Raw genomic sequence first — 115,343 nt, forward strand, 5'->3', positions numbered from 1 at the left:
TTCGTGGCGCAGGTGGGTGTTGCGTTCGATGGATTCGAGCAACTGGTTGGCGGTGTTGATCCAGATGCCCAGTTCGTTCTTCTCGTGGCCCTTGAGCTGCGGGATCTTGTGTTCGCTGGGGCGGTCGGGATTGATTTCGGTCAGGTGCTCGATGATCCGCGACAGCGGCTTGGTCAGCAGCCAGTGATAGACCAGGTACAGCACCAGGCCCATGGCGAGGGCGCGCAGCACGCCGGAAATGAAGATGATCACCGAACTGACGATGAAGCCCTGGCCGTAGGTGGCGGTGTCGAGGGTGATGCTCAGGTCGCCGTAGTACTCGCTGTAGGGCCCGCGTCCCACCAGTTGGGTGGTGAACGTGCGTTCCTGGCCGAGGATCAGGTCGGTCAGCCAGCGGCTGTTGGACTGCTGCAGCTCCCGGGATTTCTGCGCGAGCATGGCTTCGTTGGGATGGCCGATGGACGCCTGACGCACGGCATCGTCCTGGAACAGGCCTTCGATCACCTGCATGCCCATCTCCTTGTCCAGGCTGTAGACCGCCTGGGTGGAAGGATCGCGGAACATGTCGAGGATGCGCTCGGCATCGCCGGCGACGGCCTGGCGTGTCTTATAGGCATCGAAGACGATCTGCGCGCAGCTCAAGACCACGCCGACGATCAATGCCGACAGAAGCACGACCCGGAGCAACTTCACCGACAAGCTGTTCTTGAGTTCCAGCTTCAAAGGGTTATTCCTTGTTCCGTGCGGGTAGCGTCAAGTTGCCATGAGTATTGGCAATCCGTTGTTGGCAGTCAAAGGGACAATCGGGCCACGGGACATTTGTCCGTGGGCTTGGCCGGAATGCTGCCGTCTGGAGTCTTTGCCCTAGTGACACTGTGTCGGTTGGTTCGACCTCCAACTTGAGGAACGGCGGTACAAATTTTCCTCTGTCTGATGTTAGTCCTCCGTGGCTTCGGGGCAAGGGGGCAGGGGCGGGTTTCATGGCGGGAAACGGCACCGGCTGTGACGCAGTGCCCGTTGCAGGCATAAAAAAACCCGGCCTTGGCCGGGTTCTTTCGTCTGGCGTGCAGCTTAAGCGGTGAAGGTCTTGCCTTCGAACTGCTCGGCCACGAACTTCCAGTTGACCAGGTTCCAGAACGCCTCGACGTACTTAGGACGCAGGTTGCGGTAGTCGATGTAGTAGGCGTGCTCCCAGACGTCGCAGGTCAGCAGCGGGGTGTCGCCGTTGGTCAGCGGGTTGCCGGCGCCGATGGTGCTGGCCAGGGCCAGGGAACCGTCAGCCTTCTTCACCAGCCAGCCCCAGCCGGAGCCGAAGGTGCCGATCGAGGTCTTGCTGAACTCTTCCTTGAACTTGTCGAACGAACCGAAAGCGGCGTTGATCGCTTCGGCCAGTGCGCCGGTCGGTTGACCGCCGGCGTTTGGCGCCAGGCAGTTCCAGTAGAAGGTGTGGTTCCAGACCTGGGCTGCGTTGTTGAAGATGCCGCCCGAGGAAGTCTTGACGATCTCTTCCAGCGTCTTGCCTTCGAACTCGGTGCCCGGCACCAGGTTGTTCAGGTTCACGACGTAGGTGTTGTGGTGCTTGTCGTGGTGGAACTCCAGGGTTTCCTTGGAAATGTGCGGCTGCAGGGCATCGTGGGCGTAAGGCAGCGGCGGCAATTCGAAAGCCATGATGATTCTCCTAATCAGGTCTGTTGCGGTGAGCGCAAGGCCGATCACGGGCGGCCGGAAATGCACCGGCGAGTTTTTACTCTTTGCGGCGCAGGGTTCGGATCATAGCACCGGGGGTGCGGCTTAACCACGCAACAACTGTGTGGGATAGAGGTTCCAGAGCCTTTCGCTATAAATCACGATGCCAGGATCAGTTGTCCCGCCACCGCGAACATCATGACCGCCACCGTCAGGTCGAGGATCCGCCAGGTGCTGGGCCGCGCCAGCCACGGCGCCAGCCATGCCGCACCCAGCGCCAGGGCGAAGAACCACAGCAGCGAAGCGCTGGCGGCGCCGACCACGTAAGCGCCCGGCACCGATTGCTGGGCGCCGAGGGAGCCGATCAGCAGCACCGTGTCCAGGTAGACGTGGGGGTTGAGCAGCGTCACCGCCAGCGCGCTGAGCATCACCGCCCGCAGCGAACGCACGGTCTGGTTCTCGCCCTGTTGCAGGCTCTGTTTCGAACAGGCCCGGCGCAGCGCCTGGCTGCCGTACCAGATCAGGAAGGTCGCGCCGCCCCAGCGGGCGACGGCGAGCAGCGTCGGGTTCTGCGCCAGGATCGTGGCCAGGCCGAACACGCCGGCGGCCACCAGGATGGCATCGCAGGCCACGCACAGCGCCGCCACCGGCAAGTGATGCTCGCGCCGCAGGCTCTGGGCCAGCACGAAGGCGTTCTGGGTGCCGATCGCCATGATCAGGCCGAAGGCCACCAGCAGGCCGTTCACATAGCTTTGCCACATGTCAGTTCACTCCGCGTTGGCTGCGAGGTCGCGCAGGGTCTGCATGGCGCGCTCGGCGTCGGCCTGGCCGACGAACAAATGGTCGTGGTAGTAGCCGGCGATCACGTTGCAACTGATGCCGGCCTTGCCCAACGCCGTGGCGAAGGCGGCGGTGAGGCCGACGGCTTCGAGCGCCGAGTGCACGTTCAGGGTGATCCACGCGGCGACATAGTCGAAACTGAAACCGGCCCGCACCGCGTGGGAGCGTTCCAGGATCACCGTCAGGCCTTCCTGTTCGCGGAAACTGCCGACGATCTCCAGGCCGCTGGGCAACTGGCCGTCGCGCAGGGTGCAGAACACATATTCGCCGGGGTTGAGCTGCGGGCTCATGCTGCGCAGCAGGGTGGTCAACGAGGTTTCGCCCGCCATGGGAGTGATCCTTGATAAAGAGTGCTTGCTGGCTATTCTCCCGGCTGACGTTGTATAAGAAAAACCAATAGTGCTGATCGCTCATTAGGAAAACTGATGTTCGACTACAAATTGCTTTCTGCGTTGGCGGCGGTGGTGGAACAGGCCGGATTCGAGCGGGCGGCCCAGGTGCTGGGCCTGTCCCAGTCGGCGATTTCCCAGCGGATCAAATTGCTGGAGGCGCGGGTCGGCCAGCCGGTGCTGGTGCGCGGCACGCCGCCTTCGCCGACGGAGATCGGCCGGCGCCTGCTCAACCATGTGCAGCAGGTGCGTCTGCTGGAGCGCGACCTGCAGAGCCTGGTGCCGGCGCTGGACGAAGAAGGCCTGCCGGAACGCCTGCGCATCGCCCTGAACGCCGACAGCCTGGCCACCTGGTGGGCCGAGGCGGTCGGCGATTTCTGCGCCGAGCAGCATCTGTTGCTGGACTTGGTGGTGGAGGACCAGACCGTCGGCCTCAAGCGCATGCGCGCTGGGGAAGTGGCGGCCTGCGTGTGCGCCAGCGAGCGGCCCGTGGCCGGCGCCCGCAGTGTGCTGCTGGGGGCGATGCGCTACCGTGCGCTGGCCAGCCCGGCGTTCATCGAACGCCACTTTCCGGACGGCGTGCGCGCCGAACAATTGCCGCGCACCCCGGCGCTGGTGTTCGGCCCGGACGATTTCCTGCAGCACCGTTACCTCGCGTCCCTCGGCGTGGACGGCGGTTTCGAGCATCATCTGTGCCCCTCGTCCGAAGGCTTCATCCGCCTGACCGAGGCCGGCCTGGGCTGGGGGCTGGTGCCGGAACTGCAAGTGCGCGAGCAACTGGAGCGCGGCACATTGCGCGAACTGTTGGCGGATAAACCGATCGATGTGCCGTTGTACTGGCATCATTGGCGCAACGGCGGGCAGTTGCTCGGGCTCCTGACCGATCAACTGGTGCGCTCGTCGCCCAAATGGCTGGTGCCTTTGGGGCAGCGATAAGCGTCAAGCCACAAGCGACAGGCAGGCGCTTGCGGTTCGTTTTTCACTTGCAGCTCGAGGCTTGAGGCTCGCGGCTGGTTTTGTTGGAGCTCTACATGAAAATTCTGGTCACCGGCGCAAGCGGCTTCATCGGCGGGCGCTTTGCGCGGTTCGCCCTGGAGCAGGGCCTGGACGTGCGGGTCAACGGCCGTCGGGCCGAAGGCGTCGAGCACCTGGTGCGCCGGGGCGCCGAATTCGTCCAGGGCGACCTGAACGATGCCGAATTGGTGCGCGAACTGTGTGCCGACGTCGAAGCCGTGGTGCATTGCGCCGGCTCCGTCGGCCTGTGGGGGCGCTATCAGGATTTTCACCAGGGCAACGTGCAGGTCACCGAAAACGTGGTCGAGGCCTGCCTCAAGCAGCGGGTGCGGCGCCTGGTGCACCTGTCGTCGCCCTCGATCTATTTCGATGGCCGCGACCATCTCGGGCTGACCGAAGAGCAAGTGCCCAAACGCTTGCGTCACCCCTATGCCGCGACCAAGTTCCTGGCCGAGCAGAAGGTCTTCGGCGCCCAGGAGTTCGGCCTCGAGACCATCGCCCTGCGCCCGCGCTTCGTGACCGGCGCCGGCGACATGAGCATCTTTCCGCGCCTGTTGAACATGCAGCGCAAGGGCCGCCTGGCGATCATCGGCAACGGCTTGAACAAGGTCGATTTCACCAGTGTGCAGAACCTCAACGAAGCCTTGCTCAGCAGCCTGCTGGCCGCCGGCTCCGCGCTGGGCAAGGCTTACAACATCAGCAACGGCGCGCCCGTGCCGTTGTGGGACGTGGTCAACTACGTGATGCGCAAGATGGAAGTCCCACAGGTCACCCGGTACCGTTCCTACGGCCTGGCCTACAGCGTGGCGGCGCTCAACGAGGCCGTCTGCAAGCTCTGGCCGGGGCGCCCGGAGCCCACGCTGTCGCGGCTGGGCATGCAGGTGATGAACAAAAATTTCACCCTCGACATCAGCCGCGCCCGGCATTATCTGGACTACGATCCGAAAGTCAGCCTGTGGACCGCCCTCGATGAGTTCTGCACCTGGTGGAGGGCCCAGGACATCCGCTGACGTCACGGGCGGCACTGAACCGCGCCGCGGGTTGAGGGTCAATCCCTGCGGCTGCGGGGGTTATACTGCGCAGCAATCTGCTATCACCGCGTTTCACAAAGGTTGCCTCAATGTCCATGCGTAACGATGTCCACGACGACGATTTCGACGATGTCCCGAGCCTGCGCGCCGACACCCTCGATGACGACGACTTCCCGTCCACCGCCCGCACCTCCGTGCATTCGCGCTCGCCGCAGGCGGTCAAGGTCAAGGCCGCCAGCACCGGGCCGCTGTGGGCGCTGGTCGGCGCGCTGTTCTTCGCCTTCATCGGCCTGGCCTGGTGGAGCTTCCAGCAGATTTCGCTGATGGAGCAGCAACTGGTGGCCACCCAGGAAAGCTTCGCCCGCATCAGCGAGGAAGCGGCGGGGCGCCTGCAGGACATTTCCGGCAAGGTCGTCGCCAGCCAGACCAACGTCACCACCGACAACGAAGCCCTGAAGCTGCAGATCAAGCAGCTTGAGAGCCGGCTTCAGGATCAGGGCCGCCAGCAGCAGGGCGTGGCCGGCCAGGCCACGGACCTGGACAAGCGCCTGGCGCAGATGAGCGCCCAGGCCACCGAGCAGCAGAACGCTAACACCCAGTTGCAGGCTCAGGTCAAAGCCATGGGCAACGAGCTGGCCGCAGTCAAAAGCACCCCGGCCGACACCAGCCGGGTCGATGCCCAGCTAAAAGGCCTCGATGCCCAGATCAAGGGTTTCGACGCCCAGTTCAAGAGCCTCGGCGCCGACATCACGGCCCTGAGGAAGCAGGGCAACCCGAGCGCGGCCATCGACCGTCTGGAGCAGGACATCGTCGTGCTCAAGAGCCAGCAGGACAACCGTCCGGCCGGTGGGCAGGGCGGCGGCAACACCGCCGAGTTCGACGCGTTCCGCGGGCAGATGACCCGCAACCTCAACACCCTACAGGCGCAGATCCAGAACCTGCAGCAGCAGATCAACGCCCGGCCCTGACAGGCGCTCCCTCGCCGCAGGTGTCCCGCAACATCCAGAACGATTGTGAATGTCCGTGCATGGGCCCAACCCGTCTACGCTCTTGAAACACCAACAAGAACGGGGGACGCGTCATGGGGATACTGCACAGGCTGGCCTGGTTCGGCGCGGTGCTGCTGTTGGGCGTCGGCCAGGCCGGCGCCGCCGCGCCGAAGGATGACGGCCAGGCTGCGAAGGCCTTGCTGGAAAAGGCCCTGGCCTATTACCACGACCATGGTGACAAGGCGTTCGCGGCGTTCAGCCGTCAGGGGGAGTTCGTCGACAAGGACCGCTACGTGTTCGTGGTCGACACCCAGGGCGTGATGCTCGCCAGCGGCGGGCCGTCGTCGGCGCTGATCGGCCGGGACGTGTCCGAAGTGCTGGGCCCGGACCTGCAGAAGGCCTTCAAGGACGCCTTGAAAGTGCCCGAGGCCAACGGCATCCAGCAGGCCGAGTACCGCTGGCAGAACTGGAGCGACGGCAAGGTCGAGCGCAAGCATGTGTTCTATCAGCGCATCGGCCAGCGGATCCTGGCGGTCGGCTATTACCTGCCCAGGGCTTCGGCGCAGCAGGCCCAGGCCTTGCTCGACAAGGCCGCCACCGACCTTGTGCAGAACGAGAAACGCACGCTGACGGCGATCAATTCGCTCAAGGGCGGTTACCTGCAGGATGACCTGTACGTGTTCGTGGTCAACCTGGACAACCGACGCTATGTCGCCCACGGCACCAACCTGCGGTTGATCAACACCGACTTCGCCAAGGTCAAGGATCCGGAAGGCAAACTGGTGGGCGAACCGATCCTGGCCCTGATCGGCAAGCAGGACGAAGGCGAATACGAATACCGCTGGGAGAACCCGGTGACCGGCAAGGTCGAGGACAAGCACGCCTATCTGAAGAAGGTCGGGCCGTATCTGGTGGCGGTGGGTTACTACAGCCCTTGAGCGGGTGGCTGCGGCGCCCTCACTGACGCTATCGCCAGTAGTCTGGCTCCCACAGATTTCTCGGCGCCGCCGATTCCTGTGGGAGCCAGCTTGCTGGCGATAGCGTCAGTCAAGTCACCGCAGAACCGGCGAATCTCAGCGGGCGCCATGCTCCCGACCGCGCAGCAACCGGTTGGGCATGGCCAGCGCCGCCGTCAGCCCCAGCAGCGAAACCCCGGCGCTGACCGTCAGCAAGTGCCGGAACGTCACCAGCAGTTCGGCCCGCAGCGCATCCCGGGCGGCGCCCGGCGCTGCGTTCAGGCCGTCGAGCAGCGCACTGCCGGAATGCCCTTCGCCCATCAGCGAGCCGCCGGCCAGGTGGGCGAAGCTGGAGTCCTGCAACAGCGCCAGCAGCAGCGCCGACATCAGCGCCACACCGACTGCGCCGCCCAGGGAGCGGAACAGGTTGGTGGTGCTGGTGGCGACGCCGATGTCCTTTTGCTCCACCGAGTTCTGCGTGCCCACCAGCGAGGTCGGGAACTGCATGCCGCCGGCGATGCCGCTGAGCAGCATGAACAGGCCGCTGAGCAGGGCGTCGGCCGGCGGGGTGAAGGCCATGCCGAGGATGGAGACCGGCATCAGCAGGGCGCCGGCCAGGATCTGCGGTTTGTAGCGCCCGGTCACCGACGTGCGGCGGCCGGCGAAGTACGCGCCGACGGGCAGCCCCATCGCCAGCGGCAGCAGGTGCAGCGCCGCGCTGTCGGCGCCGGCGCCGGTGACGCTCTGAAAGCGCAGCGGCATCAGCACGATCAGGGATATCGCCTGGAAGCTGCAGAAGAAGATCGTGCACCAGCACAGCAGGGCGCTGCGGTTGGTGAACAGGTGCATCGGCAGCAGGGGCTCACGGGCGCGGCGCTCATGCCAGGCGAACACCGCCAGCACCGCCACGGCGCCGGCGAACAGGCCGAGGACTTCGCGGCTGTGCCACGGGTGCCCCTGGCCGACCTGGGTGATGGCCAGCAGCAGGGCGGTCAGGCCGACGATCATCAGCAGCGTGCCCAGGTAATCGATGACCGGTTTGCGCTGCGGCACCGGCAGCCCCCGCAGGTTGCGCCGGGCCACCCACCAGGCGCCGAGCCCCAGCGGCAGGTTGATCAGGAACACCCAGCGCCATGACAGGTATTCGGTCATGTAGCCGCCGAGCACGGGGCCGGCCACGCTGGCCACCGCGTACATGCTGCTGAAGTAGCCCTGATAGCGCCCGCGCTCCCGGGGCGGCACGATGTCGCCGATGATCGCCTGGCTCACCGAGATCATCCCCCCGGCGCCGATGCCCTGGAAGATCCGCGCCAGCACCAGTTGCTCCATGCTCTGGGCCATGGCGCAAAACAGCGAAGCCAGGGTGAACAGGCCCATGCCGAACAGCATCAGTTTGCGTCGCCCGTACAGGTCGCCGAGCTTGCCGTAGATCGGCACCGCCACGGTCATCGCCACCATGTAGCCGGAGATCACCCAGGCCAGCAGGCTCACGTCCTTGAACTGCGCGGAGATGGCCGGCATCGACACGGCGACGATGGTCTGGTCCAGCGCGCCGAGGAAGATCGCCATCATCAGTGCGACCAACACGCTGCGGATGGCCGGTTTGGGCGTTTCGGGATGATTGAGGTTGGTCACGGGCGGAACCTGCGGGCAATGAGGATCCCGCAGGCCGTGAGGCGAGCGGGGATGTTCGCCAGTGTAAGTCGGTAGGAAGCTATTCGATAGCCTCATAAGGAAGTCCGACGTAATTTTCTGCAATGGTTTTTCGGCCCGCTTCCGAACTGACGAAGTAATCCAGTTCCGACGCGCTGATGCGCTGGCTGAACGCATCGTGTTCGTCGAAGCGGTGCAGCATCGAGGTCATCCACCAAGAGAAGCGTTCAGCCTTCCAGACCCGGCGCAGACAGATGTCCGAGTACTTCTGCAGCAGATCGGTGCGCTGCTCGCGGTAGACCTTCAGCAGAATGTCGAACAGGGTGCTGACGTCGCTGGCCGCCAGGTTCAGGCCCTTGGCCCCGGTCGGCGGCACGATGTGCGCGGCGTCGCCGACCAGGAACATCCGGCCGTACTGCATCGGTTCGACCACGAAGCTGCGCAGCGGCGCGATGCTTTTCTCCAGGGACGGGCCGGTCACCAGCTTCTGCGCCAGCGTCTCGGGCAGTCGGGTCTTCAGTTCGTCCCAGAAGCGTCGGTCCGACCAGTCCTCGACGCGCTCTTGGGCCGGCACTTGCAGGTAATAGCGGGTGCGGGTGGCCGAGCGCAGGCTGCACAGGGCGAAGCCGCGTTCGTGGCGGGCATAGACCAGTTCGTCGTGCACCGGCGGCGTGTCGGCCAGGATCCCCAGCCAACCGAACGGGTAGACCCGTTCGAAGACCTTCAGGCATTCGGCGGGAATCGACTGCCGCGCCACGCCGTGAAAGCCGTCGCAGCCGGCGATGTAATCGCAGTCGACGCGCCAGGTTTCGCCGTCCTTTTCGAAGGTCACGAAAGGCGTGTCGCTTTTCATGCCGCCGGGAGCGACATTGACGGCCCCGTAGATCGTCTGGCCGCCGGTCTCCCGACGAGCGGCCATGAGGTCGCGGGTGACCTCGGTCTGGCCGTAGACGGTCACGGTCTTGCCGCCGGTCAGTGCCTTCAGGTCGATGTGCACCCGGCGTCCGTCCAGGGCCAGTTCGAAGCCTTCGTGCACCAGGCCTTCGGCGTCCATCCGCTGGCCCGTTCCGGCCCGGCGCAACAGCTCTGCCATGCCTTGTTCAAGCACGCCGGCGCGGATCCGGCCGAGCACGTACTCGGGTGTCTGGCGTTCGAGGATCAGGGTGTCGATGCCGGCGTTGTGCAGCAACTGGCCGAGCAGCAGACCGGAGGGGCCGGCGCCGATGATGGCGACCTGGGTTTTGCGCGTCTTCATTGTTTTTGTCGCTCGCAAGCTTCACGCGGCCTGGGCCGGTGAGTGATTTTTATGGTTCGGGCGCTTGCATTTTTCCCTTGCGGGTCTGTCAATTGAAGGTGAAAACTGAGCCGATGCCTGTACATTCTGCCAATCGGTGCGATTATCGCCCGCAACCTTCGAGGCCTGGATTGAAGTGATGAACAAGCCTGACCTGCCTTCGATTCCGGTGTTCAAGCTCTACGGTGAAAGCCTGGACTGGCCGACCCCCGACTTGCTGCACTGCGAAACCATTTCCAAACGCAGCCGCGAACACCAATGGGAAATCAAACCCCACCGCCACGCCGATCTGTGCCAGTTGCTCTTCGTATTCAAAGGTCAGGCAGAGCTTGAAATCGAAGGTCAGCGCACGCAACTCAACGAAGCCGCGATCCAGATCCTGCCGCCCCTGTCGGTGCACGGCTTTCGCTTTTCCGAGGACGTCGAAGGGTTCGTCGTCACGCTGGCCAAACCGTTGATCAACCATTTGCAGGCGCAACTGGGCAACTCGGTGCAAGCCCTGGCCCAGGCCGACAGCTACCCGGCGGGGCAGGACGCGGACTACCTCAACAGCCTGTTCGCCGCGTTGCAGGCCGAATACAACGGCCATGAGCCGGCGCGGGAAATGCTCATGCATTCGCTCGCCAGCGTGATCATGGTCTGGGTCAGCCGTCAGGCGATCCGGCGCCACACCGCCACGCAGCGTCCGCAGCGCCAGCGCGAATACCTCAACGGGTTCATTCAGTTGGTGGAGGAGACGTACCGCCAGCACGTGAAGGTCGAGGACCTGGCCCATCGCCTGGGCATTTCGGTGTCCCACCTCAACGGCACCTGCCGCGAGCTGGCGGGGCAGCCGGCCCTGCAGATCATGCACGAGCGGCAATTGCTGGAGGCCAAGCGCCTGCTGACCTACACCAGCATGACCATCTATGAAATGTCGGATCTGTTGGGTTTTTCCGACCCGACCAACTTCACGCGCCTGTTCCGGCGCCGGGTGGGGATATCGCCGAAGGCCTTCCGCGACCGCTTGAAGACCGAACCGTAAACCTGGTAGGAGCCAGCCTGCTGGCGATGACGGACTGACAGCCACCGCCGATGTCGGCTGACAAGTCTCTATCGCCAGCAGGCTGGCTCCCACAGGGGATCGGTGTCCCGCTTCTGCTCAGCGCAGCGCGTTGAGGGTGGCGTTGTGCGGGATGCAGCGCTCGAAGTTGCAGCTGGCGTAGTCCCGGGGCAGTTGCCGCAACTGCTCCACCCGCCAGGCCGCGGTGCCGTACAGCGCCAGCGTGGCCGCACAGGTGATGAAAATCGCGAGGTATCTTCGTGTCCTGGTGTTCATGGCGGTGACCTCTGAACGAATACCCGGGGGTACTGCTTTCAGCATAGGTCAGCGGTGGTGAGTTGCCACTGCGGCGCCTGCACGGCCGCCACCGCCAGCAGGCTGGCTCCCATAAGGACGGGCGGGCGTTACAGGCCCTCGTCCCAGGCGGGGTTCTCGGGAAAGCGCTGCACCAGGAAGTCCAGCATGCAGCGCAGCGCCGCCGGCATGTGCTTGCGCGAGGCGTAGACCGCGTAGATGTTCATCCGCCGCGGTTCGGCGTGGGGCAGCAGGCGCACCAGTTCGCCGCTGTGGATGTGCACCCCGGCCTGATAGGTCGGCAGCATCGCCACCCCCGCGCCGGCCAGGGTCGCGCGCAGCAGGGTGCTGGCCTCGTTGGCGCTGATGTTGCCCTGCACCGGCACCGACACCGGTTCGCCGTCCTCCTCGAAATGCCACAGGCTTTTGCCGAAGTAGGAATGGGTCAGGCAGTTGTGCCGGCTCAGTTCCTCCACCCGCTGCGGCCGCGGCCGGTCGTGCAGGTACGACGGCGCGGCGCAGACCACCGAGCGGCACACGGTCAGGCGCCGGGCGATCAGGTTCGGGTCGAGGTCGTTGCTGGTGCGGATCGCCAGGTCGATGCGTTCGTCCACCAGGTTCACCGTGCGGTCGAGCATCTGCAGGTCGATGTTCACGCCCGGGTAGCGCTTGACGAACGCCGCCATGGCATCGGCCAGTTGCGCCTGGCCGAACGAGGTGCTGACGCTGATGCGCAGCAGCCCGCGCGGTGCGTCGTCGGGTTCGCTGACGGCGGCCTGCATGTCGCCGGACAGTTCGAGCATCTGCCGGCAGCGCGGCAGGATTTCGTTGCCGGCGGCGGTCAGGCTCAACTTGCGCGTGGTGCGGTGCATCAGGCGTGCGCCGACCCAGTCCTCCAGTTCCGCCAGATACCGCGACACCACCGGCCGCGACAGCTCCAGGTGATCGGCCGCCGCCGACTGGCTGCCCAGATCCACCACCGTGACAAACACCCGCATTGCTTGGAGACGATCCATGATTTGCCCGCTTTCAGAAACAAACTATGTTCAAGCATCGCATTTTTTGTACCGACTCTGGCAACTAAGCTCTCTCCCATCGCCAAGCCTGGCATTTGAACAGCGGAGCAACCGATGATCGGCTTCACCACCCTCAAGCGTGTCCTACTCGCCACCGCCACCCTCGGCTTCGCCGCGCACGCCGCCGCAGCCAACCTGACCCTCGACGTCTACAACCCCGGCACCCACGCCATCTTCCCGGTGACCTCGGTGCTGGTCAGCGGCGACAAGGACGCGATCCTGGTCGACGCCCAGTTCGGCAAGTCCCAGGCCGAGCAAGTGGTGGAAAAGATCCGCGCCAGCGGCAAGCACCTGACCGCCATCTACATCAGCCACGGTGACCCGGACTACTACTTCGGCCTCGACACCCTGACCAAGGCCTTCCCGGACGCCAAGGTGCTGGCCTCGCAGCCGACCGTCGACCACATCAAGCAGACCGTGGACGGCAAGCTGGCGTTCTGGGGCCCGAAAATGGGCGACGACGTACCGGCCAAGACCATCGTGCCGGGTGTGCTGGAAGGTGACAGCCTGATCCTCGAAGGGCAGAAGCTGCAAGTGGTCGGCCTGGAAGGCAAGCAGCCGGACCGCAGCTTCGTGTGGATCCCGTCGCTCAAGGCCGTGGTCGGCGGCGTGGTGGTGGCCGAGAACATCCATGTGTGGATGGCCGACACCCAGACCGCGCAGTCCCACGCTGACTGGCTGGAGACCCTGCACTCGATCGAGACCCTGAAGCCGAAGACCGTGGTGCCGGGCCATTACCTGGGCGACAGCGGCCGCTCGCTGGCGTCGGTGCGGTTCACCGCCGACTACATCAAGGCCTTCGACGAAGAGACCGCCAAGGCCAAGGACTCCGCCGCCCTGATCGCCGCGATGAAGAAGCGCTACCCGAAACTGGGCGAGGAAAGCTCCCTGGAGCTGAGCGCCAAGGTCGCCAAGGGCGAAATGAAGTGGTGAGCCGTTCCTGAACTTAGCAACACTCTCAAGCCAACTGGAGAATGTCATGAGCAAGATCGCAATCATCGGTGCCACCGGCCGGGCCGGCAGCCAATTGCTGGAAGAGGCCCTGCGCCGTGGCCACAGCGTCACCGCCATCGCCCGGGACACGTCGAAGATCGGCACCCGTGCCGGTGTGACGGCCAAGTCCCTCGACGTGCTGGACGCCGCTGCGCTGCAAGCGGCGGTGGCCGGCCATGACGCGGTGATCAGCGCCGCGCATTTCGCCACCGTGCCGGCCGCTGCCGTGACCGGTCCTGTGAAGCAGGCCGGGGTCAAGCGTCTGTTGGTGGTGGGCGGCGCCGGTTCGCTGCTGCTGCTGCCGGACGGCACCCGGGTGATCGACAGCGCGGGTTTCCCGGCCGAGTACAAGGCCGAGGCCAGCGCCGGTGCCGCGTTCCTCGAGGCGTTGCGTCAGGAACAGGAATTGGACTGGACGTTCCTGTCACCGTCGGCGGAGTTCGTCGAAGGTGAGCGCAGCGGCACGTTCCGGGTGGGCAAGGACGATCTGCTGGTCAGCGCCGAAGGCCGCAGCTGGATCACCTTCGCCGATTACGCCATCGCCTTGATCGACGAGGTGGAGTCGCCGAAGCATTCGCGTCAGCGTTTCACTGTCGGTTACTGATCTTCCCCGCACTGCGGGAGCCACTGTCTGGTTCCCGCTCCGGCGGTGCATTCACCGACGCTATCGCCAGCAGGCTGGCTCCCACAGACTTCTCGGCGCCGCCGATCCTTGTGGGAGCCAGCCTGCTGGCGATGACGTCAGTGAAGACGCCGCAACACCCAATGGCTCAGCGGGTATGCGCCTGCTCCACCAGCCACACCATCAGTTCCCGCAGCTTCGCCGACGGCTCTGGCCTGTCCGGCGCCACCACGTAATAGCCAAGCCCTGTCTTGACCTTCAGATCGAACGGCGTCACCAGCCGTCCGGCGTTCAGGTCATCGCCGATCAACGACCAGTCACCGATCGCCACGCCCGTGCCGTGGGACGCCATCGACATGGCCTGGTCCAGCGTCTCGAAATGCTGGCCGCTGCCGATGTTGCTCAACCGCAGGTCGGCGGCCTTCAGCCAGAGCGCCCAGTCCTGATCGTCGTGGGTGGGGTGCAGCAGCAAGTGCTGTTGCAGATCCGCCGGCGCGTTGAGGCCCGGTGCGCCCTTGAGCAGCATCGGCGAGCAGACCGGCGTCAGTTGTTCGTCGAACATGTGCAGCGCGGCCGGCAGGTCGTGGGGCGCGGTGCCGTAGATCACCGCCGCGTCGAACTGTTCGCGCTGGAAATCCACCCCGTGCTGGAGCGAGGCGGTCAGCTTCACCGGCGCGTCCGGGCGTTCCCGTTGCCACTGCATCAGGCGCGGCAGCAGCCAGCGCATCACGCAGCTGGGCGCCTTGAGTTGCAGGGTCTCGCGCTTGGCGCCGATCTGCTCCACCGAATCGCCGATCAGGTCGAACACCTGTTGGATCTTCGGCAGCCATTCGCGGCCTTCGGCGGTCAGCTCCAGCCCTCGGGCCAGGCGGATGAACAGCTCATAGCCCAGGTGATCCTCAAGCCCGGCGATCTGTCGGCTCACCGCGCCCTGGGTGATGTGCAACTGCTCGGCGGCCCGGGTGAAGTTGCAGCACTGCGCGGTGACCAGAAACGTGTGCAGGGCGGGCAGGGGAGGCAGTCGTTTCATGTGGATCCAAGGTATGACGTGAGGACATGGCTAGTATGAGCTTTTATCGATTGTTGCGGCTATGGGGCGCCCGTTTCAATGAGGCCATTCCCGGACTTCCACAAACGGAGGCCGGAGTCTCAATCGAACAAGAAGGGCACAACCATGGCGACATGCGGCGAAGTACTGGTCAAGTTACTCGAGGGCTACGGGGTCGAGCAGGTGTTCGGCATCCCGGGGGTGCACACCGTGGAGCTGTATCGCGGGCTGGCCCGTTCGAGCATCAACCACGTCACCCCGCGGCATGAGCAGGGCGCCGGCTTCATGGCCGACGGCTATGCGCGCACCAGCGGCAAGCCGGGCGTGTGCTTCATCATCACCGGCCCCGGCATGACCAACATCACCACCGCCATGGGCCAGGCCTACGCCGACTCGATCCCGATGCTGGTGATCTCCAGCGTGCAGTCGCGCAGCCAGTTGGGCGGCGGCCGCGGCAAGCTCCACGAGCTGCCGAACCAGAGCGCGCTGGTCGGCGGTGTGGCGGCGTTCTCCCACACCTTGATGTCCGCCTCGGAATTGCCGGCGGTGCTGGCCCGGGCGTTCGCGCTGTTCCAGGCCGGGCGTCCGCGCCCGGTGCACATCGAGATCCCGCTGGACGTGCTGGTGGAAGACGCCGATGACCTGCTCGCCAGCGTGCCGGTGCACATCGACCGCGCCGGTGCCGCCCCGTCGGCCGTGAACCGCATGGCCGAACGGCTGGCCGGCGCCCAGCGTCCGCTGATCCTCGCCGGCGGCGGCGCCATCGACGCGGCGGCCGAACTCACCGAACTGGCCGAACGGCTGGACGCGCCGGTGGCGCTGACCATCAACGCCAAAGGCATGTTGCCGTCGGGCCATCCGCTGCTGATCGGTTCGACCCAGAGCCTGGTCGCCACCCGTGCGCTGGTGGCCGATGCCGATGTGGTGCTGGCCATCGGCACTGAACTGGCGGAAACAGACTACGACGTCACCTTCGCCGGCGGCTTCGAGATTCCCGGCCAACTGCTGCGCGTCGACATCGACCCGGACCAGACCGTGCGCAACTACCCGCCGCACGTGGCGCTGGTGGCCGACTCGCGCAACGCGGCCCAGGCCTTGCTCAGCGCATTGGCCCGGTACCCCCTGGCCGAACGCCGCAACGATTGGGGCCAGGTGCGCGCCGCCCGCCTGCGCGAGGAACTGGCCGCCGGCTGGGACGCGCCGGCCCTGGCCCAGACCCGCTTCCTCGAAACCGTCCTGCACGAACTGCCTGAAGCGGTGTTCGTCGGCGACTCCACGCAACCGGTGTACACCGGCAACCTCACCTTCAACCCGGATCATCCGCGCCGCTGGTTCAACGCCTCCACCGGCTACGGCACCCTCGGCTACGCCTTGCCGGCGGCCATCGGCGCCTGGCTGGGCGGCCGCCCGGAGCAAGGCGCGCGCCCGCCGGTGGTGTGCCTGATCGGCGACGGCGGCCTGCAGTTCACCCTGCCGGAACTGGCCAGCGCCGTGGAGGCGCGGGTGCCGGTGATCGTCCTGCTGTGGAACAACCAGGGCTACGAAGAGATCAAGCGCTACATGGTCAACCGGTCCATCGAACCGGTGGGCGTGGACATTTACACCCCGGACTTCATCGGCGTGGCCCAGGCCCTGGGCTGCGCGGCCCACTCGGCCGGCTCCGTCGAGCAACTGCGTGGCGCGCTGCGGGCGGCCACGGACCGTCAGGGCCCGACCCTGATCGAAATCGACCAGACCCAATGGATGAAGGCGGTGGCGCAATGAGTTCGGCCCTGAATTTCCCGACGACCCTCGACGGTCTCTACATCAATGGCCAATGGTCGTCCGGCGGCGAACACCTGCGGGTGATCAACCCGGCCACCGAAGCGCTGCTGACCACGGTCAACGGCGGCGGCGAGCGCGCGGTCGAGCAAGCGGTGACGGCGGCGGCCGAGGCCTTCAAGGCCTGGTCGAAGACCTCCGGCGCCGAGCGTGCGGCGATCCTGCGCAACATCGCCAACGGCGTGCGCAACGGCCGCGAACACCTGATGAAGCTGCAATCGAGCAACAACGGCAAGCCACTGTTCGAGGCGGTCATCGACGTCGATGACGTGATCGCGACGTTCGAGTATTACGCCGGGCTGGCCGAAGGCCTGGACGCCAGGAACGATGCGGATGTGCCGCTGCCCAGCGACGATTTCAGCGCCCGTGTGCGCCGCGAGCCGTGCGGCGTGGTCGGGCTGATCGTGCCGTGGAACTTCCCGATGGTCACCACCGCATGGAAGCTCGCCCCGGCCCTGGCCGCCGGCTGCTGCGTGGTGCTCAAGCCGTCGGAGGTCACGCCGCTGGCGGAGCTGGAACTGGCGGCGATCATCGCCGAGTCCGGCCTGCCCGACGGCGTGTTCAACCTGGTCTGCGGCACCGGTCTGGCGGTGGGGGCGCCGCTGGCGGCGGATCCGCGCATCGCCAAGGTGTCGTTCACCGGCAGCAACGCGGTGGGGGTGCAGGTGATGCAGCGCGCCGCCGAGACCGTGAAGGGCGTGAGTCTGGAACTGGGCGGCAAATCCTCGCTGCTGGTGCTGGCCGACGCGGATCTCGATCTGGCGGTAGAACTGGCCTGCGGCGGCGCCTTCTTCAACGCCGGGCAAATGTGCTCGGCCACCAGCCGGGTGCTGGTCGCCGATGAACTGGCCGACGAGTTCCTCACGCGGCTCAAGGCCCGCGCCGAGAAGATCCGCGTGGCCGATCCGTTCGACGCGGACGTGGAGATGGGCGCGCTGGTCAATCAGGCGCAGTACCAGCGGGTGCTCGGCCACATCGACCGCGGCCTGAGCGCCGGGGCGAAGCTGGTGTGCGGCGGCAACCGTCCCGCCGACCTGGCCCGCGGCTATTTTCTGCAGCCGACGGTGTTCACCGAAGTGCCCCTGGACAGTGCGCTGTGGTGCGAAGAGATCTTCGGGCCGGTGGTGTGCGTGCGCAGTTTCGCCACCGAGGCCGAGGCGGTCGCCCTGGCCAACGACAGCCGGTTCGGCCTGGTGGCCAGTGTGGTCACCCGTGACGCCGAGGCCGCGGACCGGGTCGCCGACGCCCTGCAGGCGGGGCTCGTGTGGCTGAACGCGCCGCAGGTGATCTTCCCGCAGACCGCCTGGGGCGGCTACAAGCAGAGCAGCCTGGGACGTGAGCTGGGGCCGTGGGGACTGGCCGCGTTCCAGGAGATCAAGCACGTGGTGCGGGCGCTCTGAACGCCCGAAAAAAGTGAACGCATGCCTCGCAATGAGGCATGCGCCGGCGTCATGGCTCCAATGAGTTTTTATCGATGGTCAGCGCTTGCGCCCGACCTCAGGATGAATCCGCCGACCTCGCCCAAGCCCTTTGAAACCGGGGGCTTGGGCGGTTCCGGACGGTCAGCGCAAAGGTTGCGGTCAATCTCATACTTACAAGAACAATGGGAGTCCTTCATGGGCGAGCACGATCTGAACAGGCGTCAATTCATCAAGACCGTCGGCGTGGCCTCGGTGGCCGCGGCGGCGTTGAGCATGCCCTTCATCCGGGCGAGCGCCAGCGACACCCGCTTCGCCGGCAAGACCCTGCGCCTGCTGACCTGGTCGGATGACACCGGCCTGGCCGCGTTGCGCAACATCGCCGCGACCTTCGAGGCCAAGACCGGCGCCAAGGTGATCGCCGACCGCACCGGCAGCACCTCGGAAATGGTCGCCAAGCTCAAGGCCGGCGGCGACCGTCCGCAGTACGACATCATCACCCTGGCCGGCGTCGGCGCCGAAGGCCTGGCCGCCGCCGGGCTGTTGGAAAAGCCCGACCTGAACCGCATCCCCAACCTGATCGACGTGCCGGAAAAGTACCGCACCGGCGCCAACGGCCACGGCATCGGCTACCTGCTGTGGTGCAACAGCCTGGTCTACAGCACCCGCACCCAGGCCGCCGCGCCGGACAGCTACGCCGCGCTGTGGGACGCCGATCTTGCGCCGAACATCTTCCTGCCGCCGCCGAACTGGACCGAGGCGATGGACCTGATCATCATCGCCGCCAAACTGGCCGGCGGCGACGAGCACAACATCGAGCCGGGCTTCAAGAAGCTGGCCGAACTCAAGGGCCGCGTGGTGACCCTGGGCGAGAACCCCAACCAGATCGCCGAGCTGTTCCGCACCGGATCCCTGGACATGGGCGGGCTCTACGCCCCGGCGTTCTTCCCCAAGCAGATCCGCGACGCGAACTACGGCCTGGGCGCCACGTTCGGCATGAAGGAAGGGTTCTACACCGACCTGATGCTGTCGGTGATGCCCAAGAACCGTCCCGGCGACACCGACCTGGCCTACGCCTTCATCGATCACTCCCTCGACCCGCTGGTGCAGGGCAAGATGGCCGAAGACATCTTCAACGGCCCGGTCAACGCCAAGGCGATCATCTCCGCCGAAGCGCGCAAGAGCCCGTACATCCTGACGCCGGAGCAGATCGCCGAGAAGGCGATCATGCACGACAACGCCTTCCTGGCCACCGTGCATGACCAGTGGATCCGTCGCTACACGGAAATCTTTTCTTCCTGAGTCGAACGCAAACCTTCAGAACACCGCGAACCCTGTGGGAGCTGGCTTGCCAGCGATGACGGCCGACCTGTCGAAAAGGCGGTCACTGCAGACTGCTATCGCTGGCAAGCCAGCTCCCACAGGGTTCGCGGTGGTCAGGAAATCTGTGTTTGTCAGTTGTTCTTCCATTGACGAGATCATTGCCATGGAACATCAATCCCTGACCCACCCGGTCGGCGCGGCAGACGCGCGTGCGGCGCGCGGCGTTTCGCCCACCGTCCGGGCGTGGTTTTTCCTCACGCCGTCGATGCTGTTCCTCGGCGTGCTGATCGCCGCGAGCCTGCTGGTGCTGCGCATGAGCATCGGCACCAAGGGCGCGGAGTGGACGGGCTTCAGCCTGGCCAGCTACGCGCAGCTGCTCGAAGCGTACTACCTCAAGTCGCTGCTGCTGACCCTGCGCCTGGCGCTGATCAGCGCGGTGATCGCCGTGCTGCTGGCGATCCCGGTGGCGTACACCATGTCGCGCCTGACGTCGCCGTTCGTGCGGCGGATCTTCCTGGCGGCGGTGCTGCTGCCGCTGCTGGTCAACCTGCTGCTGCAAAGCTACGGCTGGCTGGTGATCCTGGGGCCCGGCGGCATGCTCAACCAGACCCTGATGGGGCTGGGCCTGATCAAGCGGCCGATCATGCTGCTGTACAACCAGAACGGCGTGCTGATGGGCTTGGTGCAGACGGCGTTTCCGCTGGCCGTGCTGCCGATCGCCAGCGCCATGCGCGGCGTGTCGCGCAGCTTCGAGGAGGCCGCCGCGACCCTGGGCGCCAGCCGTTGGCAGGTGTTCCGCCAGGTGGTGCTGCCGATGAGCCTGCCGGGGATCATCACCGGCGCGACGCTGGTGTTCGCCTACAACGCCAGCAGCTTCGTGGTGCCGCTGCTGCTGGGCGGCCGGCGGGTGCCGATGCTGGCGGTGATGGTGCACGACCAGATCGCCCCGCTGATGAACTGGCCCGCCGCATCCGCCGCCGGCGTGGTACTGATCGTCACCACGCTGGCGATCATGACCCTGTCCGAATACGTCACCGGCCGCCGTCGCCGGTTGCTGGAGGCTTCGCAATGACTGCCCTGACCAAGAAGCGCCACGCGCTGCTGCCCGGCGACACGGGCTCGTTCGCCGGGATCCTGTCCGGTGTGATCCTGCTGCTGGCGGTGCTGCCGATCCTGACCATGATCGTGATGTCGTTCAGCGGCGCGTCGAACCTCGACTTCCCGCCGGCCAGCTACAGCCTGCAATGGTACAAGGCCGCGTGGCACACCTTCGTTTCGCCGGACGCCAGCGACGTGCTGAGCCTCGGCCAGGCCATGGCCACCAGCCTGCTGGTGTCGTGCCTGACCATGGTCTTCGCCACCCTGATCGCGGTGCCGGCGGCCTACGCGCTGACCCGCTGCGAGTTCCGCGGCAAGACCGTGGCGCTGCAACTGATGTCGCTGCCGCTGGTGTTCCCGATGGTGGTGCTGGGCCTGGCGATGCTGCTGGTGTTCGACAGCCTGCCGTTCCACATGACCACCTCGCGGCTGGTGATCGCCCACGTGATCCTGGCGCTGCCGTTCGTGGTCAAGAACTGCACGGCGGCCATGCTCTCCATCGGCAGCGAGGTCGAGGAGGCGGCGCAGATGCTCGGCGCCTCGCCGCTGCGGGCGATCGTCGATGTGGTGGTGCCGCTGATGAAGTCGGGGATCCTGGCGGGCATGCTGCTGGCGTTCATCGTCTCGTTCAACGAGTTCACCGTCACTTATTTCCTCTACACCATCGACGTCATGACCGTGCCGATCTGGATGTACAGCCGCACCGTGTCCTCGCTCGACCCCACCGTGTTCTCGTTTGCCGTGCTGATCGTGCTGATCGACTTCGTCCTGATCTGGGCGCTGGAGAAGCTGGTGGGCGAGGGCGGCGTTTCCTTCTGATTTGAGGTGCAACATGTCTGGACTGATTCTGGAAAACGTCGAGAAGCATTACGGCTCGGCCTGCGCGGTGAAAGACGTCAACCTGCATTTGCCCCAGGGCAAGCTGGTGTGTTTCCTGGGGCCGTCGGGCTGCGGCAAGACCACCTTGCTGCGCATGATCGCGGGGCTTGAGACCCTCACCGGCGGCGAGATCCGTCTGGACGGCGAGGACATCGGCCACACCCCGGCGCACCTGCGCAACTTCGGCATGGTGTTCCAGTCGCTGGCGCTGTTCCCGCACATGACCGTGGGCGAGAACATCGCCTATCCGCTGAAGCTGCGCGGCGTCGGCAAGGCCGAGCAGCGGGCGCGGGTGGCGGAACTGCTGGAGATGATCCAGCTGCAGGCGATGATCGACCGGCCGGTGGCCAAGCTCTCCGGCGGCCAGCGCCAGCGCGTGGCGATCGCCCGGGCGATTGCCTCGCACCCCAAGATCCTGCTGCTCGACGAGCCGCTGTCGGCGCTGGACGCCAAGCTGCGCGAGTCGATGCAGGTGGAGATCCGCCAGCTTCAGCAGCGCCTGAACATCACCACCATCATGGTCACCCACGACCAGCGCGAGGCCATGACCATGGCCGACATCGTGGTGGTGCTGGGCGAGCACCGGGTGCAGCAGGTGGGCACGCCCATCGAGATCTACCGGCACCCGGCCAACGAGTTCGTGGCGGACTTCATCGGCTCGGGCAACATTTTCCCGGCCACGGCGCTGGGCGACGGCAAGGTCGTGCTGCCGGGCGGCGATGCGCTGCAAGTGCCGATCTGCAGCAGCATCGTGGTGGGGCAGAAGGTGAAGATGCTGATCCGCCCCGAAGACCTGCAACTGTCGGCACCCCAGGCGACGGCGGGCAACCGGTTGCTGGGCACGGTGACGTTCGTGCGCGACATCGGCGCGACCATCGAGACCACGGTGGAGTGTTCCGGGGTGACGTTCACCGCATTGAGCACGCCGTGCCAGGACATCGGGCTGGGGATCGGGCATCCGGTGTCGGTGACGCTGCCGTCCGAGGCGTGCCGGGTGCTGGGGGCTTGATCCGGATGTGATGCCGGCAGGCTGGCTTCCACATGGAACCCGTGATCAACACACATCCCCTGTGGGAGCGGGCTTGCCCGCGATAGGGCCAGCCGCAGCACCGCAAAAATGGATCAGACCGTGAGCCGCAACCGCGCCAGATCCCACAGTGAATCCGTGATCAACACGCATCCCCTGTGGGAGCCAACCTGTTGGCGATAGGGCCAGCCGCAGCACCGCAAAACACGGATCAGACGGTGAGCCGCAACCGCGCCAGATCCCGCAGCGGCGGCGCGCCGAACAGCCGGCTGTACTCGCGGCTGAACTGCGAGGGGCTTTCATAGCCCACCCGATACCCCGCCGCCGAGGCTTCCAGCCCTTCGGTCAGCATCAGCCGCCGGGCCTCTTGCAGGCGCAGTTGCTTCTGGTACTGCAACGGGCTCATCGCCGTCATCGCCTTGAAGCGGTGATGCAGGGTCGAGACGCTCAGGTTCACTTCCCTGGCCAGGTCATCGATGCGCAGCGGCTGTTCGAAGTTGCCGTTGAGCCACTTGATCGCCTGGCTGATGCGGTGGCTCTGGCTGTTGGCGATGGCGATCTCGTACAGCCGGTGGCCCTGGGGGCTGCGCAGCAGGCGATAGAGGATCTCCCGGCGGATCAGCGGCGCGAGCATGGCGATGTCTTTCGGTGTGTCGAGCAGGCGCGCCAGGCGCAGCACCGCGTCGAGCATGGCGCTGTCGATCCGTTCGACGTACAGGCCGCGCCCGGTCGGCCGGGTCGGCACGCCCATGGGGCCGGCGTCGGCGATCAGCGCGGTGATTTCCGCCGGGTCGATGTCCAGGCGCACGGCCAGGATCGGCTCGTCGGGCGAGACGTTCACCACCCGTCCGCTCAGCGGCATCGAGACCGAGACCACCAGGTAGTTCAGCGGGTCGTAATTGAAGTATTCGTCCGCCAGCCGCACCTCCTTGCGTCCCTGGGCCATGATGCACAGCGCCGGTTGCGCGAGCACCGGGGCGAAGTCATGGGACCGGGAGTGGCGGGACATGAACAGCGAGCCGATGGCCGTGGCGTAGCTGCCGTCTTCCGAGGTGTTGCGGCGGATGAGCGTCGCCAGTTCCGCACGCTGCTTTTCCATGTCGGCGTCCAGCGGGGCTGGAAAATGTTCGGGTGACGTCATGCACGGCCTCCTCGGCAAGGGCGGTGAAGTGGGGCAGAGCATAAGTTTGTGCAAGCGCGAGCGGTAGACACATCCTGTCAAATGCTTGCCTGATCCTGCACGGGGTTGCCAAGGCCCCCAGACATGACAGGACGCAGGCGGGCAAACTTGCTCGAAACCCGTATGACAGCACCGTGACAGGCCTTCACACTTTTTTACAGGGTTTTGAGCCAGTCTCGCAGGATCGTGCAAGGCAACGGCAGGAATCGACTAACGGCGCCCGGCACGCGGCCCGTAACCTTGGATCCTGTCGCAGCCCGTCCCCGGCTGCCACGCGACTCCCTGGGAGGGATTGAACATGTCCAAGCAAATTCCCGTCAGTCATATGGCCTTCATCCGCGCGCGTGCCGGGCGTTCGGAGGAACTGGGCGTGCGCCTGAGCGCGCTGATCGAGCCGTCCCGCGCGGCCCCCGGTTGCCTGAACTTCGCCTTGCAGCATTCGCAGTGCGATCCGCAGTTGTGGCTGGTGTCCGGCTTCTGGAGCAGCCAGCAGGCGATGACCGCCTATTTCACAAGCCCGTCCATGGAGGTGTTCGGCGAGCTGGTGCAGGACCTGGTGGTCAACAGCGTGGATTTCCACACGTTCAAGGAAGTGTCGGCCGCCCAGGCCCTCGGCGACTGCGGCGCACCGGTACACAAACTCGCCGGTTGAGGGTTTAATGGCCGGCCTATTTGACTGAGCCGGAACCTGAGACATGGCACGTAAAGAGTTCGCACACTTCGAAGCGGTTTCCGCTGTGGTCCCCGTCGAGCTGGGCGGCAACAAGGGCTATTACGCCGCCATTGCGGTCAAGGCCCTGGTCGATGGCGGCGCCCCGCGCTTCCACAAACTGCTGGATGAACAGGTGTTCGCCGGCGCCATCGCGGCCGACGACGCCGCGACCCGCGAGCTGGAACGCCTTCAGGGCGTGAGCGACGACGCCGAACTCATCTGGTGAGCCTCACTTGACCGCACCCGGTCGCCACATCTTGAACAACGCTTGCGGCCCCAGCTGGAAATAGTCCGCCGGCCCGCCGCCGCGCAGAATCGGTTCTGCGGCGGCGGTGTCGTAGATCCCGTCCTTGAGCAGCCATTTGGCGATGTGCACGGCGACCACCTCGCCGAGGATCAGCCAGCTCGGCACTGTCTCGCCATCCGCCCGCTGCAGCTGAATGATCTGGCTGACCTTGCATTCGAAGGACACCGGGCTTTCGGCCACCCGCGGCACCGCAATCACTTTCGAAGCCACGGTGGTCAAGCCCGCCAGTTCGAACTCGTCGACCTCAGGCCCCACTGCCGCGCAGCTCTGGTTCATCTGCTCGGCCAATGGCCGGGTGGCGAGGTTCCAGGCGAATTCGCCGGTCTGCTCGATGTTGTTCAGGCTGTCTTTGCGGCCCACGCTCGAGAACCCGATGATCGGCGGGATGTAGTTGAAGGCGTTGAAGAAGCTGTACGGCGCCAGGTTCAGCCGGCCTTCGGCATCCTGCGAGGAGATCCAGCCGATGGGGCGTGGGCCGACGATGGCGTTGAACGGATCGTGGGGCAGGCCGTGGCCGTTGGCGGGTTCGTAGAAGTGAATGTCGTCGGGCATGGCGCGGGCGGTCCTGGAAGGCTGTGTTCTGAGGGGCCCAATAGTGCAAGTGCAGGGCGCTGATTGCCAGTCCGGTGCAAAGGCCCGTGGGCTCTTGTCTTGAATCTGGCCTGCGGTGCCCGGGCTGGCGTCATCGCTGGCAAGCCAGCTCCCACAGGTTTTTTGCTTGGGAACGGGCAGGTGTGTCGCTGCAGAAATGAACAAGCCCGGCATTGGCCGGGCTTTGGTGTTTGCATCCGCGGTTCAGCTGATGGCCGCGGCGGTGCCGGTCTTGTCGAAGCCGTCGGCGGCGATGGCGTTGGCGGTGCCGGTCTTGTCGAAGCCGTCGGCGGCGATGGCGTTGGCGGTGCCGGTCTTGTCGAAGCCATCAGCGGCGTAGGCGCCGGAAGTGGTGTGTTCGACCGAGGCGCTGGCGCCGGAGATGAAGTCGGCGGATTTGGTCTTGTCCGAGCCGTCGGCGGCGAAGGTGTTGGCGGCCAGGACAGACAGGGTCAGGGCGAGGATCAGTTTGGTGTTCATGGTCGTTTCTCCGGATTCGTTGGCGTTGTGTCTTGCTTGAGTTGAATGCTACGCCAATAAAATTGATTAAAAAGCGCAAAATAACGTTAATAACAATCGATTAACTAGATATTAAGGGCGCCGCGTTCGATTCGCTTCCGTCCTCGGGGCGAGCGGCGCGCAGTCAATCGATCAGGTGAGTGCAGGATGGGGCAGCGGCATTAACCGGTGATTAATCGCTGTTTTGGCCCGTGTGACAGATTTTTCATGGAACGCCGACCGGTTTTTCACCCCGCGGACGCCAGTCTGCCGGCGGCCAGAAATCGAACAACCGGCCGTCACACACGGGAGCTCTTGCGTTCATGAACAAACTGCCTCAAATCACCCTGGCGTTCTGGGTGATGAAAATCTGCGCCACGACCCTGGGGGAAACGGCGGGGGATCTGCTGTCGATGACCCTCGACGTCGGTTATGCGATCAGCTCGCTGATCCTGATCAGCGTGTTCGTCCTGACGCTGGTCACGCAACTGATGGCCAAGACCTACAAGCCGTTGCTGTACTGGATCGTGATCCTTTCCACCAGCACCGCCGGCACCACCATGTCCGATTTCATGGACCGCACCCTGGGCCTGGGCTACGCCACGGGCTCGATGATCCTGATCTCGATCCTGCTGGCGATCTTCGCGGCCTGGCGCCTGAGCGGCGACTCGCTCAATGTCAGCAAGGTGCAGACCTTTCGCGGCGAGATGTTCTACTGGATGGCGATCCTGTTCTCCAACACCCTGGGCACCGCCCTGGGCGATTACCTGGCCGACGACTCGGGCCTGGGCTTTGCCGGCGGCGCGCTGCTGATCGGTTCGGCGATCGCCCTGGTGGTGCTGCTCAGATACTTCACCAAGCTCTCGTCGGTGGCGCTGTTCTGGGTGGCGTTCGTGCTGACCCGGCCGTTCGGCGCGACGCTGGGCGACCTGATGACCAAATCCCATGAAAAGGGCGGCCTGGACTTCGGCACCATCGGCTCGTCGGCGGTGCTGGCGGGGATCCTGGTGGTGATGATCGCCGGGGCGGCGTTTGCGCAGAAGCGTTACGGCAGCACGCAGCGGACGGTCGAGTCCGCTTGATGCCGGGGTGATCCCCATCGCCAGCAGGCTGGCTCCCACAAGGTTTGGCGGTGAACACAGGATTTGTGGACACCGCTGACCCCCTGTGGGCGCCAGCCTGCTGGCGATGGGGCCATTGCAGTCACCCTTGCGGCGACTGCACGGACAGGTCAGTCAGTCACGATCCGCGAATGCTTCTGGGTGTCCTTCATGGTGATGTACACCAGCAGCGACACGGCGATGCACGCGGTCACGTACCAGTAGTAGCCGGTCTCCATGCCGATGCTCTTGAACCACAGCGCGATGTACTCGGCGGTGCCGCCGAAGATCGACACGGTCAGCGCGTACGGCAGGCCGACGCCCAGGGCGCGGATTTCGGTCGGGAACAGCTCGGCCTTCACCACCGCGTTGATCGAGGTGTAGCCGCTGACGATGATCAGCGCCGCCATGATCAGGAAGAACGCGCCCCACCAGCTCTGGATGGTGTGCAGGGTCATCAGGATCGGCACGGTGAAGATCGTGCCCAGCACGCCGAAGGCGATCAGGATCGGACGCCGGCCGATCTTGTCCGACAGGCCGCCGATGACCGGTTGCAGGCACATGAACAGGAACAGCGTCGCCGCCGAGATGGTGGTGGAGTCGGAGATGCTCATGCCGACGGTGTTCACCAGGTACTTCTGCATGTAGGTGGTGTAGGTATAGAAGGCCAGGGTGCCGCCCATGGTCAGGCCGACCACGGTCAGCAGTTCCTTCGGGTGGCGGAGCAAGGTGCGCATGGCGCTTTCCTTGGACTTTTCCTTCTTCACGAACGACTCGGTCTCTTCCATGCCGCGGCGCAGGTACAGGGCGACGATCGCGCACAGGGCGCCGATGGCGAACGGAATGCGCCAGCCCCACGCGTACAGCTGTTCGGTGGTGAGGAACTGCTGCAGCACGATCAGCACGCCCAGCGCGATGAGCTGGCCGGAGATCAGGGTCACGTACTGGAAGCTGGAGAAGAAGCCGCGACGCTCCTTGGTGGCCATTTCCGACAGGTAGGTGGCGGAGGTGCCGTACTCGCCGCCGACCGACAGGCCCTGCAGCAGACGGGCGAACACCAGCAGGATCGGCGCGCCGATGCCGATGGTTTCGTAGTTCGGGCTCAGGGCGATGATCAGCGAGCCGAAGCACATCAGGTACACCGACGCCATCAGCGCGGCCTTGCGGCCCTTGCGGTCGGCGTACAGGCCCATCAGCCAGCCGCCGATGGGGCGCATCAGGAAGCCCACGGCGAAGATCGCGGCGGTGTTCATCAGTTGCGCGGTGGTGGAGCCGGCGGGGAAGAAGGTCTTGGCGAAGTACAGCGAGAAGGCGGCGTAGACGTACCAGTCGTACCACTCGACCATGTTGCCGACGGAACCGCTGAAGATCGACTTGATCCGGCTGGCGGTGGTTCTTTCCTTGGCCGGCGCGGCAGCTGCCCCAAGCGGCAGGATGTTGGAGTTATCCATTGAAGGATCCTTCGGTTAATTGTTTTTGTGGAGCGCGTCGAAACGCAGCCTGCGGGGGCTATAGCAGGAGGTGTGCCAAGGGGCGCAGGGCCGGTTTAGAGGGGGTAGGCGCGGTTGTTGAGCGGAAATCCGCTTGTTGTTCAGCGGGTGATGAGCGGAAATCCGCCTATCTGGTCTTGGGCATTGGCGGTGGTCGTACCGACCTCATCGCGGGCAAGCCCGCTCCCACAATGTTTTGTGGTGCTCCCTCACTTTGCATTCAACCGAGAACTCTGTGGGAGCTGGCTTGCCAGCGATGGTGGCAGTCCAGGCGCCGCAGGACAGAAGCAAGACAGTTGTTCCCACAAGAACCTTGGTGGATGCAGAAATTGTGACCACTGCAAACCCCTGTGGGAGCGGGCTTGCCCGCGATGAGGCCGGCGCAGTCGCCGGGCGTCAGCTGTCCTGCACAAACATCTCCCGGCTCAACCCGTGCCGCTGCATCTTTTCGTTGAAGGTGCGCCGCGGCAGCTGCAGTTCTTCGAGCACCGCCTTCACGTCGCCCTTGTGCCGGGTCAGGGCGATGCGCAGGCACTGGGCCTCGAACGCCTCTTGCTGCGCCGCCAGCGATTGCCCCGGGTCGATCCCCGGCACCGGTTCGTCCAGCCCCAGCACCTGACGCTCGGCGACGTTGGCCAGTTCGCGCACGTTGCCCGGCCAGTCGTGGCTGAGCAGGTGGCTCAACTGGGCACCGCCCAGCGGCGGGAACGTGCGCCCGAGCCGTTCGGCGGCCTGGCGGGCGAAGGCGTCGAACAGCAACGGGATGTCTTCGCGGCGCTCGCGCAGGGGCGGCAGGCGCAGCTCGGCCACGTTCAGCCGATAGGCCAGGTCCTCGCGAAAGCGCCCGGCCCGGGCCTCGTCGAGCAGGTCGGGCTTGGTGGCGGCGACGATGCGCAGGTCCACGCGGATGCTCTGGTTCGAGCCCAGCCGCTCCAGCTTCTGCTCCTGGATCACCCGCAGCAGCTTCACCTGCTGGGCCAGGGGCATGCTTTCGATCTCGTCGAGGAACAGCGTGCCGCCGTCGGCGTATTCCAGCTTGCCGATGCGCTTGCCGGACGCCCCGGTGAACGCGCCGCTCTCATGGCCGAACAGTTCGGCCTCGAACAGCTGCTCCGGGATCGCCGCGCAGTTGAGCGCCACGAACGGTTTGTCTGCGCGCGGGCCGAAGTCGTGCAGGCAACGGGCGACCATTTCCTTGCCGCTGCCGGTCTCGCCGCGGATCAGCACGTTGACCGGCAGCGCGGCCAGGTCCAGCACCTGCCGGCGCAAGGTCTGCATGCCGCGGGACACGCCGAGCAGCGTGGCGTCGAGCCTGGCGCGGTTGTCGGCCTGTTCGTGCAGGGCGCGGTTCTCCAGCACCAGCCGGCGCTTGTCCAGCGCCCGGCGCAGGCTGCCGAGCAGGATCTCGGGGCTGAACGGTTTTTCGAGGAAGTCGTAGGCGCCGTCGCGCATCGCTTCGACGGCCATCGGCACATCGCCGTGGCCGGTCAGCAGGATCACCGGCAGGTCGGCGTCCCGGCGCTGCACCTCGGCCAGCAGCTCCAGGCCGCTCTGGCCGGGCATGCGCACGTCGCTGAGAATCACCCCGGCGAAGTGCCGGGGCAGCGCCGCCAGGCAGTCTTCGGCGCGGCTGAACAGCTGCACCTCGAAACCCGACAGGCTCAGCCACTGCTCGACGGCGCTGCGGATGCTGCTTTCGTCATCGACCACCATCACCGAGTTGAGCATCAGATGTGCGCCTCCAGATCGATCGGCAAGGTCAGGGTGAACACCGCGCCGCCTTCGCCGTTCTCGGCGCTCAGGCGCCCGCCGGACTCGTGGGCGATGGCGAACGACACCGCCAGCCCCAGGCCCAGGCCGTCGCCCACGGGCTTGGTGGTGAAGAACGGGTCGAACACCTGGCCCAGGTGCTCTTCGGCGATGCCGCCGCCGCTGTCGCTGACGCTCAGGTGCCACAGCTGCTGGTCGGCCTCCAGACGGATCAGCAGGCGCTTGCACGGTTTGCCGTGCATGGCGTCCAGGGCGTTGCGCAGCAGGTTGATCAGCACCTGCTCCAGGCGGATCGCATCGCCGCGCACCCACGCCGGGCGGGTCAGGTGCAGCACCAGGCTGACCTGCTCGTCGCGCAGGCGGGTGTCGAGCAACTGCAGGGCCTGGTCGACCACCGTCGCCAGGTCCAGCCGTTCGCGCAGGCCGCTGGGGCTCTTGCGGGCGAAGGTCTTCAGGTGGCCGGTGAGGGCGGCCATGCGGGTGAGCATGTCGTCCACCGGCTTGAGCGCCTTGTAGGCTTCATCGACGCGGCCATGGTCGAGCAGCAGGCGCAGGGTGGCCAGCTGCATGCGCTGGGCGGTCAATGGCTGATTGATCTCGTGGGCCAGCGCGGCGGACATCTGCCCCAGCGCCGCCAGTTTGGCCGACTGCACCAGGCCGTCCTGGGCGGTGCGCAGCTCGCGGGTGCGTTCTTCCACCAGCCGCTTGAGCTCGGCGCGGCTGCGCTGGCGCATCTTGCCCAGGCGCCAGCGCTGGTTGAGGAACAGCAGCAGGAACACCAGCGCCAGCCACACCCCGGCGGCGGCGAGCCCGGCGTTGCGCAGGTCCTCGAACGCCACCTGCGGGCGGCGCAGCAGGTGCAGCGTCCAGCCTTCGGCGGTCAGCGGCAGGGATTCCCACAGGTAGTCGGCGGTGCCCTGGGGGCCTTCGACCCGGCGCAGGTCGCTGGTGTCGTCGAAGCGGCGCAGCGACAGGTGCGTGAGCGGCACCAGCGCCTGTTTGTCGTATTGGCGCGTGGCCTTGATGTCCGCCAGGTCGGCGGCGTCCAGCGGCCGCAGCGCGCGGTAGCGCCAGCCCGGCTGGTTGGCGATGAAGATGATGCCCCGCGCATCGCTGACCAACAGGGTGTCGCTGCCCTGGCTCCATTCGCGTTCGAGTTCGGGGAATTCGAGCTTGACCACCATCGCCCCGAGGAACTCGTCCTGATCGCCGAGCACGGCGCTGGAGAGGAAGTAGCCGGGGATCCCGCTGGTCACGCCCACGGCGTAGAAGCGTCCGCTGCCCTGGGTGCGGGTCTGGCTGAAGTACGGGCGGAACCCGTAGTTGTGGCCGACGTAGCTGCTGGGCAGGCGCCAGTTGCTGGCGGCCACGGCCAGGCCGCTATGGTCGAGCAGTTCGAGGGTCGAGGACTGCGCCGCGCCGTTGATCTTCTCCAGCTTCAGGTTGAGCGCCGCCTGCTGCTCGGCGCCCACCGGTCCGGCCAGGGCCGCGCGCAGCTGCGGGTCGAGCGCCAGCACGGCGGGCAGGGCGCGGTAGCGGTCGATCAGGGTGTGCAGCGAATTGGCGTACAGCGCCAGTTGCTGGCTGGCGCGGGCCGCGTCCTCCTCCAGGGCCTGGCGTTCGGCGTGGCGGATCGCCAGGGTCGCGGCCAGGACGGCGCCGGCGATGATCAGCAGGGTGTACAGCGACAGACGCAGGGTACGGGAAGTCGGCAGCATGCTGGGGCGAACGGATGGGGGACGGGCGGGCACGATAGCATGCACGCCCGCAGACTGCGTATTGCCCGGCGGCCTCAGGCATAGGATTCATTAGCGTGTTGCGCAGATTGCCGGCGCGCTCTGGTTCTGGGTTTGGGGATCGGCTTCTCGACAGGAGGGTCGATGATGGTATTCCCCAGCCCAGGAAGGCGCTCTGTGACACTTTCAACTGCGCTTGGGGCGTTTGTCGCCTTGAGCAACTGGTCGATGGCTTTGAAGGGTTCGTTGCCGGAGCCGATCAATTCCATGTACTGACTGAGTTGCTCCACGGAGAATCGGGACAGCTCCTCATCAAGTCTCTTCTGCAGCGCCTGAGGATAGGCGTCGATGAGCTCTTTGGCGTCTATCACCCTCTTCAGCAATGCGTTGCCGCCATTGAGCAGATCACGCGTCCCCTCCACGATGCCATGCGTCGTATCGATAACGTTGGCCAAACCCGCTTTGAGTTCCTGGGTACGTAACGTTTGCGCAAGCTTCAGACCTTTCTTCAGGAAGTAGTAACGCACCAGCGGAAAGATGACCGCGCCGGCAACGGCTCCCGCAACCGTGCCGATCAGGTTACCGATGCCGGGCACGGCGGTGCCTATGAGCCCACCGACGCCTGCACCTTTGACCGCGCCATAGACGGTGGATTTGATTCCTCCGGCGGACTTGAGGAACCTGCCGAACGTCATGTCCTTGCGAGCCTGTTCCGGGTCGGCGTCTTCATTGACGAGCCCATCGAATTCTGTCGCCAAGTTATGCAGCTGCTCTACCGATGTTTTCGCCTTGCCGAGTATTCCGAGAAAATCCTTCGCCAGACTGAAAACGACTTTCATGTGGCCTGTCTGGTCGACATGCACAATGGGGTTGTTCCCCACAAAGGCATACAGATTCAACCCGTCCACATCCCCTGCCGGATCGGCGCTGACCCATCGTTGCAGCCAGGGTGCGTAGTAGCGGGCGCCGTAGTAGTACAGGCCGCTGGCATCCATCTCCTGTCCCGAATGGCGCACGGTCTTGTAGTCGGTTTCCAGTGCGGAGCGGGCTGTCATCCACGCGGTGGCGCCAAACGGGTAGTAGCCTTCGTGGTTGATCCGTTGCGCATGCCTGTCCAGTTCCATCAGGCATGAGCCCAAGTGGTCTTGCAGGGTGTAACGCAATTGGTCGGGCTCGACGCCCGGCGGCTGTCCCGCCTCCCAGTGCAGGCAACGCACGCCGGCGGGGAGCATGATGACGTGCAGCCGTTCGCCGTTGTCCTTGCTGCGGATCTCCAGCCCCGGCAGGTAAAGCACTTCGTGGCAGTGGCTGGCCGAGACCGAATGGGTTTGGAGGCGCTTGCAGACCCGCGAACCCTGGCTGTAAAGGTAATGTTCGACGTCATCCGGGCCGTCGTCACGTTGCACAAAGGTCACCGACGCCAACTGGTTTCGGCTGTCCCACCGCAGCGGTTGGCCCGGCTGCAAGTCCTGCCGGTTCCCGGCGCGATCGAACAGGGTGTCGAACGCCGGTTGCGGATCGCCTTCGGCCCAGCGCACACCGCGGTTACTGGCCGGGTCGATGAACATCCGGCGGGTGTAGGTGTTGCCGTCGCGCTGGTGCCGCAAGGCGATCAGGTTGCCGCCGCGGTCGTAGTCGTAGGTCTGGATGTAGTTGCGCCGGTCGGCGGGGTTGCCGGGCTGCGGCCGGCCGGGGGTATCCGTCGGTGGCGCATCGTCATGGCCGGTGGCGCTGCGCAGCCGATTGAGGGTGTCATAGGTGAAGAGGCGCTGGCCGTCGATGCGCTGGTTGGCAAAGAAGCGCGGGTCGAAGGCGTGGTCGACAATCCGGGTGATGTTGCCTTGCGCGTCGTACTCGTAGCCGAAGTCTTGAAGGGGCGGTTGGACGTTGTTCTGCGTGTGCTGGCGGTGCAGGCGTCCGTTGGCCGGATCGTAGCTCCAGCGGCTGGTCACGCCGTTGCCGGCCAACATCTCGATGGTTTCCCCGGCGGCGTTGTAGTGCGCCTGTTTCAGTACCGTTTGCCAGACGTCTTGATCCTTGAGCTGCAAATGCACTTGCTTGAGCTGGCCGGCGATGTCGTAGGCGTAACGTTGCCGGTGCCCCCCGGCGTCGGTCTGTTCCAGTGCCGTGCCGGAAGGGCCGAAGCGGCGGCGGCTGACGAATGCCCGTTTGTCGCGCAAGATGCGGGTTTCGTGCAGTGCCTGGCCGGTCAGGGCGACCCCGTGAACTTCCAGCAGCCCCGAGGCATCCTTCAGTGCGATCATCTGCCCGCGCAGATTGTGGCCGGGGTCGGCCCCAGCGTCACCGTAGACGAAGGTTTCGAAGTCAGGCGTGGCGTTTTCCCCAACGGTCACCACCCGCAACCGGCCGTCATAACGCGATTGCCGCCGATTGCCCCGTGCGTCCCAACGCTGCAACGCCTCACCGGCAGGGCCGACCAGGCTCACCTGCCAGCCTGCGTCGACGCTGTCGATCTTGAGCGGCGCACCGGCCAGGTTGTAGCGCGTGGCGACACCGGGCCGGGACAAACGTGGATCCCACTGCGCCATCAGACGCCCGGCGACGTCCAACTGGTGACGTGAGACCAGTGCCGTCACCTCGTCGCCGACCCGGACACGCAGATAGTCCACCTGCCTGATGACCTGTGCGCGAGGATCAAGGCACTTCAGGGTCGGGGTGTGGTGGTGTAGGGATGAGGTCATGTTGACGCCCTCTGTTCTCGGTGAGCCGGTGGCTCACGCGGCGAGCTGCTTTTCCAGCAGATATTGAGAAACGCGAGACAGCAGGTTCCTTGAGTGGCTGATGGCGCTTCGGGCAATCTTCAGGTTTTCCTCGATGGACGTTTGTTCGTTGACCAGTGTCATCGACAGGCCGCTCGTACCTTTCGACTGCGCATTTTCCGCGCTTGCATGGGCCAATGTCTTGAAGCTCTCCAGGGTTCGGGCTTCTTCGCGATCGAGAAAGGTCGTCAGTTCATCAAGCCGCAGAGTGATCTGATCCAGATCGCCTTGGCCCCAGGATCCGTTGAGTGCTTCGGTCAACTGACTCATCTGGCGTGCAATGTTCAGAGCTTGTTTCAGGTAAGGAATCTTCAGGTGCTTGCCGATCACCCTGGCCGTCGTTTCGATGCCTGCTTTCACCAGCCCCTGAGACGTTTGCGGATTGAAACTGCCGACAATGGCCTGCAACGAATAGGGAGAGGCGGCGACTTTCTTCTGCAATGCCTTGACGGAGAGCGTGGCCGGGTCAGGCATGATCGAGTAGCCCAGACCGGTTTTCTCACCGAACTGATCCATGCCCTTGACCACGACATCGGCCACCACTATTCCGCCGACGGCGGCCGTTATCGGAGTCACCACCGGCGCTGCCGGGCCGGTCAGGCCGCCTAACGCCGCGCCGCCGGCTGCACCCGCCGCTCCGGCCTTGATGGCGACCGCAAACGTTGCCACGGAGAATGCCAGTTTCTTTGCGGCGGTCTTGTAGATGTCACGCTTGCGGGTGAGGTTGTAGAGCTGGTAGTTAAGTTTCTTCAGTTCGCTGTTCGTGAGATTCAGCACGCTGGAAAACTCGTCGATCCGCTGCCGTGCCTGACTTTCCTCCAGCCCGGTGCCACCGACGTCGATGTAGCGAATAGGGTTGTTGTTGACCATCGCATAGAGGTTCAACCCATCCACATCCCCTGCCGGATCGGCGCTGACCCATCGTTGCAGCCAGGGCGCGTAGTAGCGGGCTCCGTAGTGGTAAAGGCCGCTGGCATCCATTTCCTGTCCCGAATGGCGCACGGTCTTGTAGCTGGCCTCCAGCAGTGATTGGGCCCCCCACCATGCGGTGCCGCCGAAGGCGTAGTAGTGCTCCAGGGAGATGACGCCGGCCTTGCGGTCGAGCTCCAGCGAACAGGAGCCCAGATGGTCGTCGAGGCTGTAGCGCAACTGGTCGGCTTCGATGTCGGCGGGTTTGCCGCTGAGCCAGTGCAGGCAGCGGGCGCCCGGCAGTTCGATGACGTGCAGCCGCTGGCCATCGCTGCGGGTATGGATCTGCAGGCCGGGCAGGTAGTGCACTTCGCGCCGGTGAGTCACTGATGGCGTGTGGCTCAGCCAGCACTTGTGGATGCGCTCGCCCTGGCTGTAGCGGTAGGTTTCCTCGTCGTCGGGCAGGCCGTTGCTGTGACGCAGCAAGGTCACCCGCGTCAGTTGGTCGCGACTGTTCCATTCCAGCGGCAGGGCACCGGGCTGGAGTTTCAATTGGTTGCCGTGGGCGTCGAAGTGTTCGGTGAACACCGGGTCGGGTTGGCCCGCTTTCTGGCGCACACCGCGGTTGCTGCGGGCATCGATGACGGTCTGCCAGGTGAAGCTGTGGCCTTCGCGCACATGTTGCAGTTCGACCAGGTTGTTGCCGGCGTCGTAGCGGTAGTGCTCGGCGTAACCGAAACGCCGGCCGGGGTCGATGGGCTGGACCGGCTGCGGCAGGCCCGGTGACTGCTGAGGGATATCGCCCTCGAAACCACGGGTTTCGATCAGCCGATACAGCGAGTCGTAGACAAAATGGCGGTGCGGCTCCACACGCTGGTTGGCGAAATACACCGTGGCCTGGGTGTGGTCTTCGATGCGCAGGACATTGCCCGCCGGATCGTACAGGTAACGCAGATCCTGCAAAGGCCTTTCCTGATCCTTGCCGGCCAATTGGCGGATCAGGCGGCCGTCGGCCGCATCGTGGAACCATGTGCTCAGCACGCCGTTGCCGGCCAGTTGCTCCGTCAGTTGACCGGCGGCGTTGTATGCCCTGCGCCGCACCACCGGCTCCGACCCGTCGGCACCGGCCAGCCGCAGCGACACCCGGGCGAGTTGTCCGGCGATGTCGTAGTGCGATTCCTGCCGGTGCCCGCCGGCGTCGGTGACCAGCACCGCATTGCCTGACGGGTCGAACCTTCGGGTGGTGATGTAGGCGTCGGTTTCGCCGGCGAGACGGCGGGCCTCGTCGAGCGATTGGCCAAGCAGGCCGTACTGGCTGAACATGATCGTGCCGGACGGGTCGAGCACGCCGGTCAGTTGACCCCGCAGGTTGTGCCTGGCATCGGCGCCGCTGTCGGCGTAGGTGTACCGCTCGACGGCATCCTGCTGATTTTCGGCGACGGCAATCACCCGCAGCATGGGGTCGTGACGGTAGCGCCAATGGTTGCCGCGCTGATCCCAGCGCTGCTGCGTTTCGTTGGCCGGCCCCGGCAGGCTGAGACGGCGGCCGGCATCGACGCTGTCGATCCGGATCGGTTCGCCGCCCAGTGTGCGGACGGTGACGAGATTGGGTCGATGGCCGTCGGCGAACAGGCGCGGATCCGATTGCCCGCTCAAGCGGCCGGCCAGGTCGTAGGACTGGCGAGTGATGAGCGATTGCGCCACGTCGCCTGCGGACTTTCGCCAGTAAGCCACTTCACGCACGGCCAGTCCGCGGCTGTCCTGCACCGTAAGCGAGGGCGTTCGCCGATGGACCGAGCTAGCCATTATGTATTTGTCCACCACCGGCTTCAAAGGCCGCTTCGACCCTGGCCGAGCGTGTTTCGATGGCGTCCTGCCAATCGGTGAGCAGTGTCTCGATCTTTCGGATCTTCATCGGCGTCAGTCCGTTCTTGATGTCTTCGGCAAGGGTGGCCGGTCGGATGCGGTCGCTGCGGAGCGAGAGATCGGCCCCGTGAGTCAATGCCTTTTCGCGGCTTCCGCGTTTAGGCGTGATTGCTTCATCAGGTATTGATTGTCGGTGGTGCCCATTTCCTTGTACCAATCCATGCCTTTCTGGGCCTGGGCGATGAGATCCAGAACAATCGCGGTTTTCTGCTTCAGATCCGACTGGTGGATCGGTGCCAGCACTTCTTCAGGAGTCATGTAGTTGACGTTGGGAAAAACAGCGGCCGGATTGACCGTCGGGACCTTCAGGGTCTTGTAGGCAGCCTGACTGCGATCCCAGCGTTCATTCACCGCTATCTTCCATTCGGCCAGCATTGAGTCGATTTTCTCGATCTTGGCTGGCGTCAGACGGTTCTGGATGTCTTCGGCTTCCTGAACCCTGGAGCCCATGTTCAGTATCACGTTCATGGCGGGAATCACCGATCCGACGATTCTGTTCAAGAAGAAACCTGCGGCCCGCGGTACAGAAATATCGCCGGTCTCGCTTGCGCTGATGCCCCGTCTCTTGTCGATCGCTGCAATGGACATGGTTGACGTCTGCGGTACGAGAGGCCGAATCCAACGTGCGCTGGGAATGGCCGCGTCTGCCATCGAACCGCTCAGATCGCCGCCGGCATTGCCGCTGATGATGCCGCCCACAAAAGGAATCGCGTTCACGTCCGGTGCCAGGGCGCCCAATACTTCTCCCGCGCCGTAACCGCCGTAATAGCCGACTACTGCGGCGAGAGACTCTGCTGCCAGGTTTTTCAGCAACTCCTTGCCGATTCCGGTCTGGTGTATGACGTTGTCGATCTGCGCCAGCGCCGTTGCCGCCTCCGTGCCGAGTTCGGCAATGAAGTCCGAATAGTTCATGATTTGCCATTCTTCCTTGCTTTGTCCGGCTGCGTCGATGAATCGCAACGGTCCGTTGCCCACAAACGCGAACAGGTTCAGCCCGTCCGCCGCGCCCCCCGGATCGGCGCTGACCCAACGCTGCAGCCACGGCGCGTAATGGCGGGCGCCGTAGTCGTACAGCCCGCTCACGTCCATTTCCTTGCCCGAATAGCGGATCGTTTTGTAACCGACCTCAAGGCTTGAGCGCGCGGTCATCCAGGCGGTGGCGCCGAACGGGTAATAGCCTTCGTGGCTGATCAGTTGCGCACGGGCGTCCAGTTCCATGACGCAGGAGCCCAGAGGGTCGCTCAGGGTGTAGCGCAACTGGTCGGCGTCGATGCCGGGTGGCTGTCCGCGCTCCCAGTGCAGGCAGCGCACGTTGCCCGGGCCGGCGGCGAGGGTGATGACGTGGAGGGTTTCGCCGTTGTCCTTGGTGCGGATCTCCAGCCCCGGCAGGTAGCGCACCTCGTGGAAGTGGCTGTTGGCGGCGTTGTGGAAGTCGTGGCGTTTTAAGACCCGCACGCCCTGGCTGTAGCGGTAATGTTCCTGGTCGTCGGGGCCGGACGGGCGCTGCACCAATGTGATCGTGTCCAGGCGGTCGCGGGCGTTCCATTGCAGCGGCTGGCCGAGTTGCAGCGCCAGCAGGTTGCCGTGGCGGTCGAACAGGTTGCCGATAACCGGTTCAGCGTCGCCTTCGGCCCAGCGCGCGCCGCGGTTGCTGGCGGGGTCGATGAACATCCGGCGGGTGTGGTTGGCGCCGTCGCGCACGTGGCGCAACCGGGTCAGGTTGTTGCCGTGATCATAGGTGTAGGTCTGCACGTAAGGGCGCCGGTCGGCGGGGTCGGTCGGTTGCGGCAGGCCGGGGATGTCCGAGGGGGGCGCGTCGTCGTGGCCGCTGGCGGTGTGCAGGCGGTACAGCGAGTCATAGGTGAAGCTGCGGTGGCCGTCGACCCGTCGGTTGGCGAAGTGGCTGGGCGTGAAGGCGTGGTCGAGGATCCGGGTGAGGTTGCCCGCCGGATCGTATTCGTATCCGAAGTCTTGAAGCGCAGCCTGACCGGTGACCTGCGCCTGCTGACGGATCAGGCGTCCGTCCGCCGGGTCGTAGCGCCAATGGCTGACCGCACCGTTGCCGGCCTGTTGCTCGACGATCTGCCCGGCAGCGTTGTACTGCGCATCGGACAGCACCGTTTGCCACGAGGCCTGGCCGTTGAGTTGCAGGTGCGTCCGGCGCAGTTGGCCGGCGAGGTCGAAGTCCGCTTGTTGCCGGTGTCCGCCGGCGTCGGTCTGTTCCAGTCGTGCGCCCAGCGGGCCGTAGCGCCAGCGGGTGACGAAGGTGTCGCCGTCGCCGAAGGAGCGCGATTCCTCCAGCGTTTCGCCGAGCAGGCCGAAGCCCGGCCACCGCACGGTGCCGGCCGGATCCGTCAGTTCGATGGTCCGGCCACGCAGGTTGTGGCCCGCATCGGCCGAGGCGTCGGCATAGGTAAAGGTCTCGGCATCGGCGCCGCCGGTCTCTTCGTCCCTGACCAGACGCAGCAGCGGGTCGTACGTGCTGCGCCAATGGAAGCCGCGCGCATCCCAGCGCCGCACGACCTGGCCGGCGGCTCCCGGCAGGTTCAGGCGCCAGCCGGCGTCGACGCTGTCGGTCCTCACGGGCGCACCGTTCAATGCGTACACGTTGATCAGGTTCGCGGCGGCCAGGCGCGGATCCCTTTGCGCGATCAGATGCCCCGCCATGTCGTGCTCAAAGCGCGTCACCAGGCCGACGGGGTCGTCTTCGGCCAGCGTGCGCAGGTAAGCCACCTGGCGGACCGCCAGGCCGCGGCCGTCGTTCACCGTGACGGCAGGCGTGCGCCGATGCACATTCATGGCTGCGCCTCCGATTCGTCGGTGTCGTTGAAGTCTTCGCTGATGTGATACCAGGGGTGGTACGTCTCACGGGAGAAGTGGCCCTTGGCGTTGACCAGCCGGACCGGACGCGCGGTCACGTCATAGAACAGCTGATCGAAAAAGCCGTGCTCGCGCAGCGACGCATCGTTGACGTAGCGGTGGGTGTCGGCGAAGAACGGGCGGAAGCGCCGCACGGCCAGTCCCTTGTTGTTGTATTCGACCCGTTCGCTGATGCGCCAGCGCGGATCGGCCGGCACCTCGATCGGTTGGCCGTCCTCGATGATCAGCGAGCCGTCGGCGTCCACCGCATACGCAAGTCCTGGTTCCACCAACTGTTGGGTCTGCAAGGCGCGGCCAAAGCCGTCGATGCAGGCCTTGACGATCTGGATCTGCGCCGGCACCGGATCATCGGGGTAGCGGTCGGCACGCAGGATGACGCTGTGCACCGGTTCGCGGGGGACGAGGGCGATGGCTTCGCCCAATGCCTGTTCCTGCGCCGTCAAATCGGCGTCCTGCGCCAGACGCCGGCGGGCGCTGGCGCGGATGTGGCCGTCGGGCAGGATCAGGCCGGCGCCGACCCATCGCGCCACGCGCCCGGCGTCCGCCAGTGCGGTCGGCGGCAATTGCCCCATCCAACTGAACAGGTCCTTGCGCAGGGTGCCGGCGGCCTGCTGCACGGCGCCTTCGGGATCTTCGATGGCGGGGCCCGGCCGGTGATCCACCGGCCGCACGTATTCGCTCAACGGGCGGAAGCCTGCCGGCAGGCCGTTCTCCGTGCCGTGGAAACCGAGGGCCAGCGGCTGGCCGGAGGGCTCGTAGAGCGCTTCTTGAATGTTGTCGTTGGCATCGACGATGCGCAGCGGCTGCAGGGCGTGGTAGTCGTACTCGATCCGGGTGGTGCAGCCGTCGGGCAGCACGACGCTCTGCACCGCGAGGCGGTAAGGGTCGTAGGTGGTCCGGGTGATGCCGTGGCTGGCGGTTTCGTTGTATTCGAGCACCCGGTGGAACCCTTCGCCGGCGGCATAGGCCGCAAACCCGTAGCGGGCCGACCACAGGTTTTCCTCCGCGTCGGCCAGGGGCGCTCCCTCGAACAGCAGGGGCATCGGGGCGTAGCCGACGGCGGCCAGTTCGGCGCGGATGTCGAACGGTGGCGGCACGTCCGCATAGGCCTCCAGGGCGGTCTTGTCCATCTGCGCCACTTCCAGGGGCGCGGCCAGGGCCTCGAAATCCGCCTGACCGTCGGGCAGAGGCGTCTGGTCTTCGGTCTTGAGGTAGCGTTGCACGCTCTGGCGGGTCAGCGTGCGCCGGGTGTTCCACTCGGGCGAATCCTGATGCCGAAAAAGGTATTCGAACGACACCTGCTCCGGCGTCAACCCACCGGGCAAGGGGCCCTTGGGCAGCGCCAGTGCATTGCCGCGTTCCTGATAGGGCAGGCCAAGGCGCCAGTGCTGCGGATCGCCGTCCAGGTCGATGAAGCGTGCGTGGGTCTCGCTGAGGTAAAACGATTGCTGGGCCTGGTCATGGGCGTCGCGCCACCACTGCTGCTCGTCGGGGTCGGTGAACGGCGGCGGGTCGGACTCGGTGCGGCGACGGGCGTAATGCACGGTCAGGGTGTGCAGCGGGACGCCGTAGGCGTTGTGGCGCAATGTCAGTTCGTGGCGGCTCAGCGGGTCTTCGATCACTTGCTCGTAGGCATGATCGAGCTGTTCCAGCGTCAGCGGCAACAGCACCGGATACGCATCGTGGGGGCCTTTGGCCCGAACCTCGCGCACCCGGTAACGGTGTTCGGTCACGGCGAAGGGCCGCGCCGTGACCGGGTCGTCCGCGTCGGCGTAGGTCTCGCTGCGGGCCGGCAGTCCGGCCAGCGTCCGGGCGATGGCGTGTTCGGTGTCGGCGTCGGGCGGCGTGACGGGTTCATCGAGCCCGTCGCCTGGGTGGAAGCGGCTGAACACGGTTCGGCCCAGCGGCACGGCTTCGGGGTCGCGGTCGAAATAGCCCTCGCGCGGCCGGTCGATGGATCGCCCGGTGTGGAACCAGGTGTGCAGGCGCACAGGTGCGGTGAAGCCTGGGTCGCTGTCGGCGCCGGCCGACTCGCTGTCGCGCTGTTGCAGGTGGCCGAACCCGCGGAACTCGCGGTCTTCGCCGTCATAGAAGCCCTCGCGGTAGGTGAAGGTCTGGGTCAGGCGATTGCCGGTGACTTCGTCCAGCTGCAACTGGCGGCTGACCACTTGAACGGGGAAGGGCAGGTGGCAGGCGGGCGGGACGGCCGGGTGCGCGGCGAGCCGGTCGCGCTTTTCGTCCAGCCATTCCTGGGCGCTGCTGCGGTAGCTCACGCGGGTGCTGCAGCCCATGTTGTTGTTGCTGGCCGTCAGCAGGTAGGGCTTGGCGGACACGAAGTCGTACCGCCAGTGTCGGGGCGCCATGTGCGGCACGGTCAGGATCAGGCTGGCGCAGCCCAGGCCCTGGAGGTCGGCCAGCGTCACCTGGCACAGCGCGTCGTAACGCACGCCTTCGGGCCACGGCACCGTGACGGGCGTTTGCTCCAGCCCCCGGCCGCCGCGGTTGAGGTAGAGCTCGAAACCGTCGGACTTCAGGTAAATCAACGCCGGAGCGCCGGAGCCGTCCAGATCGGCGATGCGGATGTGCGCGACGTCGAACGTTTCGCGGTCGAAGGGCAACGGGCAGATCACCCGGCCTGTGCCGAAACGGCCGTGGCCCAGGTTCGGCCAGCATTTGATTTCGTTGTGGCGGATGCGGCACAGCTCGGGCATGTCGCTGCCCAGCAGGTTGCCCAGCAGCACCAGTTCGTCGGGCGCGGGGCTGAACAGCGGCAGGCGGTCGTCGTCCGGCAGGTGCGCGACCTCTTCGCCGGGGGCAAAGCCCGTTTCCCGCCGGTTGGCGTACAGGCGCACCGAGCGCGGGCCGATCAGGGCCAGTGAGGCGAGGCCGTCCCCGGACAGGTCGCCGAGTTGCGCCAGGGTGTGGAAAAACTCCGTCGGGAAGGCGTTGAACGGGACGAAGGGCGCGAACGTGCGGTCGGCGTTCAGCGTACGGAAACCGGTCAGACCCGGCTGGGCGGTGATCCAGTCCAGCCGTCCGTCGCCGGTCAGGTCGGTGAGCAACTGACGCACCGCGCTTCTGGCGTTGGCGACGGGTGTGCTGTCCAGCAACGTCCAGGGGCCGTAGGCGATGGCCTGCGCATCCGATTCGCCGCGCAGCGGTTCGCGGTAGTGCCAGGCCTGATCGTAGCGGCAGAGGAACCCCGGCACGCCTTCGCCGTACAGGTCGACGCACTGGTAGGCGCGGCCGTCCTCGATGCCGGGCTGAGGGCCTTGCATCAGCAGCGGCCTGGGCGTCTTGTCGAGGGTGAACGGCGAGTGTTCGAACTCCACGGGCGGAGTGTGCTCGACTGCCCCGCTGGCGTCCCAGGCCTGGTAGTGGGCGGCGCTGATCTGGCTGTAGGTCCAGGCGGGCGTGTCCGGGGTGTATTCGAGCAGCAGACGCCGGACCAGCACCGGCGCGGCGCCGGTTTCATCGGGAAAGTGATGGAACATCAGCACTTGGCGGCACAGTCGCCGGGTGCCCAGTTCGAACCCTTGGGCGAAGGTCGAGAACGGATCCGGCCGCAGCGGCCAGGGCTGCAGCGACGGGCCGTCGTAGGGTGGCCTTTGCGCCAGGTCCTGGGTGCGCTCGCCGTAGTCGAACAGCAGATGAAAATGCCAGTCCAGGGTCGCCGGATCGTCCGTGCGCCAGAGGTACAGATCCTTGCTGGCGGTGAAATTGCCGTAGAGCACTTGGTGCACGTAACGCTGGGCACGGTAGTCGTGCAAGGGATCGGGGTCCTGGTCGTCGGCTTTCCAGGTGATGCAGACGTGCTCGCCCAACGGGTTCATGCTTTCGCACAGCAGCCAGGCGCTCACCCGCGCCGGGTCGTCGGCGTCCGCCCGGCGCGACGCTGGGGTCTTGCCGTACACCTGCAGCGAACCGTCGGCGCCGTGGATCAGCCAGAACGGCGGCCGCCCGTCGTCCGGCTGCCAGCGCTCGCGCAGGGCAAAGTCGCTTTCGACCCGTGGCCAGAAACGCACGACGCTGTGCGGGCCGATGTCCAGGCCGTTGTAGCGGCTCTCGCTGCGCGAGCGGATCCGGCCTTGCTCATCGCGCTCCGGCATCCACACTTCGCCGTCGTGGCCGACGATCTCGTCGTGGTCGGTGTAGCGCGGCGTGCCCTTGTGGGTGCGCCGGGCGATCTGCAGGCCGCCCAGGCTCCAGCCGATGCCGAACGGGTCGTTGCCGGTCTGGCTGCTGTAGGTCAACGACAACTGCGGATCGAACCCGCGCCCGGCGGACAGCGGCAGCGGCAGTTCGAACGAGGCCGCCCCGGTGGGGCCGACGGCTCCCCAGCTCTTGCCGATCGTGGCGATCGAGGCGCTCTGGGCGATGGAGGGGGTGACGATGCTCAGGTCTTGATCGGCCATGATCCGGCGTTTCCTGGCGGGGGAATGAACCGACGCTATCAGGAAAGCGGGCGGCTGTGACCTGTCAGGTCTGACAGGTGTGTGTTCACCCAACCCTTGTAGGCGCTTGCCTGCAAGCGATGAGGCCCGGCACAGCCGACTTCTTCGGTGACTGACCCGCCGCCATCGCTGGCAAGCCAGCTCCCACAGGGGATCCCGGCTGTCCGCAGGAATGCTGCACACCATAAAAACCTGTAGGCGCTTGCCTGCAAGCGATGAGGCCAGTACTGCCCGCATCTCTGTTGCCTGACCCGCCGCCATCGCCGACAGGCCGGCTCCCCCATGTTTAGCGGCACAAAAAAAGGCCGGCCCGTCATGCGACAGGCCGGCCTTTTCTGTGTAACGGGCGAAGCGCTTACTGCACTTCCACCGCCAGGCTTTCGCTGATCTTCTGCTGCCAGATCGCGGGACCTGTGATGTGCACCGATTCACCTTTGCTGTCTACCGCGACGGTGACCGGCATGTCCTTGACCTCGAACTCGTAGATCGCTTCCATGCCCAGCTCGGCGAACGCCAGTACCTTGGACTTCTTGATCGCCTGGGCCACCAGGTAGGCGGCGCCGCCGACGGCCATCAGGTACACGGCTTTGCTGTCCTTGATCGCGTCGATGGCGGTCGGGCCGCGCTCGGACTTGCCGATCATGCCCAGCAGACCGGTCTGCTCGAGGATCTGGCGGGTGAACTTGTCCATCCGCGTGGCGGTGGTCGGACCTGCCGGGCCCACGACTTCGTCACCGACCGGGTCGACTGGGCCGACGTAGTAGATGAAGCGGCCCTTCAGGTCCACCGGCAGGGTCTCGCCCTTGTTCAGCATCTCGACCATGCGCTTGTGCGCGGCGTCGCGGCCGGTGAGCATCTTGCCGTTGAGCAGGACGGTTTCGCCCGGCTTCCAGCTCTGCACCTCTTCCGGGGTCAGGGTGTCGAGGTTGACGCGGCGGGCCGAGGGACCTGCTTCCCAGACGATTTCCGGGTAGGCGTCCAAAGGCGGCGCCTCCAGGGCGGCAGGGCCCGAGCCGTCGAGCACGAAGTGCGCGTGGCGGGTGGCGGCGCAGTTCGGGATCATGCACACCGGCAAGGAGGCGGCATGGGTCGGGTAGTCCATGATCTTCACGTCGAGCACGGTGGTCAGGCCGCCCAGGCCCTGGGCGCCGATGCCCAGCTGGTTGACCTTCTCGAACAGCTCGAGGCGCATTTCCTCGATGCGGTTCTGCGGACCGCGGGCCTTCAGCTCGTGGATGTCGATGGATTCCATCAACACTTCCTTGGCCATGACCGCGGCCTTTTCGGCGGTGCCGCCGATGCCGATGCCCAGCATGCCCGGCGGGCACCAGCCGGCGCCCATGGTCGGAACGGTCTTGAGCACCCAGTCGACGATCGAGTCGGACGGGTTGAGCATGGCCATCTTCGACTTGTTCTCGGAACCGCCGCCCTTGGCCGCCACGTCCACTTCCACGGTGTTGCCCGGGACGATGGAGTAGTGGATGACCGCCGGGGTGTTGTCCTTGGTGTTCTTGCGGCTGCCGGCCGGGTCGGCCAGGATCGAGGCGCGCAGGACGTTTTCCGGCAGGTTGTAGGCGCGGCGCACGCCTTCGTTGATCATGTCGTCCAGGCTCATGGTGGCGCCGTCCCAACGCACGTCCATGCCCACGCGCACGAACACGGTCACAATGCCGGTGTCCTGGCAGATCGGCCGGTGGCCGGTGGCGCACATGCGCGAGTTGATCAGGATCTGCGCCATGGAGTCACGGGCCGCCGGCGATTCTTCGCGCAGGTAGGCTTCGTGCATCGCCTGGATGAAATCCACGGGGTGGTAGTAGGAGATGAATTGCAGGGCGTCGGCAACGCTCTGAATCAGGTCGTCTTGCTTGATCACGGTCATGAGTCGCGCTCCTCTAAAAGTCGGGAACATTTTGTCGGGCAGCTGCAAGCCGTAAACGGCAAGCGGCAAGTCCAGACAGTGCGCGGACCGCTTTGACTTGCCGCTTGCCGCTAAAAGCTTGCAGCTGCCCCTCCATCACACCTGGGCTGCTGGCGCGACGCTAAAAAGGCGCGGCAGTATACCGCGCCTCCCGGGTGCTGACACGCGCCGGCAGTCATTCGTTGGTCGCATGCCGTGGCACGGGCGGGTGCCGGGCCGTCGTGCCGGTCAGTGAGTGAATGTCAGGTTTCGCGTCTTGCCGCGCAGCCGGGCGGGAGCGAGCTTGCTCGCCATGGAGCAGGGGGGCGGGACACGCTTTTGACGCCAATTATCCGGCCCGAAAATCAATGGTCATTTATCGGCCGCGCCACTAAAGTGGCAGCCGGTCTGTAGAGTAGGACACTCGGTCAGCCTTCCATCGCACGGTGAGTCAACGATTGACCCATAACGCCATTCAACGTCTTTTGCTCAAACGCTTCGCCCTCGCCGCAGCCACCTATGGATTGGCTTTGCTGCTGCTGTGGCTGGCGTATTTCAGCGGTCTCTACGACGACTCCCTGACCGGCGTCGCCGTCGGCAGCGCCCTGGTGGTGATCAGCCAGGCGAGCCTGTTCGCCGTGTTCTTTTCCGGCTGCAACCTGCGCTTTCCCGACCCCAGCCTGACCGAAGCGCAGGTGCTGGTCGGCCTCGGCTGGCAGACATGGCTGATCGCCCACCTGAACCAGGCCCGCGGTTCGTTCCTGGTGTTCTATGTGCTGATCCTGCTGTTCGGCCTGTTCCACCTGTCGCGCCGGGCCTTCATTCGCTGCACGGCGTTCGTCTTCTTCAGCTTCAGCGCCATCACCCTGTGGGACGGCTATCACTTCCGCCTGCCGGACCCGGCGCTGGCGGCCCTGCAGGTGTGCGTCCTGCTGATGGTGCTGGTGTGGCTGGTGATCTACGCCCGGTTCGTCCAGACCTCCCGCCAGCGCATGCGCCAGCGGCGGTTCGCCTTACAGGCGCACCAGGACACCCTGCGCGGGATGATGCGCCAGCTCGAGGATCTGGTGGCCACCGACGAACTGACCGGGCTGTTCAACCGCCGGCACTTCCTGCGCCTGGCCTCCCGCGAGCTGAACGCGATGGAGGCCGGGGTGGTGCATGGCCTGGCGCTGATCGACCTCGACCACTTCAAGCGCATCAACGACCTGCACGGCCACGCCGCCGGCGACCAGGTGCTGCAAGCGTTCGCCGGGGTGGCCGGCGCCTGCCTGCGCGACGGTGACGTGCTGGCCCGCTACGGCGGCGAAGAGTTCGTGGTGCTGTTGCCCGACTGCAACGCCGAACGCCTGACCGCCTGCTGCGAGCGGCTGCGCCTGGCCTTCATGGACGTCGAGCTGGTGGGCCTGAGCGTGAAAAGCCTCAGCCTGTCGGCGGGCATGACGTTGCTTGAGCTGGGCGACGACCTGGACGACGCCTTGCAGCGCGCCGACCAGGCGCTGTACCGGGCCAAGCGCGATGGGCGCAACCGCTGCGCGGCGGCATGGGAGAACGTCGATGCCTGAATTGCGGGTGGGAGAGCGCAGTTGGTCGGTGGCGCCGGGCAGCAACCTGCTCGACGCCTTGAACGGCAACGGCGTGGCGGTGCCTTACAGCTGCCGCGCCGGCAGTTGCCATGCCTGCCTGGTGCAATGCGTGCAGGGCCTGCCCGCCGACAGCCGCCCGGACGCCTTGAGCGCCGACCAGCGCCGCGAGGGCTGGCGCCTGGCCTGCCAATGCCAGGTGATCGAGGACTTGCAGGTGCACGCGTTCGATCCGCTGACGGACGGTCGCCCGGCGGTCGTCGAAGCGCTGGACTGGCTCAGCGACAGCGTCCTGCGCTTGCGCCTGGTTCCGCAACAGCCGCTGCGCTACCGCGCCGGGCAGCATCTGGTGCTGTGGGCCGGCTCTGTGGCGCGGCCGTATTCGCTGGCGAGCCTGCCCCAGGAGGACCGCTTTCTGGAGTTCCACCTCGATTGCCGCCTGCCGGGCGCGTTCAGCGACGCGGCCCGCCGTCTGCGCATCGGCGATCCGCTGCGCCTGGGCGAACTGCGCGGCGGCGCGCTGCACTATGACCCGGACTGGCAGGCGCGCCCGTTGTGGCTGCTGGCCGCCGGCACTGGCCTTGCGCCGTTGTTCGGCATCCTGCGCGAGGCGCTGCGCCAGGATCACCAGGGCGCCATCCGCGTCATTCACCTGGCCCATGACGCCGCCCAGCACTACCTCGCCAAACCCTTGCAGGCCCTGGCCGCGCAGCGGGACAACCTGTCCGTCGAGCTGTGGACGACGACCGAGGCGCCCGCCGCTTTGGCGCAACTGCGGCTTGTTTCCCGGCAAACCCTGGCCTTAGTCTGCGGTTCGAGCGCCAGTGTCGATGCGTTTTCCAAGCGTCTGTTCCTGGCCGGATTGCCGCGCAACCAACTGCTGGCCGACGTCTTCCTCGGCCACGCCTGAGCGCGAGCCACAAGGATCCTCACCGACCGGGAGTCGCCATGACCGAAGCCATCCTGCTGCAACGCGAGCGTGGTTTGCTCACCCTGCGCCTCAACCGCCCCGACAAGAAGAACGCCCTGACCCGGGCCATGTACAGCCGCCTGGCCGAAGCGCTGAAGGAGGCGGACGCCGACCCTGAAATCAACGCCGTGCTGATCGCCGGCAGCGCCGATTGCTTCACGGCGGGCAACGACATCGCCGACTTCATCCAGCAGCCGCCGAACGACCTCGACAGCCCGGTGTTCCACTTCATGCTCAGCCTGCTGGAGTGCCGCAAGCCGGTGGTCGCTGCGGTGGCCGGGCCGGCGGTGGGCATCGGCACCACGCTGCTGCTGCATTGCGATCTGGTCTACGTCAGCCGCGATGCGAAGCTGCGCATGCCGTTCGTCAACCTCGGCCTGTGCCCCGAGTTCGGCTCCAGCCTGATCCTGCCGCGCCTGCTCGGGCACGCCAAAGCGGCCGAACTGTTGCTGCTCGGCGAAGGCTTCACCGGTGAGCAGGCGGCACAGTGGGGCATCGCCTGCGAGGCGTTGGGCAGCGGCGAAGCGGCGTTGGCCAAGGCACGGGAGATGGCGTTGCGGTTCGACGAGATGCCGGCGCAAGCGGTGCGCATCAGCAAGCAGTTGATGAAGGCGCCGGACCGCGAACGGATCCGCCAGGTGATCGAGGAAGAGGGCGCGCTGTTCACCCAACGGCTGCGCTCGCCGGAGGCGTTGGCGGCGTTGACCGGGTTCATCAAGCGGCACTGAGCTGTTCGTTGGCTGTTCCGGACTCATCGCTGGCAAGCCAGCTCCCACAAGGTTCGAGGGTGTCCACAAAAATGCAGCGTCGCCACAAAATACTGTGGGAGCTGCGGTGCGACGACGCGACTTGCCAGCGATGAGGCCCCGCCAGACTGAAACTCTTAAGGTTCAGAAAACAAAAAGCCCCGGCACTTGAATGCCGGGGCTTTTGCGTTTCAGCGAACGGTCACTCAGACCTGCGGGTCGCCCACGTGCAGGATCTTCATGCCGTTGGTGCCGCCGGTGGTGTGGTAGCTGTCGCCCTTGGTCAGGATGACCCAGTCGCCTTTCTCCACCACGCCGCGCTTGGTCAGCTCGTCGATGGCTTTCTGGCTGACTTCGCTCGGCGGCAGGGACGCCGGGTCGAACGGGATGGTGTACACGCCACGGAACATCGCCGCGCGGGCCTGGGCTTCACGGTGCGGGGTGAACGCGTAGATCGGCACCGACGAGCGGATGCGCGACATGATCAGCGGGGTGTAGCCGCTTTCGGTCAGCGCGATGATCGCCTTCACGCCCGGGAAGTGGTTGGCGGTGTACATGGTCGCCAGCGCGATGCTTTCGTCGCAGCGCTCGAATTCCTTGCCGATGCGGTGGCTGGAGGTCTTGCTGGTCGGGTGCTTTTCGGCACCGACGCAGATGCGCGCCATCGCCTGCACGGCTTCCAGCGGGTACTGGCCGGCGGCGGATTCGGCCGAGAGCATCACGGCGTCGGTGTAGTCGAGCACGGCGTTGGCCACGTCGGACACTTCGGCGCGGGTCGGCATCGGGTTCTGGATCATCGACTCCATCATCTGGGTCGCGACGATCACGGCCTTGTTGTGGCGGCGCGCGTGCAGAATGATCTTCTTCTGGATGCCCACCAGCTCGGCGTCGCCGATCTCCACGCCCAGGTCGCCACGGGCGACCATCACCGCGTCGGAAGCCTTGATCAGGCCGTCGAGGGTTTCGTCGTCGGCCACGGCTTCGGCGCGTTCGATCTTGGCCACCAGCCAGGCGGTGCCGCCGGCCTCGTCGCGCAGTTGACGGGCGTATTCCATGTCGGCGGCGTCGCGCGGGAAGGACACGGCGAGGTAGTCGACTTCCATTTCGGCGGCGAGCTTGATGTCGGCCTTGTCTTTATCGGTCAGGGCCGGCGCGGTCAGGCCGCCGCCGCGACGGTTGATGCCTTTGTGGTCGGACAGCGGGCCGCCGATGGTCACCACGCAGTGCAGCTCGGTGGCGGTGGCGGTTTCGACGCGCATCACCACGCGGCCGTCGTCGAGCAGCAGCTCGTCGCCCACGCCGCAGTCCTTGACCAGGTCCGGGTAGTCGATGCCGACCACCTGCTGGTTGCCTTCGGTCAGCGGATGGCTGGTGGAGAAGGTGAAGGTGTCACCGATCTTCAGCTCGATGCGCTTGTTGGCGAATTTGGCGATACGGATCTTCGGGCCTTGCAGGTCACCCAGCAGCGCCACGAAGCGGCCGTGCTTGGCGGCCAGCTCGCGCACCAGCCTGGCGCGAGCCTTGTGCTCGTCCGGGGTGCCGTGGGAGAAGTTCAGGCGGGCGACGTCCAGGCCAGCCAGAATCAGCTGTTCGAGAACTTCCGGCGAGTGACTGGCCGGGCCAAGGGTAGCGACGATTTTGGTACGACGGACGGACATGCAAAGACTCCTCAGGTTCAAGCGCCAGCGAAGGCTACTATGCTCTTGGGGTGTAGTCATTGTTCGTTTGCACTACTTAACGTTTTCTTTTTTGAACGCGACAATCGGCACAAACGGTTCTGAAGATTTCCCGCCCCGGGTCGATACAGAGCTCAAGACAGGAGAACCCCCATGCGATTGTTGCCCATTGCCGCCCTTGCCCTCAGCGTCCTCGCCGTGACGGGCTGCACCCGTTGGTCGATGAACCACCACCTGAACAACGCCTACAGCGCCTACGACCGGGGCAACTGCGAGCAGGTGATGCTCGAGCTGTCCAAGGTCGAACGCGCCAGCCGGGCCCGGCCTTACGTGTGGCCGGAAGTGTCGATGATGCGCGGCCAGTGCCTGGAACGGCAGAAGATGTTCATCGACGCGGCCCAGACCTACCAGTTCATCATCGCCTCGTACCCCGACAGCGAATACGCCTACCGCGCCCGCGCGCGCCTGGAGACCCTGCAGAGCCTGGGCCATTACCCGACCCGCAGCGCCGCCGCGCCGGTGGTTCCGACCCGCTTCTGATGGCGGTTGTCATACAAAAGCTGTCGGCGTGTACAACCTGAGCTATAGTCGAATCATTCCGGTCCGGCCACGGGCCCGGCCGGAGCAACACCTGCGACTGGCCGTAGTCAGGTGACGGCGATGCAGCGACCGTCACACCGGAAGCGGGGAGAGCGGGCCTTGGGCAGTGACCCGTTCCGAAGCACAGTGCGGCCCGGGCACAGGGCCTTGCGTGGCGATACGCTCATGTTTACCGAACGTCGGATCGAACGGCACCAATTGCCGTATTTCTTGCGGGTGTTCAACAGCGTCACCGACCGGCCCATCGGCTTTCTCGGTAACGTCTCCGAAGACGGGCTGATGCTCATCAGCCAGTTGCCGATGATGATCGGCGCGGAATTCGGCCTGCGTCTCAAGATTCCCGGGAGCGACGGTTGCCAGCAGGTGATCGACCTCACCGCGTGCTGCCTGTGGTGCCATGAAGACGCCACCCCCCGGCATTACGACGCCGGCTTCAGCCTGCACCGGCCGCCGCCGGAATACGGGCAACTGGTCGAGGCCTTGCAGCAGTACTTCAGTTTTCAGCCGTTGCCGGCTTCGGTGTGATATTCCCCCGTCCCAAAGTGTAGTGAGCGGGCTCATTTTCCGATTCAGTCATATTTCTCAAACCGAAATGTGGATGAACGCGGGAGTGAGCTTGATCACCATCGTTTCGACTCACTGAGCAGTCATATCGAACCCCGTCTACATGATTGCCTGGATACGTCTGAGCGTGTTTGCGCAGGTAGTTTTTTTGGAGGGCGGTTCACTATCTTCATGCGCGCTGCGGTGATGTCAGAACACTCGGCCTCTAGTCAACCCGTTGGTCGGGACTGTCAGACTTTACAGGTGTCAATCGAATGGGCGATTGGCTATATCTGGCTTATAGCAGCCTGCTGCTCATTCGCGCAGATAGAGGAACTGACGTCATGTCTGATAATAGTGGCGAACCAATAGCTACAAATGAGGATTTCAAAGGGACGGAGACTGACCCAGGGGCCGACGCTGAAAGACCTCCTCTCTGCACTAGGCCAGGCCAAGACACACTGGTGGTGTCACCGGTGGCATTTCACTTTACTGGAATTCCATTTGGAACCCATAAATATGAACTGGTTAATGAAGTAAGCGGGCAGACTTATACGGGTACGACGTTTGACAATGGAAGTTTTTTCAGGGATGTGAATCTCGCTAATGGCAACGCGCGATTCAAAGCCAGGTATCACATAAGTGGAAAACCCTCTGAGTGGTCTCCTACACGGGCGTTTTACGTTGCGACCAAGCCCGCGCTGACCTTCCCTGTGCCAGGTACGTTAATTGATCGTAAAACGACCTTTAGGGGAACCAGAGATACAGATTCACGCACGAGCACCATTCTTGCATATAACACCTCCGACTTCAGGTCGGCGACGCAAACTGGGTCAAACTCATGGAACCATCAACCTGTCGATGATCTTCCTGCCGGACCCCTTACAGTTTACGTGCAGTATTACATCCCGCTCGGAGGGATGGAGCCAGTTACCTATAATTTCATCGTCGAGGGCCCTCCAGAAATTACCTCGCCGAAAGCTAACGATGTCGTGCGTGAGAAACGACCAGAAGTCTCAGGGACGGGCTCCAACGGTACAACAGTTACAGTGTTTCGACAGGGGGGGGCAGGCGGATCTTACGGCAGTACAACTGTGGCCAATCGCACTTGGAAAGTAAGACTTACTCAAGACTTACCAGAGGGAAGGTTCGTTTTCCATGCACAGGCAAAGGTCGGGTCGGAATCGGTTGGTTGGTCGGAGCCAATAGCCGTCACCGTAGATCTGACACCCAATACACCCACTATCACTGCTCCGGGAGCAAACTCGATACAGGATCGATCTTTCACACTTTCCGGAACAGGAACCGAATCCGGTGCCACTTTGAGGGCGTTTTTGGATTTGACGGAAACCAAAGTCGGAGAAGCCTCTGCCGCAGGGAATAATTGGAACGTACAGGTCAATCTAGAGCCAGGGCAACGCTCACTGGTTGTTCAGCAAATTGTCAACAACCGACCTTCTGTCAGAAGCATCCCCCGCGCCTTCAAGATCCGCCCCCCAGCCCTGACCGCCGTCACCGCCACCCCCTCCGGCACCAGCGTGAAGTTCACAGGCGCCGGCCACACAGGTGCCACGGTGCAGATCTCGGTGGTGAGCGGGCCCGGTGGCATGGCTCCGCCCAATGCGACGGTCACCTCGGGACGCTGGGAAACCACCGCTTCCAACTGGCCTTTCGGCACCTACCAACTCAGGGCGATCCAGAAAGTCCCGGACAACGCCGGCGGCTGGATCGAATCCCTGCCGTACGCCTTCACTGTCAGTCATGTGTTCCCCGATCCGTACGAGGTGACGTTCACGAGGGATTATCAGCCGACCTTCTCGGGCAAGGGCTTCACCGGTGCGAGAGTGAGGCTCTATGACGAGGGCGGAGCCACCCAGCCGGCTCCTGAAGCCCCGGTCGTCGGTGGTCAATGGTCGAGCAGGGCTTCTCAGGTATGGGGGCCGACATGGCTGCGCCCCGTTCACATCAAACAGTTCCTGAACGGTCAGGAGTCACCGAACTGGATCACCGTCAACGTCACCATCGCGCCCTTGGCTCCAACGATCAACCCACCGGTCGAGGACGGCCTGTCTCCGCAATTGAGCGGCACCTGCTGGCCGGGCGCGTGGGTCAACATCACGTTCAGCGACAGAGTCACCGTCCATAATGTGATCGGTGCGGGAGGCACGTGGTCCTTCCGTCGCCCCACCGACTTCGCGCCCGAAGTCACCCACACCGTCACGGTCACCCAGACTGCGGCCAATCAGACTTCCCCGGAAGCCAGTCAGACCTTCTCGGTCGTTAAGCCTGTCCCCAAACCGATCATCACCTATCCGGCCAACAACGCCGAGGTGGGCCGTGACCTGACCGTCCGCGGGCAAAACGGCATGGCCGGCGCCACGCTGCAGTTGCGCGATGCGAAATTCGACCGGCCCCTGGGCGCTCCCGTCACCTTGAGCCGCGATGGCGAATGGGAGGTCGACCTTCGAACGCTGGCATTCGGCCCCAATGCCATCGATGCGCAACAAGTGCGCAACAACCGACCGTCGGAGCGCAGTGACCAGGTCAGTTTCGATGTGGTGCTGTTGTCGCCCGTGATCGAGGTTCCGGCAGAGGGCCAGAAACTGTCGCGCACCTCGACGCTGTCGGGTACCGGCATGAAGGGCGGCCTGGTCGAAGTCATGCTGCGGGATCCGGATACGGTGCTGCTCAGCGATCTTGAGGTGGGCGGCGACGGTCGCTGGCAGGGCGAGGTGACGTTGCCGGTCGGCAACAAAGTCTTGACGGTCCGGCAGACCTTCGACGGACAAACCTCGCAATACAGCGCCCGACGCACTTACAGCGTGGTGCCGCCTGCGCCCTATGTCGAAACCCCGGCGGAGGATGAGCACGTCGGTCGGCACGTGACGGTGTCCGGGTTCGCCACGCCGGGTGACACCGTGACGGTCAGGCTGGGCACCGGCCAGCATTCGGTGCAGGCCCGCACCCCGGTGCTTGAGGATCGCACCTGGTCGGTGACCCTGGATTTCGACGTGCCCGGTGGCCGTCATGGTGTGCTGGCGGTGGCGTCATCAGAGGGCTTCGACTCGCAGGATTCGGCGACGCGGACGGTTCGCCTGGGCACGTTCATGCCCGTGTTCGAGCAGCCGGGCGCGGGGCGCTGGGTCACTTCCCCGGTGCTTTTCTCGGGGCAGGGAAAGCCAGGCAACGGGCGCGTATTGAGTTGGTACAACCCCGATCTGCGCTGGACGCCCGCCATTCCTGTGACGGCCGCCGGCTGGCAAGGCACGGCGCAACAGGCGCTGCCACCGGGCGGCCATTGGTGCCGGTTCGTGCAGGACATCAGCGAAGGCACGACGGTGTCCGACTGGGCAGACAGTCAGCGCTTCGAGGTGCCGCCCGAGTGACTGGTAACCGATGAGCGGTAGCGTCTACTGTCAGTTATGACAGTAGACGCATCACCGCCTCAGGCGCCAAATTTTTATCAGAACACTCATGGCCCGGCCCATTCGCCAGGCTGTCCGGATCGTTTCGACCCAAGGAAAGTGATCATGTCTGACTCCAGCGAACGTCCCGCCTTGCAGCTATTGCGTCAGGTGTTCACTGAACAGCCCCCGGCTTCGCTCGAAACGTACCTGGAGCAGGGCGGTTCGATTTTCACGCTGGTGGAAAAGGGCGTGCAAGGGCTGACCCGTCAATTCGCCCTGGACGATGAACAGGCCCGGCTGTTTCTGCGGCGGGCCAACAGCCTGGCGACCTACGTCCGTCGACGGTTCATCGAGCAACGGCTGAGCGGCGATCCGCAGGTGCAGGGCCCGTCGAGCGGTTTGCTGTCGATGGTTGCCGGCCCCACCTACGAACGGCTGTTCGCCACGCCGTTCGATCAATTGTGTCCACCGAATGCGCTGGAGTCCTGCGCTTCGCCGGTGGCGTACCTGGTCGAACTGCTGCGCTGGATCCGTGACCGCATCGAACCCTATAGCGTAGCGGATGAAAAGTACCTCCTGCACGAGCGGCGCAAGGATCTGAAGGCACTGTCGGTGGACTTCAATGCCGTGCACCAGGCGGTGTCGTCGGTCGATGTCATCATTGCGGTGCTGGAAGGCTTCATCAACGAACCGGAGGACGAGCTGACAGAGGCATTGATCGAGGCCCGCTACCCGAACGGATTGCCGTACTTCCAGCATTGGGCCACCTGCGACACCGTAGCCCGGCATTACGGGCAGTCGGTCGGTGAGTTCGCCCACGAGACCGACATGGCCTTCCCGTACTTCCTCCATAGCGCCGCCTGGAATGTCGACGGGGGACGGGCCATGGCCCATGCGTCGCGGCTGGGGCCCTATCAGCGCGAACTGCTGACTGAGCCACTGGTGACGAGTGCGGGTCGGGACGACTTTTACCTGCGCAATTTCGGCGCTGACGGCATCGAGTTCCAGAACCTCTATCAAGTGCCGTTTTTCGCCCAGCGCACCAAACTCGATGCGCCCGCCATCGAGGCCCTTTTGTCCGTGCGCGAATTCGCGCCTGTCCGCTCCGCCAATGTGACCTATACGACGTCAGCTCCTGCCTTCCCTGAGAGCGAACGTCACGGTTCGGTTTACCTCAATGCAGGCACCGCGCCTGCGGTGACCGTCACCGGCAGCGGGGAAGGCGCTGCGTTTCTGCACCGTTTGTCGCTCAATCCATTGGCCGATTTTGTCCGTTACGACCGGATGAACCGCAAGATTCGCCTGGACGCGTGGCTGCAGTTGCCTCCCGAACAGGTCGACGCCTTGCTCGTGGCGGCGATTCGGGCCGAGGTCCGGGGCGGGGCAAAGGCCGGGGACTGGCTGATCAGCGACAACGTGGTGCACGCGTTGGGTCTGTTTCAGGTGTTGCGTGAGCAGCATGGTTGCACGGCCCAGGACTTTGCAGTGTTCATCGACGAAGTGGGCATTTATGGCCGGGGCGACAGCCTTTCGCAGTTCGATCAGGTGTTCAACGCCCAGGGTCAGTATCGGCAATCCTTGAAACTGGACGACCAACCCTTTGCGGTGCTGCCGGGCGAAGGTGATACCGACCTGACGGTCAATCAGATCTGCAGCGGCCTGGCGATCGACCCGCAGACCTACCGTTATCTCGCCTTGGCGATTGCCCGGGCCCAAGGCGCAGGGGCAACGCTCAAGCGCAATGCGACGGTGATTTCAGCGTTTTATCGTCTGGTGAAACTGCCCCGGTTGCTGGGCATCACACCGGCGGAAGGCGTGTTGATGCTGAGCCTGTTGGGCGGGGAGCGATGGCTGGAGGGGCTGGCGGGGGCGCCGAAGATCCACGCGACACCCACCGATGCACCGGATGCGCTGAATCTGATCCATGCCCTTTATTCCTGTGTGGATTGGTGCCATGCCCGGGATCTGCCGATTGCCTGGATGATCCAGACCGTCTCGGCACCGCTGCCGGTCAGTGCGGCAGGCGAGCCGGAGCAGCAGTTGTTCGGCAAGGTTCGCAGTCTGCTGCCGGCGGCATTGTTCAGCCACGCCGGGCTGCTGATGGCGGGCGTGCCGCCGCTGCCGGCGGCCAGTTGGCTGGATCTGCTGACGGCGTTGGTCGACCCTCAGGGGTTGGTGCTGCCACCCACGGTAGCCGAGGCCGAGTACCCGGATCATGCGCGCGAATTGTTGGATCGCGCGGTCAAAGAGGGGTTGGGCGACATTGATGACGCGTCACGTGCGGCCATAGTCGGACAAATGCTGGGCGTGTTGCTGCAGGCCCGCGAAGCTCAGGTCTCGGTGGCGAAAGAGTGCCTGGCGGTGTACGCCGGCATCGAGGCGGAGCAGGCGATCCGGGTGCTGGCATGGGCCGGCGCCTCGGTCTACAGCTTGTTGAGTCACGTGTCCGGGCGGATCGATCAGGCCAGGCGACAGGGTGCCGGCGATCCGGACCGACTGCTGGCGTTGCTGGCCGACGTGAAACGTCGCAGCGCCATTGTCGCGAAGCTGGGCCTGAGTGCCGGGCTGCTGCAGGACTATCTGGATTACGGCCACAAGGCCTGGCTGGATCAGGATGACCGGCTCGCCCTCTCGTTGCGTACTTTCTATTACCTGGAGCGGCTGGCCCGGGCGTTCGAGTTGAGCGAGCAGCCGCCGCAGCAGTTGCTCGACTACCTGCGTGAGGTCAACGCCATGCCTGAGGTGTCAGGCGATGCGATGCGCCTGGCGGAGCAGGCGGCGGCCATTCGCTTGGCGATGTTCTTTGGCTGGAGTGTGCAAGAGGTGCTTGAGTGCATCAGTCGCATGGTGCCGACCGGTGCGCCGAAGCTTCTGAAAAGCCTGGTTCAGCTCGACCTGTTGATGCGCGTGCGCATGATCGCCTCGCGCAGCGGCATGGACGCGCTGACGGTCTTCCTGCTCGGCAAACTGCCGGAGCAGATCGACAGGGGCGCTTACGCAAGCGCCGCCGAGCTTGCGTTGTTGAGCCTGTCGCAAACCCGCGCTCCGGTGGTGCCTGGCGTTGAGGATCTGAAGCGTCTGGTTCAGGTGACCTGCGTACCCGACAAGTACGATGTGATCGCGAATAAACCGGGCGACAAGATCATCTTCACGGTCACGGTCAAGAATGCGGCCGGCCAGCCGCTGAGCGGGGTCAACGTCCACTGGCGCGCGCGCTTGGGCAGCATCGCCACCCGATCGACCTTCACCGACGGTACGGTAAAGGCAGAGTTCATCCCGGGTTCGGTGATGGGCACGGACACGCCGATGTTCTGGCTCGACCTGTTGCCCGAGGAGCAGGCCCCGGCCATCGAGGTCACCCACGACGCTCAGAGGCTGACCTTTCCGGCTTCGCTCAGGTCGCCGGTACCCTTGGCCCCTGTTGGCGCGGGGGAGGAAGTCGAGCTCTATGCGGTGCTGATGGACCGGTACAGCAACCTGGGCAAAGGCCGACTGGTGCGTTGGCTGGTAGAGCCTGTCGGTGGTTCCGATCCGTCCGGGGTGGTGATCCGGCCGCAGCAAGCACTCACCAATCAGGACGGGCTCACGCGAACGTTTGTTTCCTGCGCAACCGGCGGCGAATTCATTTTCTCCGTGCTCAGCGAAAGCAGCGAGACACAAACCGGATTTGACCCCATCACCTTTGCCGACCCGGCGCAGCCGCTGTAAGCGGACGGTTGAGCCGGGCCGGGCAGAACCTGCCCCAGGAGAATATCGTGGAACCGAACACTCTCGACGCGTTGCTGGAAAAGCGCCGTTCGGCGCTGGTCGAATATTGCATCGGTCAGGCTGACTTGGCTGACGGCAGCAAGTACAACTTTTTGCGAACGCCCAATGACCTGTTCGAACTGCTGCGCATGGATCCGCTGGACAGCTACGCGGTGCAGAGTTCGTGGGTGGCGGAGGCGACCAGTTGCGCGCAACAGTACATCCATGCGGTCTACCGCAAGCTTGAGCCTGGGTTCGACAAGCATTCGTTTGAATCTCGCGACTTGGCGCAGTGGGAACTTTACGGCAATTACCCGGACTGGGCGGCGTTGCAGATGATTGCGCTGTATCCGGAGAACTTCATCAATCCGTTTGTCCGCCTGCGCAAGAGCAGCCTGTTCAAGACCCTCGAAAACGATCTGAACCAAACCCGTTTGAGCACCGACAGTGTGCAGGTCGCGCTGCGCAACTATCTGCAGGCCTTCGAGCAGACCTGCAACCTGGATGTCGTCAGCGGTTTCATGGACGGTGCGTCGCCGGCCCGGGCCGACTACTACTTCGTCGGTCGCCAGCGGGTGGCGCCGTTCCAGTATTTCTGGCGGCGGGCGCAGGTCGAACTCTCGCCCACGTGCGTGGCGATCAATCCGGCGGCATGGGCAGAGTGGCAACCGGTGGACATTCCGGCAGGCGTGCGGGTGCTGGACATGCGTCCGGTGTTCTGGAGCGGGCGCCTGTGCCTGGTCTGGGCCGAGTGGCGTGACCGGGTGAGCGGTCATCAGGAGGACGAGTTTCTGCCGGACCGGCTGGACATCCAGGTCGCGTTCATGACCCAGAACGGCAAGTGGTCAGCGCCGTTGAACGTGCACAGTTCCGAACATGACGAGGACAAGTCGCAGGGCACCCGGTTGATCGCCACGGTGTGGGCTGACCGTCACCACCCCAAAGGCAAGCTGGGCATCCTGCTGACCAACGGCAAGGCGGGGCAGGCTGGCGTGTCGGCCATTGCCGTGCGCGATGTGCTGTTCCGCCCCGTGGCCGAAGATGACGGCGGCTGGCTGAAGGAAGCGGCCGAGCGGCGGTTTACCGACACGCTGACGGTCCAGCATCCGCTGGTCAATCAGCCGCAGGTGGTCACCAGTGTGGACGTCGATGGCAGCATGGCGGCCTTTCTCGATGTGCAGGCGGTGGCGTTCCGGGAAGGCAATGACGATGTACTGGTGGTGCAAGGGCTTTGCCGGCCGACAGGGCTGGACGCCGGCACCGCGAAAGTGACGTTGGCATTGGTCAACAGTACGGGTGACGATCCAAAACCGCTTGAGGTCGAAGAAGACGTTGCCGGCGGCTGGAGCACCGAGTGGCAGGTTTTCCGCAGGGCCAAAGGCGCTTGGGCCGATCCGACCACCTTTACCTTGGTGGCGGCGGATACGAAGGACACCAAGGACACCAAGGACGCTAGGTATGGCAGCAAGAAGTTTCAGCTGACCATCAAGGACGTCAACGACTTCAACCCGGCCTCGCTGCTCAAGAACAGTCTGGATGCGGCGCAGTTCCTCAGCCTCAACCAGTCGACCCTGACCCTCAAGTTCGCCCGTCTCAATTCATTGTTCGGTCCGGAGCTGGTGCAGCGTTCTTTCGTTTCCGTCGATGCGGTGCTCGACTGGGACACCCAGTTCATCGCCGAACCGCCCCCTGTCACGGGCCCGATCTCCGAACCGAACGGGGCTTTCAACGGTGCCAACGGCTTGTTCTTCTGGGAACTGTTTTTCCATCTGCCGCACCTGGTGGCCTCACGCTTGCGTGCTGAGGATCGTTTTACCGAGTCGCAGCAATGGCTGCACTACCTGTTCGATCCGCACGCCCCCGCCGATGCCGGAACGCCGGCACCTGTCAATCCCAAACCCCTGTACTGGCGTTGCCGTCCGCTGAACGGCCCCGGCAACCTGGGCTGTGAAACCCAGGCGCCGACCGACCCGGACGCCATCGGCTATTCGGCGCCCCGGCACTTCCAGATCAAGGTGTTCACCGAGTACGTCAGCAACCTGCTGGAGTGGGGCGACTGGTATTACCGGCAACTCACCCGGGACAGCCTGGTGGCGGCCAAACTGTGTTACGTGCAGGCCGAGTTCCTGATGGGGCAGGCGCCTTCAGCGCGCACGGTGAACCGCTGGCAGGCCGACACCCTCGGCAACCTTCTGAACCTGAGCGCAACCCGACCCGCCCTCGAGCAATTCGAGCAGGCGCTTGCCTACAGTCTGGCGGACGTTCCGGCGGCCAGTGACACCGCACCTGCATTGGGGCTGCTGGCCAACGAGCCGTTCCAGATCCCGATCAACCTGCAATTGCTCGACCTGTTTGCCTTGCCCGGCCAGCGTCTGCACAACCTGCGCAACAACCTCACGCTCGACGGCAAGCCGCTGCAGATTCCTTTGTTCAGTCCGCCCACCGATCCCGATCAATTGCTGCGGGACCTGGCCAGTGGTGGTGCAGGTTCGCCGCGGCCGATGGGCGGGCGTCTGGTGGTCGGGGCATTCCGCTGGCGGGTGACCTACGAAGCCGCGCTGCGCGCCGTGCAGACCCTCCAGGAGCACGGCAATCAGGTGCTGCGCCTGCTTGAGCAGAGGGATCGGGCCGAGCAGGAGGAGCTTCAGCACAGCCATCTGGTGGAGTTGGGTGGTTATGCCCAGACGGTGCAGGAACAGAGCATCAGCCAGTTGCAGGCGGGGCTGGCGGCGCTGGTGCAGAGCCGGTCCGTGGCGCAGGAGCGGGCCGATGCCTATGCACAACGCCATGATGAAAACATTTCAGCGGTCGAGTACGACGTCATGGCCAACCTGCAGGCCTCCAAGGTGCTGGGGCTGGTGTCTTCGAGCCTCAAGCCCGCCGGGGCGGTGCTGGCGTCGTTGCCCAATGTCTTCGGCCTCGCCAACGGCGGGCATCGGTTGGATAAGGCGGTCGATGCCGTGGTGTTCGGCTTGGGTATCGCCGCGTCGGCCATGCAGATCGATGCCGACAAGCAAGCCACCACCGAAGGCTACCGGCGCCGTCGCGCAGACTGGGGCCTGCAGCGGGATCAGGCGTTGGGGGAAGTGCGCGCGCTCGATGAGCAGATCAACGCCCAGACCCACGCCTTGCAGGCCGCCAACTCGACACTGGCGCAGACCCTCAAGTCCAACGCCCAGGCGCTGACGGTCTACAACTTCCTGAAAAAACGCGCCAGCAACGTCGAGCTGTTCGGCTGGCTGCTTGGCCAGATCAAGGCCCTGCATTACCAGGCATACGATGCTGTCGTCAGCCTCTGCCTCAGTGCCCAGGCCTCGATGGCGGCGGAGACCGGCGACTACGACTCGGTCATCCCCTTGCCGCAGGTATGGCTGGACAACCGTCATGGGCTGACTGCCGGCGAGCACTTGCGCGGGCATCTGCTGCGCATGGAGCGCGAATACCTGCAACGCCATGAGCGGCGGCTGGAGGTAGTCAAGACCGTTTCCTTGCGCCAGCTGTTCGACGACAAGGTCGCCCCGCAGCCCGGTGCCGCCAGTTGGGAGGAGGCGCTGCGACAACTGCGGGAGCGGGGAAAACTTGAATTCAGTCTTGGTCAGCTGTTGTTCGACCGCGATCATCCTGGCCACTACTGCCGGCAGATCAGCTCGGTGGAGGTCGACATGCCGGTGCTGACCGGCCCCTACCAGGACATCCGCGCCACGTTGTTGCAGATCAGCAGCATGGTCGCCACGAAGGCGACCTATCAGTCGGTGAAGTACCTGCACCAACCGCAGTCCGGTGTGGCCCCCGGCGATGTGCAGATCAACCTGCGCAGCGCTCAGCAGGTGGCCTTGTCCGTCGGCCTGGCCGACAACGGCATGGCGGCGCTCAAGCCGGACGAAGGGTTGCTCAACCCCTTCGAATGCACCGGCGCGGTGTCGCGTTGGGCGTTGAACTTTCCGTGGCCGCAGAAAGAGCCGCAAGCGTCGGTGCTGGCGTCCTTGACGGATGTGATCGTGCGTATTCGTTACACCGCGAGGGCCGGGGAAGCGACATTCACCCAAAAGGTTCAGGACCTGGTCACCGAAGCTGAGCAGGCCACAAGAGGCGGCAATCTGAAGGGAGCGAACCGTCATGGGTAATCCGATCATCCAGGCCATGCAGAGCATGGTGCTCAATGGCGACTTCACCCAGTCGTTCACGCAGTGGGTCAAAGGGCCGGTCAACCCGCTGGCGCTCGCTATCGAAACTGAGTTCTATCAAGGGGAAATGACCAAGTTCCTGGCGGCGGCCGAGGAAGCCTCGCTGCACCAGGAGATCAGCGTGCCTTGGGACTTGAGTGCCGATGCGCGCTACTTTTTGAGCTTTCTGTTCGAGTCCCGTCATGGTGAGGCGGGCCGGCTGCGCATCGAGGTCGTCGGCTCGCCCGATGTCGCCACGGAAATCGAATTGCCTGCGGGTTCGCGCCGTGATCCGCAGCGAGACCGCGAACGCCTGGCCGACGGACTGCCGCTGGAGTTCCTGCCCACCGAGTTCAACGTGGAACTGCAACTGCCGCTCAAGCGCCACGATCGCATCAAGGTGAGCGTCTTCAGCCCGAAGAACCCTCCAGGGAACTACGTCGACAAAATCTGCATCACCCGGATCCGGCTCGATCTGCACCTGGTGCCTGCCGACATGGAAGCGCTGGCGTTCGATGAGCAGGTGTTGGCGCAATGGGATCCGTCGAAGACCCTCCATCTGTGCCTGGGGGCGACGTCACTGTCCGCCCACCGTCTGCGTTTTGTCGCCAGGCCGGACAACCCATGGTCGGGAACCGGGGCATCCCTGGTCAGTGACGACAACCCGTTCGGTGCCGTGATTGCGGAGCCTGCCTGGGGCGTGGATCAGTCATTGGATCTGCCCTGGGCGCTCGATTGCCCGATCGTCGGTGAGGACGGGCCGTACCTCTTCACGCTGAATCTGCTCAACCGGTTTCACGCGGATCCGTATCCTGTCCGTGTATCTCTGGGGCATCACCGTCTGGTGTTCAGGGAGACGCAGCAACCGGCGTACTACCCGGTGCTGGAGTATGCGCAAAGCGTGCAGGTCGGCGTGCAGGTGGCGTCGTATTACACCGGCCAGTCCATCGCCGGCCAAACGGTGAAGTGGGGCCTGAAAGGCCAGGCGCAAACCACGTCGGTGGTGACGGATGACAATGGCTGGGCCTATTTTGACTTTCAGCCTGTCAGCGCCGGGGATTTCCAGGTGCAGGCCACGGTCGAGAGCCCGTACTACGAAAGCGGCGTGACGACTGAAGAGATAGCCGTGCGTGCGCTGGCCACCGACCCATTGAAAGAGGTGATGGCGGTGGTCGAGGGCGCACCGACGCCGTGGCACGAAAGGACCGGCTACCCCAATCGCGGTTCGACGTACCGCCTGGGCGTACGTGTGCCGGCGGGCAGCCCTTTGTTCGGGACTGAAATCGCCATGCACTGGCAGGGTGATTCCGCCGAGCAGTTGGGGGTGCAGGTCGAGCCCGAGTTGCAACGGTTCGTTGCGGTCGAGAGTGCGAACCTGCACTGGGACTTTGCGTGCGAGGATCGTCTCGACGGTGTGTTTCGCCTGCATCTGCAATGCTCGAAACTCAAGTCGCCCTCCGCCTCCAAGCCCATGTCGCTGGCACGCAACCTGGTGCGCATCGGCGAGGTGCAGGAAGCCAACAAGTATCCGGTGGTGGATGAAAACGAAAGCGTGCTGCTGCGGGTGCAGGTCGTGCATGTGGTCGCCAGCGGGGAGGGTGATCCGGTCAGCAACGCCATGGTGGATTGGGCAACCCCTGAGGGCTCGGTCTCGACCCGCTCGGGCGCGGGGGGCTGGGCCAGCGTGCTGTACCGGCCGACGCGCGCCGGCGATCATGTGGTGACCGCCAAGGTCAGGGCTCACGAGGATGCGGTATCCGAAGAGCGTCCGTTTGACGTCAAGGCGCTCGCCACCAGTCCCTGGAAAAACCAGGTCACGATGACCCTCGACGGGTTGCCGTTGGATCTCGTCGAGCTGGGCATCGTGTGCCGGCGGGGCGTATCCCATACCTTGAAAGTCGTGCCTGCGAGCGGCAGCTCACTGCTCAACCAGCCGGTCACGCTGAACTGGCGGGGTACGGCACCGGCCATAGGGCTTTCGGTGAGCCACATCGGCACGCCCCGAACGCTGGTGGCGCAGGGCCTGGAATGGACGTTCAGTTCCCAGGCCGGCACCAGCGTCAGCAGTCTTTTTGCGCTGGCGTTGAGCAGCCCCGTGCTGCAAGCGCCTCGGGAGCTGTTCGGACGTTTGCTGTCAGCCGATCTGGCGGACGAACTTTCGCTGTCGCTCGATCAGGTGTCGGCACAGGTGGGCGACGCCTTTTATCCCTGCCTGGGCGCACGTCATCGGTTTCGGATACTGCCGAATCCGCTGGGGCCGTTGACCGGCCTGAACGTAATGCTGGATTGGCGAGGCACGCCGCCGGAGGCATTGTCCGCGACGGTCGAGCCGCCCCTGACCACACCCCAATCGTTCAGTGACGGCGGCGTCATCTGGACACTGGATTTCACCGCCAGCGAGAAGGGCGGCGAATTCTCCCTGACGCTGAGCCTGCCGCAACTGGCTGCCACGGCGCCGGCCAGCGCCATGCAGCTGGATCACAATAAACTGCGCATCGACCGCTACCGCGAAACGGCGGTGGATCCGGTCGTCGGTCAGGACGCGGCCTGGCAGTGGGTGCGTCTGGAGTCGGCCTTCACCGGCTTGCCGGTCGAAGGGGCAAGCGTCGAGTGGGTGGCTCAAGGCAAGTCCACGGAGATGGCCAGCGGCAAGGACGGCTGGGCAGGGTTCGGGTTCACGCCGACGGTGGCAGGTGAGCAGGTGGTGGAAGCCCGCGTGCTCAGCCGTTTTGACGGCTATCGGGAACATCGGGCCATGACCGTCGAGGGGTTGGCGACGGATCCGTGGCGCGGTGTCCTGCTGCGTTTCGATGGTCAGGAAACCAGGCTTTTCGGCGAGCGAACCCGTTTTCCTCGACGCAAGGGTGAGCACAGGCTGGAAATCCTGGCCGAAGAGGGCAGTCCGTTGCTGGATCGCCACCTGACACTGGGAATGACCGGCACTGGGCCTGAGGAACTGGGCGTGCGTTTTCATGGAGTGGGGCTCGGTGTGCCGCGTCGGTTCTCCGAAATCGGCTTGCACTACTCCTTCGCCTGCGACGACATCAAGGACGGCAGCTTTGCCTTGCGGCTCGGGGCCGAGCGGTTGGCGAACCTGTCGCCGGCCAATGCGATGTCGTTGGGCATCGGTGAGCGGGTCTTTGACATCATCGTTCCTGAGCAGGCACGGCAGGTACTGGAGTGGGGGCAAACGCTTGAAGCGCGGGTAACGTTGGTGGCGAGCACCACGCGCAGGCCGATGGTGGGACACACCATCACCTGGCATAGCCCTGAGCTCGGCACGGTGACCTCGGTCACCGACTTCTACGGCGAGGCGATCATTCGCTTCATTCCCCAAACACCGGGGGCGGTGGAGCTGACCGCTTCGGTAGGCGATGGGGAACATGCCAGATCGGTAACGCTTTCGTACGTCATCGATCAACCACGCGAGATTGAGTCGCTGTCCAGCCCCAAACCCAGCGGCCACTTGGGCGAGTTGGTTTCGGCGGTCGTTCATGTGGTTTCGGCGTTGACGGGGGAGCCTTTGCCGAATGTTGAGGTGCAGTGGGATTACCCCGACAGGACGATTGCGCCGACGAGTACGGATGCGCAAGGCAATGCCCGGGTGCAGTTCAGGCTTTCGGGTAATCGACGGGGGCTTCTGGAGGCTGTTGTCACGGGTGGGTTAGCTGGCTGGGAGGTGAAACAAATGGTTTTCGAGTTGGTGCCAAATGCCAATACCTGGTTGCAAGAGTTCAGACCTTACGTCGACGGAAGGGCAACTGATTGGGAAGACCTGAAGTTGAATTTACTTGCGGGAGGAGAGTGCGAACTGACTCTGGACTATCGATACAGTTGGTTGATCGGAGACAAAGACGCTCAAATTGCACTTCAGTACAAACAAGGTTCTGAGAGAGAGGATCTGACTTTCGACCCGCCTTTAGGCAAACTTGTGATGATGGCGCAAGGTACGACTTCGCTGAGCTGGATTATCTCAACCGAAGGCGCATCGACTGGTAGCTGCGAACTGGAGTTCGTGATGCCACTGTTGACGGAGTTGCCGCACTCTCCGCCGGTGTCGGTTGAAGTTGTGAATGTTGCGCAGGATGTGGATATCACTTTTGATGCTTTTACGATCAGCCTGGAGTCGGGAGCAACAGCCTATCCTTGCCATGGTGCAAATCACACCTTTACGGTGAAGCCAAAGGTAGGTAGCCAATTGCGGAACAGGAAAGTGAAATGGGTGTGGGGAGGGGAGCCCGCTGAGAATCTGGGGATTGTGGTTGCACCTCCAATGAATGTAGAGCGCGAGCTGACTTCTGGCGGGTTGTCGTGGTCTTTGGATTGTCGCAACACTGCTCGCAATGGTGATTTTTCGTTGCGACTGGAGATTGTGGATTTTGAGAATGCTTCAGCGCAAATAGAAGTGTCATTGGGGCACAACTTAGTGACAGCTGAGCGTTGGTTGGTAGAACATGAGCCACACCCGGGTGAGCCATTCCCGATTAGGTTTCACTATATTCGCGCAACTTCAAGTTTTTTGAACGTTCCCGTGCAAGGTGTTCGGGTGGATCTCAACCGAGGCGGGTCGAGGTATGTGTATACAGACTCAAAAGGTGAGGTCTCTGTCCGCGAGGATATGTCCTTCGATGGGTTATGGATAACCAATCGATACGACGGAACTAACGTTTGAAAAAGTGGGATTTTAGGCATCAACATCGATTTCCTCTCGTGTCGGCGTTGATGTCATCCTCCGTCCTTCTTCCACCCCAGATAGCGTGTAACCAACTCAGCACCCAACTCCTCGGGCCGAACGTCCACCACCGGAGCCCCATGAGCCCCCAACCGCTCATGGAGCTCCGCCCGCGCGTTGAGATAATCCACCGCGCCGCAGTACGCCAACGCTTCATCCAGCGTCTGCACCGGTGAGCTGCGAACCCGGTCAAGCGTCGCCTCGCGCAAACTGGCCACCAGCACCTGATGCTGTTGGCTCAGGTGTTTGACCGCCACGTGCAGATCATCGTCATCCTCATCGCGCAGGTTGGTCACCAGCACCACCAGGGCCCGGCGCTTCTGCCGTGTCAGGAAGCGCTGGGCAGCGCTCTGGTAATCGGCCGAGCGCCGGCTGCTTTCAAGGTCATGGACAGCGTTGAGCAATACATTGAGCTGCCCGCTGCCCTTGATCGGCGCGAGGTAGCGTTCCTGCTCTCCGGCAAAGGTGCACAACCCCACCGCATCTCCCTGGCGCAACGCCACATAGCTCAACAGCAGACACGCATTCAACGCATGGTCGAAATGCGACAGCTCATCATCCTGGCTGCGCATGCGCCGTCCGCAGTCGAGCATGAAGATGATCTGCTGGTCGCGCTCGTCCTGGTACTCGCGGGCGATCGGCGTGCGCTGGCGGGCGGTGGCTTTCCAGTCGATCTGGCGCAGGCTGTCGCCTTCGCGGAACTCGCGTAACTGGTGGAATTCCAGGCCTTGCCCGCGCCGTTGCCGCTGGCGTACGCCGAGCTGGCTGAGCCAGTTGTCCACCGCCAGCAGTTGCCCGCCGTAGAGCCGGGCGAAGTCGGGGTAGACGCGGGTGTGGTCAAGCACGGGCAACAGGCGTTTGCCCGACCACAGGCCCAAGGGGCTCGGCAGGTTGAGCTCGCAATGCTCGAAACGGAAGTGGCCGCGCTTGAGCGGCCGCACGCGGTAGCCGACCCGGCTGCGTTGGCCCGGCAGTAGCTCGGCCGTCAGCGGCAGGTGTTCGAAGTCGAGGCCGTCCGGCACATGGTCGAACAGCCGGAGGCGTAACGGTTCGGCAAAGTCGTGACCGACCTCCAGATGCACTTCGCCCCAGCGGCCGAGCGCCAGGCTGCCCGGCACTTGCCGGTGGACACGGGGCAAGGGCAGGCGCTGGAGGCGCACGGCATCCAGGACCGCCAGGGCCAGCAATGCCAGGAGCATGCCCCAGTTGACCGCCTGCAGGGTGGGTGGCGTGTCGATGTCCAATGCGCTCAGGCTGCCCAGCAGCACGCCGAGGGTCAGCAGGGCCGACAGCCAGACCAGCAGCCGTTTCGACGGTTTCACGGGTGCGCCCCCCTTGTGGTGAGGGAGCTTGCTCCCGCCGGGCTGCGCAGCAGACCTGAATAGGCGTGACGACTCAGCGGGACGGTTATGCGACCGCTGCGCAGCCGAGCGGGAGTAAGCGCCTTCACCACACGCGGGATGGGCATGCTCACAGGCGCGGCGCCGGCACTTGGTCGAGCAGTTGCTGGAGCACCTGATCCACTTGCAGGCCCTCGATGTCCAGCTCCGGGGTGATGCGCACCCGGTGGCGCAGCACCGCCAGCGCACAGCCCTTGATGTCATCCGGGACCACGAACTCGGCGCCGCGCAGCACGGCGCGGGCGCGGCCGCAGCGCACCAGCGCGATGGAGGCCCGGGGCCCCGCGCCGAGGCTCAGGCCCGGCCAGCTGCGGGTGCTGCGGGCCAGGCGCACGGCGTAGTCGAGCACCTGGTCATCCAGCGGCAGGTCGCTGGCGATGCGCTGCAGGGCCTGGACGTCCTTGGCCTGCAGCACGGTGCGCAGCGGCTGCACGTCGAGCATGTCGGCACGGCTGGAGCGGGTGACCTGCCGCACCATGTCCAGTTCCTGGTCGGCGTCCGGGTAGTCCATGCGCACCTTGAGCATGAACCGGTCGAGTTCGGCTTCCGGCAACGGGTAGGTGCCTTCCTGCTCGATGGGGTTCTGGGTGGCCAGCACCATGAACGGTTGCGCGATGGGCAGGGCCCGCCCTTCGAGGGTGACCTGGCGCTCCTGCATGGCCTCCAGCAGGGCGGCCTGGGTCTTGGCCGGCGCGCGGTTGATCTCGTCGGCCAGCAGCAAGTGAGTGAACAGCGGCCCCTTGCGCAGCTTGAACTGTTCGGTCTGCAGGTCGTACACCGCGTGCCCGGTGACGTCGCTGGGCATCAGGTCCGGGGTGAACTGGATGCGCGCGAACTCGCCGCCGAACGTCTTGGCCAGGGCCCGGACGAGCAAGGTCTTGCCGAGCCCCGGCACGCCTTCGAGCAAGACGTGGCCGCCGGCGATCAGGGCCGTCAGCACATCGTCGATCACGCGGTCCTGGCCGATCAGGGCCTTCTGCAGTTCGTTGCGCACCGCCTGGGCCAACTGGCTGGCCCGCTGGCGTTGCTGGGCGGCATGGCTGACGGCGCCGGGCTCGGTCTGTTCGTTCATAGGGCGTTCCTCAAGGATTGCAGGTGGGCGACCTGCCGGCTGAATTCGGCGCTGGAGAGGCGTTGCTTGCGCACCGGGCTCAGGGCCTGGCTGATGGCGCGGGTCGGCTGTCGGGTCAGGCGCGACAGCGCCAGCCATTGCTCGGCCACGTTCAATTGATCGAAGCCCGGGTGCCGGCGTCGGGCCCGGCGCAGCACATCCTGTTGCAGGGCTTGCAGCAGCGTTCGCTGACCGTTGTGGCGCAGGATGAAACCGGCGCTGGCGCGCAGATGCTCCCGCAATTGCCGGCGTCCGCCGGGAGCGGGCGCCAGGACCGGCCCGTGGCGGACACCGGCGTGCCACAGCCACAAAAGGATCAGGGCCGACAGGGCCACGATGGCTTGCGGGAAGTGGCGCCAGAGCAGGGACGGCAGCCCCTCGCGAACGGTGTTGAACAGCAGGGTCACCGAGGTGTCGGCGCTCAGGTACCAGAGCAGCCAGGCGTTGTCGTACCGGGCGATGTCCGGGGTTTTCCAGAGCTCGGCATCGGTGACCACGGTGATCGTGCCGACACCGTAGGGCAGTTGCATCATGTGGGTGGCCCTGCCGCTGTTGGCCCAGGCCTGGGCCAGGTTCTTCGGGTCTTCCAGATGAAAGTCGGTGTCGAAACCGATGTAGGCCGGGGCGTCTTCGTCTTCCAGGTACAGCTTGGTCAAGTCGGGGTAGGGGTCGTCCGCCGGATCCGGCGCAGGTTCTTTCAGATCCTTGCTCAGCGACTGGTGCAGTTGCACGCGGTCGAGCAACAGGTCGTTGCTTTGGCCGCTGCGTTCGTCCCACAGCGACTCGGCGACGAACACCAGCCGCCCGCCGGCGCGGGCCCAGTTGAGCGTTTGATCGACCTGGCGCGGGGTCATGTTCGAACGGTCGCCGAACAGCAGCAATGTGTGCCGGCGCGGGTCGATGCCGGGCAAGGCATCCAGGCTTTCGGCATGGCTGACGGACAGCCCCCGCCCGCGCAGGAACAGCTCCGCCGCGAGGTAAGGATTGGCCTGCGCGGCGGGTGAGGGGCCGTGGTCGATCACGCTCTGGTAGGGTTCGGCCTTGAGGTACAGGTAGAGGCACAGCGCGCCCAGCAGGGCGATGGCCAATGCGCCGGCCAGCCTCACGGCGCGCCGGTTCAACGCGCGGCCCCCGGGCCGAACAGGGTGCGCCAGCCGTCGCACAGTTCCTGTTGCAGGTGCGTGGCGGGCAACCGGTGCCCGTAGGCCATGTTCTGCCAGTGCCCGGTCAGGCTGCGGCTGAACGCGAGCAGGTCCGGACGCTGCAACCGCTCGATCTGTGTCAGCACCTGGTGTTCGGTGTCGGCGGGTTTGAGCGTCAGGCCGAAGTCGTGCAGCAGATGGCTGAGCAGGCCCCGGTAGAGCAGGCCCAGCGCCGCCCGGGGTTGGGTGGCCCAAAGCTGTTCGGCGCTGGCGGCGATGTCGTCGGGCAGCGTTTCCTGATTCAGGTCGAGGCCGAAGGCCTGCTGCGGTACGGGGCTCTGCGGGCGTGACGGCATCTTCGGACGACGGCCGGCAAATGCCTGAAGCCAATCGCGATAGCGCCAGATCAGCCAGCCGAGCGCGGCCGACAAGGCGCCCCACAACAGCACTTCGATCAATTGCGCCAGGCCGTCGAAATGCCGGCCGTCCAGCCAGTCGAACAGCGTTTCCAGCCATTGCGGCACGCCGCCTTCGCGGGCGTTTTCTGACGGTTCGGGATCGTCGCCGAAGCGGTAGCGGGTGACGGTTTCCGGGTTCTTGAACGGCGGTTGCTCCAGCAACGCCTTGATGTCATCGCGGGAGGCCTGGCTGGTGAGAGGCTGGTGCAGCAGGCGCGGTGCCTCCGGGGCGTCGGCCGGTTCTGCCCGGGCGGTCGGCGGGGCCGGCAACTGCAAGGCGAACGCCAGCAACAGGATCGGTGCGATGCTGCTCAGGCGCTGGCGCAGACGCCGGAACGCCAGTTCGATGTCCCAGGCCTCCAGCACGGTGCGCCGGTTCAGGTAAAGGCTGAAGCCGCAGGCCACGTAGACCGGCCCCCACGCCACCAGCACCAGGGCGTAGAAGGCGTTGGTCAGGTGTTCCAGCCAGAGCCAGTCCTGGTCGGCGGCCAGGATCAGGCTTTGCCAGTCCCAATCGGTTTCCACCTGTTGCGGCAGCAGCAGGTAGAACACCACCATCAGGCCGATCCACAGCGCCGTTTCGAGATGGACGCCGATGATCGTCAGCCACTGCGCCGCCCCCGCATTGCGTTGCAGCAGCACTCGCAGACGCTGCTGGCGCGCGCTGCCGGACAGGCCTTCGAGCTGCACCACCGGCAGCAGGAAGCTGCGGCTCAGGCTCAGGCGGCGCCAGGTCAGGCTGGCGAGCAACTGCGGCTTGAGCAGGCGCGGCCATTCCCGCAGGGCCTGTTTCAGGGTCGGCGTTTCACCGAACAAGGCTTTGGAGAGGATGTACAGCGGCAAGCGTTCGTAGGCCGGCTTCAGCCACCAGAAAATGAACAGGGCCAGCGACGGCGAACGCCACAGCGACAGGCTCAGCAGGGCGAACACCGGCAAGGTGACGAGGGCCCAGCTGGTCATCAGCAGGCGCCGGTGTCGCTGGCTCATCAGCACGCCCAGATCCATGGCTTCCCAGGTCGAGCGCGGACGGATCGCCACGGTGGCGTCACTCAGGCGCATGGCGGGCCTTTCCGGCAAACAGCAGGTAGGCGGCCACCACGGCCCAAAGCCCCGCGCCGACCCCGTACTTGGTCAGCGGCGCCACGGTGGCGCGCGACGACCAGTAGGCCTCGATGAAGGCCGCGATCAGCAGGAACAGCATGACCCCGCACACCAGCGACACGCTTTGGCGCGCGGCGTGCCGGAGCGCTTCGCCGCGGGTCAGGCGCCCAGGGGCGACCAAGGCCCAGCCCAGCTTCAGCCCCGCCGCCCCGGACAGGGCGATGGACGTGAGCTCGAAGGCGCCGTGACCGACCACGAACGACCAGAACGGCTGGCCGAAACCGATGGCGCTCAGGTGCCCGGCCACCGCGCCGATGAACAGGCCGTTGTAGACCAGGTAGAAAACGCTGCCCAGGCCGAGCAGCAGACCGCCGGCGAACGTCTGGAAGGCGATGCCGATGTTATGCATGACGTAGTAGCCGAACATCACCCAGTCTTCGCTGGCCGCCCGTTCGGTCGGCCGCCCGAGATGGCCGGCGGCCGGGTCGTACATGCTTTGCGCCTCGCGCACCTGGTCGGCGGGAATCAGGGTGTACACCAGGTCAGGGAACAGCCGCACCAGCACGCCGAAACCGATCAGGCTGACGAAGAACAGCAGGGCGGCGGTCAGCACGAACCGCCATTCATCGCGCACCGTGCGGGGAAACCCGGCAAGGACGAACCCCGCCAGGCCGGCGCCGGCCCGGCTGCGCTGGCGGTACAGTTGCTGATGGCCGCGCAGCGCCTGCTGCTGCAGCGAGTCGATCAGGAAACTGCTGTAGCCCCGCTCCTGCGCCAGCGCCAGGTGCTGGCAGAGCCGGCGGTAGGCCTTGGGGAAGCCGGCCACCTGCGAGGTGTCCTTGCCTCGCTCCAGGCGTTCGAGCGCCAGCGCGAAACGCTCCCATTCGGCCTTGTGGCGGTTTTCGAAGAGGCTCTGCTTCATGTCGGGCCCAGCAGGCCGCGGGCGATGCCGTTGAGCTCGCCGACCGCCTTCGGTGCGCTGATGTGCAGCGGCTGTGCGAGCAGGGCGGCGAGTTCGTTGACCCGTGCCGGCGACAGTTCGCCCTGGCGTTCGGCGAAACCGAGCAGGGCCCGTTGCTCGCCCAAGGTGAGGGGCACCGGACAACGGCGGGGAACTGCCTCGGGCAATGACGGAGCCCGTGGCGGGGTTTCGCCGTAGACCACCAGCGTGCCGGCGGCGATGTCGCCCAGGCGTTTGAAGGTCGGGTGCTGCAGGCAACTGAGGGCGCCGAGGAAGTAGCCGAAGGGCATCAGGTCGACGACGCGCAGCAGGTTGCGCAGCAGCGAGGCCGACCAGCCGACCGGCGTGCCGTCGTCGTGCACCACCCGCAGGCCCATCCATTGCTTGCCCGGCGAACGGCCCTGGCGCAGCACCTCGAACAGCACCATGTACCACCAGCTCACCCCGAACAGCAGGAGCGAACCCAGCCCCATGCCGAGCCTGCCCAGCGCCGCGAGCACCATGAACAGCACGCCGAGCGCCGCTCCCCGCAGGGCCAGGTCGATGGCGAACGCCACTGCGCGCACCGGCAGCCCGGCCGGGCGCAAGGGCAGGTCGATGCCTTCCGGCGTCTCGACCTGATGCCGGGTGTCCTGCGGCGTAACCAGCGGTGCTTTCCTTGGCGGTGCTGAAGGCTCGAACATGGGCTACCTGAGATGTCGCCGAATGGGGATACGAGTGCGTCCGATGCTAGCAGCCTCTTGGGGGAAAACGACATAACTATGTATTGCACACCGCGCCGCGAAATGTGCCCGAATGATGCCGCGCTGGTCGTGACGACGGTCGAGCGCCTAGACTTCGCCGATCTTCAGTTCAGGAACACCCCGTGACTTCCATCTTCTGGTACGACTACGAGACCACCGGCATCAACCCGCGCAGCGACCGCCCGCTGCAGGTGGCCGGCATCCGCACCGACCACGCGCTCAACGAGATCGGCGAGCCGGTCAACCTCTATTGCCGGCCCGGCGACGACATCCTGCCGCATCCGGCGGCGTGCGCGATCACCGGTATCACGCCCGGCCGCCTGGCCGGCGATGGCCTGAGCGAAGCCGACTTCATGACCCGGGTGCATGCGCAACTGGCGGCGCCCGGCACCTGCGGCGCGGGCTACAACACCCTGCGCTTCGATGATGAAATGACCCGTTACAGCCTGTACCGCAACTTCTTCGATCCCTATGCCCGGGAATGGCAGGGCGGCAACAGCCGCTGGGACCTGATCGACGTGGTGCGCACCGCCTACGCCTTGCGTCCGGACGGCCTGGAATGGCCCACCGACGACGAAGGGCGGGTGACGCTCAAGCTCGAACGCCTGACCGCCGCCAACGGCATCGACCACGGGCATGCCCACGAAGCGCTGTCGGACGTGCGCGCCACCATCGCCCTGGCGCGGCTGATCCGCGAGAAACAGCCGAAACTGTATGACTGGCTGTTCCAGCTGCGCAGCAAACAGAAGGTCATGGATCAGATCCGCCTGATGCAGCCGATGGTGCACATCTCCGGCCGCTTCTCGGCGGCGCGGCACTATGTGGGCGTGGTGCTGCCGTTGGCCTGGCATCCGCGCAACCGCAACGCGCTGATCGTCTGCGACCTGCACCTCGATCCGCAGGGGCTGCTGGATCTGGATGCCGAGACCCTGCGCCGGCGCCTGTACACCCGCCGCGAAGACCTGGCCGAAGGCGAACTGCCGGTGCCGCTCAAGCAGATCCACATCAACCGCTGTCCGGTGGTGGCGCCGATGTCGGTATTGCGTGCCGAAGATCAACAACGGCTCGGGCTGGACATGGCGTTGTATCAGGCCCGTGCCTTGCGGCTAAGTGACGCACAGCAAGTTTGGAAAGATAAGATCCCGGCCATTTACGCCAGTGAGGAATTCATCCCGAGCGAAGATCCGGAACAACAGTTGTACGACGGATTTATCGGCGACCGTGACCGGCGTCTATGTGAACAAGTGAGGGCGGCGGACCCTGCGCAATTGGCGCAGGAACAATGGCCTTTCGATGATGAACGTTTGCCGGAGTTGTTGTTTCGATATCGAGCACGCAACTTTCCGCAAACGTTGAATTCCGAAGAGCAACAACGCTGGACGGAATTCTGCCGGCAGCGATTGTCGGACAGCGGATGGGGGGCTCCCAATACCCTGACATCATTTGCCGACGCCATGGGGCAATGGGCGCTTAGTGCGACGCCTGAGCAGAATGCGGTGCTCGCGCAATGGCAGGATTATGTCCAGGTGTTGCGCAAACGTTTGAACCTGTGAATCCGGACAAGCCCCCATAAAATTGAAGGCATAAAAAACGCCAGCGGATGCTGGCGTTTTTTTGTGTGCCGCGGACGTGTCTGCGACGGGGGTTACAGCTTAGCCCAGCAGGGTGGACCAGCTCTCGACCACGTCACCGCCCCACTTGGCTTTCCACTCTTTCAGGGTCTTGTGGTTGCCGCCTTTGGTTTCGATGACTTCACCGTTGTGCGGGTTTTTGTATTGTTTAACTTTGCGTGCACGCTTGGTGCCGGTAGTTTTGACTGAGCCGCCGCGTGGGGCCTTGGTTTTGGACTCTGGATCCAGCAGCGCGATGATGTCGCGCAGGGACTTGGAGTACTCGCCCATCAGGGCGCGCAGTTTGCCTTCGAATTCCAGTTCTTTTTGCAGTTTGTCGTCTTGCGACAGGTTCTGCAGACGGGCTTGCAGCTCTTTGATGGCTTCTTCGGTGGCGCGGTATTCGTTGATCAAGGACATGGTTACTACCTTATGTAGGAGTGCTGGGTGGCAGGGACAGTGCGGCAATAATAGTCAGGCTGTTTCATCAAGTAAACATTTAACCGGACCATTTATTTGAATTAGTTTCGATGAAAAGGCCTGAATTGAATATTTGGTTAAATAATGTGATGCAGTCTTCAGCGATATTCGCTGTCATCCGTTCGCCCATGGCTTTTGCGCCGGCGCCCCCTGACGGCAAGCGGCGTCGAGCGTCCCGTCCGCCCCCGGAAACGGACCGGGCGGTCATCAATACTGCAGTTTTTGCGCACAGTCGCTAGAATGGCCGCCTTTGCGAAGTTCTGGAGTTTCCCCCTCATGCGCACCTTTCGGTTGGTGATTTCCTGCCCGGACCGCGTTGGCATCGTTGCCAAAGTCAGTAACTTTCTGGCGTCCCACAACGGCTGGATCACCGAAGCGAGCCACCACTCGGACAATCAGGTCGGCTGGTTCTTCATGCGTCACGAAATCCGTGCCGACTCCCTGCCGTTCGGTATCGAAACCCTGCGCGAGAAGTTCGCGCCGATCGCCGAAGAGTTCTCGATGGACTGGCGCATCACCGACACCGAGCAGAAAAAGCGCGTGGTGCTGATGGCCAGCCGCGAGTCCCACTGCCTGGCCGACCTGCTGCACCGCTGGCACAGCGATGAGCTGGACTGCGAGATCGCCTGCGTGATCTCCAACCACGACGACCTGCGCAGCATGGTCGAGTGGCACGGTATCCCTTACTACCACGTGCCGGTGAACCCGCAGGACAAGCAGCCGGCCTTCGCCGAAGTCTCGCGCCTGGTCCGCCAGCACGAAGCCGACGTGGTGGTGCTGGCGCGCTACATGCAGATCCTGCCGCCGGAGCTGTGCAGCGAATACGCGCAGAAGGTCATCAACATCCACCACAGCTTCCTGCCGTCGTTCGTCGGCGCCAAGCCTTACCACCAGGCCTCGCTGCGTGGCGTGAAGCTGATCGGCGCGACCTGCCACTACGTGACCGAAGAGCTGGACGCCGGCCCGATCATCGAGCAGGACGTGGTGCGCGTCAGCCACAGCGACAGCATCGAAGACATGGTGCGTTTCGGCCGTGACGTCGAGAAGATGGTGCTGGCCCGCGGCCTGCGCTATCACCTGGAAGACCGCGTGCTGGTGCACGGCAACAAGACTGTGGTGTTCTGACCGGACCGACAGGCGCCGGTTGAAAAAGGAAGGGCCTGGGCGTTCAATCGTCCAGGCCATTTTTTTTATCCGCAGCATCCGTTCGAGCCCCGAGGACATGCCCATGAGCGATCCACTGGACAAAGCCACTTCAAAAGCGCCCGCGACGTTGGGGGAGGGCTGCCTGGCCCGTTACGACCCGGATGACATGGGCCCGGAGGACGGGACGGAGTTTCCCGGCGCGGCTGAGCTGTGGGAGCGGCTCAAGGATGAGGAGGCGCAGAGCGGTGAGCCTGAGGGCAAGTCGGCGGAGCGTTAGCGCCGCAGTGGTTTGCGGTGCCCCACAACCTGTGGAAGCAACTGGCTGGCGGAGTATCGGCTGACGTCATCGCCAGCAGGCTGGCTCGCAGTATTTTGTGGGAGCGGCGGATCGGTCGCCAACGGTGTCGATGATCCCGACCCCATCGCTGGCAAGCCAGCGCCCACAGGGCATTGCGGATTCGGCAGATTCTGTGCCTGGCGCAAAAAACTGTGGGAGCCGGCCTGCCGCCGCGATCGCGGGCAGGGCCGTGAAGGCGCCTCAGATGCGGAAGGTGCCCACCAGATGCTTGAGCCGCGCCGCCTGCTGCTCGAGGTCCGAGCACGCGCGCAGGGTGGCCTGCAGGTTTTCCACGCCTTCCTGGTTCAGCGTGTTGATCTCGGTGATGTCGACGTTGATCGACTCCACCACGGCGGTCTGCTCTTCGGTGGCGGTGGCCACCGACTGGTTCATGCCGTCGATCTCGCCGATGCGCTGGGTCACGCTGCTCAGGCGTTCGCCGGCCTGGTTGGCGATCTCCACGCTGTCCTGACTGTGGCGCTGGCTGTCGCTCATGGTGCTGACGGATTCCCGGGCGCCGACCTGCAGCTCCTCGATCATGGTCTGCACCTGTTGCGCCGACTCCTGGGTGCGGTGCGCCAGGTTGCGCACTTCGTCGGCCACCACGGCGAAACCGCGGCCTGCCTCGCCGGCACGGGCCGCTTCGATGGCGGCGTTGAGCGCCAGCAGGTTGGTCTGCTGGGAAATGCTGGTGATCACTTCCAGGATCTGGCCGATGTTCACGGTCTTGCTGTTGAGCGATTCGATGTTGGTGCTCGAGGCGCTGAGCATGCTCGACAGCTGGTTCATCGCCTTGATGCTGCGGTCCACCACCTGCTGGCCGTCTTCGGCCAGGTTGCGCGCGTCGCTGGCCTGGGTCGAGGCCTGCGCGGCGTTGCGGGCGATTTCCTGGGCGGCGGCGCCGAGCTGGTTGATCGCGGCGGCCACGCTGTTGGTGCGCGAGGCCTGCTGGTCGGAGTTGTACATCGACGAGTTGGACGCCGCGACCACCCGCAGGGCGACTTCGTTGACCTGGCCGGTGGCCGAGGACACTTCGCGGATCGAACCGTGGATGCGCTCCACGAAACGGTTGAACGCGGTGCCGAGCACGCCGAACTCGTCCTGGTTCTGGATGGTCAGGCGCTTGGTCAGGTCGCCTTCGCCGTCGGCGATGTCTTCCATGGCGCGGGTCATGACGTGCAGCGGCTGGATCAAGATGCGGATCAGCATGCCGAGCAGGGCGATGATGATCGCCACCGCGATCACGGTCGCGATCACGGCCGAGGTGCGGAACTGGCTGAGCATCGAGAACGCCTTGTCCTTGTCCACCGACAGGCCGATGTACCAGTTCACCGACGGCAGGCCCTTGATCGGGGTGAAGGTGACGATGCGGGTCTTGCCGTCGACGGTGACTTCGCTGAAGTCGCTGCTGATGCGCGGGGTGTCCTGCGGGTAGGCTTCCTTGAGCGATTTCATCACCAGGGCTTTGTCAGGGTGCACCAGGATCTTGCCGTCGGCGCTGACCAGGAACACATAGCCCATGCCGTCGAAGTCGCGGGCGGCGAGGGTGTCGATCAGGGTTTGCAGGCTCAGGTCGCCGCCGACCACGCCCACGCTCTGGCCGGCCTTCTTCGAAGCCGTGGCGATGGAAATGATCAGTTGGCCGGTGGCCGCGTCGATGTAGGGTTCGGTCAGGGTCGAGGTGCTGCTGCCTTCGGCGCCCTTGTACCAGGGGCGGACACGCGGGTCGAAACCGTCCGGCATCTTGGCATCCGGGCGGATGGTGAAGTGGCCGGTGGCATCGCCCAGGTAGGAAGCCATGAAGGTGGAGGTCAGGGCTTTCTGTTCCAGCAGGCCGGCGACCGTCGACGGTTCCGGGTTGATGGCGATGTTCTGTGCGGCGTTCTCGATCAGCAGGATGCGACCGTTGAGCCAGGTCTGGATGTTGCCGGCGGTGACCTCGCCCATCTCGTTGAGGTAGTTGTTCAGGTCCTCGCGGATCGCGTTGCGCTGCAGCCAGTCGTTGTACAGCGTGAACGAGGCGAAGGCGGCGATGACGATGAGGGCGGCGGCAAGCAGGATTTTATGGCTGAAGCGCAGGTTTTTGTTCATGGCTTGGGGTTCCGCTAAGGTCTTAATGTCCAGGACGTGCTTTTATGGAAGCGCGCAGAATGGGCAAGGGTGAAAGTAAGCTGATATTTCCGTCTCTCCTTAGGGAAATGTCAGACCCGGCTTGTGGCCGGGTCTCTCGCCTTTATATATCGGCCATGCAGAATCAAAGATTAACCATTAGGTGACAAAATGCCTGACTCTCTGCAACTCGTAATCGGCGCCGATCTCGCCGGGCAACCGATCGCCCAGGCCATGCGCCTGGCCAACCGCCACGGCCTGGTGGCCGGCGCCACCGGCACCGGCAAGACCGTCACCTTACAGCGCCTGGCCGAAGCGTTCAGCGACGCCGGGGTCGCGGTGTTCGCCGCCGACGTCAAGGGTGACCTGTGCGGCCTCGGCGCGGCCGGCAACCCCCAGGGCAAGGTCGCCGAGCGCATCGCCGACATGCCGTGGCTGAACCACACCCCTCAGGCCTATCCGGTGACGCTGTGGGATATCCACGGCCAGTCCGGTCATCCGTTGCGCACCACCTTGAGCGAAATGGGCCCGCTGCTGATCGGCAGCCTGCTGGAACTCACCGACAGCCAACAGTCGGCGCTCTACGCGGCGTTCAAGGTGGCGGACCGCGAAGGGCTGCTGTTGCTGGACCTGAAAGACCTGAAGGCGCTGCTCAACCACCTCAAGGACAACCCGCAACTGCTGGGCGAGGACGCGGCGCTGTTCACCACCGGTTCAAGCCAGGCGCTGCTGCGGCGTCTGGCGACGCTGGAGCAGCAGGGCGCCGAAGCCCTGTTCGGCGAGCCGGCGCTGCAGCTTGAAGACATCCTGCAGCCGGCGGCCGACGGGCGCGGGCGCATTCATCTGCTCGACGCCAGCCGCCTGGTGCACGAGGCGCCGAAGGTGTACGCCACCTTCCTGCTGTGGCTGCTGGCTGAGCTGTTCGAGCAGTTGCCCGAGCGCGGCGACGCCGACAAGCCGCTGCTGGCGCTGTTCTTCGACGAGGCGCACTTGCTGTTCACCGATACGCCCAAGGCCTTGCAGGAACGGCTGGAGCAGGTGGTGCGGCTGATCCGCTCCAAGGGCGTCGGGGTGTATTTCGTCACTCAGTCGCCGGGCGACCTGCCGGACGATGTGCTGGCGCAGTTGGGCCTGCGCATCCAGCACGGCCTGCGGGCCTTCACCGCCAAGGAACAGAAGTCCCTGCGGGCGGTGGCGGACGGTTTCCGGCCCAATCCTGCGTTCGACACCCTGACGGTGCTGACCGAGCTTGGCATCGGCGAAGCGCTGGTCGGCACCTTGCAGGAAAAAGGCACCCCGGAAACGGTGCAGCGCGTGCTGGTGGCGCCGCCGCAATCGCGGATCGGACCGTTGACCGAGACCGAACGCACCGTGCTGATCGGCGGATCGCCGTTCAAGGGCCGCTATGACAAGCCCATCGACCGTGAGTCGGCCTACGAGATCCTGATGGGCCGCAAGGGACTGGCGCCGGAGGCCGAAACGGCGCCGGGCAAACCGGCGGCGGAGGAACCGAGCCTGGCCGACCGCGCCGGGGAGTTCCTCGGCACGGCGGCGGGGCAGGCGCTGAAATCGGCGATGCGCCAGGCGGCGAACCAGTTGGGCAAGCAATTGGTGCGCGGCCTGATGGGCTCTTTGCTGGGCGGCAGCAAGCGGCGCTGAGCTGCGTCGGCAGGGCGGCGGTCAGCCCTTGGTCTTGGCGTGCGCCGCCAGCCGCTCCAGCGCCGCCCGAAGGTTCGGGTCGCTGATCCCCTCGGCGGTGGACTGAAGGGTCGCCGCCGCATCCGTCGACAGGTCGACGCTGTGTCCGGTCGTCCCGCGCTGGACGGTCGGTGGCTGCACCTTGAACAGTATCCGCGTCAATCCGGCGAACTCGTCGAACATCAGCAATTGCCGTTGCAGGCGTTTTTGCTGATAGCGCAGGCGGGTCGCCCAATGGCCGTCGGTGACAATCAGCAACAAATCCCCTTCACGCCACTTGGCCACATGGCAGTGCTCGCGGGCGGCCGGCTGCAACTGGGTTTCGAGCAGGCGCTGCAGGTGCCCCAGGCGTTGGGCGTGGTTGAGGATGGCCTTCAGCGGCCTGGCTTCGCGAAGCAGGACAGCGGGTGCCTTGGCTGTGTGCGGGCGAAATGCCATGATCGAACACCGAAATTGACGAGGGCACTATGTTAACAGGAAGGTCATCAGGAGCGGCTCACGCACTCGCCCCATTGCTTTTGCCCCTGCTTTGCCCCTTAAATCAACGACTGACTCGAGCGCCGTACGGCTTGAAGTCGAGCAAAACGCCCCTATTTTAAGTGAGCCCCGTCAAAGCGCAGTGCCAGCATCGTGGAACATCGCCACTTTCCTCACCACCGTTTCCGGGTAGAATGCTCGTTCGCATGCGGCCATGAGGGCTGCACGGGCGACTCACGGGGCCGCCCTCCATCCCTTTAGTGTGGAAGATCCTGCCGATATGTTTGCGCCTTTGTTAAAGAAACTTTTTGGAAGCAAGAACGAGCGTGAAGTCAAACGCATGCTCAAGACGGTGCAACTCGTCAATGCCTTCGAAGAGAAGATGGTCGCCCTCTCGGACGATCAACTGCGCGCCAAGACTGCCGAGTTCAAGGACCGCATCGCCAAAGGGGAAACCCTCGACAAGCTGCTGCCCGAAGCGTTCGCGGTCGCCCGCGAAGCCGGCAAGCGCGTCATGGGCATGCGTCACTTCGACGTTCAGCTGATCGGCGGCATGACCTTGCATGAAGGCCGGATCGCCGAAATGCGCACCGGTGAGGGCAAGACCCTCGTGGGCACCCTGGGCGTCTACCTCAACGCGCTGTCCGGCAAGGGCGTGCACGTGGTGACGGTGAACGACTACCTGGCCCGCCGCGACGCCAACTGGATGCGTCCGCTGTACGAATTCCTCGGCCTGACCGTCGGTATCGTCACGCCGTTCCAGCCGCCTGAGGAAAAGCGTCTGGCCTACGCCGCCGACATCACCTACGGCACCAACAACGAATTCGGTTTCGACTACCTGCGCGACAACATGGCGTTCAGCATGGAAGAGAAATTCCAGCGCGAACTCAACTTTGCCGTGATCGACGAAGTCGACTCCATCCTCATCGACGAAGCCCGTACCCCGCTGATCATCTCCGGTCAGGCCGAGGACAGCTCCAAGCTGTACATCGAGATCAACAAGCTGATCCCGAAACTCAAGCTGCACGTCGAGGAAGTCGAAGGCGAAGTCACCCAGGAAGGCCACTACACCGTTGACGAGAAGACCCGTCAGGTCGAACTCAACGAAGCCGGCCACCAGTTCATCGAAGACCAGCTGACCAGCATCGGCCTGCTGGCCGAAGGCGAGAGCCTGTACTCGGCGCACAACCTGAGCCTGCTGACTCACGTCTACGCCGGCCTGCGTGCGCACAAGCTGTTCCACCGCAACGTCGAGTACATCGTGCAGGACGGCCAGGTCGTGCTGGTCGACGAGCACACCGGCCGCACCATGCCGGGCCGCCGCCTGTCCGAGGGCCTGCACCAGGCCATCGAAGCCAAGGAAAACCTGAACATCCAGGCCGAAAGCCAGACCCTGGCCTCGACCACGTTCCAGAACTACTTCCGTCTGTACACCAAACTGTCCGGCATGACCGGTACGGCCGATACCGAAGCGTTCGAGTTCCATCAGATCTACAACCTGCCGGTGATCGTGATCCCGACCAACAAGCCGTTGGCCCGCAAGGACTACAACGACCTGGTGTTCCTGACCGCCGAAGAGAAATACGCGGCGATCGTCAACGACATCAAGGAAAGCATGGCGGCCGGCCGTCCGGTGCTGGTCGGTACGGCCACCATCGAAACGTCCGAGCACATGTCCAGCCTGCTGGTGAAAGAAGGCATCGAGCACAAGGTGCTGAACGCCAAGTTCCACGAGAAGGAAGCGGAAATCATCGCCCAGGCCGGTCGTCCGGGCGCGCTGACCATCGCCACCAACATGGCCGGTCGCGGTACCGACATCCTGTTGGGCGGCAACTGGGAAGTGGAAGTCGCTTCGCTGGAAAACCCGACCCCCGAGCAGATCGCCCAGATCAAGGCCGACTGGCAGAAGCGTCACCAGCAAGTGCTGGAGGCGGGCGGCCTGCAGGTGATCGCTTCCGAGCGTCACGAATCCCGCCGTATCGACAACCAGCTGCGTGGCCGTGCCGGCCGTCAGGGCGATGCCGGTTCCAGTCGCTTCTACCTGTCGCTGGAAGACAGCCTGATGCGCATCTTCGCCTCCGACCGGGTGAAGAACTTCATGAAGGCCCTGGGCATGCAGCCGGGCGAGGCGATCGAGCACCGCATGGTGACCAACGCCATCGAAAAGGCGCAGCGCAAGGTCGAAGGCCGCAACTTCGACATCCGCAAGCAACTGCTGGAGTTCGACGACGTCAACAACGAGCAGCGTAAAGTGATCTATCACATGCGCAACACGTTGCTGGCCGCCGACAACGTCGGCGAGACCATCGCCGACTTCCGCCAGGACGTGCTCAACGCCACCGTGAGCGCCCACATCCCGCCGCAGTCGCTGCCGGAGCAGTGGGACGTGGCCGGCCTGGAAGCCGCGCTGCAGAGCGACTTCGGCGTATCGCTGCCGATCCAGAAATGGCTCGACGAAGACGATCACCTGTACGAAGAGACCCTGCGCGAGAAGCTGCTGAACGAGCTGGTCGCCGCCTACAACGAGAAGGAAGACCAGGCCGGCGCCGACGCCCTGCGTTCCTTCGAGAAGCAGATCGTGCTGCGGGTGCTGGACGACCTGTGGAAAGACCACCTGTCGACCATGGATCACCTGCGCCACGGCATCCACCTGCGCGGCTATGCCCAGAAGAACCCGAAGCAGGAGTACAAGCGCGAGTCCTTCACGCTGTTCTCCGAACTGCTGGATTCGATCAAGCGCGACTCGATCCGTGTGCTGTCGCACGTTCAGGTGCGCCGCGAAGACCCGGCCGAGGAAGAGGCCCGCCTGCGTCAGGAAGCCGAAGCGCTGGCCGCCCGCATGCAGTTCCAGCACGCCGAGGCGCCAGGCCTGGAAGCGCAGCCGGAAGAAATGGGTGAAGAGGTCGACGTGGCCCTCGCCGCCGCGCCGGTCCGCAACGAGCAGAAACTGGGCCGCAACGAGCTGTGCTACTGCGGTTCGGGCAAGAAGTTCAAGCATTGCCACGGGCAGATCCAGTAAAACCCGTTTCAATCGCTGAAATACCCGCGCCGCGACCGGCATCAGCCGTCGCGGCGTTTTGCCATTTATCCCGCCGCTTTTCCGTGTGGCGGTGCTGACATTACTGATTGAGGAGCGCATTCATGGCTGTTGGTCTTGGTCCTTTGCCAACGTTGCACCCGGTTGCCGGTTTTGAACTCGGTATCGCCTCGGCCGGCATCAAGCGCCCGGGGCGCAAGGATGTCGTCGTGATGCGCTGTGCCGAAGGCTCCACCGTGGCCGGCGTGTTCACGTTGAACGCTTTCTGCGCAGCGCCGGTGATCCTGGCCAAGCAGCGCGTGAAGAATCCGGTGCGTTACCTGCTGACCAACACCGGCAACGCCAACGCCGGCACCGGCGAGCCGGGCCTGGCCGCCGCCGAGCGCACCTGCGCCAGGCTGGCCGAGCTGACCGGCGTGGACGCCAGCCTGGTGCTGCCGTACTCCACCGGCGTGATCGGTGAGCCGCTGCCGGTCGAGAAGATCGAAGGCGCTCTGCAGGCCGCCCTGGACGACCTGTCGGAAAACAACTGGGAAGCCGCCGCCACCGGCATCATGACCACCGACACCTTGCCCAAGGGCGCCAGCCGCCAGTTCCAGCATGACGGCGTGACCGTCACCGTGACCGGCATCAGCAAGGGCGCCGGCATGATCCGGCCGAACATGGCGACCATGCTCGGCTACATCGCCACCGACGCCAAGGTCTCCCGCGAGGTGCTGCAGAGCCTGATGCTGGACGGCGCCAACAAGTCGTTCAACCGCATCACCATCGACGGCGACACCTCGACCAACGACTGCTGCATGCTGATCGCCACCGGCAAGGCCGCGCTGCCGGAAATCACCCGGGCCGAGGGCGAGCTGTTCGCCAAGCTCAAGCAGGCGGTGTTCGAAGTGTGCATGGACGTGGCCCAGGCCATCGTGCGCGACGGCGAAGGCGCGACCAAGTTCGTGACCGTCGAAGTCAACGGCGGCGGCAACCATCAGGAATGCCTGGACGTCGGCTACACCGTGGCCCACTCGCCGCTGATCAAGACCGCGCTGTTCGCCTCCGACCCGAACTGGGGCCGCATCCTGGCGGCCGTGGGCCGTGCCGGCGTGCCGGACCTGGACGTGAGCAAGATCGACGTGTTCCTCGGCGAAGTGTGCATCGCCAGCCGCGGCGCCCGTGCCGCGACCTACACCGAGGCCCAAGGCGCGGCGGTGATGCAGCGTGAAGAGATCACCATCCGCATCGAACTGGGCCGCGGCGATTGCAGCGAAACGATCTGGACCACCGACCTGTCCCACGAGTACGTGAAGATCAACGCCGAATACCGCACCTGATTCGCAGCCGCGTTGCTGCCATCGCCAGCAGGCTGGCTCCCGCAACGGACATTCTGTGAATGCCGATCCTGTGGGAGCCGCGTTGCTGGCGATGACGGCGGCCCGGCACAGAACGTCCCGAAGTTTTCCACTGACGAAAAGGCGCCCCACCATGTCCCTGCACCTGATCATCGGCGACAAACTGCTTTCCTCCTGGTCCCTGCGCGGCGCCCTGGCCCTTGAGCTGGCCGGTGCGGACTACACCGAAGAGCTGGTCAAGCTCGGCAAGCCCGATACCCGCGAGCGTCTGCTCCAGCATTCGCCGACCGCCAAGGTGCCGCTGCTCAAGACACCCCACGGCACCATCGCCGACTCGCTGGCCATCGCCGAGTACGTGGCCGAGCAGTTCCCGGCGGCGCAGCTCTGGCCCGCCGATGTCGCCGCCCGCGCCCAGGCCCGTTCGGCCTGCGCCCAGATGCACAGCGGTTTCTTCGCCATGCGCAATCACATGCCGTTCGACCTGAGCCACGACGCGCCGCTGAACCCGGTGCCGCCGGAAGTGAAGGCCGACATCGAGCGCATGCTCGCGCTGTGGGCCGAGTGCCGCGCCGCGGCCACGCAAACCGGTCCCTACCTGTTCGGCCGCGCCAGCCTGGCCGACGCGTTCTTCGCCCCGATCGCCGTGCGCCTGCGCACCTATCAGGTGAGCCTGCCGGCGGCGGACGAAGCCTATGTTGAAACGGTCTACCGATGGCCGGCCTTCCAGGCCTGGCAGAAGGCGGGCCTTGAGGAGTTGCAGTCGTGAAACGTGTACACGTCGCTGCGGCCGTCATCCGAGACGGCAGCGGCAAGATCCTGATCGCCAAACGGGCGGACAACCAGCATCAGGGCGGGTTGTGGGAGTTCCCCGGCGGCAAGGTCGAGGACGGCGAATCCGTCGAGGCCGCGCTGGCCCGCGAACTGCGCGAAGAGCTGGGGATTGTGGTCGGCCACGCGCGCCCGCTGATCCAGGTGCGCCACGACTATCCGGACAAGCAGGTGCTGCTGGATGTCTGGGAAGTCGCAGCCTTCACCGGCGAGCCCCACGGCGCCGAAGGCCAGCCGTTGGCCTGGGTGACGGCCCGGGAGCTTTCGAACTACGAGTTCCCGGCGGCCAACCAGCCGATCGTCGCGGCGGCGCGGTTGCCCGGCGAATACCTGATCACCCCGGACGGCCTGGAGACCCCGGCCTTGCTGCGGGGCATCCAGAAGGCCATCGCCGGCGGGATCAAACTGATCCAGTTGCGCGCGCCCAACGGCTACGACCCCAAGTACCGCGATCTGGCGGTGGATGCGGTAGGGCTGTGCGCCGGCAAGGCGCAGCTGATGCTCAAGGGGCCGTTCGAATGGCTGGGGGATTTCCCCTCCGCCGGTTGGCATGTCACCGCCGCGCAGTTGCGCAAGCACGCGGCGGCGGGGCGTCCGCTGCCGGCCAACCGCTGGCTGGCGGCCTCCTGTCACAACGCCGAAGAGCTGGCGCTGGCCGAGCAGATGGGCGTGGACTTCGTGACCCTGTCGCCGGTGCAGCCGACCCTGACCCATCCGGACGCGCAGCCGCTGGGCTGGGAACAGGCCCAAGCGTTGATCGAGGGCTTCAGCAAACCGGTGTTCCTGCTGGGTGGCGTCGGCCCTGCGGAGCGGGAGAAGGCCTGGGGCGTCGGGGCCCAGGGTGTGGCGGGGATCCGGGCGTTCTGGCCGCAGGCTTGAGCTTGCGGTGAACCTGCCGGCCTCATCGCCAGCAGGCTGGCTCCCACCTCGGTTGAATGCAGCCTCTGTGTTCACCGCAGAACCCTGTGGGAGCCAGCCTGCTGGCGATGGCTTCCTGCCTGGTGTTACTGCCCTGAAGGCTTGGCCGCCGGCTGCCAAAGGATCTCAGCGATTCCCTGGCGGCGGGCAATCAGCCGCGCCACCACAAACAGCAAGTCCGACAGCCGATTGATGTACGCCAGCCCGACGCCGGCCAGCGGCTCCACGGCATTGAGGTGCTGGCACCGCCGCTCGGCGCTGCGGGCCAGGCTGCGGCAGGCGTGGGCCTGAGCGATCAGCATCGAGCCGCCGGGCAGAATGAAGTTCTCCAGCGGCCCCAGCTCTTCGTTCCAGACATCGATGGCGGCCTCCAGGCGCTCCACCTCCGCCGTGTCCAGCGCCTGGTACGCCGGCATCGCCAGTTCGCCGCCGAGGTCGAACAGCCGGTGCTGGCAGGGCGCAAGCACTTCGATCAGCTCATTGAGCCCCGGACATTTTTCGCGTTCGGCGATCAGTCCGGCCAGCAGCACGCCCAATTGGCTGTTCAGCGAATCGACTTCGCCGATGGCCTCGATCCGCGGGTGGTCCTTGGGCACGCGACGGCCGTCGCCCAGGCCGGTCTCGCCCTTGTCTCCGGTGCGGGTGTAGATCTTCGACAGGCGAAAGCCCATGGTTTACCTCGCTATCTGATTCAGTTCGGGTGCATTGGCGGTCGGTTGCACGAGCGGCAGGCGCAGGGTGAAGCAGGTGCCCTGACCGAGCGTGGACTGCACTTCCATCTGGCCTTTGTGGTTGTTGGTGACGATGAAGTACGACACCGACAGCCCAAGCCCTGTGCCCTGACCGATTTCCTTGGTGGTGAAGAATGGCTCGAAGGTGCGCTTGCGCACGTTCTCGCTCATGCCGATGCCGTTGTCTTCGACCTGGATCTCCGCCCACGGCGGGTTCAGTCGGGTGCGCAGGGTGATCCGGCCCGGCTCGCGGTCGTCCTCGCGCTGGTGGATGGCCTGGGCGGCGTTCTTCAGCAGGTTGAGCAGCACTTGCTCCAGTTCGTTGGCGGTGCCCGGCACCGGGCCGAGCGCCGGGTCGAACTGGCGGACGATCGCCTGGCCCTTGAAGTCGAAGCCGATGGCCAGGTCGAAGTCGTTGCCGGCGATCTCCACGGCCTGGTCGATCAGCGCCGGCAGGTCGCACGGGGCCATCTGCCGGGTGCTGCGGCGGCTGAAGCTGAGCATGTGGGTGACGATCTTCGCGGCCCGGGCGCCGGCCTGCTGGATGCCGTCGAGCAGTTGCGGCACTTCGCGGTTCTGCAGGTAGCGGTTGACCGCCTCCAGTTCCAGGCCCAGCAGTTCGGCCTGCTCGAGGTTCTTCGGCAGGTCCGCCGACAGCCGCCGGCGGATGTTCTGCACGTTGTGCAGGATCGCCCCCAACGGGTTGTTGATTTCGTGGGCCATGCCGGCGGCGAGGCCGCCGACCGACAGCATCTTCTCCGACTGCACCATCATTTCCTCGAGCGACAGGCGTTGGGTGATGTCGTCGATCCGGATCACCACGCCGCGCCCGGCGCCGCCCATCAAGGGGTAGAAGGTGAGGGCGTAGTGCTTGGGCTCGTCGTCCTTGAGCCAGGTCACCCGCTCGATCTTCGCCACGGTGTGCTGCTCGACGGTCTGCTTGAGCTGCGGCAGGAACGGCTTGAGCGGTTCGAACGCAAGGAAGATCGGCTGGTTCAGCGCTTCGTCCAGCCGCGTGCCGGATAGGGCGCTGGCCTCCTGGTTCCACTGGGTCACGTAGAGCTGTTCGTCGAGGGCGATCAGCGCCGAGGGCATGGAGTCGATGATGCTGTTGAGGTAGTTCTGGAAACCCGTGAGCTTCTTTTCGATCTTGCTGCGCACCTGGACTTCGAGTTCCAGCTTGCGGTTGGTGTGGCGGGTTTCCTCGGCCAGGCCCTGGGCCTGGTCGTAGGCGGCCTGGGAGTCGTCGCGGGCGCGCTTGAGCTGCTGCTCGCGGGCCTCGATGCGCGACAGCATGGTGTTGAACGCCTCGGCCAGGCTGCCGATCTCGTCGTGGTTGCCCCGGGAGGCGCGCAGGGCGTAGTTCTCTTCGCGGGTCACCTGGCGTGACAGCTCTTCGAGCTGGTGGATCGGCCGGGTGATCAGGCGCTTGATCTGCCGGGCGATGACCAGCCACAGCAGCACGCTGAAGATCAGGATGCCCAGGCTGGCCGTGAGGGTGCCGGTGTAGAACGCCACCGGCAGTTCGCTGCTGGCCACCAGCAGCAGGTGGCCGGGGGCCGCGCCGGGGCGGGGCAGGGTGATCAGTTGGTTGCTGCGAAACTCGGTCAGTTGCCAGGCTTCGATGTGCCGGTAGCGCTCGGGCAGGCTGAGCTTGTCGCCGCGCTGCACCTGGGCGATGCGTTCGCCTTTGCCGTCATACAGGGCGGCGGCGCGCAGCGGCGAATAGCTGTCGAGCTCCTTGAGCAGCCGTTCGGCGCTTTGCGGCGATTGCAGGGCCTCGGCCACCAGGGCCGGGTTCGACACCAGCCGGCCGATGGTCTGCAACGCCTGGGGCGCCATGCTTTCCTGGGAAATGTAGTAGGCGGCGCTGATGAAGGTCAGGTTGGCGACCAGCAGGACGGTGGTCAACAGCACCAGCAGGGCGGCCAGCAGTTTCTGGCCGACCGGCAGGTTTTCGAGGCGCTGGCGCAATGGCATCGGGTTTATCGCAGCAAAGGAACAAGTGGCCAGCGTAGCCGCTGCTCAATCGCCGGGCAATCCGAGGCGTTGCAGATGGGTGATCAGGCGCTGCTGCAACTGATGCAGGTGGGGCAGGTTCAGCCTATGCCGCTCGGCGGCTTTGCAGGCGTGGCCCAGCAGGTAGCTGATCTCGGTGCGGCGCCGGTTCGTCACGTCCTGGTGCATCGAGGAGAAGTTGGCGGCCGTGGCCTGGATCACCCGTTCGACCTCTTGTTGCAGGTTGTCGGCGGCGGCCGGCTGGCCGCAGCGCTCCAGCAGGTCGGTCAGCTCGGCGCACAGGGTGGCGACTTCGCAGGCATGCTGCTGCAAGCCGCCGTTGCGGCAGTCGTGCAGCACCGTCAGGGGATTGATCGCGCAATTGAGCGCCAGTTTGCGCCACAGGCGGGTGAGGATGTCGGTGCTCCACTCGTGGGGGATCTTCGCGGCGCAGAGGTCGTCCAGCCAGATCGGGGCCACCGGATGCGCGGCATCGCCGAGCCAGGTGTAGCCATGGCCGGCGAACACCACGCGCCAGTCGCCGTCGCGGAAGGCGCCTTCGGTGCTCGAGGCGAAAATGCACCGCGCATGCGGCACCCGGGCGGCGACCGCTTCCTGGCTGCCGAGGCCGTTCTGCAGCAGGATCAGCTCGGCGTCCGGCGCCAGGCGCGGGGCGAGGCGGGCGACGGCGCTTTCGGCGTCATAGGCTTTGCACGCCACCAGCAGCCGCCGGATGGGCTCCGGGTGATCCGGCGTCTGCGCCGGCACGGCCCAGGTGGCCGGTTCGCCGTGCTCCACCAGGGTCAGCCCGCCGGTCGCTTCGTAGTCGCGCAGGCGCGCCGCGTCACGCAGGATCAGCCGCACCGGCCGTCCGGCCCGGGCCAGGCGCGTGGCCCACAAGGTGCCGAGGCTGCCGGCGCCGAGCACATGCCAAGGGGTGGACATCAGTTTTTCGCTCGCTGGGGTAAAGGCATGCAAGGCTCGCCGTGTGGTGGGGAAAAGACCCGTTATAATGAGCCCGATTTTAACCGCAAGCCAAGCGCGCCGCGTCCTGTACGGGCGCGCCTTTTCATTGGAGAGATTACATGCCGTCGTTCGACGTGGTATCCGAGCTGGACAAACACGAAGTCACCAACGCGGTCGAGAACGCCGTGAAGGAGCTCGATCGTCGCTATGACCTCAAAGGCAAGGGCAGCTTCGAGTTCAAGGACAAGGACCTGACCGTCAACCTGACCGCTGAAGCCGAGTTCCAGCTGGAAGCGATGATCGAGATCCTCAAGCTGGCCCTGGTCAAGCGCAAGATCGATGTGCAGTGCCTTGAGGTCAAGGACGCTTTCGCATCGGGCAAGGTGATGAAACAGGAAGCCGTGCTCAAGGAAGGCATCGACAAAGAGCTGGCGAAGAAGATCGTCGCGCACATCAAGGACGCCAAGCTCAAGGTGCAGGCCGCCATCCAGGGCGAGCAGGTGCGCGTCACCGGCAAGAAGCGCGATGACCTGCAGGAAGCCATCGCGGCGCTGCGCGCCAAGGAATTCGGCATGCCGCTGCAGTTCAACAACTTCCGCGACTGAGCCATCATTGTGGAACCTCTCGGCGTTTAAGGCGTCCGAGGCCCCAGCAGCGGCAGAAACGATCCGGCCCCTTCGGCCCGGTCTTTCTGCCGCCGTTTTTCATAGCCCGGGTAGCCGGAAAATTCAGGAGATAGAACATGGATTTGAATGCTGAGGTGGACAACCTCGTCAAGGTGTCTCAGGCGTGGATCCCGATGATCATGGAATACGGCAGCCGCGTCTTGCTGGCGGTCGTGACCCTGGCCATCGGTTGGTGGCTGATCAACAAGGTCACCCAGAAGCTCGGCGGCCTGCTGGCCCTGCGCAATGCCGACCTGGCGCTGCAAGGTTTCATCAGCAGCCTGGCGAACATCATTCTGAAGGTGCTGCTGATCGTCAGCGTGGCGTCGATGATCGGCGTCGAAACCACATCGTTCGTCGCGGCCATCGGTGCGGCCGGCCTGGCCATCGGCCTGGCGTTGCAGGGCAGCCTGGCGAACTTCGCCGGCGGCGTGCTGATTCTGCTGTTCCGTCCGTTCCGCATCGGTGACTGGATCGAAGCCCAAGGCGTGGCCGGCACCGTCGACAGCATCCAGATTTTCCACACCGTGCTGCGCACCGGCGACAACAAGACCATCATCGTGCCCAACGGCAACCTGTCGAACGGCATCATCACCAACACCAACCGTCAGCCGACCCGCAAGGTCGTGTTCGATGTCGGCGTCGACTACGAAGCCGATCTGCAAAAGGCCCGTCAGGTGCTGTTGGAGTTGGCCAAAGATGAACGCGTGTTGCAGGATCCTGCGCCGCAAGCGGTTATTTCGACCCTGGGCGACAGTTCGATCACTGTTTCCCTGCGCGTCTGGGTCAAGACCGCAGACTATTGGGATGTGATGTTCATGTTTAATGAACTGTCCCGCGACCGTTTAAAGACCGCCGGCATTGATATTCCGTTTCCGCAACGGGTGATTCGTGTGGTTCAGGAATCGGCGGTTCAGTGATTGAATTGACAGTTCTTCCGTTGACTCTTTAGTCAATTGTCGAACTTGAAGTCGATCCGGCAGATGCAATAACGCAGCAAATAAAAAAGGCCCATCGCAAGATGGGCCTTTTTTGTGTAGCGAACTAACCCGCTGCGATTACAAGATCGACAGTGGGTAGTCTACGATCAGGCGGAACTCGTCAACATCACCTTCGCCTTCGTCAGCGTTAGCACGGTGCCAGGCTTGACGGATACGGAAGGACAGGTCTTTGGCCGGGCCGGATTGAACGACGTATTTGGCTTCCACGTTGGTTTCGTGGTGTTTGCCGTCTTCGCCGTACAGACCGGTGTAGGCGCTGCCGACCGGAGTGTTGGTGCCGTCGATGTCCCAACCTTTGACGTAACGGGCCATGAAGCTCAGGCCTGGAACGCCGTACTCGGCCATCTTCAGGTCATAGCGAGCCTGAACGGACTTCTCGCCAGGGGCGTTGAAGTCAGAGTACTGGATGGAGTTGGCGAGGAAGATCGAGTCGCCGCCGCGGTTGTTCTTGCCCACGCCGATGTAGTCGAACGGGGTGTCGCCGTTCACTTTCTGGAAGCCGATGGTGAAGGTGTGGGCTTTCAGGAAGGACAGGGCGGTTGCCAGGGACCAGGCGGTGTTGCTGATTTCGCCGGCGTTCGCGCTACCGGTGTCGGTGGTGCGGTAGATGTTGAAGTCGGTGTTCAGCGAAGTGTCACCACCGAACGGCGTGGTGAGGTTCACGTTGGCGTAGTACTGGTTCCAGATGTCTTCCAGCTTGGCGCCGTAGAGCGATGCGCTCAGGTTGTCGGTGATGCCGTACTTGCCGCCGAAGTAGTCGATGCTCTTGGCGCGTACGCCAGCGTAGTTGGCCCACAGGTCGCCGTCACGGGCGTTGCGGTCCTGGCTGGTGGCGGAGTAGAAGTGACCGGCTTCCAGATCCAGGTCTTTGACTTCGCTGCTCTGCAGTTGGATACCGCTGGCGGTTTGGTGAAGGATGCGGGAGCCGCCTACAGCGAACACCGGAGCGGTGCTTGGCTGCATGTCGCCGATCTTCAGCTCGGTCTTGGATACGCGGAACTTGACGGCGGCGCCGGCTTTGCCTTGGCTGTCGTTGTTCTCGCCCTGGGCGTTGGTGCTCAGGTTGCCCGAACCGGAGTACTTGTCGGAGCCGTCCAGTTTGATCGCCAGTTGACCCCAGCCTTCAACGCCCACACCCACGGTGCCTTGGGTGTAGCCGGAGCTGAAGTGAGCCTGGAAGCCCTGGGTCCAGTCCTTGTCGTCCACCGCACCGTCTTTCTTGTTGCGGTTGTAGTAGTAGTTGCGAAGCAACAGGTCGAACTTGGCGTCTTCAACAAAGCCTTTGGCTTCAGACTGGTCACTTACAAAAGGTGCGGCCGTAGCCAGCTGAGTACTGGCTGCTGCAGCAACTGCCAGTGCGATCATGCTCCACTTCATCACGCGCATCGTGATTTGCTCCTTTGGTTTTAGAAGAGTACTGCCGTCCCACCGGTTTTATTATCTGGGCGGCTCTTTCTTTTTGTGTCGGCGCAAACTTATATCACGCCGACCATGTTGGCGATACTTGCGCATCCAACCTTTCAGCTTCTTTACGACCCTGTCGCAATTGGCTTCGTAGATGTCGCAAATTTACAGTCCGAATGCAATGGGACTGGCAACTTCAGCACTGTTTTACAGGGCTTGAGCATCGGTAAAAAAGAGTCCCTTGGCAAAACGCTTGAATCTCCATCGGGCAACCCTGCCACTGTTTTTTTTGGCCTTGGGGTAACCACTTCCCGTGGTGCGCCCATAGACCATATGAGTACGAATGCAACAAGCGTGCACAAACCGCATTTCTGATGCGGATATTTTTCAAAATGCCCGCCTGTCGCTGTGAAAACCTTGTAAACACGGGCGTTCAAGCGCGTGTTTCACCGGGCTTGACGCCATTCATCCTATGGTGTTGCCACGGCCGTTTCGGTCCGCGACAACCAAAAACGTTACCGGTTCACCCCGCCTGTGAGTATTCGGCGGATGCCCGAAGCAATGAGCGTAGACCCACTGTGCGGTTTTGGTGCAAAAAATTTTGAGGCTGTACCGGATTCATACAGTTGGGCCCTTTGCGCGTCCGCATTCTCCCGCCGTCCGGTCGCCTGCTGGTGCAAGGCAACCGCAAATGCCGCATCTCGGGGCGCTCGATCCGTCCCGGATGCCGTGTCGTTCGCCGTGAAGGATCGGGCATTCGCAGGTATGCTGCCGTCCGGTCGCTTGGCGCGCCGCCCCCGGGACGGGCCGCTAAGCTGAATAATGTGATCAGCCGGGAGTGCGCGCAGTGTTTGCTTTAGATTCACGACTTCAACAGGACACCCTGACGATCGGCGACTTCCCGCTCTGCCGCTTGCTGCTGTCCAACGACTCCAACTATCCGTGGTTCATCCTGGTGCCACGCCGCGAAGATATCAGCGAGTTGTTTCAGTTGGATGTCGCCGACCAGCAACGCCTGTGGCAGGAAACCACCGCGCTGGCCGAGGTGCTCAAGGATTCGTTCGATGCCGACAAGCTCAATGTCGCGACGCTGGGCAATGTCGTCAGCCAACTGCACATGCATGTGATCGTGCGCAAGCGTGACGACGCCGCCTGGCCGGCGCCGGTCTGGGGCAAGCACCCGGCCAAGCCTTACGAGGCGGCGCAGGTGACGGCCATCCGCGAGCGGCTGCGTCTGGTGCTGGGCGATGAATTCACGTTTCTGGAGGCCTGAGCCATGAGCCTTGAACAACGGGTTACCGATCTGGAAAGCCGTCTGGCGTTTCAGGACGACACCATCCAGGCGCTGAACGATGTGCTGGTGGAGCAGCAGCGGGTGGTCGAGCGCCTGCAGTTGCAGATGGCCGCGCTGCTCAAGCGTCAGGAAGAGCTGGTCGGCCAGATCGGCTCCTTCGAAGAGGACGCGCCGCCGCCCCACTACTGAGTGTCGTCGTGCTTTTCGGCGGGCAATAAAAAACCGCGGGCAGCCTTGGCTGCCCGCGGTTTTTTTTGAGGCTTCGGATCAGCGGCGGGGCAGGGCTGCGATCACGTCCTCGGCTTGCAGGCCTTTGTCGCGGTTCATCACCGAGAACTCCACGCGCTGGCCTTCGACCAGTACGCGGTGGCCTTCACCGCGGATGGCCCGGAAGTGGACGAAGATGTCGTCGCCGGAATCCCGGGAGATGAAGCCGAAGCCCTTGGAGGTGTTGAACCACTTCACCGTACCGGTATCGCGGTTGCTCATGTCGTAGCTCGGCGCTGCGGCGGCCGGCGAGGACTTGTGCAAGCCGACGGCCAGGTGCAGCGCCACGGCGACCAGGGCGATGGCCAGGCTGAACAGCACGGCCGGCTGGCCGGCGATGACCGGCATCGGCGCGATCAGCGTCAGGGTCTGCAGGACCACGGTCAGCAGCAGCAAGGCGCTGGCCAGGTTTTGCAGGTGTTGGCGAGGGCCCTTGCTCCATTGCGGGATCACAGGCGCCAGCACCAGGTTCAGCAGGCCGAAAAGGGCCAGGTACAGGGCATCGGGCTGTTGCAGGTAAGGTACGGCTTCGGACCTCAGGCTGGGTATGAAGGACAGCAGCAAGGCTGCTGCGCCCATTAGCAGGTGGACGATTTTCAACATTTTTATTGACTCACGTTATGACGGCTCACAAGGAAGAGCTGAAGGCGCACGGTTCGCTTCGAAACGATGAAGAGGCGTTGGACACGCGCACGGCATCAGCCTATGCGCAACGCCCGGAAAACGGGGCGTAGCGACACACTGCCTATTTAACAGCAAAGATTGCGGGTTCTCAAACCGGCCCGGCCAATGGCGGCCGGGCGGACGTTTTGCCGCAGCCTGCGCCGGAATGCAGGGCTGCGGGGCGTCGCCGGGCTTGCTAGGCTCTGTGTGAAAAGCCTTGATACTCGGTGATGCTGCGTTGAAAACAGCCTCGGAATGCTCATTTACAACCCGTAAACTCCGCTTCCTCGGCTGTTTTCGCCTTGCCTGACCTTCGTCTCAAGACTTTTCGCACAGACCCTAGAGTGGGTCTGCACCTGCTGGATGAATTCAATCGCCGTATAGGGGGTAAGCATGGCCATCGATATCGGTATCAGTGAAGAAGACCGCAAATCCATCGTCGACGGGTTGTCCCGGCTGCTGTCGGACACCTACGTGCTGTATCTGAAGACCCACAACTTCCACTGGAACGTCACCGGCCCCATGTTCCGCACGCTGCACCTGATGTTCGAGGAGCAGTACAACGAACTGGCCCTGGCCGTCGATCTGATCGCCGAGCGAATCCGCGCCCTGGGCTTCCCGGCGCCGGGGGCCTATTCGACCTACGCCAGGCTGTCCTCGATCAAAGAAGAGGAAGGCGTACCGAGCGCCGAAGACATGATCCGGCAACTGGTCGCCGGGCAAGAAGCCGTGACCCGCACCGCCCGTGGCATTTTCCCGCTGCTGGACAAGGTCAGCGACGAGCCCACCGCGGACCTGCTGACCCAGCGCATGCAAGTGCACGAGAAGACCGCGTGGATGCTCCGCGCACTGCTCGAGGCCTGACCGGGCGGCGCAGATGCTTGCGCCGCTGTCTGTTTCTGACTTTTTCCGTTGGCTTATCCTACGGTGACGGTCAAATAGTCATCTGGATATAACTTTGCGGCTGCGTTTCTATGAAGGGGCAGAGATTGTCCCTGGCAAAACGTAGAGATGGCAAAGGAGTGTCAACGATATGGCAGATGGAGACAGGCGAAGCGACAGGACGGTCGCCGCGCAAGGAAAACTGAAGGTCGACCCGTTTGACGACGGCCTCGACATGGCGCTGATCAGGCCGTTGTCCCGATCCGTGCGTCTGAACGGATTTGCGACGTGCCTGAGGCTGGAGCAGGTCTACTGGAACATTCTCGGCGGCATGGCTCAGGACAACGCATGCTCGGTCAATGCGCTGCTCTCCCACGTGGACCGGGAAGTGCACCTGCGGCACGGCGGCGTGAAGAACTTCAGCGCGCTGGTGCGGGTGGTGTGCGTGATGCGCGGGCTCAAGGCGCCGGTGGGCGCTGCGCCGCCCCCGTGTTGAGAGGCTGATCCGCCCTGTGCAGTCTCCGGCTGCACAGGGCGAATTTAATGGCTATAATCCCGCCCTTTCGCCGCACGGCCCTGCATGCGGCGGCAACCTGTTCGCCGAGACACCCCGCCATGCCGATGTACGATTACCAATGTGCTTCCTGTGGTCATCAGTTGGAAGCCATTCAGAAGATCAGTGACGCACCGCTGGTCGATTGCCCGGCCTGTCAGGCGCCGGCGCTCAAGAAGCTGCTGTCCATGCCCGGTTTCCGCCTGAGTGGCAGCGGTTGGTACGAAACCGATTTCAAGACCGGCGCGAAGAAGAATCTGGCCGGTGGCGACAAATCTGACTAGGGTTTAGGGCCTGGGTCGAACGACACGCGCGAGTTTCCGGCGTCGGCACACCGCTTGGGTGCGGCAGGATCTCCACCGAATTTCGAATTACGAGAAGCGAAACCACTACCATGATGCGCAGCCATTATTGCGGCCAACTGAACGAAAGCCTGGAAGGCCAGGAAGTTACCCTTTGCGGATGGGTTCACCGTCGCCGCGACCACGGCGGGGTGATCTTCCTCGATATCCGTGATCGTGAGGGCCTGGCCCAGGTGGTCTTCGACCCGGACCGCGCCGAGACCTTCGCCGCCGCCGACCGCGTGCGCAGCGAATACGTGGTCAAGATCACCGGCAAGGTGCGCCTGCGTCCGGCCGGCGCCGGCAACGCGAACATGGCTTCGGGCATGATCGAAGTGCTGGGCTACGAGCTGGAAGTGCTGAACGAGGCGGAAACCCCGCCGTTCCCGCTCAACGAATACTCCGACGTCGGCGAAGAGACCCGCCTGCGCTACCGCTTCATCGACCTGCGCCGCCCGGAAATGGCCGAGAAGCTGCGTCTGCGTTCGCGCATGACCACCAGCATCCGCCGCTACCTGGACGAGAACGGCTTCCTGGACGTCGAGACGCCGATCCTGACCCGCGCGACGCCGGAAGGCGCCCGTGACTACCTGGTGCCGAGCCGTACCCACGCCGGTTCGTTCTTCGCGCTGCCGCAATCGCCTCAGCTGTTCAAGCAACTGCTGATGGTGGCCGGCTTCGACCGCTACTACCAGATTGCCAAGTGCTTCCGCGACGAAGACCTGCGCGCCGACCGTCAGCCGGAATTCACCCAGATCGACATCGAGACCAGCTTCCTCGATGAAAAGGACATCATGGGCCTGACCGAAGGCATGATCCGCGCCCTGTTCAAGGAAGTGCTGGGTCTGGAGTTCGGCGAGTTCCCGCACATGACCTTCGAAGAGGCCATGCGCCGCTACGGTTCCGACAAGCCTGACCTGCGTATCCCGCTGGAGCTGGTGGACGTTGCCGATCAGCTCAAGGACGTGGAGTTCAAGGTGTTCAGCGGCCCGGCCAACGATCCGAAATGCCGTATCGCCGCGCTGCGCGTCCCTGGCGGGGCGAGCATGCCGCGCAAGCAGATCGACGACTACACCAAGTTCGTCGGCATCTACGGCGCCAAGGGCCTGGCGTACATCAAGGTCAACGAGCGCGCCGCCGGTGTCGATGGCCTGCAGTCGCCGATCGTCAAGAACATCCCTGAAGCCAACCTGAACGTGATCCTCGACCGCGTCGGCGCTGTCGACGGCGACATCGTGTTCTTCGGCGCCGACAAGGCCAAGATCGTCAGCGAAGCCCTGGGCGCGCTGCGCATCAAGCTGGGTCACGACCTGAACCTGCTGACCTGCGAGTGGGCACCGATGTGGGTCGTCGACTTCCCGATGTTCGAAGAGAACGACGACGGCAGCTTCACCGCGCTGCACCACCCGTTCACCGCGCCGAAGTGCACGCCGGAGGAGCTGGAGGCCAACCCGGCCACCGCGCTGTCCCGCGCCTACGACATGGTCCTGAACGGCACCGAGCTGGGCGGCGGTTCGATCCGTATCCACCGCAAGGAAATGCAACAGGCGGTGTTCCGCCTGCTGGGCATCAACGAAGCGGAACAGGAAGAGAAGTTCGGCTTCCTGCTCGACGCGCTGAAGTACGGCGCACCGCCGCACGGTGGCCTGGCCTTCGGCCTGGACCGTCTGGTGATGCTGATGACCGGCGCCCAGTCGATCCGTGAAGTGATCGCCTTCCCGAAAACCCAGAGCGCGGCCTGCGTCATGACGCAGGCGCCGGGTCTGGTGGACGCCAAGGCACTGCGCGAACTGCACATCCGTTTGCGCGAAACGCCAAAGGCTGAGTAAGACGGGCCTGAAGGCGCATCTTCGGATGCGCCTTTTTTCATTCTGCAAGGACTGAAAACCAGGTCGAAATTTTTGTTTGCCGGCCGGCGCGGCTTCGCGGGGCGGGCAATGTGTCAAAGAGAATTCGGAGCGAGATATGGCAGGTCATTCCAAGTGGGCGAACATCAAGCACCGCAAAGAACGCCAGGATGCCAAACGGGGCAAGATCTTCACCAAGTGGATCCGTGAGCTGACCGTTGCGGCCAAGCAGGGCGGCGGCGACCCGGGCTCCAACCCGCGTCTGCGCCTGGCCCTGGACAAGGCCCTGGGCGCGAACATGAGCCGCGACATCATCGACCGCGCCGTCGCCCGTGGCGCAGGCGCGACCGAGGCCGACAACGTCGAAGAGCTGACCTACGAAGGCTACGGCCCGGGCGGCGTGGCGGTGATGGTCGAGTGCATGACCGACAACCGCAACCGCACCGCGGCGGCCGTGCGCCACGCGTTCAGCAAGTGCGGCGGCAACCTCGGCACCGACGGTTCGGTGGCGTACCTGTTCGAGCGCAAGGGCCAGATCAGCTTTGCGCCGGGTGTCGACGAGGATGCCCTGACGGACGCGGCGCTGGAGGCCGACGCCGATGACGTCGTCGCCCATGAGGACGGCTCCATCGAGGTGTTCACCTCGTTCTCCGGGTTCTATGCCGTGAAGAACGCGCTGGAGGCCGCCGGCTTCAAGGGCGATGACGCGGAAATCGTCATGCAGCCGACCACCAGCGCCGAGCTGGACCTGGAAGGGGCGGAGAAGGTGCTCAAGCTGATCGACATGCTCGAGGACCTGGACGACGTGCAGAACGTCTACTCCAACGCCGACATCCCGGAAGACGTGGCCGCCCAGCTCAACTGAAGTCCTGCATTGAACCCTGCGGGAGCCGGCTTGCCGGCGATGACGTCGGCACATCAAGCATTGATGTGGCCTGACCCCGCGTCATCGCCGGCCAGCCGGCTCCCGCATTCGTAATGCGTTATCTTGAATTTCGTGGATTTTTCGAACCCGCAGGCGTTATGACTTTAATCCTTGGAATCGACCCCGGCTCGCGCATCACCGGTTACGGCGTGGTCCGCGACACCGGACGCGGCTGCGTGTACGTGGCCTCCGGCTGCATCCGCACCGGCGGCGGCGAGCTGCACGAACGGCTGCAGATCGTCTACCGCGGCGTGCGGGAGATCATCCAGACCTACGGCCCCGTGACCATGGGCATCGAAAAGGTGTTCATGGCGCGCAACGCCGACTCGGCGCTGAAGCTGGGCCAGGCCCGGGGCGCGGCGATCGTGGCCGGCGCCGAAGAAAGCCTGGAGATCGCCGAGTACACGGCGACCCAGGTCAAGCAGGCGGTGGTCGGCACCGGTGCGGCGAACAAGGAGCAGGTGCAGATGATGGTCATGCACATGCTCAAGCTCACCAGCAAGCCGCAGATCGACGCCTCGGACGCCCTGGCCATCGCCATTTGCCATGCGCACACCCGTGCCAGCCTGCTGCCCCACGGGTTGGGGGCGGCACGCAGTCGTGGCGGTCGCTTGCGTCTCTGATAGCATCAGCAGTCAATTTTCCGGAATGGGGGCCGAGCGCCCGGGCCGTCGGCCCGCCTCCCCGGTTCCGGCCCCCGCCAGCCAAGGGCTGGCCAACGCTCAAGGATCTGAAACGTGATTGGACGCTTGCGCGGCACCCTGGCTGAAAAGCAGCCGCCGCACCTGATTCTGGATGTAAACGGCCTCGGGTATGAGCTGGAAGTGCCCATGACCACCCTTTATCGCCTGCCGTCGGTCGGTGAACCACTGACCTTGCACACCCATTTGGTCGTTCGCGAGGACGCGCAGTTACTCTATGGCTTTGCCGGCAAGCGTGAGCGAGACTTTTTCCGCGAGCTGATCCGTCTCAATGGTGTCGGCCCGAAACTGGCCCTGGCCCTGATGTCGAGCCTGGAGGTGGACGAGCTGATCCGCTGCGTGCAGTCCCAGGACACCTCGGCCCTGACCAAGGTGCCGGGCGTGGGCAAGAAGACCGCCGAGCGCCTGCTGGTCGAGCTCAAGGACCGCTTCAAGGCCTGGGAGACCGTGCCGGCGATGTTTGCGCTGGTGCCGAACCAGCCGGACGGCCCGGCGCCGGTCAACCACGCGGAGAACGACGCGGTCAGTGCGCTGATCTCCCTGGGCTACAAGCCGCAGGAAGCGAGCAAGGCGATTTCCGCGATCAAGGAGAAAGGCTTGAGCAGTGAAGACATGATCCGACGCGCCCTGAAGGGAATGATTTAAGTGATTGAAGCTGATCGTCTGATCGCCGCCACGCACAGCCCGCGTGAACGCGAAGAAGTCCAGGATCGGGCGATTCGCCCCGTCAGCCTGGCCGACTACATCGGCCAGCCGACCGTGCGCGAGCAAATGGAGCTGTTCATCCAGGCTGCGCGCGGGCGCAGCGAGTCCTTGGACCACACGCTGATCTTCGGCCCGCCGGGATTGGGCAAGACCACCCTGGCCAACATCATCGCCCAGGAAATGGGCGTGTCGATCAAGAGCACCTCGGGGCCTGTGCTCGAACGGCCGGGGGACCTGGCGGCCCTGTTGACCAACCTCGAACCGCACGACGTGCTGTTCATCGACGAAATCCACCGTCTGTCGCCGATCGTCGAGGAAGTGCTGTACCCGGCCATGGAAGACTTCCAGCTCGACATCATGATCGGCGAAGGGCCGGCGGCGCGTTCGATCAAGCTCGACCTGCCGCCGTTCACCCTGGTCGGCGCCACCACACGGGCGGGCATGCTGACCAACCCGTTGCGCGACCGCTTCGGCATCGTCCAGCGCCTGGAGTTCTACAGCACGGCGGACCTGGCGACCATCGTCAGCCGCTCGGCCGGCATCCTCGGCCTGCCGCTGGATCCGGACGGCGCGTTCGAAGTGGCCCGCCGCGCCCGCGGCACGCCGCGGATCGCCAACCGGCTGCTGCGCCGGGTGCGGGACTTCGCCGAAGTGCGCGCCAAAGGGCACATCACCAAGGCCGTCGCCGACCTGGCGCTGAACCTGCTGGATGTCGACGAGCACGGATTCGACCACCAGGACCGGCGGCTGCTGTTGACCATGATCGAGAAGTTCGACGGCGGGCCGGTCGGGATCGACAGCCTGGCGGCGGCCATCAGCGAGGAACGTCACACCATCGAGGACGTGCTGGAGCCTTACCTGATCCAGCAGGGCTACATCATGCGCACGCCGCGGGGCAGGGTGGTGACCCGGCATGCGTACCTGCACTTCGGCCTGAACATTCCGTCGCGGATGGGCGAAGCCCCCGTGGCAGACGAGTTTCTCGATGCCCTGGACGATTGATACACATCGTGTGGCGATTTATTCCGCGTTTGCGCTGTCCGAGGACGGTACTTTTGCGGTGAAGCCACCGTTCAACGAAAAACAGTTGCCTGCCCCGATTGGCAACCCGAGGAGTAAGCACTAGAGTATGCGCGCGCAAAACGGGCTTGAGCCGTTCGCACATCGTTGTCGCGTTTATTACGAGGACACCGATGCCGGCGGCATCGTGTATTACGTTAATTACCTCAAGTTTATGGAACGGGCTCGAACCGAGCGGCTCCGGACGCTGGGCTTCGCCCAGTCGGCGCTGGCCGGGGAGGACCTGTTGTTCGTCGTGCATTCCAGCGAAGCGCGCTACCACGCGCCGGCGCGACTGGACGACGAGCTTCTGGTAAGCGCTGATGTAGTCGAATTGAACCGCGCCAGCCTGCGCTTCAGACAGCAAGTCAGGCGGGCGACGGATAATGTGCTGCTCTGCGAGGGGCAGTTTCTGGTGGCCTGTGTGCGCACTAACAGTTTGAAACCCCGGGCCCTTCCCGATGACCTGCGTGCGGCCTTCGCCGACGCGGTCGGCACGGGTACACACTCAAAGCAGGAGATAAAGCGTGGAAGCTAACGTCGTCGACCATTCCTCCATGTGGAGCCTGGTCAGCAATGCCAGCATCGTGGTGCAGTTGGTAATGTTGACCCTGGTGGCCGCATCGGTGACCTCATGGATCATGATCTTTCAGCGCAGCAACCTGCTGCGCGCCGGTCGACGCGCCCTGGAGACCTTCGAGGAGCGTTTCTGGTCCGGCATCGACCTGTCCAAGCTGTACCGCCAGGCCGGCAGCAACCCGGATCCGGACTCGGGCGTGGAGCAGATCTTCCGTGCCGGCTTCAAGGAATTCTCCCGCCTGCGCCAGCAGCCGGGCGTCGACCCTGAGGCGGTGATGGAAGGCGTGGCCCGTGCCATGCGCGTGGCCATCTCCCGCGAAGAAGAGAAACTGGAGCAGAGCCTGCCGTTCCTCGCCACCGTTGGCTCCGTCAGCCCGTACATCGGCCTGTTCGGCACCGTCTGGGGGATCATGAACTCCTTCCGCGGCCTGGCCAGCGCCCAGCAGGCCACCCTGGCCACCGTGGCCCCGGGCATCGCCGAGGCCCTGGTCGCCACCGCGATCGGCCTGTTCGCCGCGATCCCGGCGGTCATCGCCTACAACCGCTTCTCCGCCCGCAGCGAAACCTTGCTGGGCCGCTACTACACCTTCGCCGACGAGTTCCAGGCGATCCTGCACCGCAAAGTGCACACCAGCGAAGACTGAGCAGGTAAATCCCAATGGCTTTAATCACTCGAGCCCGACACAAGCGCAAGCCGGTCGCCGAGATGAACGTGGTGCCTTACATCGACGTGATGCTGGTGCTGCTGGTCATCTTCATGGTGACTGCGCCGATGCTCAATCAGGGCGTGAAGGTGGATCTGCCGAAGGTATCCAGCGATGCCTTGCCGCAGGACAACAACACCCAGGTGCTGACCATTTCCATCAAGGCCGACAAGACCTACTACTGGAACCTGGGCAGCGAAGTGGACACCGAGAAGCAGCAGGACCGCGCCATGACCCTGCCGCAGATGACGGATGCGGTGACCAAGATCATCCGTGCCGGCAACGAAGGCGGCAAGCACACCCAGGTCTTCATCCGCGGCGACAAGTCCGTGGACTACGGCGCCGTGATGGGCGCCATGGGCGGGCTGCAGAAAGCCGGGGTCGGTAACGTTGGCTTGATCACCGAGGCCCCCTGATGCAGGCACAGCGAGAGCCGTCAGCCTCGGAAAGCTACTTCTGGCCCAGCGTCTGGGCAATCGGCTTGCACGTGCTGGTGTTCGGCATGCTGTTCGTCAGTTTTGCCCTGACGCCTGAGCTGCCGCCGGCCAAACCGATCGTCCAGGCGACCCTGTACCAGCTGAAATCGAAAAGTCAGGCGACCACCCAGACCAATCAGAAGATTGCGGGTGAGGCGAAGAAATCCGCCGCGCGCCAGACCGAAGTCGAGCAGATGGAGCAGAAAAAGGTCGAGCAGGAAGCGGTGAAGGCCGCGGAACAAAAGAAAGAAGAAGCGGCTCAAAAGGCCGAGGAAGCCAAGAAGGCCGACGAGGCGAAGAAAGCGGAAGAGGCGAAGAAGGCTGACGAAGCCAAGAAGGCCGACGACGCGAAGAAAGCCGCCGAAGCCAAGAAGGCAGAAGAGAAACAATTGGCTGATATAGCCAAGAAGAAAGCTGAAGAAGAAGCCAAGAAGGCTGCTGAAGAAGAGGCCAAGAAAGCGGCCGCTGAAGAAGCCAAGAAGAAGATCGTCGAAGACGCGAAGAAGAAAGCCGCCGAAGACGCCAAGAAGAAAGCTGAAGCTGAAGAGGCGAAGAAGAAAGTCGCCGAGGAAGCGAAGAAGAAAGCTGCCGCCGACGCTGCGAAGAAGAAAGCGCAGGACGCGGCGCGCAAGTCTGCCGAAGACAAGAAGGCCCAGGCCTTGGCGGATCTGCTTTCCGACACGCCGCAGCGCCAGCAGGCCTTGGCCGATGAGCAGGGCGACGAAGTCGCGGGCAGTTTCGATGACCTGATCCGTGCGCGGGCAGCGGAAGGCTGGGCCCGTCCGCCTTCGGCACGCAAAGGCATGACGGTTGTGCTGCAGATCGGCATGTTGCCGGACGGCACCGTGACCACGGTCAGCGTGGCCAAGTCCAGCGGCGACGGTCCGTTCGACGCTTCGGCGGTGGCGGCGGTCAAGAACATTGGACGATTGACGGAAATGCAGGGAATGAAGCCGAGCGATTTCGCTCCGTATCGTTCCTTCAAGATGACATTCACACCTGAGGATCTAGCCTTGTGAGAAACCTTCTTCGAGGATTGCTGATCGCGGTCTGCTGCATGGCAGGGATCGCGATGGCGGATGAAAAGAACATTCTGGTCACCAGCGGCAGCGATCGGGCGACCCCGATCGCCGTCGTGCCGTTCGGTTTCCAGGGCGGTGCCGTCCTTCCGGACGACATGGCTGAAATCATTGGTAACGATTTGCGCAACTCGGGCTATTACTCGCCGATTCCGAAGCAAAACATGATCAGCCAGCCGAGCCAGCCGAGCGAAATCATCTTCCGTGACTGGAAGGCGGTGGGCGCCCAGTACATGATGGTCGGCAGCATCGTTCCGGCGGGCGGTCGCCTGCAGGTGCAATGGGCGCTGTTCAACGTCGCCACCGAGCAGAAAGTGGCCGACGGCAGCGTTTCCGGCACCACCGAGCAGCTGCGCGACATGGCGCACTACATCTCCGACCAGTCGTTCGAGAAGCTCACCGGCATCAAGGGTGCGTTTTCGACCCGTCTGCTGTACGTGACGGCCGAACGCTTCTCCGAGAAGAACACCCGTTACACCCTGCAGCGTTCGGACTACGACGGCGCCCGCGCCGTGACCCTGCTGCAATCGCGCGAGCCGATCCTGTCGCCGCGTTTCGCCCCGGACGGCAAGCGCATCGCCTACGTGTCGTTCGAGCAGAAGCGTCCGCGGATCTTCGTGCAGAACATCGACACCGGTCGCCGCGAGCAGATCACCAACTTCGAAGGCCTGAACGGCGCGCCGGCCTGGTCGCCTGACGGCAATCGCCTGGCGTTCGTGCTGTCCAAGGACGGCAACCCGGACATCTACGTGATGAACCTCGGTTCGCGCCAGATCACCCGCGTGACCGCAGGTCCCGGCATCAACACCGAACCGTACTGGGGCAAGGATGGCTCGACCATTTACTTCACCTCCGACCGTGGCGGCAAGCCGCAGATCTACAAGACCAGCGCCGGTGGCGGCGGTGCCGAGCGCGTGACGTTCGTGGGCAACTACAACGCCAACCCGAAACTGTCGGCCGACGAAAAGACCCTGGTGATGATCCATCGTCAGGACGGTTTCACCAATTTCAAAGTGGCGGCCCAGGATCTTCAGCGCGGAAGCGTAAAAATCCTCACTGATAGCACTCTGGACGAGTCGCCTACTGTTGCGCCCAACGGCACCATGGTAATCTACGCCACCCGCCAGCAGGGCCGGGGAGTCTTGATGCTCGTGTCCATTAACGGACGCGTGAGGCTCCCGCTTCCTACCGCTCAAGGCGAAGTCAGAGAACCGTCCTGGTCCCCTTACCTGAACTGACGCGGCGCTTTACGTTTTACTTAACACACTGGGGTTCATTAGGAGTTTCACGATGGAAATGCTGAAGTTTGGTAAATTTGCTGCGCTGGCTCTGGCCATGGCTGTAGCTGTAGGTTGCTCGTCCAAGGGCGGCGACAACGCCGGTGAAGGCGCTGTCGATCCAAACGCTGGCTACGGTGCAAACACCGGCGCCGTTGACGGTTCCCTGAGCGAAGAAGCTGCTCTGCGCGCAATCACCACCTTCTACTTCGAATACGACAGCTCGGACCTGAAGCCAGAAGCCATGCGCGCTCTGGACGTTCACGCCAAAGACCTGAAAGCAAACGGCGCTCGCGTTGTTCTGGAAGGCAACACCGACGAACGTGGTACTCGTGAGTACAACATGGCACTGGGCGAGCGTCGTGCGAAAGCCGTTCAGCGCTACCTGGTACTGCAAGGTGTTTCCCCAGCTCAGCTGGAACTGGTTTCCTACGGCGAAGAGCGTCCAGTTGCCACCGGCAACGACGAGCAGTCCTGGGCTCAAAACCGTCGCGTCGAACTGCGTAAGTAATTCGATATGCGAACGTGCCGTCGTGCTGTAACTGTCCTGGCTCTCAGCCTCGCGCCGCTTGCGGCGTGGGCTGCGGTTCCTGTGGTCGATGACAACTCCGGTTACAACAGTAGCGGGAGCAGTTATCCGCCTGCGGGTTACGGTACGAACGGCGCCTATGCCGGGGGAGCGGCTACGGCCCCTGCCTCGGCACAAGGCATGCTGTTCAACCAACTGCAACAGATGCAGGATCAGATTTCGCGCCAGCAAGGCGTGATCGAAGAACTGCAGAATCAGGTTGCGCGCATGAAGCAGGAATCCCTGGAGCGATACCAGGATCTTGATCGGCGCATAGGATCCGGCGGTGCACCTGCCGCGACTCCTGAGAATTCTTCCGCCGGCGGCGATGCAAGTGCCGCCGCCGGTGCTGCCACGGGTGCCGGGGCCGCTGCCCAGGCGCCTGCGGCCAGCAGCGAACCCGGTGATCCGGCCAAGGAAAAGCTGTATTACGATGCCGCTTTCGACCTGATCAAGGCCAAGGACTTCGACAAGGCCAGCCAGGCCTTCGCCGCATTCCTGCGCAAGTACCCGAACAGCCAGTACGCGGGCAACGCCCAGTACTGGCTGGGTGAAGTGAACCTGGCGAAGGGCGACCTGCAAGGCGCAGGTCAGGCGTTCGCCAAGGTTTCGCAGCTGTACCCCAAGCACGCCAAAGTGCCGGACTCGCTGTACAAGCTGGCTGACGTGGAGCGCCGACTGGGTCACACCGACAAGGTCAAAGGCATTCTGCAGCAGGTGGTGGCCCAATACCCGGGCACGTCCGCCGCTCAGCTGGCCCAACGCGATCTGCAGCGCATGTAAGGCCGCTGCCTGGGAACGCGTTACCCGTTCAGAAGAAACCCGCGCCTGTCGCGGGTTTTTTCGTTAGAATTCACGCCCTTTTTTCATGAAACACGCTTCTGGCGATCTGCGCGTTGGCGGGGTGGCCTGAAGTGCCTGACGGAGGCGGACAGCCTGTTTAGCTGTTACGCCCGTGGCGACTATGCAAGACACATTGAGAATCACCGAAGTTTTCTACTCGTTGCAGGGGGAAACGCGGACTGCCGGGCTGCCCACGGTTTTCGTGCGCCTGACCGGATGCCCTCTGCGTTGCCAGTACTGCGACAGCGCCTACGCCTTCAGCGGCGGCACCCTGCGCACCCTCGACGACATCGCCGAGCAGGTGGCCGGTTTCCGTCCGCGCTATGTCTGCGTGACGGGCGGCGAACCCCTGGCGCAGCCCAATGCCATTCCTTTGCTCAAGCGATTGTATGACGAAGGTTACGAGGTCTCGCTGGAAACCAGCGGCGCCCTCGACATTTCGGCCGTCGATCCGCGGGTCAGCCGTGTGCTGGACCTGAAGACGCCGGGCTCGAAAGAGGCCCACCGCAACCGCTACGAAAACATCGAACTGCTGACGCCCAACGACCAGGTGAAATTCGTCATCTGTTCGCGGGAGGACTACGACTGGGCGGTCTCCAAGCTGATCCAGTACGGCCTTGACCGTCGTGCCGGCGAAGTGCTGTTCTCCCCCAGCCACCATGACCTGAGCGCGCGGGATCTGGCGGACTGGATCGTGGCGGACAACCTGCCGGTGCGCCTGCAGTTGCAGTTGCACAAATATCTATGGAACGACGAGCCGGGGCGCTGAGATGACTGAACAACTGAACACCACTGAAAAACGCGCGGTCATCCTGCTGTCGGGTGGCCTGGATTCCGCGACCGTCGTGGCGATGGCTCGTGCAGAGGGCTACAACTGCTACACCATGAGCTTCGACTACGGTCAGCGCTCCCACGCCGAATTGCATGCTGCCGCTCGGGTGGCTCGTGATCTGGGCGTGATCGAGCATAAGGTGATCGGTCTGAACCTGAACGGCATGGGCGGTTCGGCCCTGACCGACAGCAGCATCGACATTCCAGAGGAGCTGGGCGAGGGCATTCCGGTGACTTACGTGCCGGCGCGCAACACCGTGTTCCTGTCGTTGGCGTTGGGGTGGGCGGAAGTGCTCGGGGCCCGGGACATCTTCATCGGCGTCAACGCGGTGGACTATTCCGGTTACCCGGACTGCCGTCCCGAGTTCATCGAATCGTTCGAGCGCATGGCCAATCTCGCGACCAAGGCTGGCGTGGAAGGCAACGGGTTCCGCATCCAGGCCCCGCTGCAGAACTTGAGCAAGGCACAGATCGTTCAGGCAGGCGTGAAGCTGGGCGTGAACTACGGGCTGACCGTTTCCTGCTATCAGGCTGACGATGAGGGCCGCGCCTGCGGCAAATGCGACAGCTGCCGGTTGCGTGCGGACGGCTTCGCGGCGGCCGGAATCAGCGACCCGACACCTTATTTTTGATTTTTTTCAAATTAGGTGTTGAATAGTCCTTAAAAATCAGTATTATACGCGCCACAACGAAGCGGGTCGTTAGCTCAGTTGGTAGAGCAGTTGGCTTTTAACCAATTGGTCGTAGGTTCGAATCCTACACGACCCACCATTTTCGATGTTTCAAAAAGTCTGGAAGGCCCACGCAAGTGAGGATTTCCGGATTTTTTTTTGCCTGCGATTCGGGCATGCCCGATCCGGTGCCGCCCTGCCGTGACGCAGGTCAGAATCATCTTTTGCATCAACGGGATATTCTGTAGCCTTGCGCAGCTTCAATGCTGTCCGTGCCTGATGACACTCACTCTCCCGGCGGTGCCCTCAAGTGGTCCGGAGCCGGGTGTATACTCGACTTTCGCGCGAATGCGCCTGCAGGTCTTGCGAACATGACGCAGATTTCCGAACGCCTTCTTGTTCAAGCCCACCTCGATGCCAAGCAGCCCAAGCCGCTGACGGCCGAGGAAGAGGCCCACTACCGTTCCGCCATCGCCGCCGAGCTCAAGGCTCAGGACGCCGTGCTGGTTGCCCACTTCTATTGCGATCCGGTCATCCAGGCCCTGGCCGAAGAGACCGGTGGCTGCGTGTCCGACTCCCTGGAGATGGCCCGCTTCGGCAATGCCCACCCGGCCAAGACCGTGGTGGTGGCCGGCGTGAAGTTCATGGGCGAGACCGCCAAGATCCTCAACCCGGAAAAGCGCGTGCTGATGCCGACGCTGGACGCCACCTGTTCGTTGGACCTGGGTTGCCCGGTGGATGAGTTCTCGGCGTTCTGCGACCAGCATCCGGAGCGCACCGTGGTGGTGTACGCCAACACGTCGGCGGCGGTGAAGGCGCGGGCCGACTGGGTGGTGACGTCCAGCTGCGCGCTGGAGATCGTCGAGAGCCTGATGGACAACGGCGAGACCATCATCTGGGGGCCGGACAAGCACCTGGGCACCTACATCCAGCGCCAGACCGGCGCCGACATGCTGCTGTGGGACGGCGCCTGCATCGTCCACGAAGAGTTCAAGGCCAAGCAGCTCGAAGACATGAAGGCGCTGTACCCGGACGCGGCCATTCTGGTGCACCCTGAGTCGCCGACGTCGGTCATCGAGCTGGCGGACGCCGTCGGTTCCACCAGCCAGTTGATCGCCGCGGCCAAGACGCTGCCGCACAAGACCCTGATCGTCGCCACCGACCGCGGCATCTTCTACAAGATGCAGCAGGTGTGCCCGGACAAGGTCTTCATCGAGGCGCCTACCGCCGGTAACGGCGCCGCATGCCGCAGCTGCGCGCATTGCCCGTGGATGGCCATGAACACTCTTGAGCGCACGCTCAAGTGCCTTAAAGAGGGCACCGGCGAGATCTTCGTCGACCCGGCGCTGATTCCGCAGGCGATCCGCCCGCTCAAGCGCATGCTGGACTTCACCCAGGCGGCGCGGATGAAACTGGCCGGCAACGCCTGAACCTGAGTTCCGGCCGCCCATGCTGTAGGAGCGAGCCTGCTCGCGATGGCGGTGCGTCAGTCGATGGATTATCTGACTGACATACCGTTACCGCGAGCAGGCTCGCTCCTGCAGTCGTTTCTGCGCCAAGGATCACTTGGCCTTTTTCGGGATCCGCACCACGCGGGTGTCGGAGTAGATGTCGTGCCAGGTGCGCTTTTGCTTGTCGAACAGCGACCAGAAGAACCCCAGCCCCAGGCACAGCCACGACGCCATCGACACCATGAAGCGCAGCAGCGCCTGCCACAGGGTGATGGCGGTGCCGTCGGCGTTCTGCACGCGGATGCCCCATACCTGCATGCCCAGGGTCTGGCCGGCGTGGGTCCAGAACTTGGCGAAGAAGCCGAACAGCACCAGCAGCAGCACCGTGGAATAGAGGGGATCGCCGTCCAGCTGGCCGGCATCGGTCATGACCCGCAGACGCTCTTCGCCGATGATGGCGGCCTGGATCATCTTGTAGATGCCGCCGGTGACGATCAGCAGGGCGGTGCAGAGCAGGAAGTCATAGAACATCGCTGCCAGGCGACGGCCCAGGCCAACGGCGGGAAAGTCGCCCTGGGGGGAGAGCAGGTGTTTCGACATGGCAGCCTCTGGACGGAAAATGAAGCGCCATTTTACGGATTCGCGCGCACAAAAAAGCCCCTGATATCAATATCAGGGGCTTTTTCGTTACGGAAGATCAGCCTTCTGCGATGACTTCATCAGCCTGCATGCCTTTCTGGCCTTGCACGGCAACGAAGGTCACTTTCTGGCCTTCTTTCAGGCTCTTGAAGCCGCTGCCCTGGATGGCGCGGAAATGCACGAACAGATCCGGACCGCTTTCTGGAGTGATAAAACCAAAACCTTTCTCGTCGTTAAACCACTTGACGGTGCCGCTCTGACGTGTGGACATTTCTTATTTCCTTTGACGCAAAAATTGATGACAGTCTCTTTCTCATGAAAGAGTACTGGGGCTGGTTGCAGGAGAGTAAGAAGACGTCGAACGGGATGTAGCTAACTTGTAGGCTACTGCCCAGGTCACGATTCCAAGCTGACCCATGCAAACACAGTGGGCAAAC

Annotated in this window: 92 protein-coding genes, 1 tRNA gene and 1 pseudogene (1 of these 94 cut by a window edge); 56 read left to right on the forward strand and 38 right to left on the reverse strand. The window is 64.3% G+C overall.

All coding sequences use genetic code 11. The features are described from left to right. The 4 genes from KVG96_RS03185 to KVG96_RS03200 form a co-directional block, all read right to left on the reverse strand. Nucleotides 1-723: the beginning of a putative bifunctional diguanylate cyclase/phosphodiesterase gene (locus KVG96_RS03185; protein ID WP_217890781.1), read on the reverse strand. 1,329 nt of this gene lie to the left of the window's left edge; 723 of the gene's 2,052 nt are visible here — the first part of the coding sequence; it begins with the start codon at nt 721-723; the stop codon falls past the left edge of the window. Between the two features lie 348 nt (nt 724-1,071). Further along, the gene (locus tag KVG96_RS03190) at nt 1,072-1,668 is read right to left on the reverse strand and encodes a superoxide dismutase (protein ID WP_008022038.1); all 597 of its coding nucleotides are present in this window, start codon (nt 1,666-1,668) and stop codon (nt 1,072-1,074) included. Nucleotides 1,669-1,844: 176 nt separating this feature from the next. Further along, nucleotides 1,845-2,447 carry a LysE/ArgO family amino acid transporter gene (locus KVG96_RS03195; protein WP_217890782.1) on the reverse strand — a complete coding sequence of 201 codons (603 nt, stop codon included), beginning with the start codon at nt 2,445-2,447 and terminating at the stop codon, nt 1,845-1,847. A 6-nt stretch (nt 2,448-2,453) separates the two neighbouring features. Next, complete coding sequence (locus KVG96_RS03200; RefSeq protein WP_217890783.1) at nt 2,454-2,855, reverse strand: ACT domain-containing protein; 402 nt, start codon at nt 2,853-2,855, stop codon at nt 2,454-2,456. A gap of 96 nt (nt 2,856-2,951) precedes the next feature. Here KVG96_RS03200 and KVG96_RS03205 point away from each other — a divergent pair, with 96 nt between their 5' ends. From KVG96_RS03205 to KVG96_RS03220, 4 genes are all read left to right on the forward strand, one after another. After that, nucleotides 2,952-3,851 carry a LysR family transcriptional regulator ArgP gene (locus KVG96_RS03205; RefSeq protein ID WP_217890784.1) on the forward strand — a complete coding sequence of 300 codons (900 nt, stop codon included), beginning with the start codon at nt 2,952-2,954 and terminating at the stop codon, nt 3,849-3,851. Nucleotides 3,852-3,946: 95 nt separating this feature from the next. Then, entirely contained in the window at nt 3,947-4,939 is a 993-nt protein-coding gene (locus KVG96_RS03210) for an NAD-dependent epimerase/dehydratase family protein (RefSeq protein WP_217890785.1), read from the forward strand. Nucleotides 4,940-5,049: 110 nt separating this feature from the next. Beyond that, nucleotides 5,050-5,928: an ATPase gene (locus tag KVG96_RS03215; RefSeq protein ID WP_217890786.1), complete on the forward strand. Its 879-nt coding sequence runs from the start codon at nt 5,050-5,052 to the stop codon at nt 5,926-5,928. A gap of 113 nt (nt 5,929-6,041) precedes the next feature. After that, nucleotides 6,042-6,887: a cache domain-containing protein gene (locus KVG96_RS03220; RefSeq protein WP_217890787.1), complete on the forward strand. Its 846-nt coding sequence runs from the start codon at nt 6,042-6,044 to the stop codon at nt 6,885-6,887. A 135-nt stretch (nt 6,888-7,022) separates the two neighbouring features. On the opposite strand, the gene KVG96_RS03225 is transcribed toward KVG96_RS03220, so the two are convergent. Both KVG96_RS03225 and pobA read right to left on the reverse strand, forming a co-directional pair. Further along, nucleotides 7,023-8,540 carry an MDR family MFS transporter gene (locus KVG96_RS03225; RefSeq protein ID WP_217890788.1) on the reverse strand — a complete coding sequence of 506 codons (1,518 nt, stop codon included), beginning with the start codon at nt 8,538-8,540 and terminating at the stop codon, nt 7,023-7,025. A gap of 79 nt (nt 8,541-8,619) precedes the next feature. Further along, nucleotides 8,620-9,813, reverse strand: a complete 1,194-nt coding sequence (pobA, locus tag KVG96_RS03230) for a 4-hydroxybenzoate 3-monooxygenase (protein ID WP_217890789.1) — start codon at nt 9,811-9,813, stop codon at nt 8,620-8,622. A gap of 178 nt (nt 9,814-9,991) precedes the next feature. On the opposite strand from pobA, the gene KVG96_RS03235 reads away from it, so the two are divergent. Further along, nucleotides 9,992-10,876 (forward strand): helix-turn-helix domain-containing protein, encoded by an 885-nt coding sequence (locus KVG96_RS03235; protein WP_217890790.1) that lies wholly within the window; start codon nt 9,992-9,994, stop codon nt 10,874-10,876. A gap of 117 nt (nt 10,877-10,993) precedes the next feature. Here KVG96_RS03235 and KVG96_RS03240 read toward each other — a convergent pair whose 3' ends face one another. Together KVG96_RS03240 and KVG96_RS03245 are read right to left on the reverse strand one after the other, a co-directional pair. Beyond that, nucleotides 10,994-11,170, reverse strand: a complete 177-nt coding sequence (locus KVG96_RS03240) for a hypothetical protein (RefSeq protein ID WP_167360513.1) — start codon at nt 11,168-11,170, stop codon at nt 10,994-10,996. A 128-nt stretch (nt 11,171-11,298) separates the two neighbouring features. After that, nucleotides 11,299-12,204 carry a LysR family transcriptional regulator gene (locus KVG96_RS03245; protein WP_217890791.1) on the reverse strand — a complete coding sequence of 302 codons (906 nt, stop codon included), beginning with the start codon at nt 12,202-12,204 and terminating at the stop codon, nt 11,299-11,301. A 114-nt stretch (nt 12,205-12,318) separates the two neighbouring features. Between KVG96_RS03245 and KVG96_RS03250 the strand changes: the two genes are divergently transcribed. Both KVG96_RS03250 and KVG96_RS03255 read left to right on the forward strand, forming a co-directional pair. Further along, complete coding sequence (locus KVG96_RS03250) at nt 12,319-13,197, forward strand: MBL fold metallo-hydrolase (RefSeq protein ID WP_217890792.1); 879 nt, start codon at nt 12,319-12,321, stop codon at nt 13,195-13,197. A gap of 46 nt (nt 13,198-13,243) precedes the next feature. Further along, complete coding sequence (locus KVG96_RS03255; protein WP_217890793.1) at nt 13,244-13,861, forward strand: NAD(P)-dependent oxidoreductase; 618 nt, start codon at nt 13,244-13,246, stop codon at nt 13,859-13,861. Between the two features lie 166 nt (nt 13,862-14,027). Here the strand turns inward: KVG96_RS03255 and KVG96_RS03260 are convergent, their stop codons facing one another. Further along, a complete protein-coding gene (locus KVG96_RS03260) occupies nt 14,028-14,909 on the reverse strand; it encodes a LysR substrate-binding domain-containing protein (RefSeq protein ID WP_217890794.1) in 882 nt (293 codons plus the stop codon). A gap of 144 nt (nt 14,910-15,053) precedes the next feature. Here KVG96_RS03260 and KVG96_RS03265 point away from each other — a divergent pair, with 144 nt between their 5' ends. The 6 genes from KVG96_RS03265 (at nt 15,054) to KVG96_RS03290 (ending at nt 22,475) form a co-directional block, all read left to right on the forward strand. After that, nucleotides 15,054-16,691 carry a 5-guanidino-2-oxopentanoate decarboxylase gene (locus tag KVG96_RS03265; protein ID WP_217890795.1) on the forward strand — a complete coding sequence of 546 codons (1,638 nt, stop codon included), beginning with the start codon at nt 15,054-15,056 and terminating at the stop codon, nt 16,689-16,691. Between the two features lie 8 nt (nt 16,692-16,699). Next, entirely contained in the window at nt 16,700-18,148 is a 1,449-nt protein-coding gene (locus tag KVG96_RS03270; RefSeq protein WP_217892430.1) for an aldehyde dehydrogenase family protein, read from the forward strand. Nucleotides 18,149-18,364: 216 nt separating this feature from the next. Then, nucleotides 18,365-19,468 (forward strand): extracellular solute-binding protein, encoded by a 1,104-nt coding sequence (locus KVG96_RS03275; RefSeq protein ID WP_217890796.1) that lies wholly within the window; start codon nt 18,365-18,367, stop codon nt 19,466-19,468. A 184-nt stretch (nt 19,469-19,652) separates the two neighbouring features. Beyond that, nucleotides 19,653-20,561: an ABC transporter permease gene (locus KVG96_RS03280; RefSeq protein ID WP_217890797.1), complete on the forward strand. Its 909-nt coding sequence runs from the start codon at nt 19,653-19,655 to the stop codon at nt 20,559-20,561. Then, nucleotides 20,558-21,406: an ABC transporter permease gene (locus tag KVG96_RS03285; RefSeq protein WP_217890798.1), complete on the forward strand. Its 849-nt coding sequence runs from the start codon at nt 20,558-20,560 to the stop codon at nt 21,404-21,406. The genes KVG96_RS03280 and KVG96_RS03285 overlap by 4 nt, the downstream gene beginning before the upstream one ends. 13 nt (nt 21,407-21,419) lie before the next feature. Beyond that, a complete protein-coding gene (locus KVG96_RS03290) occupies nt 21,420-22,475 on the forward strand; it encodes an ABC transporter ATP-binding protein (RefSeq protein ID WP_217890799.1) in 1,056 nt (351 codons plus the stop codon). Nucleotides 22,476-22,704: 229 nt separating this feature from the next. On the opposite strand, the gene KVG96_RS03295 is transcribed toward KVG96_RS03290, so the two are convergent. Beyond that, a complete protein-coding gene (locus KVG96_RS03295) occupies nt 22,705-23,634 on the reverse strand; it encodes an AraC family transcriptional regulator (RefSeq protein ID WP_217890800.1) in 930 nt (309 codons plus the stop codon). Nucleotides 23,635-23,971: 337 nt separating this feature from the next. Here KVG96_RS03295 and KVG96_RS03300 point away from each other — a divergent pair, with 337 nt between their 5' ends. Then, nucleotides 23,972-24,325, forward strand: a complete 354-nt coding sequence (locus KVG96_RS03300; protein WP_217890801.1) for a putative quinol monooxygenase — start codon at nt 23,972-23,974, stop codon at nt 24,323-24,325. 43 nt (nt 24,326-24,368) lie between these two features. Then, nucleotides 24,369-24,611 (forward strand): hypothetical protein, encoded by a 243-nt coding sequence (locus tag KVG96_RS03305; RefSeq protein WP_217890802.1) that lies wholly within the window; start codon nt 24,369-24,371, stop codon nt 24,609-24,611. 3 nt (nt 24,612-24,614) lie between these two features. On the opposite strand, the gene KVG96_RS03310 is transcribed toward KVG96_RS03305, so the two are convergent. Beyond that, nucleotides 24,615-25,244 (reverse strand): flavin reductase family protein, encoded by a 630-nt coding sequence (locus KVG96_RS03310; protein WP_217890803.1) that lies wholly within the window; start codon nt 25,242-25,244, stop codon nt 24,615-24,617. A 243-nt stretch (nt 25,245-25,487) separates the two neighbouring features. Next, the gene (locus KVG96_RS03315; protein WP_217890804.1) at nt 25,488-25,763 is read right to left on the reverse strand and encodes a hypothetical protein; all 276 of its coding nucleotides are present in this window, start codon (nt 25,761-25,763) and stop codon (nt 25,488-25,490) included. Nucleotides 25,764-26,104: 341 nt separating this feature from the next. Between KVG96_RS03315 and KVG96_RS03320 the strand changes: the two genes are divergently transcribed. Further along, nucleotides 26,105-26,863: a COG4705 family protein gene (locus tag KVG96_RS03320; RefSeq protein WP_217890805.1), complete on the forward strand. Its 759-nt coding sequence runs from the start codon at nt 26,105-26,107 to the stop codon at nt 26,861-26,863. 149 nt (nt 26,864-27,012) lie between these two features. On the opposite strand, the gene KVG96_RS03325 is transcribed toward KVG96_RS03320, so the two are convergent. From KVG96_RS03325 to KVG96_RS03360, 8 genes are all read right to left on the reverse strand, one after another. Continuing rightward, a complete protein-coding gene (locus KVG96_RS03325; protein ID WP_085629501.1) occupies nt 27,013-28,332 on the reverse strand; it encodes an MFS transporter in 1,320 nt (439 codons plus the stop codon). Between the two features lie 435 nt (nt 28,333-28,767). Next, on the reverse strand, nt 28,768-30,099 hold the full coding sequence (locus tag KVG96_RS03330; protein WP_217890806.1) for a sigma-54-dependent transcriptional regulator: 1,332 nt from the start codon (nt 30,097-30,099) through the stop codon (nt 28,768-28,770). Further along, entirely contained in the window at nt 30,099-31,859 is a 1,761-nt protein-coding gene (locus KVG96_RS03335; protein ID WP_217890807.1) for a sensor histidine kinase, read from the reverse strand. Before KVG96_RS03335 ends, KVG96_RS03330 begins: the two co-directional genes overlap by 1 nt. Nucleotides 31,860-31,933: 74 nt before the next feature. Further along, nucleotides 31,934-34,579: an RHS repeat domain-containing protein gene (locus tag KVG96_RS03340; protein WP_217890808.1), complete on the reverse strand. Its 2,646-nt coding sequence runs from the start codon at nt 34,577-34,579 to the stop codon at nt 31,934-31,936. Between the two features lie 33 nt (nt 34,580-34,612). Then, nucleotides 34,613-37,390 carry an RHS repeat domain-containing protein gene (locus KVG96_RS03345; protein ID WP_367617485.1) on the reverse strand — a complete coding sequence of 926 codons (2,778 nt, stop codon included), beginning with the start codon at nt 37,388-37,390 and terminating at the stop codon, nt 34,613-34,615. 174 nt (nt 37,391-37,564) lie between these two features. Beyond that, entirely contained in the window at nt 37,565-40,291 is a 2,727-nt protein-coding gene (locus KVG96_RS03350) for an RHS repeat domain-containing protein (protein ID WP_217890809.1), read from the reverse strand. Beyond that, the gene (locus tag KVG96_RS03355; RefSeq protein ID WP_217890810.1) at nt 40,288-44,787 is read right to left on the reverse strand and encodes a SpvB/TcaC N-terminal domain-containing protein; all 4,500 of its coding nucleotides are present in this window, start codon (nt 44,785-44,787) and stop codon (nt 40,288-40,290) included. Before KVG96_RS03355 ends, KVG96_RS03350 begins: the two co-directional genes overlap by 4 nt. 394 nt (nt 44,788-45,181) lie before the next feature. Next, a complete protein-coding gene (locus tag KVG96_RS03360; protein WP_085580370.1) occupies nt 45,182-46,705 on the reverse strand; it encodes a fumarate hydratase in 1,524 nt (507 codons plus the stop codon). 476 nt (nt 46,706-47,181) lie between these two features. Between KVG96_RS03360 and KVG96_RS03365 the strand changes: the two genes are divergently transcribed. From KVG96_RS03365 to KVG96_RS03375, 3 genes are read left to right on the forward strand one after another with little or no spacing between them, the layout of a single operon-like run. Further along, nucleotides 47,182-48,288, forward strand: a complete 1,107-nt coding sequence (locus KVG96_RS03365; RefSeq protein ID WP_217890811.1) for a GGDEF domain-containing protein — start codon at nt 47,182-47,184, stop codon at nt 48,286-48,288. Continuing rightward, a complete protein-coding gene (locus tag KVG96_RS03370; RefSeq protein WP_217890812.1) occupies nt 48,281-49,216 on the forward strand; it encodes an iron-sulfur-binding ferredoxin reductase in 936 nt (311 codons plus the stop codon). The genes KVG96_RS03365 and KVG96_RS03370 overlap by 8 nt, the downstream gene beginning before the upstream one ends. Before the next feature lie 38 nt (nt 49,217-49,254). Next, a complete protein-coding gene (locus KVG96_RS03375; RefSeq protein ID WP_217890813.1) occupies nt 49,255-50,004 on the forward strand; it encodes an enoyl-CoA hydratase-related protein in 750 nt (249 codons plus the stop codon). A gap of 224 nt (nt 50,005-50,228) precedes the next feature. On the opposite strand, the gene pyk is transcribed toward KVG96_RS03375, so the two are convergent. Then, on the reverse strand, nt 50,229-51,680 hold the full coding sequence (pyk, locus tag KVG96_RS03380) for a pyruvate kinase (RefSeq protein WP_217890814.1): 1,452 nt from the start codon (nt 51,678-51,680) through the stop codon (nt 50,229-50,231). 171 nt (nt 51,681-51,851) lie between these two features. Here pyk and KVG96_RS03385 point away from each other — a divergent pair, with 171 nt between their 5' ends. The 6 genes from KVG96_RS03385 (at nt 51,852) to KVG96_RS03410 (ending at nt 68,830) form a co-directional block, all read left to right on the forward strand. Further along, entirely contained in the window at nt 51,852-52,238 is a 387-nt protein-coding gene (locus KVG96_RS03385; protein ID WP_217890815.1) for a tetratricopeptide repeat protein, read from the forward strand. A 225-nt stretch (nt 52,239-52,463) separates the two neighbouring features. Next, complete coding sequence (locus KVG96_RS03390; RefSeq protein ID WP_217890816.1) at nt 52,464-52,823, forward strand: PilZ domain-containing protein; 360 nt, start codon at nt 52,464-52,466, stop codon at nt 52,821-52,823. A gap of 1,352 nt (nt 52,824-54,175) precedes the next feature. Beyond that, nucleotides 54,176-56,227, forward strand: a complete 2,052-nt coding sequence (locus KVG96_RS03395) for a hypothetical protein (RefSeq protein WP_225927206.1) — start codon at nt 54,176-54,178, stop codon at nt 56,225-56,227. Nucleotides 56,228-56,371: 144 nt separating this feature from the next. After that, a complete protein-coding gene (locus KVG96_RS03400) occupies nt 56,372-59,956 on the forward strand; it encodes a Tc toxin subunit A (RefSeq protein WP_217890818.1) in 3,585 nt (1,194 codons plus the stop codon). A 47-nt stretch (nt 59,957-60,003) separates the two neighbouring features. Continuing rightward, nucleotides 60,004-64,119, forward strand: coding sequence for a Tc toxin subunit A-related protein (locus KVG96_RS03405; protein ID WP_217890819.1), 4,116 nt, complete (start codon nt 60,004-60,006; stop codon nt 64,117-64,119). Further along, nucleotides 64,112-68,830: a hypothetical protein gene (locus tag KVG96_RS03410; protein ID WP_217890820.1), complete on the forward strand. Its 4,719-nt coding sequence runs from the start codon at nt 64,112-64,114 to the stop codon at nt 68,828-68,830. Before KVG96_RS03405 ends, KVG96_RS03410 begins: the two co-directional genes overlap by 8 nt. 53 nt (nt 68,831-68,883) lie before the next feature. Here KVG96_RS03410 and KVG96_RS03415 read toward each other — a convergent pair whose 3' ends face one another. From KVG96_RS03415 to KVG96_RS03440, 6 genes are all read right to left on the reverse strand, one after another. Continuing rightward, complete coding sequence (locus tag KVG96_RS03415; RefSeq protein WP_217890821.1) at nt 68,884-70,212, reverse strand: DUF58 domain-containing protein; 1,329 nt, start codon at nt 70,210-70,212, stop codon at nt 68,884-68,886. Between the two features lie 148 nt (nt 70,213-70,360). After that, the gene (locus KVG96_RS03420) at nt 70,361-71,362 is read right to left on the reverse strand and encodes an AAA family ATPase (protein ID WP_217890822.1); all 1,002 of its coding nucleotides are present in this window, start codon (nt 71,360-71,362) and stop codon (nt 70,361-70,363) included. Next, entirely contained in the window at nt 71,359-72,522 is a 1,164-nt protein-coding gene (locus tag KVG96_RS03425) for a DUF4350 domain-containing protein (RefSeq protein WP_217890823.1), read from the reverse strand. Before KVG96_RS03425 ends, KVG96_RS03420 begins: the two co-directional genes overlap by 4 nt. Then, nucleotides 72,519-74,060: a DUF4129 domain-containing protein gene (locus KVG96_RS03430; protein WP_217890824.1), complete on the reverse strand. Its 1,542-nt coding sequence runs from the start codon at nt 74,058-74,060 to the stop codon at nt 72,519-72,521. The genes KVG96_RS03425 and KVG96_RS03430 overlap by 4 nt, the downstream gene beginning before the upstream one ends. Continuing rightward, complete coding sequence (locus KVG96_RS03435) at nt 74,047-75,024, reverse strand: stage II sporulation protein M (RefSeq protein ID WP_217890825.1); 978 nt, start codon at nt 75,022-75,024, stop codon at nt 74,047-74,049. The genes KVG96_RS03430 and KVG96_RS03435 overlap by 14 nt, the downstream gene beginning before the upstream one ends. Further along, nucleotides 75,021-75,746 (reverse strand): RDD family protein, encoded by a 726-nt coding sequence (locus KVG96_RS03440; protein WP_217890826.1) that lies wholly within the window; start codon nt 75,744-75,746, stop codon nt 75,021-75,023. The genes KVG96_RS03435 and KVG96_RS03440 overlap by 4 nt, the downstream gene beginning before the upstream one ends. A gap of 182 nt (nt 75,747-75,928) precedes the next feature. Between KVG96_RS03440 and sbcB the strand changes: the two genes are divergently transcribed. Then, nucleotides 75,929-77,359 carry an exodeoxyribonuclease I gene (gene sbcB / locus KVG96_RS03445; RefSeq protein WP_217890827.1) on the forward strand — a complete coding sequence of 477 codons (1,431 nt, stop codon included), beginning with the start codon at nt 75,929-75,931 and terminating at the stop codon, nt 77,357-77,359. 99 nt (nt 77,360-77,458) lie between these two features. Here the strand turns inward: sbcB and mvaT are convergent, their stop codons facing one another. Further along, on the reverse strand, nt 77,459-77,836 hold the full coding sequence (gene mvaT / locus KVG96_RS03450) for a histone-like nucleoid-structuring protein MvaT (RefSeq protein ID WP_217890828.1): 378 nt from the start codon (nt 77,834-77,836) through the stop codon (nt 77,459-77,461). A gap of 336 nt (nt 77,837-78,172) precedes the next feature. Between mvaT and purU the strand changes: the two genes are divergently transcribed. After that, entirely contained in the window at nt 78,173-79,021 is an 849-nt protein-coding gene (purU, locus tag KVG96_RS03455) for a formyltetrahydrofolate deformylase (RefSeq protein ID WP_085580412.1), read from the forward strand. 103 nt (nt 79,022-79,124) lie between these two features. After that, nucleotides 79,125-79,319 carry a hypothetical protein gene (locus KVG96_RS03460; protein WP_217890829.1) on the forward strand — a complete coding sequence of 65 codons (195 nt, stop codon included), beginning with the start codon at nt 79,125-79,127 and terminating at the stop codon, nt 79,317-79,319. Nucleotides 79,320-79,580: 261 nt separating this feature from the next. On the opposite strand, the gene KVG96_RS27745 is transcribed toward KVG96_RS03460, so the two are convergent. Further along, nucleotides 79,581-80,345: a methyl-accepting chemotaxis protein gene (locus KVG96_RS27745; RefSeq protein WP_371856095.1), complete on the reverse strand. Its 765-nt coding sequence runs from the start codon at nt 80,343-80,345 to the stop codon at nt 79,581-79,583. Between the two features lie 93 nt (nt 80,346-80,438). Continuing rightward, nucleotides 80,439-81,470: pseudogene (locus tag KVG96_RS27750) on the reverse strand (HAMP domain-containing protein); the annotation flags it as partial. 189 nt (nt 81,471-81,659) lie between these two features. Here KVG96_RS27750 and KVG96_RS03470 point away from each other — a divergent pair. Next, on the forward strand, nt 81,660-83,147 hold the full coding sequence (locus KVG96_RS03470; protein WP_217890830.1) for a helicase HerA-like domain-containing protein: 1,488 nt from the start codon (nt 81,660-81,662) through the stop codon (nt 83,145-83,147). Between the two features lie 21 nt (nt 83,148-83,168). On the opposite strand, the gene KVG96_RS03475 is transcribed toward KVG96_RS03470, so the two are convergent. Continuing rightward, nucleotides 83,169-83,624, reverse strand: a complete 456-nt coding sequence (locus tag KVG96_RS03475; RefSeq protein WP_217890831.1) for a DUF721 domain-containing protein — start codon at nt 83,622-83,624, stop codon at nt 83,169-83,171. Nucleotides 83,625-83,943: 319 nt separating this feature from the next. On the opposite strand from KVG96_RS03475, the gene secA reads away from it, so the two are divergent. The 4 genes from secA (at nt 83,944) to KVG96_RS03495 (ending at nt 89,747) form a co-directional block, all read left to right on the forward strand. Then, a complete protein-coding gene (gene secA, locus KVG96_RS03480; RefSeq protein ID WP_217890832.1) occupies nt 83,944-86,682 on the forward strand; it encodes a preprotein translocase subunit SecA in 2,739 nt (912 codons plus the stop codon). Nucleotides 86,683-86,804: 122 nt separating this feature from the next. Continuing rightward, entirely contained in the window at nt 86,805-88,022 is a 1,218-nt protein-coding gene (gene argJ / locus KVG96_RS03485; protein WP_217890833.1) for a bifunctional glutamate N-acetyltransferase/amino-acid acetyltransferase ArgJ, read from the forward strand. Nucleotides 88,023-88,173: 151 nt separating this feature from the next. Then, complete coding sequence (locus KVG96_RS03490) at nt 88,174-88,806, forward strand: glutathione S-transferase family protein (protein ID WP_217890834.1); 633 nt, start codon at nt 88,174-88,176, stop codon at nt 88,804-88,806. After that, entirely contained in the window at nt 88,803-89,747 is a 945-nt protein-coding gene (locus tag KVG96_RS03495; protein ID WP_217890835.1) for a Nudix family hydrolase, read from the forward strand. The genes KVG96_RS03490 and KVG96_RS03495 overlap by 4 nt, the downstream gene beginning before the upstream one ends. Nucleotides 89,748-89,872: 125 nt before the next feature. On the opposite strand, the gene KVG96_RS03500 is transcribed toward KVG96_RS03495, so the two are convergent. From KVG96_RS03500 to KVG96_RS03510, 3 genes are read right to left on the reverse strand one after another with little or no spacing between them, the layout of a single operon-like run. After that, nucleotides 89,873-90,457 (reverse strand): cob(I)yrinic acid a,c-diamide adenosyltransferase, encoded by a 585-nt coding sequence (locus KVG96_RS03500; protein WP_217890836.1) that lies wholly within the window; start codon nt 90,455-90,457, stop codon nt 89,873-89,875. Between the two features lie 3 nt (nt 90,458-90,460). Continuing rightward, a complete protein-coding gene (locus tag KVG96_RS03505; RefSeq protein ID WP_217890837.1) occupies nt 90,461-92,497 on the reverse strand; it encodes a sensor histidine kinase in 2,037 nt (678 codons plus the stop codon). 45 nt (nt 92,498-92,542) lie between these two features. Continuing rightward, nucleotides 92,543-93,460, reverse strand: a complete 918-nt coding sequence (locus tag KVG96_RS03510; RefSeq protein ID WP_217890838.1) for a putative 2-dehydropantoate 2-reductase — start codon at nt 93,458-93,460, stop codon at nt 92,543-92,545. 140 nt (nt 93,461-93,600) lie between these two features. Here KVG96_RS03510 and KVG96_RS03515 point away from each other — a divergent pair, with 140 nt between their 5' ends. Together KVG96_RS03515 and KVG96_RS03520 are read left to right on the forward strand one after the other, a co-directional pair. Next, nucleotides 93,601-94,086, forward strand: a complete 486-nt coding sequence (locus KVG96_RS03515) for a YajQ family cyclic di-GMP-binding protein (protein WP_085580436.1) — start codon at nt 93,601-93,603, stop codon at nt 94,084-94,086. Between the two features lie 137 nt (nt 94,087-94,223). Continuing rightward, entirely contained in the window at nt 94,224-95,066 is an 843-nt protein-coding gene (locus KVG96_RS03520; protein ID WP_085580438.1) for a mechanosensitive ion channel family protein, read from the forward strand. 138 nt (nt 95,067-95,204) lie between these two features. Here the strand turns inward: KVG96_RS03520 and KVG96_RS03525 are convergent, their stop codons facing one another. Then, entirely contained in the window at nt 95,205-96,533 is a 1,329-nt protein-coding gene (locus tag KVG96_RS03525; protein ID WP_217890839.1) for an OprD family porin, read from the reverse strand. Nucleotides 96,534-97,398: 865 nt separating this feature from the next. Here KVG96_RS03525 and KVG96_RS03530 point away from each other — a divergent pair. Next, the gene (locus KVG96_RS03530; protein WP_085580442.1) at nt 97,399-97,824 is read left to right on the forward strand and encodes an HIT family protein; all 426 of its coding nucleotides are present in this window, start codon (nt 97,399-97,401) and stop codon (nt 97,822-97,824) included. A gap of 3 nt (nt 97,825-97,827) precedes the next feature. After that, on the forward strand, nt 97,828-98,034 hold the full coding sequence (locus KVG96_RS03535; protein ID WP_085580444.1) for a SlyX family protein: 207 nt from the start codon (nt 97,828-97,830) through the stop codon (nt 98,032-98,034). A 78-nt stretch (nt 98,035-98,112) separates the two neighbouring features. On the opposite strand, the gene KVG96_RS27670 is transcribed toward KVG96_RS03535, so the two are convergent. After that, on the reverse strand, nt 98,113-98,715 hold the full coding sequence (locus KVG96_RS27670; RefSeq protein WP_217890840.1) for a cold-shock protein: 603 nt from the start codon (nt 98,713-98,715) through the stop codon (nt 98,113-98,115). 453 nt (nt 98,716-99,168) lie between these two features. On the opposite strand from KVG96_RS27670, the gene KVG96_RS03545 reads away from it, so the two are divergent. The 19 genes from KVG96_RS03545 to nadA all read left to right on the forward strand — a co-directional run bounded on the left by KVG96_RS03545 (nt 99,169) and on the right by nadA (nt 114,246). Continuing rightward, a complete protein-coding gene (locus KVG96_RS03545) occupies nt 99,169-99,639 on the forward strand; it encodes a Dps family protein (protein ID WP_085706746.1) in 471 nt (156 codons plus the stop codon). Nucleotides 99,640-99,808: 169 nt separating this feature from the next. Next, a complete protein-coding gene (locus KVG96_RS03550; protein WP_217890841.1) occupies nt 99,809-100,153 on the forward strand; it encodes a ribbon-helix-helix domain-containing protein in 345 nt (114 codons plus the stop codon). Nucleotides 100,154-100,272: 119 nt separating this feature from the next. Next, on the forward strand, nt 100,273-100,494 hold the full coding sequence (locus tag KVG96_RS03555; RefSeq protein ID WP_085580453.1) for an FmdB family zinc ribbon protein: 222 nt from the start codon (nt 100,273-100,275) through the stop codon (nt 100,492-100,494). A gap of 110 nt (nt 100,495-100,604) precedes the next feature. Further along, on the forward strand, nt 100,605-102,380 hold the full coding sequence (aspS, locus tag KVG96_RS03560; RefSeq protein WP_085580455.1) for an aspartate--tRNA ligase: 1,776 nt from the start codon (nt 100,605-100,607) through the stop codon (nt 102,378-102,380). A 136-nt stretch (nt 102,381-102,516) separates the two neighbouring features. Then, complete coding sequence (locus KVG96_RS03565) at nt 102,517-103,263, forward strand: YebC/PmpR family DNA-binding transcriptional regulator (RefSeq protein WP_217890842.1); 747 nt, start codon at nt 102,517-102,519, stop codon at nt 103,261-103,263. Nucleotides 103,264-103,421: 158 nt separating this feature from the next. Beyond that, nucleotides 103,422-103,946, forward strand: a complete 525-nt coding sequence (gene ruvC / locus KVG96_RS03570) for a crossover junction endodeoxyribonuclease RuvC (protein WP_085580459.1) — start codon at nt 103,422-103,424, stop codon at nt 103,944-103,946. Nucleotides 103,947-104,060: 114 nt separating this feature from the next. After that, nucleotides 104,061-104,669, forward strand: a complete 609-nt coding sequence (gene ruvA / locus KVG96_RS03575) for a Holliday junction branch migration protein RuvA (protein ID WP_085580461.1) — start codon at nt 104,061-104,063, stop codon at nt 104,667-104,669. Next, on the forward strand, nt 104,670-105,731 hold the full coding sequence (gene ruvB / locus KVG96_RS03580) for a Holliday junction branch migration DNA helicase RuvB (protein ID WP_217890843.1): 1,062 nt from the start codon (nt 104,670-104,672) through the stop codon (nt 105,729-105,731). It begins immediately after the preceding gene. Nucleotides 105,732-105,858: 127 nt separating this feature from the next. Next, complete coding sequence (gene ybgC / locus KVG96_RS03585; RefSeq protein ID WP_217890844.1) at nt 105,859-106,326, forward strand: tol-pal system-associated acyl-CoA thioesterase; 468 nt, start codon at nt 105,859-105,861, stop codon at nt 106,324-106,326. Next, nucleotides 106,316-107,011: a protein TolQ gene (tolQ, locus tag KVG96_RS03590; protein WP_085580467.1), complete on the forward strand. Its 696-nt coding sequence runs from the start codon at nt 106,316-106,318 to the stop codon at nt 107,009-107,011. The genes ybgC and tolQ overlap by 11 nt, the downstream gene beginning before the upstream one ends. Nucleotides 107,012-107,034: 23 nt before the next feature. Continuing rightward, nucleotides 107,035-107,487 (forward strand): protein TolR, encoded by a 453-nt coding sequence (gene tolR / locus KVG96_RS03595; RefSeq protein ID WP_170929939.1) that lies wholly within the window; start codon nt 107,035-107,037, stop codon nt 107,485-107,487. Further along, nucleotides 107,487-108,566 (forward strand): cell envelope integrity protein TolA, encoded by a 1,080-nt coding sequence (gene tolA, locus KVG96_RS03600; RefSeq protein ID WP_217890845.1) that lies wholly within the window; start codon nt 107,487-107,489, stop codon nt 108,564-108,566. Before tolR ends, tolA begins: the two co-directional genes overlap by 1 nt. A 38-nt stretch (nt 108,567-108,604) precedes the next feature. Beyond that, the gene (gene tolB, locus KVG96_RS03605) at nt 108,605-109,864 is read left to right on the forward strand and encodes a Tol-Pal system beta propeller repeat protein TolB (protein WP_225927298.1); all 1,260 of its coding nucleotides are present in this window, start codon (nt 108,605-108,607) and stop codon (nt 109,862-109,864) included. A 52-nt stretch (nt 109,865-109,916) separates the two neighbouring features. Further along, nucleotides 109,917-110,414, forward strand: coding sequence for a peptidoglycan-associated lipoprotein Pal (pal, locus tag KVG96_RS03610; RefSeq protein WP_003178634.1), 498 nt, complete (start codon nt 109,917-109,919; stop codon nt 110,412-110,414). 6 nt (nt 110,415-110,420) lie between these two features. Beyond that, a complete protein-coding gene (gene ybgF / locus KVG96_RS03615; protein WP_217890846.1) occupies nt 110,421-111,254 on the forward strand; it encodes a tol-pal system protein YbgF in 834 nt (277 codons plus the stop codon). Between the two features lie 181 nt (nt 111,255-111,435). Continuing rightward, nucleotides 111,436-112,083 (forward strand): 7-carboxy-7-deazaguanine synthase QueE, encoded by a 648-nt coding sequence (queE, locus tag KVG96_RS03620; RefSeq protein ID WP_217890847.1) that lies wholly within the window; start codon nt 111,436-111,438, stop codon nt 112,081-112,083. A gap of 1 nt (nt 112,084) precedes the next feature. Beyond that, nucleotides 112,085-112,777: a 7-cyano-7-deazaguanine synthase QueC gene (queC, locus tag KVG96_RS03625; RefSeq protein ID WP_217890848.1), complete on the forward strand. Its 693-nt coding sequence runs from the start codon at nt 112,085-112,087 to the stop codon at nt 112,775-112,777. A 63-nt stretch (nt 112,778-112,840) separates the two neighbouring features. Beyond that, nucleotides 112,841-112,916, forward strand: a tRNA-Lys gene (locus KVG96_RS03630). 271 nt (nt 112,917-113,187) lie between these two features. Continuing rightward, nucleotides 113,188-114,246 (forward strand): quinolinate synthase NadA, encoded by a 1,059-nt coding sequence (gene nadA / locus KVG96_RS03635; protein WP_085636610.1) that lies wholly within the window; start codon nt 113,188-113,190, stop codon nt 114,244-114,246. A 132-nt stretch (nt 114,247-114,378) separates the two neighbouring features. Here the strand turns inward: nadA and KVG96_RS03640 are convergent, their stop codons facing one another. Continuing rightward, the gene (locus KVG96_RS03640; RefSeq protein WP_217890849.1) at nt 114,379-114,867 is read right to left on the reverse strand and encodes an RDD family protein; all 489 of its coding nucleotides are present in this window, start codon (nt 114,865-114,867) and stop codon (nt 114,379-114,381) included. A gap of 97 nt (nt 114,868-114,964) precedes the next feature. Further along, nucleotides 114,965-115,177 (reverse strand): cold-shock protein, encoded by a 213-nt coding sequence (locus KVG96_RS03645; protein ID WP_085580487.1) that lies wholly within the window; start codon nt 115,175-115,177, stop codon nt 114,965-114,967. Nucleotides 115,178-115,343: the final 166 nt, after the last annotated feature.

Source organism: Pseudomonas ekonensis (assembly GCF_019145435.1).
Classification (GTDB): Bacteria; Pseudomonadota; Gammaproteobacteria; order Pseudomonadales; family Pseudomonadaceae; genus Aquipseudomonas; species Aquipseudomonas ekonensis.

What these genes read in the sequence shown, in the direction of transcription:
- KVG96_RS03210 (WP_217890785.1), top strand. Translation starts at nt 3,947, where the DNA reads ATGAAAATTCTGGTCACCGGCGCAAGCGGCTTCATCGGCGGGCGCTTT.
- KVG96_RS03555 (WP_085580453.1), top strand. Translation starts at nt 100,273, where the DNA reads ATGCCGATGTACGATTACCAATGTGCTTCCTGTGGTCATCAGTTGGAA.
- pobA (WP_217890789.1), bottom strand. Translation starts at nt 9,813, where the DNA reads ATGAAGACGCGCAAAACCCAGGTCGCCATCATCGGCGCCGGCCCCTCC.
- KVG96_RS03435 (WP_217890825.1), bottom strand. Translation starts at nt 75,024, where the DNA reads ATGAAGCAGAGCCTCTTCGAAAACCGCCACAAGGCCGAATGGGAGCGT.
- KVG96_RS03475 (WP_217890831.1), bottom strand. Translation starts at nt 83,624, where the DNA reads ATGGCATTTCGCCCGCACACAGCCAAGGCACCCGCTGTCCTGCTTCGC.
- KVG96_RS03420 (WP_217890822.1), bottom strand. Translation starts at nt 71,362, where the DNA reads ATGAACGAACAGACCGAGCCCGGCGCCGTCAGCCATGCCGCCCAGCAA.
- KVG96_RS03285 (WP_217890798.1), top strand. Translation starts at nt 20,558, where the DNA reads ATGACTGCCCTGACCAAGAAGCGCCACGCGCTGCTGCCCGGCGACACG.
- KVG96_RS03320 (WP_217890805.1), top strand. Translation starts at nt 26,105, where the DNA reads ATGAACAAACTGCCTCAAATCACCCTGGCGTTCTGGGTGATGAAAATC.
- KVG96_RS03505 (WP_217890837.1), bottom strand. Translation starts at nt 92,497, where the DNA reads ATGCCATTGCGCCAGCGCCTCGAAAACCTGCCGGTCGGCCAGAAACTG.
- KVG96_RS03335 (WP_217890807.1), bottom strand. Translation starts at nt 31,859, where the DNA reads ATGCTGCCGACTTCCCGTACCCTGCGTCTGTCGCTGTACACCCTGCTG.
- KVG96_RS03300 (WP_217890801.1), top strand. Translation starts at nt 23,972, where the DNA reads ATGTCCAAGCAAATTCCCGTCAGTCATATGGCCTTCATCCGCGCGCGT.
- KVG96_RS03520 (WP_085580438.1), top strand. Translation starts at nt 94,224, where the DNA reads ATGGATTTGAATGCTGAGGTGGACAACCTCGTCAAGGTGTCTCAGGCG.
- KVG96_RS03275 (WP_217890796.1), top strand. Translation starts at nt 18,365, where the DNA reads ATGGGCGAGCACGATCTGAACAGGCGTCAATTCATCAAGACCGTCGGC.
- secA (WP_217890832.1), top strand. Translation starts at nt 83,944, where the DNA reads ATGTTTGCGCCTTTGTTAAAGAAACTTTTTGGAAGCAAGAACGAGCGT.
- KVG96_RS03440 (WP_217890826.1), bottom strand. Translation starts at nt 75,746, where the DNA reads ATGTTCGAGCCTTCAGCACCGCCAAGGAAAGCACCGCTGGTTACGCCG.
- KVG96_RS03330 (WP_217890806.1), bottom strand. Translation starts at nt 30,099, where the DNA reads ATGCTCAACTCGGTGATGGTGGTCGATGACGAAAGCAGCATCCGCAGC.
- purU (WP_085580412.1), top strand. Translation starts at nt 78,173, where the DNA reads ATGCGCACCTTTCGGTTGGTGATTTCCTGCCCGGACCGCGTTGGCATC.
- mvaT (WP_217890828.1), bottom strand. Translation starts at nt 77,836, where the DNA reads ATGTCCTTGATCAACGAATACCGCGCCACCGAAGAAGCCATCAAAGAG.
- KVG96_RS03355 (WP_217890810.1), bottom strand. Translation starts at nt 44,787, where the DNA reads ATGGCCGATCAAGACCTGAGCATCGTCACCCCCTCCATCGCCCAGAGC.
- KVG96_RS03510 (WP_217890838.1), bottom strand. Translation starts at nt 93,460, where the DNA reads ATGTCCACCCCTTGGCATGTGCTCGGCGCCGGCAGCCTCGGCACCTTG.
- KVG96_RS03640 (WP_217890849.1), bottom strand. Translation starts at nt 114,867, where the DNA reads ATGTCGAAACACCTGCTCTCCCCCCAGGGCGACTTTCCCGCCGTTGGC.
- KVG96_RS03390 (WP_217890816.1), top strand. Translation starts at nt 52,464, where the DNA reads ATGTTTACCGAACGTCGGATCGAACGGCACCAATTGCCGTATTTCTTG.
- KVG96_RS03260 (WP_217890794.1), bottom strand. Translation starts at nt 14,909, where the DNA reads ATGAAACGACTGCCTCCCCTGCCCGCCCTGCACACGTTTCTGGTCACC.
- KVG96_RS03515 (WP_085580436.1), top strand. Translation starts at nt 93,601, where the DNA reads ATGCCGTCGTTCGACGTGGTATCCGAGCTGGACAAACACGAAGTCACC.
- argJ (WP_217890833.1), top strand. Translation starts at nt 86,805, where the DNA reads ATGGCTGTTGGTCTTGGTCCTTTGCCAACGTTGCACCCGGTTGCCGGT.
- ybgF (WP_217890846.1), top strand. Translation starts at nt 110,421, where the DNA reads ATGCGAACGTGCCGTCGTGCTGTAACTGTCCTGGCTCTCAGCCTCGCG.
- pyk (WP_217890814.1), bottom strand. Translation starts at nt 51,680, where the DNA reads ATGTCCGTCCGTCGTACCAAAATCGTCGCTACCCTTGGCCCGGCCAGT.
- KVG96_RS03400 (WP_217890818.1), top strand. Translation starts at nt 56,372, where the DNA reads ATGTCTGACTCCAGCGAACGTCCCGCCTTGCAGCTATTGCGTCAGGTG.
- KVG96_RS03550 (WP_217890841.1), top strand. Translation starts at nt 99,809, where the DNA reads ATGGCAGATGGAGACAGGCGAAGCGACAGGACGGTCGCCGCGCAAGGA.
- queE (WP_217890847.1), top strand. Translation starts at nt 111,436, where the DNA reads ATGCAAGACACATTGAGAATCACCGAAGTTTTCTACTCGTTGCAGGGG.
- KVG96_RS03290 (WP_217890799.1), top strand. Translation starts at nt 21,420, where the DNA reads ATGTCTGGACTGATTCTGGAAAACGTCGAGAAGCATTACGGCTCGGCC.
- KVG96_RS03310 (WP_217890803.1), bottom strand. Translation starts at nt 25,244, where the DNA reads ATGCCCGACGACATTCACTTCTACGAACCCGCCAACGGCCACGGCCTG.
- KVG96_RS03195 (WP_217890782.1), bottom strand. Translation starts at nt 2,447, where the DNA reads ATGTGGCAAAGCTATGTGAACGGCCTGCTGGTGGCCTTCGGCCTGATC.
- KVG96_RS03545 (WP_085706746.1), top strand. Translation starts at nt 99,169, where the DNA reads ATGGCCATCGATATCGGTATCAGTGAAGAAGACCGCAAATCCATCGTC.
- KVG96_RS03220 (WP_217890787.1), top strand. Translation starts at nt 6,042, where the DNA reads ATGGGGATACTGCACAGGCTGGCCTGGTTCGGCGCGGTGCTGCTGTTG.
- KVG96_RS03340 (WP_217890808.1), bottom strand. Translation starts at nt 34,579, where the DNA reads ATGACCTCATCCCTACACCACCACACCCCGACCCTGAAGTGCCTTGAT.
- KVG96_RS03470 (WP_217890830.1), top strand. Translation starts at nt 81,660, where the DNA reads ATGCCTGACTCTCTGCAACTCGTAATCGGCGCCGATCTCGCCGGGCAA.
- KVG96_RS03245 (WP_217890791.1), bottom strand. Translation starts at nt 12,204, where the DNA reads ATGGATCGTCTCCAAGCAATGCGGGTGTTTGTCACGGTGGTGGATCTG.
- KVG96_RS03235 (WP_217890790.1), top strand. Translation starts at nt 9,992, where the DNA reads ATGAACAAGCCTGACCTGCCTTCGATTCCGGTGTTCAAGCTCTACGGT.
- KVG96_RS03525 (WP_217890839.1), bottom strand. Translation starts at nt 96,533, where the DNA reads ATGCGCGTGATGAAGTGGAGCATGATCGCACTGGCAGTTGCTGCAGCA.
- KVG96_RS03205 (WP_217890784.1), top strand. Translation starts at nt 2,952, where the DNA reads ATGTTCGACTACAAATTGCTTTCTGCGTTGGCGGCGGTGGTGGAACAG.
- KVG96_RS03325 (WP_085629501.1), bottom strand. Translation starts at nt 28,332, where the DNA reads ATGGATAACTCCAACATCCTGCCGCTTGGGGCAGCTGCCGCGCCGGCC.
- KVG96_RS03645 (WP_085580487.1), bottom strand. Translation starts at nt 115,177, where the DNA reads ATGTCCACACGTCAGAGCGGCACCGTCAAGTGGTTTAACGACGAGAAA.
- KVG96_RS03460 (WP_217890829.1), top strand. Translation starts at nt 79,125, where the DNA reads ATGAGCGATCCACTGGACAAAGCCACTTCAAAAGCGCCCGCGACGTTG.
- KVG96_RS03350 (WP_217890809.1), bottom strand. Translation starts at nt 40,291, where the DNA reads ATGAATGTGCATCGGCGCACGCCTGCCGTCACGGTGAACGACGGCCGC.
- KVG96_RS03385 (WP_217890815.1), top strand. Translation starts at nt 51,852, where the DNA reads ATGCGATTGTTGCCCATTGCCGCCCTTGCCCTCAGCGTCCTCGCCGTG.
- KVG96_RS03215 (WP_217890786.1), top strand. Translation starts at nt 5,050, where the DNA reads ATGTCCATGCGTAACGATGTCCACGACGACGATTTCGACGATGTCCCG.
- KVG96_RS03370 (WP_217890812.1), top strand. Translation starts at nt 48,281, where the DNA reads ATGCCTGAATTGCGGGTGGGAGAGCGCAGTTGGTCGGTGGCGCCGGGC.
- nadA (WP_085636610.1), top strand. Translation starts at nt 113,188, where the DNA reads ATGACGCAGATTTCCGAACGCCTTCTTGTTCAAGCCCACCTCGATGCC.
- KVG96_RS03375 (WP_217890813.1), top strand. Translation starts at nt 49,255, where the DNA reads ATGACCGAAGCCATCCTGCTGCAACGCGAGCGTGGTTTGCTCACCCTG.
- KVG96_RS03490 (WP_217890834.1), top strand. Translation starts at nt 88,174, where the DNA reads ATGTCCCTGCACCTGATCATCGGCGACAAACTGCTTTCCTCCTGGTCC.
- KVG96_RS03315 (WP_217890804.1), bottom strand. Translation starts at nt 25,763, where the DNA reads ATGAACACCAAACTGATCCTCGCCCTGACCCTGTCTGTCCTGGCCGCC.
- KVG96_RS03265 (WP_217890795.1), top strand. Translation starts at nt 15,054, where the DNA reads ATGGCGACATGCGGCGAAGTACTGGTCAAGTTACTCGAGGGCTACGGG.
- KVG96_RS03410 (WP_217890820.1), top strand. Translation starts at nt 64,112, where the DNA reads ATGGGTAATCCGATCATCCAGGCCATGCAGAGCATGGTGCTCAATGGC.
- KVG96_RS03500 (WP_217890836.1), bottom strand. Translation starts at nt 90,457, where the DNA reads ATGGGCTTTCGCCTGTCGAAGATCTACACCCGCACCGGAGACAAGGGC.
- KVG96_RS03430 (WP_217890824.1), bottom strand. Translation starts at nt 74,060, where the DNA reads ATGCGCCTGAGTGACGCCACCGTGGCGATCCGTCCGCGCTCGACCTGG.
- queC (WP_217890848.1), top strand. Translation starts at nt 112,085, where the DNA reads ATGACTGAACAACTGAACACCACTGAAAAACGCGCGGTCATCCTGCTG.
- KVG96_RS03535 (WP_085580444.1), top strand. Translation starts at nt 97,828, where the DNA reads ATGAGCCTTGAACAACGGGTTACCGATCTGGAAAGCCGTCTGGCGTTT.
- KVG96_RS27745 (WP_371856095.1), bottom strand. Translation starts at nt 80,345, where the DNA reads ATGTACAACTCCGACCAGCAGGCCTCGCGCACCAACAGCGTGGCCGCC.
- KVG96_RS03565 (WP_217890842.1), top strand. Translation starts at nt 102,517, where the DNA reads ATGGCAGGTCATTCCAAGTGGGCGAACATCAAGCACCGCAAAGAACGC.
- KVG96_RS03305 (WP_217890802.1), top strand. Translation starts at nt 24,369, where the DNA reads ATGGCACGTAAAGAGTTCGCACACTTCGAAGCGGTTTCCGCTGTGGTC.
- tolA (WP_217890845.1), top strand. Translation starts at nt 107,487, where the DNA reads ATGCAGGCACAGCGAGAGCCGTCAGCCTCGGAAAGCTACTTCTGGCCC.
- KVG96_RS03200 (WP_217890783.1), bottom strand. Translation starts at nt 2,855, where the DNA reads ATGGCGGGCGAAACCTCGTTGACCACCCTGCTGCGCAGCATGAGCCCG.
- KVG96_RS03250 (WP_217890792.1), top strand. Translation starts at nt 12,319, where the DNA reads ATGATCGGCTTCACCACCCTCAAGCGTGTCCTACTCGCCACCGCCACC.
- KVG96_RS03360 (WP_085580370.1), bottom strand. Translation starts at nt 46,705, where the DNA reads ATGACCGTGATCAAGCAAGACGACCTGATTCAGAGCGTTGCCGACGCC.
- KVG96_RS03190 (WP_008022038.1), bottom strand. Translation starts at nt 1,668, where the DNA reads ATGGCTTTCGAATTGCCGCCGCTGCCTTACGCCCACGATGCCCTGCAG.
- KVG96_RS03295 (WP_217890800.1), bottom strand. Translation starts at nt 23,634, where the DNA reads ATGACGTCACCCGAACATTTTCCAGCCCCGCTGGACGCCGACATGGAA.
- KVG96_RS03255 (WP_217890793.1), top strand. Translation starts at nt 13,244, where the DNA reads ATGAGCAAGATCGCAATCATCGGTGCCACCGGCCGGGCCGGCAGCCAA.
- KVG96_RS03240 (WP_167360513.1), bottom strand. Translation starts at nt 11,170, where the DNA reads ATGAACACCAGGACACGAAGATACCTCGCGATTTTCATCACCTGTGCG.
- tolB (WP_225927298.1), top strand. Translation starts at nt 108,605, where the DNA reads ATGGCAGGGATCGCGATGGCGGATGAAAAGAACATTCTGGTCACCAGC.
- KVG96_RS03280 (WP_217890797.1), top strand. Translation starts at nt 19,653, where the DNA reads ATGGAACATCAATCCCTGACCCACCCGGTCGGCGCGGCAGACGCGCGT.
- pal (WP_003178634.1), top strand. Translation starts at nt 109,917, where the DNA reads ATGGAAATGCTGAAGTTTGGTAAATTTGCTGCGCTGGCTCTGGCCATG.
- ruvC (WP_085580459.1), top strand. Translation starts at nt 103,422, where the DNA reads ATGACTTTAATCCTTGGAATCGACCCCGGCTCGCGCATCACCGGTTAC.
- KVG96_RS27670 (WP_217890840.1), bottom strand. Translation starts at nt 98,715, where the DNA reads ATGTTGAAAATCGTCCACCTGCTAATGGGCGCAGCAGCCTTGCTGCTG.
- ybgC (WP_217890844.1), top strand. Translation starts at nt 105,859, where the DNA reads ATGCGCGCGCAAAACGGGCTTGAGCCGTTCGCACATCGTTGTCGCGTT.
- aspS (WP_085580455.1), top strand. Translation starts at nt 100,605, where the DNA reads ATGATGCGCAGCCATTATTGCGGCCAACTGAACGAAAGCCTGGAAGGC.